A 113,320-nucleotide genomic window follows, 5' to 3' on the forward strand; every position below is an offset into this window, starting at 1 on the left:
CTAGCTCTAGGTAACTAGGGGGCAAAAGGCAGTTTCACGGGAAGACCCAAAAAGAGGCGATGTGCCTATGCACAATCGCCTTTTGGTGTCTATTGATTTACATGCTTATTGTAAGAAGGACTTGAGCATCCAAATGTGTTTTTCCAGGCTGCTACGGATTCCCAACAGCATATCGGCTGTCCCTTCATCGTCGGCTTGGTCTGCCGTTTCCATAGCTAGCTTCAGTTCATCTACGAGAATGGAGAAGTCTCTCGCGATCGTTTCTACCATTTGCTCAGCTGTTTCGGTTCCTTCTGCTTCAGTGATGCTTGCTGTGTTCAGACATGCAGCCAAAGTCGCTACAGGCTTTCCACCGATGGAGAGGACTCGTTCAGCGAGGGTATCGAGATTCGCTGCTGCTTCGTTATACAATTCCTCAAATTTTGCGTGGAGTGTGAAGAAGTGCGGTCCTTTTACATTCCAGTGAAAATTGTGTAGTTTCGTATAGAGGACTGTCCAGTTCGCCACCTGTTTATTTAGAACGCTGTAGAGTGTGTTTTCCATCGAGAATCTCTCCTTATTTATAATTATTATTTGTTTAAACTTATTATAAACTAATAGGGATTATTGTCAACACCCGGGAGGAAATTTATGCAGCAGCTGCGTATCGGTGCGGTTATTTTAGCGGGCGGAAAGAGCAGCAGAATGGGCTCGCCAAAGCAAAAATTGCCGTGGAGGGACGGAACCTTTTTAACAGAACTGATAAAGGAAGTACAGGCGGTTGGCTTGTCTTGCTTCATTGTAACGAACGATTTTTCGGGCACTCAAGTGACACAAAAGGAACAAATTGATGAACAGCCCGTCATAATCACACCTGATCTGGTACCATCCTGCGGTCCTGTAAGTGGGCTGGTTACTGCTTTTCGCGTAAGTTCAGAGGATGCTTTGCTGGTGTTGTCCTGCGACCTGCCTTTTATGGATCGTGTACAAATAGCCAAACTTATCGAATTTGCCAGGGAGAGTAACGATTGGGATGTGATTGTCGCCCAATCAGAGGGACGAATCCACCCATTATGTGCAGTGTACCATCGGAGAACACAGAGAAATTGGGAGCAGGCGCTATTGAATGGACAGCGAAGAGTGATGCGGACTTTAGATGAACTGCGTGTGTTGCCCTTGCCTGATGAATGGTTGGACCCTTGGGCTGTATTTAATGTCAACACACCTGAAGAATACGAACAGGCAAAAAGTGAAGAAAAACGCAGAAAGACAGGACATGCTTGAGACGTGTCCTGTTTTTTGTTTGGAAAAAAGGGGCTTTTCATAGAGGGCTATCATACAAGCGTTTCTCTGGACAAACCGTATGAATAGTAGTGATGGCGAATGAAAGGAGGGAGCGCAATGACAAGAAAGTGCAAAGAACAGGGCAAACACCACGGTCACCACTGTTGTTGCAAAAAACCCGACAAACACGATCACCACGGCTGCTGCAAAAAACACGACAAGCATCACGACCATCATGGCTGCTGCAAAAAACACGACAAGCATCACGACCATCATGGCTGCTGCAAAAAACACGACAAGCATCACGACCACCATTGCTGCTGCAAAAAACACGACAAATATCACGACCACCACTGTTGCTGCAAGAAACATGACGATTACTCCGTGCCCCACTGCTGCAAAAAGCATGAAAATTGTCACGATCACTGCTGTTGCTGTAAACACCATGATTGCAAATGCTTTGAAAAACATGACCATCACTGTTGCAGGAAGTATGAAATAGATGATGAAGACGAAGAAGAGGATGACGACGAAGACGAAGACGAAGATGATGACGACCACCACTGCAAGCATCACAGTAAGAAGCATTGCTGCTGCAAATAACAGATTCCCACGTACAAAGAACAAAAGCCCGAGAGGTTAACTCGGGCTTTGAGATTACCAACAGCCTGTCCCGCTTTTGCTTGATTCCTCCTTTAAGATAGGAGGATTCTCTCTGCTTGTGTATACACGTTCATTTTATCATTGCGGATAAAACCTACTGCGGTGAGCTTCAGCTCATCTGCCAATTGAAGGGCGAGGTCAGTTGGAGCGGACTTGGACAAAATGATGCCAGCACCAATCTTGGCAGCCTTGAGCAGCACTTCAGACGAGATGCGTCCACTAAAGACAAGAATTTTGTCCGTCGTGGAAATGTTATCTCGCAAGCATTTCCCATAGATCTTGTCGAGAGCATTGTGACGCCCGATATCGGAGAACTGAAGCAAAACTTCATCCGGTGTACAAAGGGCTGCATTGTGTACGCCACCTGTTTGGCGGTGGATCTCAGACGACGCTTGCAATTCCTTCATCAGGCGCATGCATTGAGCAGGGGTGACAGTTGTTGTGCTTTCTACGGGCTTTGCTGTGCGCGCATCGCTAAAAAAGTAAAAGGATTGTCTGCTTTTTCCGCAGCAGGAAGTAATTCTGCGTTTAGAGTAAAAGCTCTGCGACAAAATCGTTTCTTTATGCAAATCAACGTAAGCAAACCCTTGGGTCTCATTAATCGTAAGCTGTTTGATTTCCGAGTAGCCCTTGATGACGCCTTCGGCTGCGAGAAAACCGATGACCATTTCTTCCAGGTCGGCCGGGGTGCATACGATTGTAGCGAATTCCTCATCATTGAGGAAAATAGTGAGGGGGTACTCTGTAACGATGTCGTCGTCTTCCCAGCCATGTTGTTCAGCAGAAATTTTCAACACGGGCAATCGAGTAGTGATGGTTAGCTCAGACATACGGGCCTCCTTTTTGTCGAAATTATGAAGTTTTCATGGCTATTTTGTGAGGAAAATATTGTCGAGTGAACGCTTACATGGTAGTATACTATGTGAGATGAAAAGTGTCATAAAATTTTCGTCTTTCCATGTATTCATAGCGTAAGGACAGATTGACACGGAGCAGCGAACCTGCCACCGATTATTTTGTAGCCTTGCAGCGAATTACATAGTGAACACAATGCTTGTTGATGCTGATGTAGCGTTCCTGCTGATGATTAACTGCTGTGTTTCATCGTAGCTCTTGTTTCCATTTATTAGGAGACCTGGGTGAGTCGGTGAAATCAGCAGTTTTTCTTTTTTTCGAGAAGGCTGCTGATGGATCCACAGTATGCTAAAGACCACTACAAAGGAGATGAATGATTTGGAACAAAAAGTGAAAAACCGCTGGCTCATCGCGTTGGCTGCGGTAGGCATCCACATCTCGATTGGGTCGGTATACGCCTGGAGTGTATTCACCAAGCCAATTACCGAGCAGTTTGGCTGGGACTTGCCAGACGTTCAATTTACGTTCAGTATTGCGATCTTGTTTTTGGGACTGTCTGCTGCCTTTCTCGGTCATTATGTCGAAAAGCACGGCCCGCGTAAAGCTGGTATTCTCGCATCTATCTTTTTCGGAATAGGAACTGTCGGGGCTGGCTTGGCGATTCAATTGAGCAGCTTGCCTCTGCTGTACTTATGTTATGGAGTGCTGGGTGGTATCGGACTTGGTGTAGGCTATATTACGCCAGTATCGACCCTAGTCAAATGGTTTCCGGATCGCCGTGGTTTAGCAACGGGACTTGCCATTATGGGCTTCGGCTTTGCTTCCATGATTGCCAGTCCGATTATGAACGCTTTGATTGCCAATGTAGGAATCGCGAACACCTTTTATATTTTGGGCATTATTTATTTTGTTGTGATGTTGGCTTCGGCTCAATATTTAGCTCCACCTCCAAAAGGCTGGGTGCCGGCTGGATTTTCCGCTGAGGGAACAGTTGGCAGCAAGCAAATCAAAAAAGATTTGTGCCAATTGACTGCCAACGAAGCGATCAAGACACGCCGTTTTTACCTGCTATGGCTGATGCTGTTTATCAATGTGACATGTGGAATCGCTGTTATTTCGGTAGCATCGCCGATGGCGCAAGAAATGGTAGGGATGTCTGTCGGAACAGCAGCTCTGATGGTAGGGCTAAACGGTTTGTTCAACGGTGGGGGACGAATCGGCTGGGCGTCTCTGTCTGATTTCATTGGACGACCAAATACGTACACAGCTTTCTTTGCTATCCAAATGGTACTGTTCTTCCTGTTGCCGAATTTGTCCAATCCGATCCTGTTCATGGTTGCGATGTTCATCATTATGACCTGTTACGGCGGTGGCTTTGCATCCATTCCGGCTTACATTGGTGACTTGTTTGGGACGAAGCAATTGGGCGCGATTCACGGCTATATTCTGACAGCATGGGCTGCTGCCGGCTTGGCAGGACCGATCTTTGCAGCATGGGTTCGCAAGACGACAGAAAGCTATACAGGAACGATGAGTGTTTTCGCAGGAATGTTCGTTGTCGCTCTGGTGATCTCGCTATTAGTCCGTCTGGATATCAAAAAACTGAAGGAAGAAGCCATACAAAGAGAAAAGTCTGTTGAATTGGCTAGTTAATCAATGGTAAAGTTTAAGAAGAGAATGATTTGAAGTAAAGGTGATTTTCCTCGATGAATAAGTTCGAAGCAGAATTCAGTAATTTGGTCAGGGCTTTCCGAAAGCGCCATATGGGAAAGGGACCGAGCAAGATCAGCACCACGTTCTGCAAGAACTGGGCGATCTGCGAGATGGAAGGCAACCTTTCTCCGGTGGAAAAGTTCATCGCCACTTCGGAAGACGGAAAGCAGACATTACGAGCTGCCCGAACCGAAATGGTCAAAGAGATCTATCGGAAACACCAGCCAGTTGACATGGAAGCGTTTCTTGGAGCAAAACTCGTTGATCTATTCGTCGATATTGACATTGAACGGGATTTTGGAATGTCGATCTTTGTTTTTGATCAAGACATCGAAAAGAAAATGAAAAACGAACCGTAAGTCTAAACGAAGCAGCGTTCCTGTTCACCGGCTTAGACGTAACGGAATTCGCGAAAGCAAACACGAAGTTGAGACTAGGTAGCGAACCTGCCGCAGACAACCACCGTGAACACGCTCTTTTCCTATAGGACAAGGGACGGTTTCATGGTGGTTTTTTCGTCTCAATGGAGTTTATTAGAGGGGAGATAAAAGAAATGGGCAAGACCAAGCATGGCGGACCAATTAAGCTGGATACTTCGTGGAAGCCTTCCTTATGGGCTTCACTGATGCCGATGGGACTCGGAAAAATCAAGCCGCATCACATTCGCGATACGATGAAGGTGGCGTATGACAATCGCGATAATTTGGGTTATGCCTATCGCATTTTGACCCAAGGGGTATGTGATGGCTGCGCTCTCGGCGTATCCGGTCTCTACGATCAGACGTTGACTGGTCCGCATTTGTGCACCACGAGACTAAACGTACTGCGTCTCAATACCATGCCTGCCATGGATGCCAAATGGTTTGAAGATGTAAATGCACTACGTAAGCTGTCCAGCGAGGAATTGCGTAAGCTGGGAAGAATTCCGTATCCGCTTTCAAGAAAGCCTGGCGAAAACAAGTTCACTCGCATTAGTTGGGATGAAGCGTTAAACCGCATCGCGAGAAAAATCAAAAACATCAGTCCGAAACAACTGGCCTTTTTCTTGACCGCTCGCGGGATTACGAACGAGGTATACTACACGGCAGCTAAAATGGCTCGTTTCCTCGGAACCAACAACATCGACAATGCATCACGTATTTGCCACTCGCCGAGTAAGACAGCACTGAAGCGTTCGGTTGGGATTGGTGCATCGAGCTGTAACTATCAGGATTGGATTGGTACTGATGTGCTCGTATTCTGGGGCTCTGTACCAGGTAACAACCAGCCTGTATCGACGAAATACATGTATGCTGCGAAAAAAGCAGGAACGAAAATCATCCTGATCAACCCGTACAGAGAGCCAGCGATGGAGAAGTACTGGATTCCATCTGTACCAGATAGTGCTTTGTTCGGAACGAAAATTGCGGATGATTTCTATCAAGTGAATATTGGCGGCGACATCGCATTCATGAACGGCGTGATGAAGATTTGGTTCGAGATGGAGGAAGCCAAACCAGGTTCTGCGATCAATCATGAATTCATCAAGGAGCATGCGAACGGAATCGAGGAGCTGCGCAAGCATGTGATGAATGAATCGTGGGACAAGATCGTAGAATCCTCCGGTCTCAGCCGCGAGCGTATCAAGGAATTCGCAGAGTTGCTCGCTAACTCTAAAAATGGTGTATTCGTATGGAGTATGGGTCTGACCCAGCACAAATTCGGTACGGACAATATTTCTCAAGTAGCCAATCTGGCCGTCCTCCGTGGATTCTTGGGTCGCAAGCACACGGGTCTCATGCCGATTCGCGGACACTCCGGCGTACAAGGCTCTGGTGAAATGGGTGCCGATCCGTTCAGTCTGCCAGGTGGAGATTTTGAAGAGAAATCCTGGAACCGCATTGAAAAGCTCTGGAACTTCCCGATCCCGAAATGGCAAGGAGATATCGTCGGTATTTCTTTGGAAAATGCAGTGTTGCCAGATGGACATGAGCGCAAGACCAGATTGTTCTATACGAGTGGCGGCAACTTCCTGGAGACGATGCCAGATCCGGACTTCATGCAAAAATGCTTGGAGAGCATAGAAGTTCGTGTACATCAGGACATCATTTTCAATACATCTACGTTGGTGGATGCGAAGGAAGAAGTCATCGTACTGCCAGCAATGACTCGCTACGAGCAGCCGGGTGGTGGTACTTCGACAAGTACAGAGCGTATGGTTTACTTCAGTGCCGAAGTGGAAGGGCCACGAATTGAAGAAGCTCGTTCGGAATGGGAGATTTACGTTGATCTGGCGGCACGGGTAAATCCGGAGAAAAAGCATCTGATGCATTTCTCAAGCGCAGCTGATATTCGTGCAGAGATTGCTCTGGCGAATCCGAACTACGATGGTATCCAGCATCTGAAAAACCGTGGGGATGTTTTCCAATGGGGCGGTGCATGGTTGTGTGAAGGCGGCGTATGCCCAACACCGGATGGCCGAGCGAATCTGATTCCGATTGAGATTCCGGATTTGAACAAGCCAGAGGGACACTTCTATGTAACGACTCGTCGCGGTAAGCAGTTCAACTCGATGATTTATAGCAAGAAAGACCCGTTCAACAATGCGGACCGTTATGATATCCTGATCAATGCAGAGGATGCAAAAGAACTGCGCATTGCAGAAGGCGAAAATATCGTCGTTTACAATAAATATGGAACGTTCCAAGGACGTGCCAAATTCGAGGACACCAGACGCGGAAATATTCAAGTACACTGGCCGGAAGGGAACGTACTCATTCCGAAGGGTGTATACGAGACATACGCAGGTATTCCCGAATACAATACAGCCGTGAAGGTTGAAAAAGCGGACACTTTCCACGCCAATAAAGATTTGAAATACGTGGAGAGAGAAGTAGAAGATTTGGAAGTAAACGTCGGCTGACGAGCTGCAGCAATGGGTGGTCAAGATTAGGGGGAACAAGCCATGCGTTTTTCGCGACAAACAATCTCGGTTGAGGAAGCGATGAGCAAGCTTTTGGCAAAATTAGTGACAGGGAGAACGGAACAAGTGCAGATCGGGGAGGCATATGGGCGGATACTGGCCTCTGATCTACGTGCAACATACGATTTGCCGCACTTTGACCGCTCGCCGCTGGATGGGTTTGCCGTGAGAGCTGCGGATACGGTTGGGGCCTCCGTTGACCACCCGATTACACTAACAGTGCTAGAGACGGTTGCGGCCGGGCAAGTACCTACTAGAGAACTGAAAAAGGGCTACGCGACGCGGATCATGACAGGTGCGATGATGCCTGCGGATGCAGATGCGGTCATCATGTTTGAGCAAACGCATAACCCAGCCGAAGAGGCGGATACTGTACGGATCAAGCGAGAGATGAAGCCTGGGGAAAATGTATCCCGTCGTGGTGAAGAGATGGCTAAAGGAACGATCATTGCCAAAACGGGTGAACGGATTAACGCAGGTACTCTCGCCAGCTTGGCTACGTTTGGCTTTTCGCAGGTCGAGGTGTTCTGCAAGCCGCGTGTCGGTCTGATTTCGACTGGAAGCGAGCTACTGGAGATTGATCAGCCGCTTGCTCCAGGCAAAATTCGCAACAGTAATACGGTGATGCTAACTGCCTTGATTGCCGAGGCAGGGGGCATCCCTGTTTCGTTTTCGAGATTGCCGGATGATCTGGCGGTGGCGAAAGCGAAAATTAGTGAATGCTTGCGGGGCGTGGATCTGGTCATTTCAAGCGGTGGTGTGTCCGTTGGGGATTTTGATGTGATCGCGGCTTTAGTAGATGAGCCTGAGGTGGAGCTTTTGTTCAACCGGATCGCAATACGTCCGGGAAGTCCGACGACAGCCATGCTCATGGAGGGCAAGCCTTTGATTGCCCTATCAGGGAATCCGGGTGCCTGTTTTCTCGGGTTTGAGTTGTTTGCGCGAGCAGCCATACGTCGCATCTCGGGAGAAGCCCATGTCGTGCAACAGGTCATTAAGGCTAGACTCGGGGTCGATTATACGAAGCCTTGCCCATACCCGCGTTACCTGCGAGGGAAGCTGCTCGAAAAAGACGGGGTTTTGCACGCAATCCCTGATTTCAATGAAAAGGCAGGGAATCTGGGGACGTTGAAGGACAGCGAATGCTTTATGATCATACCAGCCGGGGGAAGCGGGAAAAAAGCAGGAGAGCTGGTTGATGTGCTCACGCATGCAACCCCAACCTGGCGAAGAGAGGGATAGCGAATGATCAAGCCACCTTGTGTTTTGCAGATTGTCGGTTATTCGAACAGTGGCAAGACGACGCTGCTCACCAAGCTCATTCCAATTCTCGAAAAAGCAGGGATAAGGGTCGGGGTCATCAAGCATGATGGCGGCCACGATTTTGAGTGGGATCAGCCAGGGAAGGACACTTGGCGTTATCGTGAAGCCGGAGCCTCGCTGGTTGCGATCACATCTAAAACAAAAACGGCCATCGTGGAGCAAAAGCCGCAGGAGTTATCCGTCCTGATCCAGCGCTTGGCAGATGCCGGGGCCCAGCTCGTTTTGGTAGAAGGCTTCAAGCGTGAAGGCTATCCTAAGCTCGCTTTGCTTCGTAGGCCAGAAGATGAGGAGCTTTTATCGATTGTTACTAATTTGGTAGGGATCGTAGGTTGGTCAGACAAGCATCAGCAGGGGTTGCCCTTTTTCGATATTAATGACATCGACAACGTAGCCAATTTTGTAAGGGAACGGGTTTCCGTTTGGCATTGTCAAAACTGATTAGAAACATTGAGATCATTCCAGCTAAATTGGGGATGATCTTTTTTTGTAGCATGGGAGATGATCCATGTCATGAAATATATGGTAATGTAAATAAAAAATCGGCGAGAAACGATAAGGAGCTAATAACATGAACTGCCCTCACTGTCACAACGAATTAAATGAAATTCCTTTCTGTTACGGAATAGAAGCGCCACATTATTTTTACATAGTACCAGAAGAGAAACGAACAGAATTAATAAAAGACTTTTGTGTCATTGATGAACAGCATTTCTTTATGAGAGGACATATTGAAATACCAATCATAGATAGTAATGAGAAATTTATATGGAGTGTATGGGTTTCTCTTAGTGAAGAAAACTTTTTGAGATCGAATGAATTGCTACACGTAGAAGGAAGAGAAAATGAAGAACCTTATTTTGGCTGGCTATCGACTGAACTTTCCATCTATCCAGAAACCACCCTATCCTTAAAGACATGGGTACATACACAAAAAGTTGGTGCGGTTCCCTTAATAGAATTAGAACAAACGAATCATCCACTTGCAGTTGAGCAAAGAGAAGGAATTACAATGGAGAGAGTGAAAGAAATTGCCCATTTAATCAATCATACGGAGTAATAAGAAAATGCCTGCTGCCGGGATGTTCCGGCAGCTTTTTCGTTTTATGGATTGCTTTAATCAGATAGTTTTGGACGTATATATTCACTCCAATGGCTGATAAACTTGCAGCATATTTCAAAAAAATAGGAGTGATAGTAATGGATGGAGTGCGTTACAAAATGAGAGAAGTATTGGATAAGAGCAAGATTGAGACATTTTTGCAGCAAGCTAGAATCGGACATCTTGGAATGGTCGATGGTCATTTGCCGTATGTTGTTCCGCTCAATTTTGTTTGGACAAATGGGAAGCTTTATTTCCATGGTGCCACCGGCGGGAGAAGAAATCAGGTTGTGGATGCTAATCCAGAGGTCTGTTTTACGGTTTGTGAAGAGTATGGAACGATTACTGATCCGGTGCCGGCTAAGACGGACACAGCGTATATGAGTGTAATGATTTTTGGCAAAGCTGAGCCTATCGTTGATCTGGATGAGGCTACACACATGTTACAAGAAATGATGAATAAGTATGTGCCAGGCTACTATAATCGGCCTTTGCCCAAGCAGCATGTAGAAAAATACCGTTCAGCAGTATTCGGTGGTCCGGTTCAGGTGTACCGAATAGATCCACAGCATATCACTGCGAAAGAAAACCCAATAGAAGAAGAAAAAATGTTCAATCCTGGTAAAACCGTGTAATCTCTGCAAGACGAAAAATGCCTTCTTCAATGGTGGATTCATCTACTTTAGCAAAACCCAGCACCCATCCTTTTCGATCGCTTTTCAAACAATACTTGCTAAGTGGATAAACACGGATTCCATTTTCGAGTGCGAGGATCGTCGCGGCTTCTTCATCAAAAGATTGATCAGCTTCAAGAAGGATATGCAATCCCGTTTCTACGCCGCTTAGTGTGAAGTGTTCGCCGAGTCCTGTCGTGATGATGGCCTTCGTCATGGCTTCATGTCTGCGCCGATATACATTCCGAACCCGCCTCATATGGCGCATGAAATGACCATGCTCAATAAAATGAGTAAGCGTTAATTGCTCCATAATCGGAAGATGCCGATAGGTTAATTCATGGACGTGGGCGAGCTGGCGAATGGCCTCTTTGGGGCCAACGATTGCTGATATTCGTATACCAGGTGCAATCATTTTGGAAAAACTCATCATATACAATGTGTTCTGAGGTCGCTGACTGAACAAGGTTGGAAGTGGGTCGCCGCGATATCGAAATTCGCTATCGTAATCATCCTCAACAATCCAAAACTGCTGCTCGGCAGCCATGTGTAACAATTGTTGCCTGCGAGGTTCCGACATAATGACTCCAACCGCACACTGGTGCGATGGCGTGACATAGACAAGCTTGGAGCACGGATGAATCTGGTCTACGCATAACCCGTACTCGTCAACTGGAACGGAGACAACTTGCATACGCCGATACTTCATTGCCATCCAGGCAGCAGGGAAGCCAGGATCTTCTACAGAAACGGTATCCCCTTCCTGTAAAAGGGCTTGGGCGATCAAATCGATGCTATGCTGTGCACCTGAGGTTAACATGATTTGATCGATATTTACATGAACGCCCCGTTCAAGTGACAAATAACGTTGAATCTGTTCTCGTAGCGGTTGGTATCCATAGGCATTGCCATAAGCCCAACTGTCCAGATTCGTTTCTGTAGAAGCCTGTAAAAATGAACGTCTCCAAATCTTTTGAAAATGCTCGTCCAAATATGGCTCATGGGGACTGAAATCGACCTCAACCTTTTGACTATCTTTGTCCCCGAACCAACCGTGCAAATGACCGATTGTAGCGTTTAATAAAGGCAATTCTGGAGGGACAGGTCCTTCGGCCGCAGCATCCTCTGAAGGACGAGTTGCATAAATCCATTCGCTAACTCGCGTTCCACCGCGGCGAGAGGTGACAGTGTAGCCGCGGCTGAATAACTCCTCATAAACAATCTGTATGGTTGAACGGGAAACGCCAATTAAAGAAGCGAGTTCGCGGGAGGGTAGTAGCAATTCACCTGGCTGCCATTTTCCTGAGGTAATATTATGGATCGCTTGGTCCAGCAGTTGCTGCCAGATTGGACGTTTGTCATCTCGGTTTACGGTTAGCATTCATTCACCTTCACTGTTTTTGGTGGAATTTAATAACAATCCATTGGTTGCTATGCTATCATGGCCATCATTTTTTTTGCAACAAGACGGTTGGAGGACGACTTTTTCTTAGGGGGTTTTGAAATTGTCACAAATCGTTTCGATTTCCTGTGACCAGAATCACATGTGTATCTGTGAACCTCCCGTACACTTGAAATAGAGAAAGAACGAAGCACTTCAAGGAGGTTCTACGATGTTAAGTCAAAAAACTATTGAAATCATAAAATCAACCGTTCCTGTGCTAGAGGTACACGGAACTGCCATTACAAAACGTTTTTATCAAATGATGTTTGCTAAGCACCCTGAGCTTCTCCATATTTTCAACCACGCCAATCAAAAGCAGGGAAGACAGCAAGCAGCTCTGGCAAATACGGTGTATGCTGCGGCTTTGTATATTGATAAGCTGGAAACGCTTTTGCCTGTTGTGAAGCAAATTGGACACAAGCACCGCAGCTTGGGAGTGAAGGCCGAACACTACCCGATCGTCGGGGAAAATCTCCTAGCTGCAATCAAAGACGTACTTGGGGATGCAGCTACGGACGAGATTTTACAGGCGTGGGCGGAAGCGTACGGGGTCATTGCGGATGCCTTCATCGGTGTAGAGCACGAAATGTATGAAGAGGCGAGCGGACAGCCTGGAGGATGGGTAGATTTCAGAGAGTTTATCGTCCAACGCAAGGTGAAGGAAAGCGACGTAATCACTTCCTTTTATCTGGTTCCGGCGGATGGTCAACCGATCTCCAGCTATGAGCCAGGACAGTATGTCAGCATCAAGGTAGAATTACCGGGCGAGCAATTTACGCATATTCGCCAATACAGTCTCTCTGATGCACCAGGGAATGCGTACTACCGCATTTCTGTCAAACGCGAGGACGCGATGCAGGATAAGCCAGCAGGAAAAGTATCCGTTTATTTGTCAGAGGAAGTGAAGGAAGGAGATAGTCTGCAGTTGTCTGCTCCGGCTGGAGATTTTACCTTGCAGCAAGAGGACAGCCGTCCGGTTGTACTGCTCAGTGGTGGTGTAGGATTGACCCCAATGATCAGCATGCTGAACACACTGATCAAATCGGGAACAGCCCGTCCGATCACCTTCATTCACGCAGCCAAAAACGGAAATGTGCATGCCATGAAGCAAGCAGTAGAGGAGTTGGCCGCAAAACATCCGCAGCTTTCTGTTCACTGGTGCTATACACAGCCGACCGAACAGGATCGATTGAACGGTGCTTTCCAGAAAGAAGGATATATCGACTTGCCATGGCTGCAAAAGGTCATTGATACAAAAGAGGCGAGCTACTATTTCTGTGGTCCAATTCCATTCATGAAGACGATCAACGGTGCTCTGTTGGAATGGGGAGTGCCAGCAGAAGATATTCATTTTGAGTTTTTTGGTCCGGCAGCGACCTTGGCATAAAGGCAACTACGAAAAAAGCGTATGCTTACTCGCGATTCGCAGCTTGAGCGCGCAGGAGTCGATTTACCGTTTCGCGGCGAAGTCCGATGAGTTGACCGATTTCATCCTGAGTCAGCAACTCCGAAAGCGAGGCGACAGGAATGAATGTCTGAAGCCAAAGCTGGAGCTTGCGAAGCTTTTCAGCAGGAGAGACTTCGGTCAATTGGTCGATACGCTGCTGCATCATCCTCAGCTTCCCTTGCAGCTGTAGTGCGATATCACGACACTTTTCAGGATGGTCATCCAGATGGCGATACCAATCCGGGGCAGACAGCACTTCGATCTCACAGGTCACGAGAGCGATTGCTGTCCCGTAATAGGGATTCGGGCTCATCAACGAATGATGCGGAATGATCTCATCTGGCACGATGATGTTGACCAGCGTCAATGCTCCGTCTGCATGTACCCGAACGATTTTTAACAGACCGCTCTTCAGATGGTAGAGCGGTCCAGCTTCGCCTTGTCGAAACAGGACTTCTCCCTTGTGCAGGATCATGGGTTTCTCCTCGATTCTCTACGTTTTTCTCTAGCAATTATAGCAAGCCCGGCAGGAGGAAGTAAGCAATCGTAAAAAGCAGTTTGCCGCTTTTTTAGGCTTGCTACAGCAATGATGCCTTTTGCTATAATGGGGAAATCACAGTTAGATAAGGGAGTTGTCTGATGCTCAACTTTTTTACATGGGTAGGCTCCATAGTGGGGGTACTCACACTCGGATTGATTGGCTATGTGGCTTACCGCTACTGGTACCATATGGGACAGCTTCCGAAGCCGGAGTTTCGTCATCTGGATACGAAAAAACCAATGCCTGCCGACTGGAGTCACGATGAGGTTACATTTACATGGATCGGCCACTCGACGATTCTGTTGAATATGTTTGGTACGAAAATACTGACAGATCCGGTTTTGGGCGAGAAGCTGGGGATTAAGCTAGCAGGTGTCCATTTTGGTCCCAAGCGCTTTACACCTCCTGCCCTCGACTTTTCTGAACTTGGCGAGGTAGATATCATTTTGCTATCGCATGCCCATTTGGATCATGTTGATCTGCCAACCTTGCAGAAAATAGCGAATCGATCCACACATGTCATTACAGCGCACCAGACGAGCAAACTGTTCAAGCATATGCCTTTTGGTTCGTATGAGGAAATGCAGCCAGGTGAAGCCGTTACAACCAAAGAAGGACTGACGATTACGGCGATTCCTGTCCGACATTGGGGCAACCGTTTTCCATGGAATCATGAGTATGGCTACAACGGCTATATGATTGAGAAAAATGGTGTGCGCATCCTCTATCCAGGCGATACCGCATATATCTCCATGGAAAATTTGCCGAAGCAATTCGGGCCGATCGATCTGGTATTCATGCCGATTGGCGCCTACAAGCCAGACTCGTATCAGGCGGCGCATTGTACGCCTGAGCAAGCGTGGCAAATGTTCAAGGAGACCAAAGCCAAGTGGCTGGTGCCTATTCATTGGAATACGTTTGTGCTCTCGCGTGAGCCAGTTGATGAGCCGTTCGAGCGTCTATTGGCAGCAGCGGGGGACGAGAGGAACAGGATCGTTGTTGAAAAACAAGGGGAGACGTTTTCGATCCCTGTTCAATAGGTGTGAAAAGCTAGCGACTGCTTACATGGCAGTCGCTTTTCTAACGATATGAATAAATGGGGAGGGAATAGCTACCTTATTATAGAAATATTTTTATCGAAGGAGTTTTTTGAGGAGGGGTACATATGACAAAAGCATTGCCGCAACGCTGGGATATGGATGTGATTTTTCCTGGTGGCAGTGAATCAGAGGATTTTCGGGCGTTTTTAGTGACAGTGGAAGGGGATATTGCGAACCTGAAAGCGCGTTTCGAGCAATCTGGCGCTGGTTTGCATGAAACAGCCGCTTTCAAAGAAGTTGTCGCTCAAGTTCAAAGCATTGCCGTGCGAGTGAGACAAGCAGGTGCATTCATTTCCTGCCTGACTGCTCAAAATGTAAAGGATGAGCCTGCCAAGCTGATGGGTGGGCGTGTAAAAAGCATCTCGGCTGCGTTTGGTGCAGTGTTGACGCGATGGGAAGAACAGCTGCTGGCTATCGACGAGGCTGCATGGGAGAATTTGTTGGCAGACGAAGAATTGCAATCGCTTGCTTTTGTGCTGAATGAGCGCCGTCGCCGTGCACAGGAAAAGCTGTCGCCTGAACAAGAAGTGCTGGCAAACGATTTAGCTGTAGACGGCTATCATGCTTGGCAAGACTTGTACAATGCGGTCGTTGGACGTATGAGCATTGAGGTTGAGGTCAATGGAGAGACGAAGCAGCTGTCCGTGGGGCAAGCTTCTAACCTGATGAGCAGTCCTGACCGTGCTGTGCGTTCCCATGTTTTTGAAAAGTGGAATGAAGCTTGGGGCAAGGAAACGGAGCTGTGCGCACAAGCGCTGAATCACTTGGGTGGTTTCCGTCTCTCTCTGTACCGTCATCGTGGCTGGGATTCCGTCCTGCGCGAGCCACTGGATATTGGACGGATGCAGGAAAAAACGCTCGACGCGATGTGGCAGGCCATCGACAATCGCAAAGATCGTCTGGTTGCCTACCTGGAGCGCAAGGCAAAGCTGCTCGGTGTAGACAAGCTGAGCTGGTACGATGTAGGAGCTCCGGTCGGGAATGTACATAAAGAAGTGTCCTACGATGAAGCAGCTGCCCTGATCGTTGAGCACTTCAACCGTTTCAATCCGAGCATGGCTGAGTTTGCGCAAAAGGCATTCGATGAGGGCTGGATCGAGGCAGAGGATCGTCCTGGCAAGCGCCCAGGCGGATTCTGCACGAGCTTCCCAGTCAGCAAGCAGTCGCGCGTGTTCATGACGTATGCGGGAAGCGCAAGTAATGTATCCACACTGGCACATGAGCTGGGGCATGCGTATCATCAGCAAGTCATGTGGGATTTGCCAGCCCTTAACCAAAACTACGCGATGAACGTAGCGGAAACAGCATCGACCTTCGCAGAGATGATCCTCGCTGACGCTGCTGTGAAAAATGCAGCCAATGATGATGAAAAACTGGTGCTCTTGGAAGATAAGCTGCAATCCATCGTCGCGTTTTTCATGAACATCCACGCTCGCTTTATTTTCGAGAAAAACTTCTATGAGAAGCGCAAAGAAGGTCTCGTGAGCGCGGCTGATCTCGACCGACTCATGGAAGACGCGCAAAAGCAAGCGTACAACGGCGCTTTGGCAGATTACGAGCCGCATTTCTGGGCATCCAAGCTGCATTTCTATATCACGTCGTACCCGTTCTACAACTTCCCGTACACATTCGGGTACTTGTTCAGCATGAGTGTCTATGCACGTGCGCTTGAAGAAGGGGAGAGCTTCGCGCCGAAATACGATGCACTGCTCCAAGATACAGGCCGCCTGATGGTGGAAGACTTGGCGAAGAAGCATCTCGGCGAGGATATGACAACAGTTGAGTTCTGGCAAAAAGCTGTTGACCTGGCTGTGGCAGACATCGACGAATTCCTGCGCCTGACAGAAGAAGCATAAATGTACGAATAAATTAGTTCCAAGCAGTCTGTCACTATTCTGACAGGCTGCTTTTTTCGTGGAGAGATTGTTAACATTGCAGAAGAAATCTTCGGATAACATTTACCTGCGGTTTATCGAATCCTCGCTATTTTTTCGTACAGTAAAAGGGAAGGGAGTACTTGTAAAGGGAGGCATCGTAATGGACACTGGCAGTCATCTTTTGTTGGGTGTCACACTGGCGGGGTTAGCTCATATCACGCCGGCAGTGGCGAATGATCCGGCGCTTGCACAGGCGCTGATGATCGCAACGGTAGTGGGTTCTCATGCCCCGGATTTCGACACTGTGGCCAGACTTCGCGGTATTTCTTTTTACATTCGCTTTCATCGAGGAATTACGCATTCGATTCCCGCCTTATTTCTGTGGCCCCTCATCATCAGCCTTTCTCTTTCCTGGGGGTTTGGGCTCATGGGGCAGTTCGGTATTTTGTACGGTTGGACGCTGTTAGCTGTTGTGCTGCATGTTTTTCTCGATATGCTAAACGCCTATGGAGTCCAATGTATTCGTCCTATTAGCAAGCGTTGGGTGCATTTGGATGTGCTCGCGATTTTTGAGCCACTGGTGTTCGCGGTTCATCTGGCAGCCGCGATCTGGTGGATTGCTTTTAGAGGAGATCCTAGCGTGTTATTTCCGGTTGCATATGCCATGACGCTCGTGTATATTGGCGTGCGGGCTTGGCAGCATCACCGTAACGTCAAACGGGTAGTAAGGGCATTGGAAACAAGGGGCATATCCCATGTGTTCCCGAGCATACATCCATTTCACTGGAGATTCGTCGTTGAGACGGAGGAACTGTTTTACACAGGGAGAATCGAGTATACGCGTGTGATACTGGAGGATGTATATCCGAAGCAACAGCGTGATGCGATCATCCAGGCTACTGTCGGTGTGGATGGCGTTCGTGCTTTTCTCGGATTTGCTCAACGAATCCACGTCACGTGGAAGGAAATTGCCGACGGTTATGAAGTCACGTGGAGCGATGTGCGCTTTTGGTACAACCGCAAGCTGCCATTTGGCGTAGATGTTGTCTTGGATCGTGATTTGAACGTCGTTGATCATCGGTTAGGTTGGCGAAAAAAAGCGTGGGACCCACCGTTTGTATAAGGGAAGCTAGTATAGGTAAGCCTCGTCAGTTAGTGAAACTGGGGGCTTACTTTTTTTGTGTGAACAAGGAGCCTCAGCGTCTGCTTCTTGCATTGTTTCAGTAAAACTTTCTGCTCCCCCCTTGAAAATGCCTAGATAGCGTTTTTTTTTTGCCAAAGGTTTAAGTGGTATCGATAAACCAACAAAGCTGGTAAGAAGAAAAAGCACAGGGATCGTAGACCTTGACAACGCCTCCCCAGTTGGAACTTTCAAAAGGGGACCACGCTTGTCGAACACTTCTTCCATGAGATACATCCGCCCGTAGGGTGGCTTTGGCTCGACGGTCCCCTTTTGAAAGTGGAGACGGACAGTGAATCCCCCCTGCAGGCGTGTCAGAGTCGAAGAGAACTGTGCTTTTTCTTCTCCTCCACTATGTTGACCCCATTAAGGACCTTTAAAGCTATTCTAACGAAATGGCGCTATGCAAAATCCAACAAGAATGATACACTGAAAAAAACTAAACGTTCGATGGTGATAGAATGAATAACTTATATTCGATCAGAGTGGAATGGTCTCCTGCGTATGAATGTATCATTAGCCTCTACACTTACATTTACGAGAAAGACCGCAAGCATAGTTTGCTTGGTACGGCTTGGTTAGAGGAAACAAAACAAAAGCTCCCGGCGTCTTTTGCAGATGAACTCGCAGACGAACGTTGGGAGGTACTCCACCGCTTGGTGCTGCTTGTAGCGCAATCGCCCCAGACCAAATCCGTCGAAAAATTTCTTGGGTGGCTGGAAAGCATTCCTCCCGGTGAAATTTATGAGCGCCTCGCGCCGTGGGTGGAGACAATCCCGCTGAACTTGGGAGAAATCCGTGATCGCAGCCTATCGTTGCTTACCCGGTGGAATGAGCATTATTTTTCGAAGATGGACCCACGCATTTTGGAGAGTCTGCAACGGAGCGCCGATGAGCTGACGGCCCGCGCCAAAGAAACGCCTCCAATCGACTTGGTCGATCATGTTACAAACGGTATCTGGATTGAGCCGATGGCAGATTTGCGGGAGGTTGTACTGATCCCGCAATATCATTGTGCCCATTCTTCTGTTCTCGACTTTTATCGGGGGCTTGCCACTTGCATGTACCCTGTCAAAGATGCGGCAACGACCAAACCACAGCCACTCTTGGAGCTGTTGCCTATCACACAGTGTCTGGCAGATGAAAAGCGCCTGCAAATTTTGCGCTGTCTGGCAAAAAAGACGTGCACGCTCGGTGAATTACAGAAGCAAGTATCTTTGGCAAAAAGCACCGTCCATCATCATGTAACGGCGTTGCGCAGAGCGGGGCTGATTCGTGCTCACTACACAGGAAGTACGACGATTTCCTACTACAGTCTGCGAGAAGCCTTTGTCGAGCGTCTCCCGGTCTTGCTTCGTTCCTTCTTCCATGCATCAGAGTGATTTTGCTTACGGAAATAGCATGATTTTGTTGAGAGGGTAGGTTGAATCAGTATGAGCAAAATGAGGCAAGTGTTGGAGGCGTATCATCCGATTGTTCATCTGTTGATGGCAGGGACGGTGTTCGTTCAGCTCACCCAATCGATGAGTATCCCTTTTTTGGCTATCTATCTCGGTGAAACGACGAAGCTCTCCCACGCCTATATTGGACTGATTATCGGGGCAGGTCCTTTGGCTGGAACAGTAGGGGGATTTGTTGGTGGGATTCTCTCAGATTTGTTTGGCAGACAAAAGCTGATGTTTTTTTCTTTGCTTGCTATGGCGTGCTCGATGATCGGCTTCATTACACTAGCACATCCGATCGGTTTATTGGTAATCAGCATGGTTATGGGATTGGCGGCATCGATTTTTGCGACGGTTTCAAAAGCGTTGATGGGCGACTTGACGCCCGAGCAAAAACGTTTTCGTGTGTTCTCGAATCGCTATCTTGCGAGCAATCTGGGCTTCGCGATTGGTCCTATGCTCGGTGCTTTTTGGGGGATTTCCGGCAGCAATCTGGCGTTTGTTCTGACTGGGGTATCCTTGGTGAGCTTTGCCGTCATTTTAGTAGTGGCATGTCGGAGATGTGGCGTCACCGATAACAGTGGGGAGAACGGAGAGGTGGAGCGAGCCAGTTTAGGTGAGATCTGGCAAGTGCTCAGAAGGGATGTCGTCCTTCTTACCTTTGTCACAGGCGGAATCCTGTTAGTGACGGTGTACGGTCAGATGTCTGTTACACTCTCCCAATACTTGCGGGAAAACTTTTCGGAGGGTGTCGCCTTGTTTGGAACCTTGATGAGCGTCAACGGATTTACCGTCTTGCTTTTGCAAATTCCAGTAACGAGGCTGGTTGAGCGTTATTCCTTGTTTGCGAGGATAGCAGGCGGTGCTGTATTGATGGCCATAGGAGAAGTTGGTTTTGCTTTTTCGTCAAATTGGGTTTGGTTTATTACAGCGATGATCGTTTTTACGCTCGGGGAAATCTTGATCATACCAGCGGAGTATGCGCAAATCGATGAGATCAGTCCCGCGAATATGAGAGGGACTTACTATGGGGCACAAAGCGCAACCATGCTCGGCAGCTTCCTTGGTCCATGGGCAGGTGGTATGGTGCTCACAGCATATGGTGGCCCCGTGATGTTTGGGGTCATGGGAGTATTGGCGCTGGTTAGCTTGATCTTTTATTGGCTGGGACGCAGAATGCATGAACAGCGGAAGCAGCCTAGAAATGCGATTGTAGAGACTGCCATGTAGCTTCTTGCCGATTGATTGATATTGCCGTATAATGGAAAGTATCTTTTTCAAAAGGGGACGTTTTGATGTCGGTGTGTGTTCTTAACTAAGCAACTGGATAGGGTACTCCCATTGTTTTTGGCAAAAATCTCATGTCATGTGAGTTTATTTGCTATGGAACAGAGGAGGCCTTGATTAGTTAAGAACTTACGGTCATCCATCTACCCATTTGCTCGACTACGGGAACCGTGCTCTTACGCACGGTTTTTTTTGCGGGACTATCCACGCGCACGTAGCGAACGTATGCCCTCAAGGCGGAGATGAACGAATGTTCATGCTCTGCCTTTTTGCATGCATCGATGGGTCCATCCCTTTTGAAAAGAGGTATTCTACTTGAAAAATTATATCGAAGACACCTATAAACAAGTGCGTTTACAAGAAGGACAACAAGTGATCGAACAGTTTCTGCTTGCATGTTATTTTCATCCGGATTTGCCTACGAAAGAGTTGGCAAGAAAAGTACTCTTGCCTGTACCTGTGGCGACTGCGATCAAAAAAGAGCTGATTAAGGCAGGTGCCATACAGCAGGGGAGCGGGGTGAGATGCACCGCAGAAGGGGAAGCGTTCATTGAGCAAAAGCTTGGGTATGGTGGACTGGATCGAGAGCTGTACGAAAAGCTGATGAGAGACGACGAAGCTTGGAAAACCGAGCTGGCTGACCTGCAGGCGGAGATGGAGATGATTTTTGCTGGGCGTCCGCAAGTCGATGTACAGATCGATCAGTCCAAATGCACAGTCGAGACGAGCCTGCGCAGGGCAATCTTATGCTTGCGGCATCAGAGCTTGGTGGGCAAAAAAATATTATGTGTCGGGGATGATGATTTGGTCAGCATCTCGCTGGGACTTTTGCTCAAGCGCTTGTTTCCAGGGAATCAACAACGTCCAGAGCAAATTGACGTAGTCGATATCGATGAACGTTTTCTTCAGTACATTACGGAGGTGTCCAAGCAAAAAGCATTGACCGTTGCCTGCCATCAGGCTGATTTGCGGCAGCCGCTGCCGAAGAAGCTACAGGGTGGGTACGATTGCTTTTTTACTGATCCACCTTACACGCTGCAAGGAATGGCTCTGTTTTTATCCCGCGGAATCAGTGGGCTGCAAAAGCAAAAAGGACTGTCCATCTTCCTGTCCTTCGCGCATAAATCACCTGATTTTACGCTAAATATGCAACGGGAGTTCGTGCTGGCAGGCTTGACCGTACGAGAGGTGCTCAGTCATTTCAATGAATACGAAGCGGCGCAAATGATTGGAAACAAGGGACAGATGATCGTGCTTACCACAACAGAGCTGACGACTCCGACGATCAAACATCCATTTCTGGAGTCGCTGTACACAGGTGAAAAGACTCCTTCCAAGCGTGAGTATCAATGCAAACGTTGCAAAAGATCGATCCAGGTAGGGGCACAGGCAAAAATAGTGACGATCGAACAATTGAAAAAACGCGGCTGCCCTCGTTGCAAGCACCAAAGCTTTGAGCTGTTGTCCCGTCGAAGAGCACAAGACTGATTGTACGCAAGTGGGCATATGGTAGTGGTGGAGGGGAGGGAGAATAAGAGAAGATGGCTTACGAAAAAGCGTTTTCTTTATTACGAATCGTGACGGGAATCTTGTTTTTCATCCATGGCATAGCCAAACTGCAAAAAGGGATGGTTAATGTTGTGACGACGTTTGGTGATCTCGGCTTGCCGGGGTGGCTGGCGTATCTGGTGTTGATCGTAGAACTACTCGGCGGCCTCGCGCTGATCATTGGAGTTGGGGCGAGATATGCCGCATGGGGATTAGCTGCGATCATGGCAGGTGCGATTGTGACAGTGAAATGGGCGAAAGGCTTTGTGGGCGGTTATGAGATGGATTTGATCCTGTTGCTTGTCACAATTTGTGTAGGTCTAAAAAGGTGAAAAAAAGATCCGGCTGAACAAGTAAGCGGTCAGCTGGATCTCTTTTTTTAAACAAACAGCTCGTAATACTCAGGAGAAACGTTATCTATAAATGGACTTTTTTCATCCGAATAGTAAAGGTGCAGCTCATGCATGGCACGTGTACATGCCGTGTAAAAAAGCTTGCGTTCACTTTCTTCGCCATAGCATGTAGCGGAAGCATCATAAAGGATGACCGCATCGAACTCGACTCCTTTTGCCAAGTAAGAGGGAATGATCAAGATTCCTTTCTCAAAGGAAAGAGTAGCGGGCTTGATCAAGCGAATCGGCAATCTCTCTTGCAAAGCGTCATGAACGATTTGAGCTTCCTCTAGCGTTTTTGTGATAACAGCGATCGTCTGATGACCACGATCAGTGAGCTCACGTATGCGTGCTTCGATTTGATCGGTATGAGCCTGAGGGGATGTCACTTTGGTTAGAGTTGGCAAGCGACCATCGCGCATAAAAGGCTCAATCATCTTCCCGTTTCGCAATAGTTGCCGCGTAAACAAGACGATGGGATAGGTGGAGCGGTAGCTTTTGGTCAGGACGAAGGTCTCCGTCTCTTCGTGCTCAAACAGGGATGTGACAGCATCAAAGCTATTTTGGTGATACGCATGGGCGTAAATCGCCTGATTCCAGTCTCCCAGCACGGTCATTTTGGCACGGGGAAACAAGCTCTTGATGAGAGCGAACTGAAAGGCGGAGTAGTCTTGGGCTTCATCGAGAAAGACATGACGGACGAGGTTGTTCGTCTGCTTGCCCTCCAATCGTTCCTGCAAATACAAATAAGGAGGGATGTCTTCACATGCCAAATACTGTTGCTCTAAACGCTCTGCTGTCTGTTCGCACACTGCTGGCCACTTGTCTAATACATCGTGTTGGAGAGTGCTTGGCGCAAGCGTCCCGAGCAAGTCAGGTGATAAAAAGAGCTGGCGGTAAATAGCGCGAGTATCAATAAATTGGAGCTCCCGGATAAAATCGCGCAGAGGCTGAAACTGTTTTTTGACGATCCATGTGGCTAAGAGCTCCTGCTCGCGTTCGAAGTCATCGAAGGTATCCTCCCGAAACTGCTTTTTGCGGCGCAGCGATTGATAGGCAGCTACATACGAATCTCGGTCAAGCAGCTCCATTTCATCTTCTACCCATGGCTTTGATCGTTCGCGCTGTTCCATTTTTTTTAGCTCTGTCAGAAGTGATTTTGCAACGAGTACCATCCGATTGGGGATAGGCAGATTCGTATCGAGAGAATAAAACAATTCATGGATGTGAGCCGCACTGATTAGTGTCTGGTCCCTAAATGTAACAGGGAGAAACATAATTCCAGCTTGTTTCAAGCTATTCGCGTATTCATCCATGGCCTGCAAAAACAAGGAGCTTGATTTGAAACGGATCCCTTCCAGCCGCGCCTCATATCCAGACTGATCACTTGCTGTCAGTACATACTCCATCTGTTCAAGCGGATTTTCCAGTTGGAAGTCGTCACCGAGACGATGCTCCGCGTATTCCTGAAAAGTCGTTTGCTGCATATTTTCCTCGCCGAGCTCAGGAAGAACGGTCGAGACGTAGCTGTTAAACAAAGAGTTGGGCGAAAACAAGACGATTTGCTCTGCGGTCAATGTTTTGCGATAACGGTATAACAAATAAGCGATTCGTTGCAGTGCCGCAGACGTTTTTCCGCTACCGGCGGCTCCAGAGACGATGACGAGTCGGCTGCGTTCATTGCGGATGATGCGGTTTTGGTCCCGTTGGATCGTGGCAACGATGCTTTTCATCTGCGAGTCAGCCTGTTTGCCGAGTACCTCCTGAAGCAGCTCGTCGCCAATCGTCACGCCCGTATCGAACAGGTGCAGCAATTTGCCGTCGCGAATGATGTATTGTCTTTTGCACGTAATCTCTCCATTTACGCTACCGCCTGGAGTATTGTACTCGGCTGGCCCCGGCGAGTAGTCATAATACAGACTGGAGATCGGAGCGCGCCAGTCGTAAACGAGAAATTCCTCGTCGTTTTTATCCAGCAAAGAAGCAATGCCAAGGTAGATGGCTTCTGGCTTCGATTCCAGCTCTTCTTGAAAATCAATCCTGCCAAAATAGGGAGATTGCAACAATCGCTGTAGCGTACGCAACTGATTTTGGGCATGGCGATGGATGCGTTCACGCTCGGACAGGACCTCCGCTTGCTGCTTGATACTGGCGTAAGTCTCGACAGCTTCAATGGCATCCTCGAAGTTGACTGTCACGTCGTCCCAAAAATGCTTGCGAATGCCGATGATATCCTCGCTCACGACATTCACATGCTCTTTCAGGTCATCTATTCGGTTCTTTATCTCTGAGATGACTTGTTCAACACGTTGTTGTTCGTTTTGCCGATCTTGATCAGTCACGCTCATGGTACCGCTCCTTTTTCGTTCCCCATTTTTGGCCTGAAGGTTTGACAATCGAAAGTGAATGTGATACTATTATATTGGAGATAAAATAGTTACATATGATCGATTAACCAACAGACCAATTCTCATTTTAACACGTGAAAATTGGCTTTTCAACATGGTATAGGAAAAATACAAAGTGAAATGACAGGGAACTCCTTTGGGGGTTCCCTTTTTTGTTGCGGTTAGACTTGTCCGCCAAGGATTCCGGCGAGAGCTACCCATATACGGGTTGTTCCCACCAGTCTATTGAAAAGGAGAAGGATGTCTTCTCACCTGCGTTTGGAACGCGAACGATGAGTGACATGCCAGGTCCGAGAATCCACTGTCCGCTAGGGGTCGCCTCAACGGTAGAGGACGCCGGAATGATTCGTGTGGCAGTATGAATGTGATCAGAAAAGGTATCTGTCATACCAGTGCCATGTAAAATTTGCCCTTGGGCGGCTGGACAAGCAGGGAGTTGAACATAACCAGAAGTCACTTGACGTGAGAGAGTCGTACCTGTGATTGAGGAGGCTTTGCCAAACAAGAAATGTGCTTCTATCGGGTGCGGGGATGGATTGGTGATCATCCAGTGATGGACAAATAAATGAACACTGGAGCGTAAGGGATTCGACAAGGCAGCAATCCCGATAGCCCCATCGCCCACGATTATTTTTTCCGACTGTCCCATGAAGTATTTACATTGATCCGCCATCGACATCGCATACGGAATGTGAACACTCCGACTCAGCTGTTCCGTAGCAGAAGGAGTGGGAAACGGATAGTACCCCATCTGCATGTAGACATCTGGTATTCCGCCAAAAAAGTACGAGGGGCGGGTATAGGAGGGCTTTGTCATGATTTCCTCTCCTTGTGAGTGGGGTAATTGCTAACTCTACAGCATATGGCGATCGTCCATGGAGGGTGTCAGGAAGAAAAAACAGACACCATTGTAGCTGGTGTCTGAACGAGTTTTGGATTACTTTTTCTGGGGAGAAAGACGAACGCGATGGTATTGCTCCAGGCGGCCGTCTGAGTCAATGGTTAGTTCAATTTGCTCTTTCTCGGCTTTAAAAGTAATCCCGCCTAGCTCTCGTGTAAATCCGTTCGTATCTCCTGTTTCAATGAATTGGTTGCTAACGGTTTTAAACTGCTTCGTATTTTCGCTGCCAAGTATTTGGTTCATAAGCTCTTGACCACGTTTTAGGTAGTAATCCTTTTGGCGGGTCGCTACTTTCGCTACGGGAAAGGGACCACCGTGATAGTGCAGCAAAATGCCTGTCGTACTGTCGAATTGCATTTCGGCAAAACGTTTCCCTTTATCCGTTGCATTCCCTGTCTCGTGCAAGGTAAACGTCCATACTCCCCGAATGTCTCCTGATATTGATATGGGAGACTTATGCATCCCCATGAGTTTCCACGTTTTCAGTGAGGGCTCCACTTCAAGTAGCTTTTGAAAACTGGCTTCTACAAGAGTAGGTATTGATTCCTGCTTACTTGCATCACTTGGCTGCGCGGCGGGAGTATGCCCCGAACTTACAGTCGCGACTCCTGTCAAACCGATAACAGCTGCCAACAATAAACTGCCGATTGCTTGAAAAGGTTGTATTTTCATGGTCGATCTCCTTTACTGTAACGAAATTTTTACTGCTTTATCCGGTTCTGCTTCTCCGCTCATATGCGGGATTAATTGGATGTACGCGGGTTTTTCCTTGAAGGAAACGATAAATTTTCGCGAAATCCCATTCTCGTCGTAATCAGTGCTTTCCTCCTCAATACGAATTTCCTTTCCATTGGGATCGAGGAGAGTATACGAAGGCTCATATAGCTTGTCGTCAGGCGGAATTTCTTTTAGTACAACCGTTGTGGATACCGGCGTGAGTGTAACCTCTTTGACTTGAAATGCAAAATTACTCCGCAAGGTTTGGCTGATGTTAGGCGTGAGGGTCTTGCTGTCAATCTTCGCAAACTGCTTTACAACAGGAAGTTTCAGGTTCCATGTGCTTTGTGCATTTTGATAGTCATATAACTGCGCCTGCATCGTAAACTGATCGGGCCAAGTTCCATTGAGGGTAATGGTAGTAACACCTGCGAACAAATAATCCTCCATCTGTTTGACCTCACTGCTCCAGCCTGCTCCGGTGCTATCGATGGGCTCAGCCGAGGTAAAATCCTTTAGTACGATTCTTTCTGCGATTTCCTTGGCGGCTGCTTTTTTGGTCGATTCGGGCATCTGAATCAAATAGCCAATACCCAATTGTATCCCATCGTAAAATACTTCGTTGACCGTGATCGTAATGCCATTGACCACTGTGCTTTGGTTGACTGCGGTAATTAGCCCTTTTTCGTTGGCGATTTGTAGAGCATCTTCTTGAAACAGTTCAAAGACAGAGCTGATGACCGGTATATGCTTCAGCTTTTCTGCCCATGTGGGTGAGGAAAATCCGAGCGTCAGGAGGGTGAAAAGCAGGAAAGACGCAACGCTTGCAGAGGCCATGAAAATCCTTTTCATGCGGATACGGGGACCCGATGACTGCTCTTGTGGCATGGTTACGAATAAATTGCTTCTGATCCGTGCTACGGTTTCTTCGTCCGGGGTGTGCATTCCGTTTTCTCGTTCAAGCTGTTGGACGATGTCAATAAGCTCAGATGCGTCATAGGCCAGAGCCCCGCTGCTCAACTCCGAGTGAGGCGCCTCCAGCCACTTGGAAAAGCTCTCGATTTGTTCAGAAACAATCTCGTCTGAATTGCGCTTCATAAGAATCCTCCGATCCTCGTAGATTTCCTTTTACCTTTTCTAAGGCGCGATACATGCGATTTTTTACGGCACTTTCGCCCATTTGCATGATTTGTGCGATCTCGGCAAAGGTACATTCACCGAAAAATCTAAGCATGATAATTTCCCGTTCGATCTCATTGATTTGCTGTAGGGCAGAGGTTAAATCGAGTTGAGTGGTTGCTTGCTCTGCATAGCAGGCAGACGAATTGGCAGATAGAGAACCGAGCTCCCATTCTCTCGGACGTCGCTTTTGCTTGCGTTGTTCGTCCATGAGCGTGTACTTGGCAATTTGAAACAGCCAGGTGGAAAAAAGCGACTCTTCCCGAAAGCTATCGAGCCGACTCATTGCTTTTAAAAAGGTTTGCTGTGTCAGATCCTCCACTAGCGTTTTCCCCACTTTGAATGAAAAATAACGGTAAATTCGCTTTACATAATGATCATAAATAGGAGCAAAGTCCTCTCGATTTTCTTTGGCACGCGAAATCCAGTACTTCTCATCAAAAGATGTGGATTCCATTTTCTCCCTCCCTTCTTCAACAGAATTAGACGCCAGGCATTAGAGAATCGACACAACTGGTTTTCGATTTTTTGCATAGAAAAAAGGCTGGGCAATATCCCAACCTTTTGCAAGCATATGAACTCTTTCGTTTACGATACGGTTTTCCATGCATGAATCGCAAGCAACGCCCAGCCAGCAAGGAACAAAACTCCGCCAATCGGCGTAATCGCACCGAGAACCTTAATACCGGTCATCGCCAGCGTGTAGAGACTGCCGGAGAAGATCAACGTTCCGGCTGTAAAGCACCAGCCTGCCCAAACGAGGCCAGAAGAATCCGGGTACCATTTGAGCAACAGAGCAACCAGCACCAGAGCCAGTGCATGTGTTGTCTGATAGGTCACGCCCGTATGGAAAATGCCCAGCGAATATTCGTCCAATTTTTCCTTCAGTGCATGTGCTCCGAATGCTCCCAACGCAACCGAAAGGAATCCACTGATACTGCCAAGCATCAAAAACAGCTTCATGAGTGCGTCACTCCTTTTTTCGCATATCCTTACATCTGTTCGACCTCTATTTTAGCGTAAAAAGATAGACATTGCCCAATTTTGAGACTCCCACGGCTAAAGCCGCAAGCTGACACCTTCGGTATCAGTGGGATTCTTGGGTGGTAGTCGAAAGTGCATTTCTGCTATCCGTAGTTCCCCCAAGTTTAGGACTGTCTCATCAGCCCATCCTAAGACAGTGCGTATAGCATCTTAGGCTGACAGACTGTTACCATCTGCCACAGGTTGGCGCATGATATTGATGGCTCCAACCCGATCACGATGCCCATGGAATCCGCATGAACATTCGTACATTCTGTCTTTCGCTTTGTTCTTCTCTCTACAGGCAGGACAAGATTGAGAAGTGTAGGCGGGATTGACCTCCACAACTTGTATGCCAGCAAGATTTGCTTTGTAGGAGATAAATTGTTGAAGTTGATAGAAAGTCCAACTATGCAGGTTCTTTGCGTTTTTACGGCTTGTTCTTGCCGTCTTGCGAATATTCTCTAGTCGTTCAAGCTTTATGATTGATACACCTTCCTGAATAGCTGTATTGACAATTTGACGACTGATCTTGTGGTTTTGATCTTTCATCCAACGTTGCTCTTTATTGCCTAGCCTCCGAATGGTAGACAGTTTTTTGAGTTTGCCTAATTTGCGTCTACGCTGTTGGTGCTTTCTTCGTATGTACTTGTTCTGTCTTCCTTTCCCAAAGAAACAAGTCTTACCCGTAGAAGTTACTGCAACAGCAGGAACTTTCAAACCAAGATCTATACCCATGACGTTTTTGTTGATTGTTACGCTTGTAGGCACTTCTACGGAAATTTGAGCGTACCATTTCCCTGACTTTTCAATGATACGCATCAATCCAAATTTTCCTTTGCTTAACAATTCCCTGTCTCGGCTAGTCATCGCAGCACGAAACGCAGTTTTCTTCGTCTTTCCATCTACAACGATAGGGAAAGCAACTGTATTTTCAGATACCGTGTAGTTTTGATTATTGACGAAATATACAGGTTTCTTAAGAATTGGACGACCACCAAGTTTCTTACTTTTACGAAAAACACTCTTAGCATCACGTATGGATTGGTTACAGACGGCTGATGGTAGAATCGTTTCAACATTTTTTGTCGTTGTCTTTGGAAACGAACTAAGTTGTTCAGCTTGTTCCGTGAGCAGATTGACTACACGAATATATTCCTTTCCTAAATGACGAAGAATATCTGGTTGAGCAGGAAATATACGAATCTTAACGGTTAACGCTTGCATGTATTCACCCCCTTGTCTTTTGCTGTTCAACATATCTTTTAATCGTTTCGCTGGAAACATTCCCTGCCGTACTTACAAAATAGGAACGTGTCCAAAGAGAAGGCAAATGCGCTAGATGTTTAAACTCCTCTCTTAATTTTTTAGATGTGACCCCTTTGATTTTTGCCATAATATCAGCAGGACTGAATGTTGGCAAAGCATTTAAAAAAAGATGAGTATGGTCTTTGTCTGTTTCGATTGCGATAATCTCTATTTTTAATTCATCGCAAACATCCTTAACTAATTCCTTAAACCTGATTTCTACATCTGATTGGAGGAATATCTTTTTTCTGTATCGCGGACAAAAAACAAAATGATAGTGAATGAATGATACGGTAGTGGCTGTTCTTCTATAATTATCCATATACTGATTGTATCAGTTTGAATCATTCACTACAACAAAAACACAAGAGACGTTGGAACATTAACGTGTCTAAAGACACCCCTGTTCCAATCTCGCTATCATCCCACACCTAAAAGGAGTGGGCTTTCTCGCTCGAAAAATTCTGTAATTTGGTGAACACGCCTTGGACTACCATACAAGCCGCTTGTCAACCTCCGACATAGAGTAAAGTATCGCAGTGGCAACGCTTACAGGCCGCTGCGACGGGAGGTGACGTAATATGAACAAATGGATTTCCAACGTAGGAGGGCTTCTTGGTGGCTACGCATTGTTGAAAGCGCCGTTGGACGGTTCCTTCCTAAGTGGGGTGGACCCGGTGGTGGATGGATTGGGTCTGATCACGGTGGTCGTATTCGCAGGAGCTCTTATTTATTCTGGTGTACGCGGCTGGTTCAAGGGTTAAGTAGCAAGATGAAAAACAAACCAAGGGTGTCTCCAGTTGGGGATGCCTTTTTTCTTCTTGAGGCAAGCGTCTTTAACTAATATCTTTATTTGTGCTTTACTTGATTGCTCTTTTTATTCGTAATGAAATCCATGATAACGATTAAGGCCACGATAAAAATAGACTGTAATAGAGGTTTTACATAGCTGGATTGATCGTATATAAAGTAAGCTACTATCAAGTTCAGTATGAAAGTAATGAAGTACCCAAAAGTTTTCATTATCTCACCTCATCTCAGAACCAATGTCTATTATAGTAGATTTTCTTACATCTACGCCAAGATTACCACCAGTATAACTGATAATTCGCAATATCGTTTCTAAATGCTGGCGTCTTTTAGCGCGGTTCCCCATAGGCACATCCCTCCCAGTTAAATCCATTAGCTGCGTCTCAATTAACTCCTGTTCTTTTTCAAAATTTGAAATCCGATCGCTTACAGTTTAGTTGAAGTTTAAATCACATTTTTGAAAGGAATAAGCAATTTAACACAGTGTGTACGTTGTATTATTGGTCTTCGCCAACATAACGATTTTCTCCAGACATGAATTTATTTAATGAGATCCACCATTTTAGGGAAATGGGCATCAGAAAAGATTGAATTGAGCTTGAAATTTCACAACCTAGCAATGATTCCAGAAACCCAATTGTAGCTAATTCTTTAACATAGTCGTCACCGTTGATATGGAGCATTTCTAAAACCTCAAATATCATTGGGAACTCGGTTAACTTTTGCTGTTGGTAAAGCTCATCTACATGTTGGGCGAAATCTGAGACATCAATATACGGAAGATGCTCTTCGCTATCGTCGTAAGTTTCACTAACAAAATGGAGCCATCTTTCTTTATAGGATGGACAAGCAGATAAGAATAAGTCGATAACCTCATGTTTTTGTATCATTTCAAAGTTCACTCCATAAAAGGTATATCGAAATTTTATCACATGGAAAAATCGTTATTTAACACTTTAGTTACTGTGTACCCAGATACTCAATGCTCATTATATAAAAAAGCCCATCCTATCTAAGGATGGACAAGGTTGAAGGAGAATTATTCAAACACCGGACGCAAGAAACTTCGCTCGTAACTGATGATGCACTTTGTTTGCTCTGCGAGTGAGAAGGCAAGTTGGCAATCTACATCGACCAGTATTTTCTTTCGATAATCTTCATATTCTGCCAAACTAGGAAAACTAAATAAGGCATAAGCAATATTATTAGCACCTTCATGAGGAAGGAAATAGCCATGATGATGTCCGCCAAACTTGTTGACAAGAGGTATCCACATCTTTGCATATTCTTCAAAAACACTTACCTGATATGGATCAATAACATATTTCAAGTAACAAGTGACCATTTTTCCACTCCCTAAGGGTTTTTCCTAAATCTTACTGTACATCAGCATTAGGAACAAGACGGGATATGGTTCTACACAATGTGTATTAAAAAAAGACTTTTACTAAAAGTCTCGTGGATTCGAATCACATTCTATTTTTAAAGGCTTAAACCAATTTTTCAGGAATGTTCGTGTATCTGAGATTGTTGTAGCAACATCGCCTTTTTGAATATCGATGTATAGGCTAAAGCCTCCATCAGATTTAGACTCAATTGGAATCAAGTCTATGAATTCGTTAAATTCTTTAACTACTTCGGTGACCCTATCCATTTGTGGTTTGGTTACATCGCTTACTATCATCAAAAATTGTCTCTTCAATAATACACCCCATAGTTTTTAGTTGTAATTCATTATAACACACAGGGAGTATCAGGGGGAAAAGGCCAGCAGGCAGCTTGTTGACCAGAGTTGAAACGAAAGAGATAGGTGTCGATGGGTTTATCAAAATAGTTATTTAGAGAAACAGAGGGGCATTAGATGAGCGGTAGACACAAATTTGAGTGCGAGGATTGCCAAGTGGTCGTAATACTGCGAGGAACTACAATACATGCATCGTTGGTGGTTTTAGAATGCCCTGATTGCGGAGAGGATTTGAGCTGGAAAGGACAGGAGGTGCAGCCAAATGACCGAGTAGCAGATCATTGAAACGCTGGCAACGAAGGTTATGGGATGGGAAAAGCATGAAGTAGAGCTTGACCTAACCGATGGAGGGAAGCAGAAGTTCTTCGACTCTTGGCGGAAGAATGGAATAGAGGTTGCAACTCACTGGTGCCCACTCCACAACATAGCCGATGCGTGGATGATAGCAGAAAATCTCTACATCGGGGTGCTTCCACAGTCTCCAGGAGCTCCAGAGGATATGAGGTTCCTTGCGGTATTTGAAACTCATCCATATGACAGAAATATCGAAATTTATGCAAAGACAGCACAAGAAGCGATATGCAAGGCAGCTCTTGAGGCAGTCGCTTAACAAATCGGTAATTATGTAATACTCCCACACCTTAATAAAGGGTAGGAGTCGGGTAACATACAACGGCATCGATAAATCTTGGATCAATACCATAAAACATCCAGGACCTGCCGTTCCACCGATAGCCCGTAACCCCGTTGTACTCAACGGTAGTTGGATAAAACCAAAATTGTTCTCCATTTACGAGCCAAACATAAGTGTTTTCGTACACACAATCGACAAGATAGGTAGATGGTTGCGGAGGGACGTAAGTTGGCCTGGGAGGGATGAAGCTTGGGGGTGGAGATGTTGGAGCCTGAGCAGGATACACCATTCGCTTTCCACTCCTTCCTAATCTAATCAGCATAATATTCCTGGTCATTTCGAGGAGTGCAGAGTGTTTCTAAAAACAATATTCGAATCGCAAATATTGGTAAGTCAATTCTTAATAGTGTGGATACAACCCACACGATTTGTTAAATAGGAGCGATACCTTTGTGCTACTTGATGTAATGCAACATAGTCATTTGCAAATAAAAAAGAAGTGTCCCAAAGGACACCCTAATTGAACAGCATTATTTATGCTCTTGAAAGTGCATAGATTTCAACCAAAAAGTTTTCTTGTGCACCCTTGGGACTCCCAATGTAAAGAGAGCGAGTAGAAACAACATCTGTGATTTTCTCGCTAACTACTCCAGTAAGATGAGTAGGATCATTGCCTCCACTAACATCTTGACTGACAGAAAAACTAATTTGATTAGGATTAGAAACTCCACTTATTACCCATTGAAAATTAACTGTGTCTGGCGGAAGGACTTCTGTACCAATATTTGAGCTAGAACGATGCGATTGACCAGGCAATGGGGAAGGAGCGGAATAAATAGCGCCGATAAACGTCGACTTAAGTGCACTCATGAAAAAACACCCTCTCAGGAAAGTAACTACATGAAGAATGTGTTTCAAGAAAATGGTAAATATGCAATCGATTATAGCCAACTTACGGGGGCGCGCGTTTTACAAAACATTACGTTTGCACCCAGGGAGGGGAACAGGATAGATGGGTTGTGCTGCCCAACGTGTGGGTGTTAGAAACTAGCTCATTACCTTGGTGGCGTATATGAATGCAAACTATGCGGGCGGAATGTGGACCAGTTCGAATTAATACCAACCGAGCAGTTCTTGGAACAGGATATGTCGGTGGAGCAACTCAAGGGTTTAATCGATATCAAACTGGATATGATGCTGCTCTTTCCGGAAGACAAGGCAGCGCAGAGCCTTTCCGTAGCGTACTGGAGAAACACGGGTATACGGCAGACAACTTACCGACGGGGGCAGTGATTGCTGTCGCAAACATCACTGAATGTTGGTCTGTCGGAGAGAATCATCAGGGCGGCATGCCAGTGCTCTTTAACGGGGATGAAGGACAAATGAAACGGATTTGTCTTCAAGAGGATTCCTTCGGATGGTTTGAACACGGACGGTTTGTATGGGAAATGACGGATGTGAAGCCGTTTGATCCGGTGCCAGCAAAAGGGCAGCAGGGACTTTGGAATTGGGGAGGGGAACGGGATGCAAGCAGGACGTGAGTTGGATGCCTTGGTTGCGGGAGCGCTAAAAGGATGGGAGCCCGGATTCATCGGCATTTGAAAGAAAACGATGGATGGATACTTATTCCTCAATATTCTACCGATTGGAGACGAATGGGTGAATTGGTGTAAGAAGCAAGGAAACAAGATATCTACCTCGATATTTTACCAAATGAGACATGCTACATCAGTGAGGCAAAGACAATGTCAAACGCCACAATCGGAAAAGCAATAAAGAGTGAAGCGCCTCATGCAGCATGCTTGGCATTCCTTGAGTCGAAGGGAATCGCTATTTAACAAAAGAGAAATTGTGATTTTGTCCATGTAAACTTGTACCTTTCTCTCTTATAGGAGTTTGAATAAAGTATACAAACTTTCGAAAAAGGGGGAGTGAGCGATGAGAAAAAATAAAAACAGCATTCGGGGCGGAGTTTCCGTTATAACTTGCACTAACCGACCACGTTTTTTTAATAACATCATCGCTAATTATAAGACCCAGTTGTTTCGGGTAAAAGAGTTGGTAATTGTGATAAATAAAGATAGCATGAGCTTGGCAAAATACCGCAAAAAAGTGCGGGGCTATAAAAATATTTCTGTCTTCAAAGTTCCAGAAAGGGTCTCTTTGGGCAGATGCTTAAATTATGCGATCAGCAAAACGAAATATCAATTTATCGCAAAGTTCGATGATGATGATTACTACTCACCACATTATTTAAAGCAGCAAATGAATGATCTTCATCGTACAGGAGCTGACATTGTTGGAAAGCGGGCATTTATGACTTATCTCCAATCAAGGAAGCAATTAATTTTACGTTTCCCTAGACAGCACAATAGGTTCGTAAGGGCGCTCGCAGGGGGAACTTTATTATTTAGAAAACGTGTATGTAGCCGCGTACGTTTTGCTAACATTTCGCTTGGGGAAGATGGAAAATTTATAAGGGCCTGTCTAGCAAGAGGCTATAAACTTTACGCTTCTGCTCCCCGTAATTACATTGCAGTTCGTAGAACGAACAAAAAGAGTCACACATGGAAAGCCTCAGACAGTTATGTAAAGTCGGGAAGTCGGATTCTGGCAAAGTCGATTCATTTGCGTAAACTCGCTTCTCGAAAATTGATCTAACGTGAAGCGGATGAACAAGAATTGGAATGTAACATAATATTTTGGGAGTACAAAAAAATAAGCCCCCAAACAGGGAGCCCTAATAATTTCCTTCGTCAAGAAAATTATAACATGGGCTACCGCGAGGGGGAATCTGGAAATGAGCGCACAGGTACAAGAACAACTGTCATTTCTGCAACCAGTGAATGAGACAGAAGTCAGAAAGGCCGTTGTGAAAGAACTGAAAGAGTATAAAACCCTCCGTGTTGCTCTACAGAATAGGCAGGAACTAAGAGAGAAGGGCATAGGTCAACTGTTCCCAAGGCTACAGCCAACAGAGACAATAAACGAGCTGAAGGCCAACCAGATTGATCGAGCATTGCAATACTCGCTAGACGAGATCGAGCGTCGGATTGTCGAAGAGAAGTATCTCAGCACTTCACGCGTAAAAGACATCAATGTATACCTTGATTTAGGGTTAACAAAAGACCAATACTACACAAAAAAGAAAGATGCAATCAGGCAAATTGCTACGGCACTCGGGATGATCTGAGTGCCCTTTTTTGTGCGGAAAAGCCCAATAAAATCGCGATTTACTCTGCTGGGATTTACCGGACAGGGGATTACATGCGAGACCTACGGCTTCGGCTTCTCGTCCCTTGTCCGGTATCTCTCATATTCGAATAAGCCGATCCTATCTCAATTGTGCAGAAGCGTAGCATTGGCTATAATTCGGAATGATTTAAATAATACAGTTGTATTGTTTTTTGGCGCGTGCTATGATGTCTTTAAAAATGTAAAGAGGTGGAAAATATGGATTATTTTAATTTCTAACTCGTTTCGTACATACCACGTTAGTCGACGAAACAATTCAGTAGATAAGAAATTTGAAAAAGGCATGTTCGAAAAAATTAAGTGGAAATAGGAGTGTGGATTATGATTAAAAAATTTATGACTTTGGGTGCAGTTGTTTCTGTATTAACTTTCGGTTCGCAAGCCGCTTTTGCCAGTGATGGGTGGGCGGATTCAAAAGAAACTGCTCATGCTATCAACGATGGTGGTAGTTTCTTTCAAACAATCTCGGATAGTACAGATGTTGATTGGTATGTTTATAGAAATAACTCAGACAAATCGAATTGGGTATTCGAACTTCAATCCCCTGCTGGTATTAACTATGACTATGACTGGATAGCTTTTGGACCTAATGGCGAGTATATAATGTCTGGTACTGCTGGTGATTTAGGGCCTGGCCAAATTGACGCTGCATCGGCAGGTGGCATAGGATTTGGTAAGGGAGTGACAGTATACTTTAAGGTTCGTGGACATTCCTCCCAAGATTTTGATTCGAGGCATGCTTACGCTGTTTACTTATCGGCTTGGTAATTGAGAGGAAAGTATTAATGAAAAGCACCCTAGTGGTGCTTTTTTCTGTTCCAATCAAATTTAATAGGGGACTATTTCGGTCTTTGCCCATTGCTCTGTATCGCTCATAACCGATACGCCGATCCTGTCTCAAGTGTACAGAATTACCTGCTGCACCGCCTCCTATAGCCTGTGACCGCAGTTAGGCGTAAGGATTGGCTCGCGCCGGATGCCCCTGCCGAAAGAGTGGGGCTTTTGATATAGACAAGCTCCTGCCATTACCTCAGAATGGAAGTATAGGGGGTGATATTTTGCCAGAAATGTATCTAGGAATTTCGATACCTGATATTGTCGTTAGTTCGAAAACTATTCTTCCAAGTATCGCAGGGGTTCTTGTCACAGTGATACTAATAAGAAATAATTTAAATTAAGCACCCACGCGGTGCTTTTTTCATGGAGGTGGGTGAAATGTAGTGCGCCAGTATGTCGACTCAGCGACAGGAGAAATATACTACACCGAGGAAGTACTGCTCCGGTCGGACGAGACGTAAAGGTTTTTCGTCCTGTAGGCCACAGCACAAAATTCGTGAAGATCGTACCTTATGCCAGCAAGGGAACTAATCTCCTGCAAGGCGACAATGAGCGCGGACAAAAGGGGACGCCGCTTACCGTCAAAGACCTTACCCGCATTGTCTCTAAAATCAATCCAGCCTCTTATAATCCGCGAATAGATTTGCAGCCGGGCGACATCGAATACGAGAAGCTGAAACGATCCATTCAAGAGTTTGGATACGTCGAGCCACTAATTTGGAATGAGCAAATAGGTAATCTCGTCGGCGGACATCAGCGTTTTAAAATTCTTGTAGAACAAGGAACTACTGAAATAGAGGTTTCTATTGTGTCCTTGGATGAAATCCAAGAGAAGGCGCTCAATATCGCAGCCTAATGGGTAGTGGTCGCGGAGAACGTTAGGGGAATGATCATTGGATTAGCGAAAGGTTATGTGTCTTTGGTAGCCAAGCGGTTCCGTGAAATGGGGGATGAAACTCAATTATTTTGACTAACTTCAGCAACAATGGGTGTGCCTCAGAAGAGAGCGCATCTTTTTTATTGCTCGGAGAAATGACTTGGAGCTTTCTGATCTGGCACTTGAATTCCAAAGAACGACCGACTCTCTACAAGGAGATACGATCAGGAAGAGGAAGACCGCTTGAACCAAATACCAGGACGTCAAAACGCGCCATATGAAGAACGACATCTTTTCTAAAAGGTGGCGTCTTTTGGCTGTTTCCCCCATATACATAAAGTAGACCGACGGCAAAAGGGGGAGGCGAAACGATTTGACCAACGACGAGCGCAAAGAACTGGAGCGATCCATTGACGAAATTACCGAGATCGCCAAAGGGTTCAATCTCGATTTTTACCCGATGCGATACGAGATATGCCCGTCTGACATCATTTATACATTTGGCGCATATGGAATGCCCACACGATTTTCGCACTGGAGTTTTGGAAAGTCCTTTTACCGGATGAAACTGCAATATGATCTGAATCTGAGCAAAATCTACGAGCTCGTCATCAACTCCAATCCATGTTACGCGTTTCTTTTGGACGGCAATTCCTTGATCCAAAACAAGCTCATTGTGGCTCACGTCCTTGCTCACTGCGACTTTTTTAAAAACAATGTGCGCTTCTCCAACACCAATCGGGATATGGTCGAAAGCATGGCGGCCAGCGGAGAGCGGATTCGCCAGTATGAGATCGAGTATGGCAAGGAAGCTGTGGAGAATTTGCTCGACGCGAGCTTGGCGATTCAGGAGCACATCGATCCGAGCTTGCTGCGTCCGAAGCTGCGCTGGAAACGAGAGCCAGAGGAAGCTAACAAAAAGACGAGGAACGAACGGAACTCCCCTTATGACGATCTCTGGGGATTGGACCGTAAAGCAAAAGAGGAAGCCGAGCCGGTAAAAGCACCACGCAAATTCCCGCCGGAGCCGGAAAAAGACCTATTGCTGTTCATTATGGAATACAGCAATATCCTAGACGATTGGCAGCGGGATGTGCTGACGATCATCCGGGATGAGATGCTGTATTTCTGGCCGCAGATGGAAACGAAGATCATGAACGAAGGCTGGGCCACCTACTGGCATATGCGCATCCTGCGCGAAATGGAGCTGACAGAATCGGAGACGATCGAGTTTGCCAAGCTGCATTCCTCCGTTATTCAGCCTTCGACGACGAGTATCAATCCGTATCATTTGGGTCTGAAAATTTTGGAGGACATTGAAAAGCGCTGGGATAATCCTACGAAGGAGGAGCAGGAGCGTTTCGGACGCAAACCAGGAGAGGGACGCGCAAAAATATTCGAGGTGCGCGAGCTGGAGTCTGACATCAGCTTCATTCGCAACTTCCTGACCAAGGACCTCGTCAGTGATCTGGATTTGTATATGTTCGGCAAGCAGGGCAACGATTGGGTCGTCGCGGAAAAGCAGTGGGAGAAGGTACGCGATGGTCTTGCGGGTACACGGGTTAACGGGGGATTCCCTTATGTACTCGTACACGATGGGGATTACTTACGCTCCGGCGAGATGTATTTGAAGCATCATTTCGAGGGCCTGGAGCTGGATGTCAAATACGTAGAAAAAACATTGCCTTACATCTATGACTTGTGGGGAAAATCCATCCACCTTGAATCGATGGTGGAGGATCGACAAGTGTTGTTTACGTACGATGGCAAGAAGGTACATCGCCGCTTTTTATAGGGGGAAAAAGGCCGCGTGCCGGGTGGAAGCTGACCGAGCGTGCGGCCCTTTTCTACGTGCCCGAACGAGGACAACTGAACCGTCATTTTCATGTGACTGCTGATCCCGTCGTCCATGGGGATGCTCGTCCCGTTGATGGAAGAGAGCTGGCAAAGAAGCGAGCGCGTTCGTGTTTTTGAGGAGTTTCAAGGTAAACTGCTAGTTTTTTTCTCAAGCTCCATCGCTTCTTCCAAAAAGGCTTGCCTTGCTTCTTTTACTAGGAAAACAATCAGGATGAAAACAAAGATGTAGGCAAAGTCGAGAAACCAGATAAGCCCCAAGGGATGGGAAAGCATGGCCCCTAGCATAGGTGACATCAACCCACCCATAACTCCAGCCATTACTCCTTCAATAGAAGCGGTAAGAGAGACCAATTTCCCCGAGATAAACCCAACCACCATACCAATTGCGATAGCAATGATCGTCGCAGATTGTAAATCGCTCACCAGATATACTTGAATGTTCAACCCCAAGGAAATACTAGACATAGCACCTAACACCATAGCGATGATCATGCCATCCATACAGGCAAGCTCGGACCGATTTTTATAGGTATAAAGGATACAGCTAACCGTCACCAAACTGAGAAAAATCATGTTTAGGAATAGCATATAATCCTCTTTAGTTCGCTGCTATTTTCCTTCTTCGCCTGCATCCACACCTGCAAAAGATATTGCATCTACTACCTCGACAAAGACATCTGTTAGCCACTTTGACCACCTCCTGCAATAACATATGAGGTGGTCAAAGAAAGTTGCTTGACTGTGGATCGGTATTTTCACTAATTATTCTAAAATGGGTTGAATGTTTTTGTTAAAATTTCAAACGATTACCATTAATATAAGGAAGAAGACTGATGAATGAGGTGATCCTATCAGAATAATTCTCTTGGTTATACTTCTTGGGCTGTTAGCATTGAGATTTTTCGATCTAGACGTTAGCATGGGAATCAATAGAAAGGTTTTAGTAGTCATCACAGTTGCGGTGGCTTTCTGGATGTTTTATTTGGACTATAAGGGTAGAGGAAAGAAAGGCCGCACGACCGGTGGAAACTGACCGAGCGTGCGGCTTTTTCTGTGTGTAACGAACTAGGACAACTGATCCGTAATTCCAATGTGACTGCTGATCCCGCCGTCCATGGTGATACTCGTCCCGTTGATGTATCCGCTATGCGGTCCAACGAGATGATCAATCATCTGGGCGATTTCCACCGGTTGAGCTACGCGTTTGACCGGGCTTTTGGCGATGACCCGATTCATGTAATCCGAAATATCCTCCGGACGTACGCCCATCGCGGTATCCACATATCCGGGACAGATGGCATTGCAAGTAATCCCGTGCTCACCCCATTCCGCAGCAATTGTTTTCGTATAGCCGATCATGCCGTGCTTGGAAGCGACGTAGGTGGACGAATGTGCTGAGCCGAGCAAGCCCTGAATAGAAGCGATGTTGACGATCCGCCCGTAGTTCCTTTCTTTCATCTTGGGTAACAGGTTTCTGCAAAATAGGAATACACTTTTCAAGTTGGTATTCATGATCCAATCCCACTCTTCATCGGAGACTTCGTCAACTCGGTGGAATGGACCACCAACTCCGGCGTTGTTGACCAAGATGGTGATATCTCCGAAATGCGATTCTACTAGCTGGATGGCTTCTTCTACTTGTGCTCGTTGACCGACATCACAGCGAATGGACAAGGCTTGACCGCCTGCCTGACTGATTGCTTGGGCGACTAACTGAGCCTTTTCTTCATGTACATCAAGAACAGCGACACGTACCCCATGTTGAGCCAAAAGCTTTGCGGCTGCTGCCCCGATTCCATTGCCTGCTCCTGTGATGATTGCTACTTGCTGCATTTGAAAACTCTCCTTATTCATCTGTGATTTAGAGAACGCCTTTAGGCGGAAGGATTTTGACTTCATCGATTCGAACGTGGAGGGGACGGGAGGCGATATCTAACACGGTATCTGCCACATCTTTTGGTACGAGCATCGCACTCGGATCAAAAAAATGTCGGTCCTCCGTCATATTTGTATGAACGGCGCCGGGAAAAATGGTGGAGACTCTTACATTGTCGTCTTTCCATTCTTCATTGCAAATTTGGGAAAAGCCTTGGACGGCAAATTTCGAAGCACCATAAACGCCGTTTTCCGCAATGGGAATATATCCTGAGACACTAGAGATATTGATGATACGGCCTCCGTGAGCTTTCATTACCTTGTATCCTTCGCGGCTGCAAAGAAAGAGTCCGGTTACATTGGTGCGAAAAACATTCTCCCATTCATCTAAGCTTGTTTGTTCAACAGGCTTAAACACGCCGACGCCTGCATTGTTCACGAGGACATCTAGACGTCCGTATAACCTTTGTACTTGCGCAAATAAGGCAAGGACACTTTGCTCGTCAGTCACGTCTAGCTGTACATTCGTCACACTTCCCGGTTCAGCATGTGCAATTTCGCTCGGATGAGGCGCGGTTCGAGAGGTTGCCCAAACGATCGCTCCTTCTTTTGCCAGAACATTTGCCATCTCAAAGCCCAATCCCCGACTGGCTCCTGTGATGACCACGACTTTATTCAGTAGTTTCATGCGTACCTCCGTATATAAAACGTCCATTCCAATAATTGGTTTTACTAAACGTTTTTTAATGGTACAAAACTTTGACCCTTCCAACAAGCGCCATACAAATGAATTTCGGTAAAAGGAGTAGGAACTTGTGGGCAGGAACTAGGTATTTCATCGTGGAAAGCTTTGCTAGTAAACCGAATTCACCCTAGGAGGATCTTTCTATGGAAAAGCATGTGGCTGTTATCGGATCAGGTGTTATGGGACATGGAATCGCGCAGTTATTCGCATTGGCTGGATTTCGTGTTTCTCTTTACGATTTGCAGGAAGAGTTTTTGCTGAAAGCGAGAGCTAGCATCGAGCACAGCCTTTCTCTTTTGGTTGCAGAGGGAGTGATTGCAGACCAGTCTAGAGTAGCGGCGCTCGAGCATATCGTCCTGACCACGGATTTGCAAGCGGCAGTATCTTCAGCTGAAATCATCACAGAAGCAATCCCAGAAGTCGTCGAGCTAAAGTGGGAGCTGTTTGAAAAGCTGGAGCATTACGCGAAGCCAGATGCGATTATTGCTTCCAATACGTCTACGTTTTCGATTGCGCGACTGATTGAAAAAGCTACGACTCCCCAACGCTTTATCATTACACATTTTTTCAATCCAGCCCAATTGGTTCCGTTGGTAGAGGTAGTCAAGCATGAGAAAACCGCGCTGGAAGTGATTCAAAAAACCATGCAGCTGATGGAAGAGATCGGGAAGTGCCCTGTTCTGTTGAAAAAGGATGTACCGGGCTTTATCGCCAATCGGCTACAAACAGCCTTAGTGAGAGAAGCTTTTCATTTGCTTGCAGAAGGTGTTGCAGATGCAGCCCAGATCGACACGGTGATGAAGAACGGAATTGGCTTTCGCTGGGCTTTTGTCGGGCCTATTGAGACGGCGGATTTTGGTGGACTCGATACGTGGAAGCGCGTGATGGATAACCTGGCGCCAGAGCTGAATGGTTCGACAAAAGCACCCGCCATCATGGAGGAACGGGTAGCAGAAGGCAATCTCGGCACCAAGACCGGTGCAGGTATTTACTCGTATACGGATACGGCTGTTTCAGAAAAGCTGCGTGTACGTGACGAACAGTTTATCCGCTTGGGGAAAATGAAGCGCAGTTGAAGTGACTTACAAATTCGCTCAACAAAGCAACTGTTGCAGCTTGCATCGATCCAATACCGACCGTCCTGTCTATCATTCATAAGCAGGGCGGCTTTTCTATGGCCGCGAGGGCGGTATAATCCCCACTTTTTTATACCTATTACAGTTCTATATATTTTTTGCTTAATTAACACTCCTTCGTTACCGATATAAAAAAATTAGGACTCCACCTACAGGAAACGTTTTTCCAAATACAACTTAGAAAGAAGATGAAATGAAGTGAAAGTTAACCTCAGGAATTGGCTTCGAAGCTATCGAACCAAACTCATCATCACATTTCTCTTGATTCTGTTAGTTCCTTCCCTTGTCGTTGGAAGCTTGGCTTACAATCAAGCGAGACAAGAAATTGAAAAACAGATCATGGACAGCGCCGACGAAAACGTCGATTTGGTCAACTCCATCGTAAGCAGTACGTTTGAGGGCAAAAAGAAGGATGCTGACTATTTGGCAAAAGATATCACACCTGGCGTGAAATCAGCTGATGTTCAAGAAGAAATCATGCATCACTTGGATATGTATATGGGCATGCATGCGGATGTGTCCAGTATCAGTTTGGGAACGGCTGACGGTCAGTATTTCCGCGCTCCCAAGCAAGAAATACAGGCAGGGTTTGATCCCCGGACGAGAGACTGGTACAAGAGAGCAATGGAAAACAAGGGGACGGTCGTCGTTACAGAGCCATATATTTCGGCGGTATCAGGTCAGGTTTTAGTAGCGGTAGCAAGAACGACAGAGGATGGCGCTGGGGTTATCTGCATTACAGTTGGGATTGAACAGATCAAGCAACTGGCAAACTCAGTCAGCATCGGTTCGGATGGAGATGTCATCGTAGTGGACAGCAATAAGAAGTATGTCGTCCACCCGGAAAATCAGGCAGGAACAGTGGCACAAGAGAGTTTTTACGACAACTTGTTCCAAGGAGAAACAGGACAATTCACTTACGAGGAGCAAAGCATCCCGAAACAGATTTACTATGCGACGAATCCAGCTACTGGCTGGAAAATTGCCGGTTCGATGTACTTGTCAGAGGTTGAGGATGCTGCAGAGCCGATTTTCGAGCAAACGTTTTGGACGATTGCGATCTGCTTGGTGTTGGGAGGACTCATTGTAGCAGCTGTTCTGCGTTCCCTTCTCCAGTCCATCCAGGAAGTGAAGGTACATGCCGTTAGAGTGAGCCAAGGGAATTTGACTGACCCGATTCAAGTACGGTCAACCGATGAAATCGGTGAGCTTGGCCATGCGTTTAATACGATGCAGGATAACCTGCGGGCGCTCATTTCAGATGTCGAGACTAGAGCGGAGCAAGTAGCAGCGTCTTCGGAGCAATTGACCGCGAGTGCGCAGCAGACGAGCATTGCAACCGAGCATGTAACGACTGCGGTTCAAGAGGTAGCTGGCAGTGCGGAACAACAAACGAGCGGAATCGACCAAAATGTTCGCTCCTTGCAGGAGATTGCGGAAGGGGTCACACGGATTGTAGAGAGTGTCAATGTGTTGTCGGATACGGCTCAGCAAACGACGGTTCAGGCAGAAGAAGGGGGCAACTTTGTCGCTCAGGTCATGAGTCAAATGAAGTCGATTCATGAATCGGTAGAACAGTCTGATCGCATGACCAAATCGCTCTATGACCGTTCGAAAGAAATCGGCACGATCTCGGATGTCATCAGCGGGATTGCCCAGCAGACGAATTTGCTGGCATTGAATGCAGCGATTGAAGCGGCGCGGGCTGGTGAGCATGGCAAAGGCTTTGCGGTTGTAGCTACAGAGGTGCGACTGTTGGCTGAGCAATCACAAATGTCGGCTAAGCAAATTTCTGAATTGATCACAGAGATTCAACGGGAAACCAAGCAATCCGTCGACAACATGGAAACAGTCAGACTGGATGTTGAAGCAGGCTTGGAAGTTTCGGAGGAGACGATTCACAAGTTTGAAGGCATTATGGAAAGCACCAGAATGACCAATCCACATATCGCAGAGGTTTCCATGATCGCACAGCAAATCTTGGCTGCTGTTCAGGAAGTAACCGCGACTGCCAATGTGCTCGTCACCATCGCGAAAAGCAATGCCGAAACAGCCGAGGAAGTAGCAGCCTCTACGGAGGAGCAACTCGCCTCCATGCAAGAGATCTCATCCTCCGCTCAATCCTTGTCGTCATTGGCGGAAGAGCTGAAAGTAATGCTCAATAAGTTTACCTATTAGCATACGAGCAGGGCGCTTTGAAGCACAACAGATCGTTTACAGAATCTGTTGTGTTTTTCATTTGTACATATAGGTTCCTAATTATGGTAATATGAATTGCCTACCAATTCGAGAAAAAACGGAATCGCATGTCGGAGGGGAAAAGGAAGCAATGAAACTCAAGCGAAACGAATCGATCGTGCAAGAGAATATAGCGGCAAACCTATTCAGAGGAAGGGAAGGAGTAGGTGGGAAGTTAACGATTACGAGTGAAAGACTCTATTTTCAACCACACAGTCACAATAATCAAACACAACCTCTCGAATTGCACTTGAATGATATTACGGCAGTTGAAAAGCGGAATACGCTATTCGTGATCCCAAATGGAATGAAAATCAAGATGCATAACGGGCAAGAGCACAAATTTGTTGTATGGAAACGGGCGGAGATCATTGGAATGATTCAAGATACAAAAATGAAGCAAAAAATGACGGTGATTATTAAGACGAGGTAGTCATCCGTTCAATGAAAAGCGCCCTGCCACAAGCAATACTGAGCAGGGCGCTTCCCACATTTTACAAATTCCTTGCAATGTGTGGTTTGCTATAATGACTGGTACCCCCACCGCCAACCAATACTCTTCCACCTTGTCTGAAGATGAGCAATTTCCTGGATCCATCTGAGAGCAGTACAGTGACTTTTGCCCGATTCGTTTTTGCAATATAAATAACGTAACCACTTCTGGAGATTATCGTACGCCAGTTGCGGTCGAATTCAGAGCGCAGAACGCGATTGGAATACACTTGGTTTTCCACACGTCTCGCGGTGATTCTTTTGTTTTTCATCGAGTCTCAACACCTCCTGTCAATCTATCCTATTCATGGGAGAGAAAAAGGAGTGGACAAGAGTTGTAGGCAATTTTACTATTTTCGTTGCAACAACGCAGGAAGCGTTCTATGATAACACCAAGGACGGTATTCAAGTTAAAAAGGAGTGAAAGACAATGGCAAAAAGCGTAGCACGCAAGCAACGGGAAAAACTGGCTCGTGAAGGCAAAAGAAACCCAGAGCTCAACAGAAGCATCTTTGCATTCGCTGACATGAGACAACGGACGACGAAGACGAGAGCAGAAAAACTGAATCAACAGAAGCACAAAAGGTCGTTATCCTACCAAAGTGATGATGGCCTTTTTTATTTGCGTGCGAAGCTTGCTGCAATCGTTTAACATAAAATCATCCCGTACCAAAGTGAGGCATGACATCATGAATAATACTATTCACCCCGAATGCGCGAGAGCCATTCAGCATCTCCTCCAACTGAAGGACCCAAAACGCGAAGACTTTTTGGCGTTGAAAACGTACGGAAATGATCGCTATTCAGCAATGGGGTGGGAGGAGCTACAGACGTACATCAATGAAAAGACCGTCATCATTGTCGAGCAGTTTGAAAATGAACAAAATATTATGTCCGCCCTGCGTTGGGTAGCGAGAGGATTGCCGGCTTGGCTAGCGATTCGAAAAGTGCGGGCGGATTATTCAGTGTATGGATACAAGAAGTAGCCTGTCTTCGAATGACAGGTTTTTTCTATTCCAAAAAAATATATGCAAATAATAGAAATAATACTGCACGAATGAAAAGATAGGTCTATTATTGTCAGTATCAGAAATTTTGGAGGAGACATCATGACAGATTACTTACTTAGCTTACTTCAAATTATTATGATCAACCTGGTCTTGAGCGGAGACAATGCAGTCGTGATTGCTCTTGCCTGTCGGAACCTGAGTCCAGAGCTGCAGAAGAAAGCTACTTTTTGGGGGAGCTTCGGTGCAATCGGACTTCGGATCATCCTGACCTTCATTGCTATCTGGCTGTTGAAAATTCCGTTTGTCCAAGTCGTCGGAGGGCTTTTGCTCATCTGGATTGCGGTCAAGCTGTTAAAAGGTGAAGATGAGGACAGTCACATTGGTGGGGGAGCGAGTTTTGTTGAGGCACTCAAAACCATTATTTTTGCCGATTTGATTATGAGTCTGGACAATGTCATCGCCGTAGCTGGAGCAGCGAACGGGAACCTGATTTTGGTCATCATCGGTCTTACCATCAGCATTCCGCTCATCATTTGGGGAAGCCAGTTACTGATGAAGCTGATGAACCGTTTTCCCATCATCGTATTGTTGGGGGCGGCTTTGCTCGGATATACAGCAGGAGAAATGATTGTAGGAGACAAAGCAGTTGGCAGTTTCCTGGAGGGGGTAATGCCTTCGCTGCATATGATATTGCCAGTAGCATTGGCAATTCTGGTCATTGTGATTGGAAACTATTTGAAAAGGAAGGAGAAAAATGCGTTAAATAAAGAAGTGACAAATAACCATGCGGAGACACTATAGCTATGGAATATCGCGATTGGTACATTCTCCAAACCTTGTACCAGGAACAAAACATTACAAAGACAGCCGAAAGCTTGTATTTATCCCAGCCTGCGCTGACGAAAAGACTGCGGCAGATTGAGAAAGAATTTGGCGTACAGATCGTGCAACGGGGGAGTAGAGGCGTTCATTTCACTCCTCAAGGCGAGTACTTGGCCAAATGTGCAGATGAAATGCTCCTCAGACTGCGCAATATCAAGGAGCATGTCTTGAACATGGGCGGCGAGGTCAATGGTACGCTCCGGCTGGGGGTTTCCAACTATTTTGCACGGTACAAGCTCCCGATGATCTTGAAAAAGTTTAAAGAAGCCTATCCAAACGTCGAGTACAAGGTAATGACCGGATGGAGCAAAGACGTCTACAGGTCTGTGTATAATCAGGACGTGCACGTAGGCTTCGTCCGGGGAAGCTACAACTGGTCCGACCAAAAGCACTTATTGTTCGAGGAATCGGTCTATGTCGTTTCCACGGAACCCATTCAGATCGACGACCTGCCCACTCTGCCGCGAATCGACTATGAGACGGATCCCATGCTGCTGGCATTAGTGGACAGCTGGTGGACGGAACGATTTTCCCAACCACCGTTGATCGGCATGGAGGTCGACAAGGCGGATACATGCAGTGAAATGGTAGCAAACGGTTTGGGGTACGCCATCCTTCCGCGAGGCGTGCTGAATGGCAAAGATGATCTGCACATGATTGAGCTGACCACAGCCGAGGGAGAGCCGATCAAGCGAAGTACCTGGATGTTTTATCATGCCGACTCGATGGAATTGCAAATGGTCAAGGCATTTGTGGGCTTCATAGAGCAGGGTGAGATTGCATTCATCGATTAAGCAAGGAAAAAGGAACTGCTGCGAATTCCCTGAATGGGGAGCCAGCAGTTTTTTATTATTCACACAAGGAATCGCTAACGATAACCATTTTGTATTTTTTCTGCGAGAACAATTGATTTACACTAGGTGTACCCCCACCCTAGAAGCTTCATACAACGTCGGATAGTAGGAGAGGGAACGCTTATGCTGCTACGCATTCTGTTTACATTGCTGCTCGGATCACTGGGAGGCTGGCTGTTTGCTACCATTCATAGCCCACTTCCTTGGCTACTCGGAGCGCTAGTTACGACAGTTATCTGTAATATGCTTGGGGTCAAAAATCTCTGGATTCCCCGCTGGTTTCGTCAAGCAGGATTGACAGTGATCGGGATTACCCTTGGTCTGCGAATGACATCTGAAATCGTCGATACGATGACGGGGCACGTCGGTTTGATGCTTATCACCACGATTTTGACCATCTTGATCAGTTTGGTGAACGCGTGGATCTTTTATAAGATTTGCAGAGTAGACGGGATAACGGCGATATTCAGCAATATTCCCGGTGGATTATCGGAAATGGTGTCGGTGGGGCAAATGGCGGGGGGAAATCAACAAGTCATTACGATTTTTCACTCGATCCGTGCAATCAGCGTCGTGCTTTGTACCCCTTATCTCGTGGCATTTCTACCTACGCATGCTGCCATACAGACGGCTACGACAGAACACGTGCTGGGGATTGGGCAGACAGTCATGATCCTAGTGGCTGGTCTCATTGGAGCGCTGATTGCGTCACGCTGTTATATACCCGCTCCGTTCTTGCTAGGTGCCTTGCTCGTGACCGCTTTGATTTCGATGAATACATCGCTTGTGGGAGAGAGTCCTGCGTTGCCAAGCATCTTGGTCCAAGGGGCCCAAATATTCATCGGGGTCAGCATCGGTCTTGGCTTCAAACGAGAGGACATCGTGAAAAATCGCCGATTCTTTCTGTTTGGTCTCATGCATTCCTTGTTCTTGTTCGTCATGGTAATTGTGCTTGCCATCGGCATTTCTTACGTCACTGCAACTGATATCGTGACAGCGATTCTGGCTACGGTGCCAGGTGGACTTGCCGAAATGAGCTTAACTGCCTTGGCGACAGGAGCCGATCCGCTCCTAGTGACGGCGTTTCATCTGTTTCGCTTGGTCCTTGTCCTTACACTGTTTTCCTTCGGCGCACGTGCATGGACCAACTACCACAGCAGGATCAAACAGCCAAAGGAGACCAGCGCTTGACGGAGTTTTACAGTCAAATATATGGCAAGGCCTGCACGTTCCCAGATCGGAACGGCAGGTCTTTTTGGCGTGAAAAGAATGAAAATAATCGTAAATATGGTTTTTATCCAAATTATCTGAATAAACTAGGAAGCGTTTTCATCGGATGATATGATCTCCTTACCTTAATTGAAAACGCTATCAACAGAGGGGGTCATAAGGATGAAAAAATCAAACAAATGGACAAAGTGGAGCGGAGTACTCCTCACTACAGCAATGGCACTTAGCCTCGCAGCCTGTGGGGGCGGCGGTGGGCAGACGGCTTCCTCTGGAGGAGCTTCTACTTACCCGGAAAAGCCTATCTCGGTTACCGCACCATCGGGCGCAGGCGGAGGCTTGGATAAAACAGCGCGTTCCCTCGCAAAGGTGATGTCAGCAACGAAGCTGGTAGACAAGACCATTTCGGTCGAAAACAAGCCAGGTGGCGGACAGGCAGTAGGCTTGGCTGATTTCGTAACGCAGGACAAGAAAAACAACTATAAGCTCCTGCTACCCTCTACACCAATCGTGATTAACAATGTGAAAAAAGAAGGAAACAGCCCGCATTCCTACAAGGATATGACTCCGTTGGCACAATTGACGAAAGATTACGGCGCGATTGTCGTAGCAGCCGATTCTCCATACAAGGATCTGAAATCGTTACTAGATGCAATCAAAGCTGATCCAACCAAAGTAACAGTTGCAGGCGGCTCTGCTCCTGGCTCGCTTGATCACTTGACCTTCTTGATGCCAGCTGTCAAAGCGGGAATTGATCCGAAATCAGTGAAATACATCTCTTACGATGGTGGCGGGGAAGCGATCGCCTCTCTCTTGGGTGGCAATGCTGACGTACTGGCAACAGATGTATCCGGTTCGGGTGAATACTTGAAATCCGGCAAGGTCAGAATTCTGGGTGTTTCTTCCCCTGAGCGCTTGAAAGGAATGTTCAAGGATATCCCGACGTACAAAGAATCCGGTTATGACACGGAGCTGATCAACTGGCGCGGTGTATTTGGGCCAAAAGATATGACGCCAGATGCTGTTGCTTACTGGGAGCAAAAATTGAAAGCGATGACAGAGACTCCTGAGTGGAAAGCAGAGCTGGAAGCAAACGGCTGGGACGATGGCTACAAAAACGGTGCAGACTTCAAGAGCTACCTGGGTGAGCAAGAAAAAATGTTCAAGGAAATCCTGGGTTTGCTCGGAATGGCCAAATAAAAAGGTTTGCTGGGGGATGGAGAAGGAGCGATTCTTCTCCTCCTTCATTCTGGATTCTGGTACGAACAGGAGGGAACATACGTGAGCAAAACATTTGACCGCTTCGCCAGTCTGATTTTTCTCGTGTTGGGTGTAGCCTTTGTGGTCGGCAGCCAAAACATCTCGGCGAGCGCTTACGGCAGCCATGTAGGGCCAAACATTTTTCCGATGGGACTCGGAAGTCTTCTGATCCTGCTCAGCTTGCGATTATTTTATGAGACATTCACATACAAGCAAGAGGGCAAGAAAGAGAAGGAAAAGCTCGATTACAAACGGTTCCTCATCATTCTGGTCGGGGCATTATTGTACGTATTGCTTTTAGAGGAAATCGGCTACGTGATCAGTACCTTCCTGTTCCTTTTCGTTGGGTTCCAGACGATGCAGAAAGGGAAGTGGCTCAACAGCGTAATCATTTCCGGTGCGTTTTCGTTCGGTGTCTACTTGTTGTACGTGGAAGTTCTCGATGGCACATTGCCCGGTTTACCAACATGGTTAGGCTTGTAGGAGGTGGATGAAATGAGTGCATTTGATTATTTGCTGAACGGATTTGCCACTGCCCTGCAATGGCAAAATATCATCTTTGCGTTTGTCGGCGTCTTGATCGGGACAGTAGTTGGGGTATTGCCAGGGATTGGGCCAATCAGCGGCGTGGCCTTGTTGATTCCGGTGACAGCCTCGTTGACGAGTGGACTGCCACCAGAAGCAGCGGCTACCAGCGCCATTATTTTGTTGGCAGGGGTTTACTACGGGGCGATGTACGGCGGCTCTACCACTTCGATTTTGTTGAATACACCGGGTGAGTCATCTTCTGTCGTCACCGTACTGGACGGATACCCGATGGCGAAGCAGGGAAGAGCCGGAGTTGCTCTCTCTATCGCTGCGATTGGTTCATTTTTTGCAGGACTTGTCTCGCTTATCGGTCTGGTATTTTTGGCAGAGCCACTCTCTGAAGTAGCGCTCAAGCTCAGTCCGGCAGATGAATTTTCGCTGATGATCTTGGGGTTATGTGCACTTAGTGGGCTGGCAGGCAAGTCTGTGACCAAAGCATTGATGATGACGGTTTTTGGCTTATTGATCGCGACGATTGGGCTGGACAATGTATCCGGCGTGGCGCGTTTTACCTTTGATATGCCCGAGCTTTATTCCGGTTTGGAATTTTTGACGATCGCCGTAGGGGTATTTGCGCTTGGCGAAGTGTTCAAGACGATCCTCGAGCGCGATGTGAATGAGGGAGAGATCGCCAAAATTTCCCGAATCATACCGACCAAGGAAGACTTGAAGGAAAGTGCTGGACCGATTCTCCGTGGATCACTGGTTGGATTTTTTAAAGGAATTGTTCCAGGTTCCGGTGCAACACTGGCCTCCTTCCTCGCTTATTTGCTGGAAAAGAAAATCAGTAAAACGCCTGAAAAATTCGGCAAAGGAGCAATTGCTGGGGTAGCGGCTCCAGAGTCGGCAAACAACGCAGCATCTGGCGGGGCGATGATTCCACTTTTGACCTTGGGGATTCCGGGTACAGGGACGACAGCGGTATTGATGGGCGCACTGATTATGTACAATGTGCAGCCAGGTCCGCTCTTATTTGAGGATCATCCGACCATTGCTTGGGGCTTGATCGCGAGTATGTTCATCGGAAACGTGATGCTCTTGATCCTCAATATGCCGCTCGTAAAGGTGTTTGCGAAGCTGATTGAGACACCCCCTAAATATTTGATCCCGATGATCGTTGCCATTTCGGTGTTTGGCGTATACGCAGTCCGTGTCTCTGTTTTTGATCTGGTCTTGTTGCTGCTCTGTGGACTCGTGGGTTACTTTTTGGCGAAAAACGATTTTCCAATGGCTCCACTCGTTCTTGGCTTGGTCTTGGGTCCGATGATTGAAAACAATTTACGACGAGCGCTGACGACGTCCAATGGTGATTTTTCTATCTTTATTGAAAAGCCAGTATCGCTGGTGTTCCTCATCATTGCGGTTCTCTGGATCACCGTTCCCTTGATCATGAAAATGAGAGGGAAGAAAGTAATCGTGAACGAAGAATAGGGGGCGATTCTCATGCGCGATGACAAAAGGATCAAAGAGGAAGTCAAACAGCAGTTCGGCTCGAATGCTGAAAAATATGTGAATAGCCAGACGCATGCTACGGGAGAGGATCTCGCTCTCCTCACGCCTTGGCTGAATCCATCGCCGGAATGGGTGTTTCTCGATGTGGCAACGGGTGGCGGTCATCTTACCAAGGCAATCGCTCCACATGTCGGTCATGTCTTTGCGACTGATTTGACACAGCCTATGCTTGCAGCGGCGCGAAACCATCTGAAATCTCACACAAGCAATGTCTTTTATGTGGTTGCGGATGCGGAGGCACTTCCGTTTTTGAGTGAATCCTTTGATGCAGTCGGGTGCAGAATCGCGGCTCATCACTTCCCGAACCCGGAATCGTTTGTAAAAGAAGTGGCGCGTGTTCTGAAGCCGGGTGGAAAATTCGTGCTGATCGACAATATCGCAGCAGAGGATGAAAAGCTCGACCAATTTGTGAATACGCTGGAGAAACTTCGGGATCACAGTCATGTACGAAGCTACTCACGCTCCGAATGGGTAAGGTGGATCGAGCAAGAGGGGCTGGTGGAGAGTCATTCGCGCATCCGTAAAAAGACGTTCCCGTATGCGACTTGGGTCAGACGTACGACTGAGACTGAGGAGCAGGTTGAGCAAGTAACCGCGCATATCGCAAGAGCGGATAAAGAAATCCAAGCCTACTTCGCGGTTGAAAAAGTTGGAGAGCAAGTCGTTTCCATTCAAGTTGATGAGTGGATGGCATTGTTTGAGAAACCAGAATGATAAGGACGATGCTTTTAAGCTGGTCCCCGCTTACAATTAAGCGGGGGCTTGTTCTTTTTTGTGTGGGTACCTAAGTAACGATTCGTAATGAGTAGGGTGCTTTCACGACGGTTTTTGGCATGATTTTTTTGGGATATCTTGCTCTGTATTTACTATTCGTTTGAATTCGGGCAATATAGAGTACAAATGGTCTATATGAAGGAAAATATGCTACTATAACCACAGGAGGTATGTGATGGATGAGGTTGACCTGAGAATTGTTCAATTGCTCGAGGAAAACGGAAGGATATCTCATGAGGAAATCAGCAAGCTGCTGCACATCTCGCGGCCGGCTGTTCACCAACGGGTTGCCAAGCTTGAAAAAAATGGTGTGATCAAGGGATACCGTGGCATCATTGACTGGAGAAAATTAGAGCAAAGGCTGAAGGTATTGATTTTCGTCAAAGCAAGATGTCAGGACTTCAAAGAAATCACAGCAAAGATTATGAACGTTCAGGTACCGAACGTGACCATCATGGAATGCCAGCGGCTCGCGGGAGAGTGGTGCATGATGCTAAAAGTACGTGCAACGGCACCAGAAGATATCACCAATCTGATCGATGAAATGGTCCAGTATGACGAAATACTGGAAACTTCTACGACTTTCATCTTGTCGACGATCTACGAGGATGGACGGAAAGAAATTTGACAACCAAGGTGGAAACACAATGACAGGAAAAAAAGATTCGAAATTATTTGGCGTTACGATTGCGTTGCTAGCGGTCTACCTGTTTTGGGGAGGCACTTATCTCGGAATGAAGATCGCCATTGAATCGATGCCACCTTTTATTATGGCGGGGGCGCGATTTTTTCTGGCGGGATCGATCCTGTTTTTGATCGGGCGTTGGAAAGGGGCAGAGCTGCCCAGTGCAGCAGAATGGAGAGGGGCCGGAATTGTTGGGGCGTTGTTGCTTCTCGGAGGTAACGGTGTAGTTGCATGGGCGCAACTCAAGGTACCATCAGCAATCGCGTCCTTGCTGATCGCTACCGTTCCATTATGGATTCTCGTTTTCAACTGGGTCGGTGGCAGCAAGAAGAAGCCAACGGTTGGAGTCATGGGAGGAATCCTGTTTGGCTTGGCGGGGATCGCAGTGCTGGTTGTCCATCCCGAGAGCTCAGGCAATCAAGGGATCGATACCGTCGGAATCTTTGCGCTCCTGTTTGCCTCAATCAGCTGGGCAGTGGGATCGTTGTATTCGCGAAATGCAAAGCTCCCTGCATCACCGGTAATGGCGACAGCCTTGCAAATGATCATCGGAGGGAGTTTGCTGGGGATCACTTCGCTGTTTCTCGACGATTGGACGAAGCTGCACCTGTCGGAGATCACCCTGCGTTCCTGGATTGCTTTTGGCTATTTAGTTGGATTTGGTTCCATTGTCGCCTACACAGCATACATTTGGCTTTTAAAAAATGCAGAGCCTTCCCTGGTCTCCACGTACGCTTATGTGAACCCGATTGTCGCAGTATTTCTAGGCTGGCTAATCGCTGATGAACAATTGACAAGCCAAACCTTGATTGCTGCTGTCATGATCATCGCAGCCGTTGCCATCATCACGATGTTTCGGGAAAAGAAGAGTCCAGGTGCGACACAAACGATAGCAAGAAAAGAAAAAGGGAAGCTTCAGGTTCATAAATGAAGCTTCCCTCTTCTTTTTGCCATTAGGCTTTATTTGGTTGTTTTTTGTGGAACCCAGCGGTATTTTCTTTCCGGACGTCCGACGGTTCCATAGAACGTCTCGACAGTTACTTCATTGATAGAGACGAGAAATTCGAGGTATCTGCGCACGGTTGAATGGCTCATGCCAGCCAGTGCAGCCAGATCATCAGCATTCATACTTTGGGTGGTCTCCTGCATCTTGTCCCGGATCAGCTTTAATGTCAGCTTGTCGATGCCTTTCGGGAGCGAGGTGACAGTCCCAACGGTTTTGGTAGCAGGAGTGTGTGCGGCTTTCGTGAACAGCTTGTCCACCGCTGTTTGATCAATGGTTGTATGCTGCTGCAGCTGATGTCTCGTATTTGCATATTGCTCCAAGGTAGACATGAATTTATCGATCATGATCGGCTTGATGATGTAGCTGTATGCACCGCCACGTATCGCTTCTCTCACCGTTTCCACATCGTTTGCGGCTGTGATCATAACAACATCGATCCCGCGAAAATGCTTCCGTACTTCACGCAACAAGTCAATCCCGTTCATATCCGGCAAATAAATGTCCAAAAGCAGCACATCTGGCGTAACGACGTGAAGCATCTCCAGTGCCTGTTTTCCAGTCGTGGCCGTGGCAATAATCTGGAATCCTTCCAGTTTACTTGTGAATTGTTCATAGATTCTAGCTGCAATTTCGTCATCTTCCACGATCATGACGGTAATAAGTTTCTCAGACATTGTGGATTGCCTCCTCACTACTTGCTTTGTCCCATTTCTTGGGGACGACTACGGTGAAACGCGCTCCGCCTAGATCACTTTTTCCGAGTGAGATTTGCCCCTCTAATAGCTCGATGGCGTTTTTCACAATAGCCAAACCGAGTCCTCGATTTTCACCTGATTTCGTAGTGACACCGCTTTCAAAGATGCGGGGCTCCAATTCTTTTGATACCCCATGTCCAGTGTCTTCGATGTCAAAAATGATATCGCCACCTAAATCAGTGAAGGATACGTGAACCAATGCGTCAGTGCCTTTGTATTCGAGTGCAGCTTCCATCGCGTTGTCGATCAAATTGCCGAGAATAGTGACCAATACCTTTGTATCCAAGCTGTCAGGTACATTTCCCAAATAGCTGTCCTGATCAATTTCGAGTAATACCTTCAATTCTTTGGAGCGATTGATTTTCCCTAGCAGACAAGCAGCGATGAAGGGCTCTTTGACTGAACTCATAATGAAGGCGAGAATATCCTGCCGTTCCTTTACTTCATCGGTGATGAGTTCGATTGCTTTGTCGTACTCCTTTAGCTTGAGGAGACCGTAAATGGTGTTCAAACGATTTAAATATTCGTGATTTTGTGCACGCATATTGTCCGAAAAGGAACTGATCTTCGTAATTTCTTCAGTGAGTTGCTCGATTTCGGACTCTGGACGAAATGTGAAGACCACGCCTCTGATTTCATTGTTGCTCAAAATTGGAGAGTAGTCGGTTATAAAAATTTCGTGTCCCAGCAAAATTTTGTAGTTCATTTCTTGCGTATTTCGATTGACAGAATGAATGATGTCGCGCAATTGCGGGCTAGCGATCGATTTCCCTACGGCCAAATCCTCTTGGAGAAGGGAACGCGCACGTTTATTCATCGAGACGACACGCCCTTGCATATCGACTGCTACCGTAGCATCGCGAATCGATTCAAGAATAGCTGCTTTTTCCGTAAACAAAAATGAGATTTCCTCTGGCTCCAGACCAAAGATCAACCGCTTGACTCGTCTGGCAATAATAATCGCACCAATAATTCCGATAACCAGCAGCACTAGAGATAAGGCGACGACCCTTTCCTTGTATTCCGCGACCTTTTTCTCTACATCACTCATGACATAGCCGACAGAGGAGACTCCGATTGTTTCGCCTTTCTTGTTGACGATCGGTGTTTTCGCTTTGATGGCTGGACCAGAAATGCCTGTCCCCCGATAAATGACAGAGCGGTTTTCTAAAAAGACGGGGTCATTGCTGGTTCCCATCGGTAATCCAATCTGCTTTGGGTCGTAGTGAGAGTACCGAATACCGTCCTTGTTTCCAATCACCACATAGCTGGCGCCCGTTTCCTTCCGAATGGTTTCGGCTATTGGTTGAATCACCTTGGAAGGATGATCGGTCTCAAAGGCTGCAATGATGCGTTCGTTCATGGCAGATAGCTTGGCGACCGTCATGGCTTGCTGCCCGATATAGCGATCCAAAATGTCATCTAATATGAAGGAAAATAAGGCAGTTCCTATCCCCATGCTGATCAGGACAACGATGGAAATGAGCAGAACCATTTGGGTCAAGAGGCTGATGCGGGCTTTTTTTGGAGTATGAACCATGGGCAAACCACCTTCGATGACAGATCAAGATGCTATACATGTATGAAAACGTTTACTGTATTCATTATAACAATAACGCATTCACATTTGTGACACAAAGTAAATTTGTAACAATACGATAGCCAATAGGTTTATGAAAAAAGTTTTGACAAATTTTTTATAAAAAAATGAACAAAATATGAACAACAAGTGAATATTATGTTACAATAAGAGCATAAAACAGAAACGGTCACGCAAAAAATCTATGATGATAGGGGTTTTGTGTTATGAATAACGATCGAAAAGCAGCAGATGTGTTAAGATGGATGGCTTGGACAGTATTATTCGTCGGTGCTGTTATTATGGCTTTCACTGCAAGCGATTTCAGATCGGAGAACTTGCCGTTGATGGTGTCGATCGGATTTTTGATCGCTGGCATGAATATCTTCATTATGAGCACGGTGTTTCGCTTGATGACACTAAAAAGAACTGACGCCTAAGTTAGTTAAAAATAGTCTCATAGTACCTCTCATTTTCTTCATTAATAATGAGAGGTTTTTTATTTATACGGAAATTTGCCGTCAGCGAAATAAGCTGGCGGTTTTTTTGTTTTTTTATTAAAAGTGAAAAAGAAATCTTGACAATTAGAATTGGGTGTAATGACCAAAAATGGGTGACGGGAATCATTAGAGGGGAATCCTAACAAGAATATGATCAACTCGTGACTGCAATGTGAACACTTTGTAACAGAAAAGCTACGAAATATTGAACGTCGTTAAAAACGAGTACAAAATCTCGCAGACTCTGATAGTATGTATATGCGGCAAATAGTGAAGTTCACTTGTGTTGAAAAACCTATTGTGAGGAACTCTCGAAACGTGTGAATGCACGTTGAAGAAAGAAGGTTTTCCAAAACCTCGTTCGAGACCTCTCCATAGAGAGTGACTGCACTATCGACATCCAAAGTATTACATGCTCGTTGTTTGTGACTAGGAGGGATTAGGAGAATGAGCGGAGGAAAAATGCTGAGGCATATCCAGTTTTGGATCTTGGCAGTGTTGGGCACCGTTCTGCTGACAGGCTGTGGTAGCGAATACCTCGTCTTGAATCCAAAAGGACCTGTAGCAGAAACGCAGTACAATCTCATTATTATTTCCACGATATTGGTCGCTGTCATTATCGTTCCGGTTATTGCGCTTACCGCTTTCATTGTATACCGCTATCGGGATACACCGGGCAATAAAGCAAGTTACAAGCCGGAGTGGGCACACAGTACAACCCTAGAGGTAATTTGGTGGATTATTCCTATCGTTATCGTTGCATTGCTGGGTTACTTTACTGTCCGTGATGTTTATGTGTTAAAAGAGAACCCGAATAAAGAAGTTGCCCCTATGACTATTCAGGTTACGGCTTTGGACTGGAAATGGATGTTTACGTATCCAGAACAAAATATCGCAACTGTTAACCATCTGGAGATTCCAGCAGGCGTACCGATTCGCTTCCAGGTATCTGCTGATGCACCGATGAACTCTTTCTGGGTTCCAGAATTGGGTGGACAGATTTATGCGATGGCGGGAATGGCTACCGAACTTTATCTGCAAGCAGATGAACCAGGTACATTCGCTGGATTTAGCTCCAACTTCTCAGGTGAAGGTTTCGCCAAAATGCAGTTCGATGTAGTGGCAAAACCAAAAGATGAGTTCGATAAATGGGTAAAAGAAGTAAAAGGTACGACTCCAGCTATGACGAAGGCAGATTATGAAGAGCTTCGCAAGCCTGGCGTGACAGACAAGTTTACGTACTCTGCATTCCCAGAAGGTATGTTTGAAGAGATCGTTGCGAAATATGGTCATGGTCACGATATGGACTATGTGATGGAGAAAAACCCTGCGCCCGCAGGTGACAAGTCTTCTAGTGAGACTTCGCTAAATATGCAGCATATGCAGCATAAGACTGAATCGCACAACATGCCTGGAATGAATCATTCCAGTATGAACCACTAGGCGAGAGGGAGGAGGAATACCACGTGTGGGAGAACATTAAGGATTTTGCATCCACGTTCTTTGTAACAGGTGACCCACTGATTTACGGTGCGGACGTATCGATTGTACTGACCATGGTTGCGATCGTATTCGTTCTGACTAAGTATAAAAAATGGGGTTGGCTGTGGCGCGAATGGTTGACTACAGTTGACCATAAGCGTATTGGTATTATGTATTTGATCGCATCGCTTCTGATGCTGTTCCGCGGTGGGGTTGACGCCCTGCTGATGCGCGTGCAGCTGGCATTCCCGAACGTAGAATTCCTGCACTCGGATCACTATAATGCCATCTTTACGACTCACGGTACGATCATGATTTTGTTCATGGCGATGCCGATGATGTTTGCCTTGTTTAACATGGTAGTACCGCTTCAACTCGGTGCTCGAGATGTAGCGTATCCGTTCTTGAACGCACTCAGCTTCTGGCTGTTTATGCTCGGTGCGATGCTGTTCAACCTTTCGTTCGTAATCGGGGGCTCCCCAGACGCTGGTTGGTTGTCTTACCCGCCACTGTCACAAAATGATTTTAGCCCTGGACCAGGTCAGAACTTCTATATTTGGGGGATTCAAATCTCCGGTATCGGTAGTTTGGCGACAGGGATTAACTTTATCGTAACGATTCTCAAAATGCGTGCACCTGGCATGAAGCTTTCCAAAATGCCATTGTTTAGCTGGTCCGTATTGTCCAGCTGCATTATGATTATCTTCGCTTTCCCAATTTTGACTGTAACTTTGGCTCTGTTGTTCCTTGACCGTTTCGCAGGTGCCCATTTCTTCACAATGGACGGCGGCGGTAATCCGATGATGTACCTCAACCTCATCTGGATGTGGGGTCACCCTGAGGTATATATCGTAGTAGTACCAGCTTTCGGTATTTTCTCTGAAATCGTGGCTACGTTCTCACGTAAAAAGATTTTCGGCTACAAATCAATGGTTTGGGCGATGATGATCATTGCCGTTGTATCGTTCTTTACATGGGCTCACCACTTCTTCACAATGGGTACGAGCGCAAGTGTTATCGCCTTCTTTGCGATATCAACGATGATTGTTGGTATCCCGACCGGGGTTAAGGTCTTTAACTGGCTGTTTACAATGTACCGTGGTCGGATATCCTTTAAACAACCAATGCTGTGGACCATTGCCTTTATCCCTTGCTTCGTAATTGGTGGAGCGACAGGGGTAATGCTGGCAGTAGCTCCGGCAGACTATCAGTATCACAACAGTTACTTCCTGGTTGCCCACTTCCACCAAGTATTGATCGGTGGGGTAGTGTTCGGTTACCTGGCTGGTATTTACTACTGGTGGCCAAAACTGTTCGGTTTCAAGCTCGACGAGAAACTGGGCAAATGGGGCTTCTGGTTCTGGAATATTGGTTTCTACGTGTGCTTTATGCCGCAATACGCGCTCGGTTTCATGGGTATGACTCGCCGTTACTACACGTACGGTTGGGATCGCGGTTGGGCAGACCTGAACCTGGTATCCACTGTTGGGGCATTCATGATGGGTATCGGTTTCATCTTCCAAGTATGGCAAATCGCTTACAGCATCAAGCATGGTGAGCGCGACACGACAGGCGATCCATGGAATGGTCGTACACTGGAGTGGTCGATTCCATCACCTGCACCGTTCTACAACTTTGCTGTTGTTCCACAAGTGAAAGAAATGGATGACTGGTGGGCAACGAAAGAAGCAAAAGCAAATGGCACCTATAAAGAACAACCGGCCAAACTGGAGCCGATTCACATGCCGAAGAACTCTGGAATTCCGTTTATCATGGCGAACTTCTGGTTCCTGGTAGGTTTTGGTTTCACATTTGGATGGGTTTGGATGGCCGTTATTGGATTCATTGGCGTATTCGCATGCATGTGGGCACGCTCCTTCCAATACGACACGGATTATTACGTACCGGTGGAGGAAGTGCGTCGCACTGAGGCTTCACTGGGGAGGGTGGTGTAACGATGGCTACGAATCATGACCATGGTCACGGCCACGACCACGACCATCATGAAGAGCATGAGCAACTTAAGGTTCTCGGTTTTTGGATTTTCGTTGTAACAGACTGCGTGTTGTTCGGTACATTGTTTGCAACCTATGCGGTAATGATGAATAGCTTTGCTGGTGGACCAACTGGACAGGAATTGTTCCAGCTGCCAGGCGTTATTGCTTCAACCTTTATCTTGTTGACAAGTAGCTTTACCAGCGGTCTCGCTGTTCTGGCGATGAACAAAGGCAATGTTAAGCAGCTGATTGGTTGGCTGGCTGTAACTGGTCTTTTGGGACTGTCTTTCGTAGTGTTGGAAGTCACTGAGTTTATGCACTTGATGAGCGAAGGCGCAACCATGGCGACTAGCGGCTACTGGTCCGCTTTCTACACACTGGTTGGTACACACGGAGTGCACGTAACGGTTGGTCTGTTCTGGATGACTGCGTTGATGATCCAGCTGAAGCGTCGTGGAATCTCTGCGGTTACTCGCCGCAAAATTACCAACTTTAGCTTGTACTGGCACTTCCTTGACGTTGTGTGGATCTTCCTCTTCACAGTCGTTTACCTGATGGGGGTGATGTAAGGTGGCACAACATCAAAACCATGGCGGACATCATAGTCACGGATCGATGAAAGAGTACGTAATCGGTTTTATCCTGTCGATCGTGCTCACCATTATCCCACTCGTGCTGGTCATGAACTCGATTTTGAGTAAAACAGCGACCATGATCGCGATCTTGGTAATGGCGGTCTTGCAGTTCGTCATTCAGTTGGTCTTCTTCATGCACATCCGCGAAGGAGAAAAACCACGCTACAACGTACAGACATTGATTCTTGGACTTGTGATTGTAATTACAATCGTTGCAGGTTCCCTCTGGATCATGTTGTTTAACAAATATTAATCAGTTAAGAGCGTGGCACAGGCGATTCGTTGCTTGTGCCGCGTTTTTTTTGTTTTTAAAAAGTAGCGGTAGTGAAGGGAAGAAGCGCATTTCCAGTCTACGCTTCGGCCTACGCCCCGCAAGGGGTGAGGACTGTCCGCTTCGGAAAAAATGGCGGGAGCGCTTCAAACCAGAAAACGCGAATGCGTTTTTGTATGTAATAAAAGCTGAAAACCCCCGCCATTTTTTCCGAAGCTGAGTTGGGCTCCAGAGGCGCTTGGACTGGAAATGCGCTTCTTCCTACGCGGCATTTCGTCATCCAATGGAAGTGATTCAAGAAGGTAAATAATTGTTTAACTAGTAACGCTCACTTCTTGCAGCTATAATAGAAAGAATTTTTACACAAAAATGTGCAAGGAGAGTGAAGTCGATGGCTGGGCAATTGTATTTAATGAAGCCTTGTGCAGAGCTTCAAGCAGAGTATATTTCCTTTTACGAAGAGTGGAAAGAAAGTGGAGAGCCTATCGTACCGTGGGTGGTGGATCGGGAGCCCTATGATTTTCCTGCGTATCTGGAATTTCTGGAGAGTGAAAGTAACGAGGAAAATCTTCCAGATGGCTATGTTCCTCATTCGACGTATTGGCTTGTGAATGAGGAGCGACGCATAGTGGGGGCGGTGAATATTCGGCATCGTCTCAACGAGCGTCTACGAAAAAACAGCGGGCACATCGGATATGGAATCCGGCCATCTGAGAGACGCAAAGGATATGCGACGGAAATTTTAGCGCAAGCCCTACCTATTACGAGCGAGTTGGGTATAAACGAAGTATTGGTGATTTGCGACTATGATAATGTTGCTTCGGAGAAAACGATTCGGAAGAACGGGGGCGTTTTTGAGTCAGAATGTACAGATGACGATGGATTGGTCATTCGTCGCTTCTGGATTACGCGACCTTCGTAAAAGAAGAGGGCTATCTCATTGTCCGTTTACAAGACATTTGAGATAGCCCTTTCCTGTTTATTTATCTACCTTGTATGCAATCAACTTGCGAACCCATTGCTCCATCTCTTCAAGAATATAGTCTGGGGGTGGAGTTTTTCCGTCTTTTTTGGGGAGGACGAGCCATTGTAATGGTTTTGGGACATGGCAGATTTTCTCTAGAAGTTGTATTCCTTGATCGTCACTGATGATGTCTCGTAAAAAGATGAACATTCTTTTGTCTAACGTATGGATTAGCTTTCCTTCATATTTTGTATCTGAGATCGTAACGCAAGGATGGCCATGTCGCTCAATACTTCCTAATACTTCAACCCAAACAAAATCATACAACTGGGAAAGTTCAGCTTCAAGGAGCTCGGGATCTTTAATAGGGACTGGACATGTGGAAGAGAAGGAACGATCTAAAAAAATCTCTGGGTCCATTTCCATATAGTCTAATACGACCTTACAAGATGCAGCTTGTTTGTTTTCATGGGTGTATAAAATCTCCCGGACTTTGTTGCAATCAATTTTTTTGCCAATCACAAAGCCTATTCGAAGTTCGATTGTCATACACTCCTTATTGAGAAGAGAAAATCGGGGTGCCTCAATTATCTATCCATTAATACCCTTACCAATACGCGAGATTCGTGAAAGAGGAGGGCTATCTCCACGTCAGTTTGCATGACATTTGAGATAGCCCTTTCCTATTTATCATCTACCTCGTATGCAATCAATTTGCGAATCCATTTCTCCATCTCTTCAAGAATATAGTCTGGGGGTGGAGTTTTTCCGTCTTTTTTAGGTAGGGCGAGCCATTGTAATGGTTTTGGGAGGTGGCAGATTTTCCTAAGCAGTTCTCTCCCGTGATTGTCAATAATGATATCTCGTAAGAAAATTAGCACTCTATTGTCTAACGTATGGATGAGTTTACCTTCATATTCTATATCAGAGATAGTAACGGAAGGGTGCCCATGTCTCTCAATACCGCCTAATATTTCAACCCATACAAAATCATACAACTGGGAAAGTTCAGCTTCAAGGAGATCGGGATCTTTTATGAGTACCTCTTCGGTGGAAGAAAAGGGACGACTTAAGAAAATATCCGGGTCCATTTCCATAAAGTTCAATACTGAACGACAAGATGCAGCGTGTTTGTTTTCATGCGCGTATAAAGTCTCACGAACTTTGTTGCAATCGATTTTTTCGCCAATGACAAAGCCTAGTCGCAGTTCGATTGTCACTCACTCCTTAAAGAAGAAGAGAAATCGGGCTATCTCGATTTCCTACCCATTAATCTTCTCCCCAATGTTCTGGAAATTGATTTTTTCTCGTAATTTTAATCTGACCATGATGCCATTCAAAATTATCATCTTTTTTATGCCAATGGAAGTCAATGCTTTTACCATTATCTACTCTGTTCATGTGAAATCTTAATAAGTGTTTTTTGTTCCTCTTATTAATAATATTGAAAACTTTCTCACCTTGGTTAATACCATTTATTTCTCCTTTATCTTCTGGCCCGTCATAATCAATATCCCCATCATATTGTTCGTGCAAGGCTTCAACTTCTGCCCATATTTCAGACTCTATTCTTTCTTCAAATTCATCATAAGCCATTCTTTGTATCCTTTTCCCCATTTTTTTCTTGACTGCTTCTTTAAGAGCAAATCTTAGTAAAATGGGTAATATGGTAGGGTGTACTTTTTCTTCGCTTCTAAAACTTGAACCACTTTGCAATAGTAGAGTTTCCGTTATTTCAGGCAATACCGAATGCTTTTCAGCTATTTGCTCTTTTACGTCATTAACCAATTTGTTGAGCTCATTTTCATCATCTTGACTGGTGGAAAAATACTCTTCCAGATCCCTTTTAACGTCATCTTCGAGTGAAGTCTTTTCTAAAAATGCTGCTTGAAGATCCCTATCGGCTTTCATACCTTTTAGAACAAGGTCTAGATTGTCGAAAGTATCGGTAAGTGATTTTTCAAGATCATCTTTGTCTTCTGACATGACCTCATTTGAAAATTCGTATTGAAGCATTTCATTCATGGATGATTTGGTTAATACATCTGTCTCAGCAGCAAAACTAGAGGTAAGAACAGTGCTGAATAGCATCATTGAGGCAAGAGAGGTTATAAACAATCTTTTTCCTTTTTTGATAAAATTAATCATTCTAATCCTCCTATTTCAAATATTTACCAATGAATAGGATAATATAAATTTATACTTATATCAATTGTTTTTTGAATATTGTGTTGCATTGAAAATAAATAGCTAATAGATATTGCTACATTTACCATACTTAGTATATAATTATGTTGTGAAAGTTATTTTGGAAGGGAGAGATTTCTTTGTTTGATATCGTAATTATTGGAGCAGGCCCGGCAGGAGGTAGTGCAGCGTTGTTTGCTGCAAAAGCAGGGAAGAAGACGTTGCTGATTGACAATGACAAAAGCATGACCAAGCGCGCGTGGATGGAAAATCACTACGGCATCATGGAAATCTCCGGCCCAGATCTCATTGAGATCGGTAAAAAGCAAGCAGCGAAATTCGGTGCGGAGCTGGTAGCCGATCAAGTCAGCAACATTACCAAAACAGAGCAAGGCTTGCTCGTAGAGACAGCGGAAAAAGGCAGCTTTGAGGCAAAGCATGTGATACTTGCAACTGGAGCGCTCGTGACTTTGGCAGAAGCGATTGGGGTAAAAACCAAAGAAGGCTCAGAGCCACGGATCAAAACCGTTGTCGATGTCGATGCACAAGGGAAGACGAACATCGAAGGAATTTGGGCAGCAGGTACGTGCGCGGGAGTAAGCGTACATACAATTATTACATCTGGTGATGGCGCCAAGGTTGCAATCAATGTCATCAGCGAAATGAATGGCGAACGTTACGTCGATCACGATGTTTTGAAAACAAACTAAATCAGGTTAAGAAACACCTTCTTACTTTTGTAAAGAAGGTGTTTTCCTTTTTCTACAATTGGCGATAGCTTGTATCGTGATCGCGTTTTTGACATAATGAAGCTAATTGTGCTAATCGACGTGAAGAATCCTGTCAGGTTGCAGAGCGTTCCTGCTGCTCAGAATTGATACGGATTCTATTTTTATCTAGATTATCCTGGATAAGTAAGGAGGGAGACAGGAAGCATGTTTGTCAATCATGTGGTGATAAGCGTGATCGTTTCTTCCTGCACGATCACGCTAATTTTCTTGATTCGAAAAGTATTTCGCTCCCACTTGTCAGCTAAATGGAAGTACAATTTGTGGTTTCTCTTGTTGGTTTCTTTGACGCCAGTTTTCATCCCGAAATCCTTTTTTGATTTTGGAGATATTTTTGCTTCAGGGATGATACAGCGTAATGAAGCTGGCAGTTCGACGTTCGCTGCACAAGCTCCTACGTTTGAAAATGCGAATTGGGTACAGGATTTATCGTTGTCTGTAAGTCGTTATACACCAGACTCCCTTTCGACGATTTTCGTCAGCATATGGGTAGTCGGGATGATCATTTGTGCTTCCATCACGATATCAGCCTGGTTAAAAATCCAGCAGATCAAGCGGACAGCATCTGTGATCACCAATCAAGAAGTCATCGATCTGTTTGAACAATGCAAGAAGGATGTTAAAATAACGCGGCATATCGTGCTAGCTGAATCCAATCAGGTCAAATCTCCGATGACGTTTGGCGTTTTTAAGACGTATGTTGTCGTTCCCAGTCATTTTGATGAATGGCTGTCGATCAACGAAATGAAGTATATCTTTTTGCATGAACTGATGCACCAAAAAAACCATGATATCTTCATGAACTATGTGACCGTCGTGTATCAGCTTTTATATTGGTTCCATCCATTGGTTTGGCTGGCTTTTCGGGAAATGAGGGTGGACCGTGAAATTGCTTGTGATGTAGCTGTATTGAACTTTTTAGACAAGCGAAATTACTTGGAATATGGTCATACCATCATTAAGTTTTTGGATCAAGAAAGTGGAGTCGGGAATGTCGTTTTTGCCAATCAGCTAAACGGTTCCAAGAAGGCAGTTAAAAAACGAATCGAGAAAATCGCGTCCCACAAGGCAGAATCAAAGCTGTTGCAGTTGAAAAGCACAGTTATTTTTTCCATGGTGGTCGTATTGGTTGCCAGTCAGGTTCTTGTTGGCTCCGCTTTAGCTGACGATCGCAGCCGCTATCATTTTCAAGATGATCGAACCATTTACGAGGATTTGGACAACTATTTCCGAGGCTTTGAAGGTAGTTTTGTCTTATATGATTTGAAAGCAGACCAGTATCGGATATATAACGAGGCAGGAAGTACACAACGAGTTTCACCCAACTCTACCTACAAGGTTTTTCTTTCCTTGTTTGGTTTGGAGACCGGTGTGATTTCGAGAGAAGATTCCCTGCTAAAATGGGATGGAATCCACTATCCATATGAGCAGTGGAACCGGGATCAAGATCTATTTACAGCGATGCGAAACTCCACGACCTGGTATTTCAAAGAGATGGATAAGAACATCTCCCCGGATATGATTCAAGCTTTTCTAGAACAATTGAACTACGGGAACTCCAATACATCTGGTGGAATCGGCGAATATTGGATAGAATCTTCCTTGAAGATTTCTCCGGTGGAGCAGGTACAATTACTAAAAGCGTTCTATACGAATGAGTTTGGCTTTCAAGAAAACAATATCCAGACAGTGAAAGACTCTATCCGGTTATCGAAAAAGGCGGGCTCGATTCTTTCCGGGAAAACAGGTACGGGCACCGTCAATCAAAAAGATGTCAACGGTTGGTTTGTCGGGTATGTAGAGAACGAGGAAGGCACCTACTTCTTTGCTACCAATATACAAAACGAAGACGACGCGAATGGACCTAAAGCAGCAGAAATAACCTTGTCTATTTTGAAAGCCAAAGGTCTCTACTAGCTTTTGCGCCTACAGTCATTATTTTCGAAAGGGGGAGACTTCAGTGTCTACATCCATGCCAAGTATTTCTGAAGCGGAATGGCGAGTCATGAACGTACTATGGGAAAAATCGCCGCTGACGGCCAACGAAATCATTTCCTCCTTGCAAGGTCAAACAGATTGGAACCCAAAAACAGTACGCACTCTTTTGAATCGTTTGGTTCAAAAAAATGCTGTTGGCGTCAATCAAAACCAAAGAGTCTATACATTTTATCCGTTGTACTCCCAAAACGAATGCCAGCATGCTGAGGCACAGTCATTTCTACAGCGGATTTACAGCGGGGCTCTAAAATCAATGCTTGTTCAGTTCATTCAGAAGGAATCCTTATCGGACGAGGAGATTCAGGAGCTGCGTTCCATATTGGATGCGAAACAATCATCGACCGATCCTCACCAAAAATAAAGCGCGCCCTTTCAAGCTGACTTGGAAAAGCCATTTCCGGTTATCCAATTTGCTTGAAAGGGCGTCTTTTTTTTCAAAAGCTTTGCAAGAAAAAGGAGATTGACACTAGTTGATTACGCGTGTAATATTGTTGTGAATTCAATTGATTACAAATGTAGTACGGTATTACATATGTAGTATTTCAACTAATTTTCCAAGAAAGAGGTTTGTCATCCATGAAAGTTTACACATCGAGACTGTTTGGATTCACAGCGAAAACAATATTTCTCACGCTTCTCACGCTTGCTGGTTGCTCTTCTGCTGAAACGCCTGTCGCAAAAACGGAAACGCCCGCATCTGCAATGGATATAAAGTTCGCTGCACTGGAAAAACAGTTTGGTGCGAGGCTCGGCGTATATGCGATCGACACCGAAACAGATTTGGCAGTTGCTTATCGCGAAGATGAACGATTCGCTTTTGCTTCTACGTACAAGGCTTTAGCCGCAGGTGCAGTCTTGCATCAGAAACCATTGGAAGAGCTCGACAAAGTCATCACCTACACCAAGGACGACCTCGTTACTTATTCACCGATCACAGAAAAACACGTAGCGACCGGGATGACTCTTCGCGAGGTTGCAGACGCCGCAGTTCGCTATAGCGACAACACAGCCGGAAATCTGTTGTTCAAAGAATTGGGTGGCCCGAAAGGCTTTGAATCAGCTCTGAGACAGATTGGTGATGGTGTTACGAAATCCGAGCGCTATGAGACGGAATTGAATGAGGCTAAGCCAGAAGATACCCGCGATACAAGCACACCGAAAGCACTTGCAACGAGCCTCCGAGCCTATACGGTAGGGAATGCGCTGTCGTCTGACAAGCAGAAGATTCTTATCGAGTGGCTGCAAGGCAACACGACGGGAGCCAAGCTGATTCGAGCGGGTGTCCCCAAAGACTGGAAGGTCGGAGATAAGACGGGAGCGGCGAGCTACGGAACGCGAAACGATATAGGGATCATATGGCCACCGAATAAAAAGCCGATTGTCATTGCCGTGCTGTCTAGCAGAGATAAGCAGGACGCTACTTATGATGATGCGCTCATTGCTGAAGCTACCAAGATTGTTGTTGACGCACTGACGGCTGCAAAACCGTAATCGATCAACACGTGAGGTGATCACCAGATGATAGATAATGGTGCATACTTACTTGTAAAAAAAGGGGACCCTAGCCAAGTTGCCACGCGCAAATATCTCACGAAGGATCGCTGTACAATCGGGCGAAGGGGGACTAGTTTTCAACTGGACATTACCTTTTCCAGTCCGTACATTTCGAGAATGCATGCAGCCTTTCAAAGGATCGGGAACGATTACAAAATTATCGATTTGGAAAGCAAGCATGGCACAGAGGTAAACGGGACCCCGCTTCATTACTCCTCTCACATTCTTTGTCACGGGGATCAAATAAGCTTGTCAAAAGGGGTAGCTGAGCTCGTCTTTTTACGAGAGGTCAATAGACTGGATGATACGGTAGAGCTCCCTTTCACGCAGCCGAAGAATGCGTCGCTTTTGCCAGGTTTGGAAATTCATTTGGAGAGACGAGAAGTTCGTATCGACGGAACAAGACTTCCTTTAACCGGAAAAGACATGGATTTGCTGAAGCTTCTCTACCAAAAGGCGAACAAGGCCGTTAGTTTTGAAGAAATTATGTTGACCGTTTGGCCAGAACGAATGCTGTATGAGGGTAACGTCCCAGAAGTCGGACAGGTGGAAGTCAATGCGCTCGTGTATCGATTAAGGAAAAAGCTTCGGCACTACGGGCAGCAAATCACGACGATTCCGCGATATGGATATCGCTTAGATGTTTGAATGAGGGAAAGTAAAATCCAGGTGAGAGAAACTCCTGCAAAACGAACTCCTTCTCAAAACCAACATGAGAAGGAGTTTGTTTATGTAAGGTGTTTTCTTTTTTCTTCCAATCGACTAAAATTTTGATATAGGCCAGAAGTCATTACTCTATTTCCTAATCATTCAGTCATAGGAGCCCTTATTATGAAAAAAATCGTAGGTATTGCTTCGATGGTCGCTTTACTAGGCTTTAACGCCTATTTGTGGCCGACATTAATTCACGCGGTAAAAACAGATGGACGAACGGATACAAAAACAGCATCTGTCTCACAAAAAGCAGGTACTGCCAAGCCTGCTATGGATTTGGCTAATCAAGGCCCGCGCGCTGCTAACGTTTCCGCCTATCCGGTTGAAAAGCCTGTAGCTGTATCAGCACCTACCCCAGCGTCTGCGCAAAAACAAAGCGAAGGGAAGCCAAAAACAAAAGCGGTAGCAGTTGCTAAAACGAGCACACCGAAGAAGAAGAAAACACAAAAGACGAAAACCTCAACAAAACCAGTCAAGAAACAGACTACGCGCCCTCCGGTAAAAAATGTGCCAACGTATCCGGCTTGGGATGATAACGGCCTCTATGTCGTAGACGATGGAGGACCAGGAAGTAGTTGGGTGGAGCTGTCGGATGGTTCTTTGATGCGTAAGAGCGACGGGACACGGACGTTTAACCTGCCCTATAACAAGAATCCATTCACTGGAGAGATCAAGCCGACTGTAGAACCGATGTCGGAAGCGGCGTATAAAATGTGGAAGGGCAATCAAGCCCAGCAGCCATCCCCCTTTAGCCCGTCACCGTTCGGGCGATAATAAACCGAAAAAAATGCTCCGAGAAAAAGGAGCATTTTTTTTTGATATGTAGTCAAATTTGAATATAATAACGTATAGTACTTTGATTTAACCACCCAGGAGGGCGAAGCAATGATTGCAAGAGAAAGTAAAGTGAATATGGTGTTAGCGGGGCTACTGCTAGGTCTCCTGATGGCTTCCATGGACAATACCATTGTCGCGACGGCTATGGGTACGATTGTCGGTGAGATGGGCGGCATGGATAAGTTTGTTTGGGTGACATCAGCGTATATGGTCGCTACGATGGCGGGGATGCCGATATTCGGTAAACTCTCCGATATGTATGGGCGAAAACGTTTTTACGTATTTGGTCTCATCGTATTTTTGTTAGGGTCTATTTTATGTGGGACGGCAAACAGCATCGTTGAGTTGAGCATTTATCGGGCGATTCAAGGGATTGGTGGCGGAGCGCTGATGCCGATTGCCTTCACGATTATTTTTGACGTATTCCCGCCAGAGAAGCGTGGTAAGATGACGGGACTTTTCGGAGCTGTATTCGGTACGTCCAGCGTATTGGGACCTTTGCTCGGTGCGTATATTACCGAATATGTCAGCTGGCATTGGATCTTTTACATTAATGTACCGATTGGTGCTGTTTCCCTCTGGTTGATCTCGATGTATTACAAGGAATCGCTGGAATACCGCAAGCAGAGCATTGACTGGTGGGGAGCGATTACGCTGGTCGGGGCGGTAGTGAGTCTGATGTTTGCACTTGAGCTGGGTGGCAATCAATACGCGTGGAATTCGATGCAGATTATTGGATTGTTCTCTTCCTTTTTCTTGTTGTTTGTGATTTTCCTATTTGTCGAGAAGCGGGCATCTGATCCAATTATTTCATTCTCCATGTTCAAGAAGCGGTTATTTGCCACGACAAATGCGGTTGCATTGTTGTATGGAGCTGCTTTCATTATCTCTACAGTTTACCTGCCGATTTTTATCCAAGGGGTCTATGGCGGGTCAGCGACGAATGCCGGACTACTGTTGACACCGATGATGCTCGGCTCGGTTGCTGGTAGCCAGCTAGGTGGATTTCTGACGACGAAGACCAGCTTCCGTAATATTATGCTTCTGTCCGCAGTCTTTTTCATCCCAGGTATTTTTCTTTTGAGTACACTGACGCCTGAGATTTCTCGTTCAATCGTTACACTTTATATGGTGATTGCAGGGTTTGGCGTGGGCTTCTCTTTCTCCACCTTGGGAATTTCAGCAATTCATGGCTTTGATATGCGTCAAAGAGGATCGGCCAGCTCGACGAACTCTTTCTCCCGTTCATTGGGGATGACATTGGGGATCACCGTATTTGGGATCTTGCAACGTAACTCGTTTGAAAACGGCTTGTTCTCTGCCTTCGGGGGTCAAGGGATGACGAATGCCATTACAGACCCACGAGCGATTTTGACACCAGAAGCGCGCGAATCCATTCCGGCTCCTATTTTGGATAAAATGATTGATATTCTTGCTTCTTCGATTGCGAATACGTTTATGTGGGCGCTCGTTCCTGCTGTACTTGCTCTCGTATGCATTTTGCTGATGGGAAATGATCGGGCATTGGGGAAATCGCCTACCGCACCGAAACCGGAACGCGGATAGAGGAGAATCGTCATGAGTCTAAAATTGCTTGTTCTGGGATTGCTGATGGAAGGGGAGAAGCATCCCTATGAGGTTCAGCAGCAGGTGAAGGCAAGGGGAATGGATTGTTACATGAAATATGCCAAGGGCTCCCTCTACTATGCCTTCGACCAACTGGAAAAGAGCGGGATGATTGAGGTCAAAGAAGTCATTCGTGAGACTAACCGCCCAGATAAGAAGATGTATGGGATCACGCCAAAAGGCGAAGAGCAATTCCAACAGCTTCTCTTGGAAGAACTGCAAAAACCGATGCAGCTGACCAATCCGATCTACGCGGCTCTGACTTTTGCTTCGTATGGTGATCCACAAAAAATGGATGAGGCCTTGGAAGTTAATATCCAGGAAGTAAGACGGTTAGCTGGATTGTTGGAATCGATCCAGGAGGAAAAAAGAGAGAGGCTTAGCTGGGGAGCACGAGCGATTCTAATCGGTGCCGTTGAGCATTTGCACGCAGAGATGCGCTGGATGGAACGCATCCGAGAAGAAGCGTGGGGCCGTTGATTTTGAATTTATTATGAACATTGGACTATTTTCAACATTATGATAGTTTTTCGTTTATAATAGTGGTAATTTCAATGGCAAGGATGGTACCCGCACATGATGAAATCTGCCCTCGGACGCTTCCGTCTCATCGGCCTGATCGAAGGCGTCTCGTATTTGGTACTTCTCGGGATTGCTATGCCGCTTAAGTATTTTATGGATTACCCGGCTGCAGTTAAAATTGCCGGTTCGCTTCATGGATTGTTTTTTGTCCTGTATATTTTGGCGCTGGCACATGTTACAATAACCAATAAGTGGTCCTTCTTGAAAGTGATCGGGGCTTTTATCGCTTCATTACTGCCATTCGGCAACTTTGTTCTGGATGCACGCCTGAAAAAAGAGCAGTAAGTATACACATTACACATTATGTAAGGCACTAGAAGGCGGGTCATTGTACCCGTCTTTCGTACATATTCAAAAGAGAAAAAAATGGAGGGGATCTGTGTGGAGACCAGAATTTTAGCAGGAATTCTTTTGTGGGACGAAGTGGAACAGTACGTTCTTGAAACCGTGATGGAGGACCGTTACAAGCTGGTTTTGCCGCAGATTATCACGCTTGCGAACACAGAAGAAAAGGTAGCGACAGATGAATTGAGCGAACAATTTGTCGGTCAAAATGTTATTGCCAGATGCTTCGTTTGATATGAACAGATAATTCTGAAAAAAGGTGTGGATAGGCGTGGAACTGCGTGACCGCTATGCTGGGAGTTTGCTAGGATTAGCCGTTGGAGATGCACTCGGCACTACTTTAGAATTTCGCAAACCGGATACCTTCCAGCCACTTACAGAAATGGTCGGCGGAGGACCGTTCGATTTAAAGCCGGGAGAATGGACGGATGATACGTCGATGGCGTTGTGCCTGGCTGAGAGCTTGATTACACAGAACGGCTTCGATCCGGTTGATCAGATGAACCGATATGTAGCCTGGTTTCGAGAGGGTTATATGAGCTGCAAGGATCACTGCTTCGATATCGGGAATATCACCAAAGAAGCGCTGTGGCGTTTTGAGCAGACAAAAAATCCATTCAGCGGATCGGATCATCCGATGTCGGCAGGGAATGGCTCGATTATGAGGCTAGCACCAGTCGCACTCTATTATGCCAAACAACCAGAGCTCGCCATTGATTACTGTGCGCAAAGTTCTCGCACCACACACGCGACGGCAAAGGCAGTAGATGGCTGTCGTTTTCTCGGGGCATTACTTCTGGGGGCTCTACAGGGTATTTCGAAAGAGGAGTTGCTCACTGATTCGTTTTCTCCACTAGCCGGTGTATGGGAAAAGCAACCGCTTGATCCTGATATCGCCCGAGTCGCAAATGGTTCCTATAAACGGAAAACGAAAAAAGAGATCAAAGGGTCGGGGTATGTCGTCGATTCGCTTGAAGCGGCGCTTTGGGCATTTTATTCCAGTAGTTCTTTCGAAGAAGGCCTCTTCCTAGCGGTAAATCTCGGGGATGATGCGGATACGACGGGAGCTGTCTACGGTCAATTGGCAGGTGCTTTTTATGGAGTAGAGGGCTTGCCTCAACGAATGGTTAAGCTGTTGGCCAAGCGGGAATTGATGGAGGAGTTCGCTCAGAAATTGTACGAGCAAGCTACCCGTTAACGGCCTAATTTCTCTCAGGCGAACATAGATAAAAAACGATAAGCACTACCAATCAGGCAGTGCTTATCCTCCTGTTTAGGCATGGACAAGTTCTGGAGTTTGTATATGAAGAGGCGGCGGAACCAACCAGCCTTTTTTTTTTGAAATGCGGAGCAATCTGAGGCCAAATTGAGCTTTTGCAACATGGTATTGACCAAAAAGCATTCCGATATCTTCTCGGATGGATTGTGCCATGATTTGACTGCAGGCAACCAATCCGGCAGCAATGTCTCTTGAAACACCGGCAGCGATCTCAGGGTCATTCATACGGGCACCGGCTGGAATACTTTCCAGATTCGCTACCGGTCGATCCGGTGGGGTAGGTGGCAACCCAATGCCATTCACTTTGAGCAATTCATCCAGCTGTTCCACTTCTTGTTTCATGCTTCGCGTAATGTCTTCGAGGAAGCCTTTCAGATCATGATCACCAGTATGGTTGAGTGCTGTTTGATAACCCGCGAGCAAGCCCTTTGTCGTTGACAGATACATCCATACTCCAGAAACCTCGCCATAATGCATCGGTTCATTTTGCGGATTGCCTGATAAAATGCCCATTAATGTCCTCCCAGTACTCAGTAGAGTTTTGATATCCATTCGGGTTCTCCTAACTTTGTAATGTAACCCAAAGATAAGGTTTACAAGGGGGACGGGATCTATCCGCTTTAGGAAGAGGAGAATTATTTTCCGGGTTCTTTCTTGATACGATTATGATCGTATATTCCCAAAAAGCGATGGTACACAAATTCAGCCACACCTAAAAGGGCTACCGTAATGATCAACTCGCCAAAACTTAGTGGCCAATTCATCCATCTGGCAACTGCCCATAAGTAAATAGCAGCGATCACTGCATCTGCAATCGTGGCCGTAACATTATTGGTTGCACGCAATATCAATTGATCGCCAATCAGATAAGCAATGACGGTCAAGCCGAGTGCTGTTAAAATAGCGGATGTCCAGGTTGCATTTGTAAACAACCATAAACAGGCGACGACAATAATGCCGTTAACAGCAGTCTTGATTAAAAATCGAGTCATTTTTACTCTCCTCTACTTCCAGTTTATAACAAAGAGATTTTCAGCCACTTTCCTATGTGAAAATAAGTGTCTCGATGCTTACTGTTTTACAAAACAACAAGGTTTATGCGAATGCTGTCTGGCCCCGGTTTGAGTGGGGGTAGCAGAGGGAAGCTCGCCTGCGGGGATAATCCCTTATGACGAAACAAAAAAGCAGCCAGTCCTCTTTTGCAGATACAAAGCAAGAGAGGGCTGGCTTTTCATATTGTTACTGCTGGCTTGCTTTTGCAGCCTGGACCAGCATTTCTTTGGAAACGGTTGGCGAATCGGTAGCTATACGATACATGATCGGTTGCTCTCCATCTTGATCCAACCAAGACAGCTCTTGATACTGACCGGATTCACTAAACAAGAACTGGTCGTTTTTCGTGTAATGCGCTTTTTTTCCGCTGACAGTTACTGCGTCGTATTTCGTTGTTTCTGGTGTGCTCAATTGTACATCTAGCTGTTCTTTCGGGAATTTCTCGACCGTAACAAAGATACGTTCTTTTTGCTCGTTCTCATACAGACTGGTATACGCTTGGATAGGAGAAGTCGCTTGTGGAACGACTTTCCATACGACATTTTTACCTGTTTCCTTGCTTTCTTCTTGAAGCTCATGCAGCCACTGCTGTCCTTCTTGACCCATCATGACACCGTAGGGAGTACCCTGTTTGCCTTCAAGGAAGGAAAAGCTGTCAGGAAGCTGGTGTGGCAAGGCATGTGAGAGAGAAGCTTCTTCACTGAGGACGGCAGTCCATGCTTTCCAATCTTTCACCACATCCGGCTTTTCGATGCCAATCATGGGGTTTTGTTGAAAGAGAGGGTGCTTCTCTTTTTCAAGCGCTGCGAAGTAGACAAGGGCAGTCTCGCCTGTTGCCAGTTTGTTCTCAACGCTTGCCAATTCCAGACGGATTTCTTTAGGGGTTATTTGTGTCAATGTAAAATCCTTACGTGCTTGAACTTCCATTTGGACAGAGCCTTCATCAATTTTGTACAACAAGCTGTGTGTCGCATAACCAAAACCAGTAGTCAGGGCGAACGCTGCTGCAACATGTACCAGCTTTGGACGAAAGCGCATCCCTTTGTGCAAACGCGGCTTGCCAGCGAACTCCTTTTTGGCTAATCGTTCGATTTTGCTATCCAATGCAGGATCAATGTGGACCTTCCCTGCTGCCAACTCATACTCATTTCTCAGCTTTTTTTCAATGAACATGAAAAGATGCCTCCTCAGGATTGATTCGATGCTCAAAATGCTCTCTCAACTTTTTCATTGCCAAGTGATGTCTCGATTTCACCGTTCCGAGCGGGATTTGAAGAATCGCAGCAATTTCCTCCAAGGAACAGTTCTGATAGTAACGCAGTACGACGATTTCCTTGAGCTTGAAGGATAATTTCTCTACGGCAGGAATGACTTCCAGCTCATCACTGATCGCCCCCAGCTTATCCTCCATACCTGCAACAGGTGCTTCGTAGCCTTTTTCCTTTACCCGCTCCAGCAGGCGGAACCTTCGCCAAATGCTCCGATTCCAGTTGCGAACCTGCCGCACAATCAAGCCGTTGAACCATGGGATAAAGGGCTGCTCCACATCGTACCTGTCAATGCTTCGAATCAACTCCACGTACACTTCACTCATCATGTCGTCTACATCCTGTTTGTGTGGCGCCAGAAAATAGATCAGATTGTAGGCGTACGTGCGAGTTGCTCGATAGACTTCTTGAAAAGCTTCTTCCTCTCCTTGGCGCATCCGGAAGAGCCAAGGCTTTACATTTTCCTCTTTCATAGGCCGGCCTCCATTCAGGTCTTACATAATATATTGGCTCCCATTTGCCTGGGAGGTTCACTTCGTTTTTTTATTGTGTGTTATTAGAAAATTTTAAACAGAAAAACTTTTCTTTGTCTTTTTCAGTAGTTTTGAGTAGTTCGACATTAGTATACAAAATAAGACATAGAGCAAGGGGGATTTAAGGTTGATTAGTTTTCATCAAGTAAATAAACATTACGGAAGCTTTCATGTCCTCAAGAACATCAACCTGCATATCAACCAGGGAGAAGTCGTCGTGGTCATTGGCCCGTCAGGATCGGGTAAAAGCACGATGGTTCGTTGCATCAACAGATTGGAAACGGTTACAGACGGAGAGCTAGTGGTAGACGGGGTGAAAGTGAACGGTAAAAACACCGATATCAACAAGCTGCGTCGGGACATCGGCATGGTGTTCCAGCACTTCAATCTATACCCGCATAAGACCGTACTGCAAAACATTACGCTGGCACCAACCAAGGTACTGGGCGTATCGCAGAAGGAAGCCGAAGAAACAGCTCTCTACTATTTGGAAAAGGTAGGGATTCCGGAAAAGGCGGAAATGTTCCCAACGCAACTATCTGGCGGTCAACAGCAACGCGTAGCAATTGCGCGTGGACTGGCCATGCGACCAAAAATCATGCTGTTTGACGAACCGACCTCTGCACTGGACCCCGAGACAATCGGAGAAGTGCTCGATGTCATGAAGAAGCTGGCGAAGGAAGGCATGACGATGGTGGTCGTGACGCATGAAATGGGCTTCGCCCGCGAAGTCGCAGATCGCATCGTGTTTATGGATCAGGGCACGATTCTCGAAGATTCGACACCAGAGGAGTTTTTCGCAAGTCCGCGTGAAGAACGTGCGCGTTTGTTCTTGAGTCGGATTTTGAATCACTAAAAAAAGAAAATGATAGAGAAAAGGGGTATTCAGATGAAAGCAAACAAGCTGTGGAAAAAGGTAGCAGGTATGGGTCTCGTTCTGATGCTGAGCGCAACTGCGTTGGCAGGCTGTGGTGGGGGTAGTACAACAGAAGGCGGCGCAAAAGGTACACCAGCTGCAGCAGGTACAGGCACATTGGCAAAAATCAAAGAAAGAGACAAATTCGTAGTCGGAGTGAAGTACGACCTGAATTTGTTCGGCTTGAAAGACCCGGCAACCGGAAATGTAGAAGGCTTCGATATCGATATTGCGAAAGCGATCGCAAAGAAAGTACTCGGGGACGAAAACAAAATTGAGCTGAAGGAAGTAACCTCCAAAACGCGTATTCCGATGCTGAAAAACGGAGAAATTGACGCGATCATCGCAACGATGACCATTACAGAAGACCGTAAAAAAGAAGTAGACTTCTCTGATGTGTACTTCCTGGCAGGTCAATCTTTCTTGGTGAAAAAGGACAGCCCAATCAACGGTCTGAAAGACATGCAAAAAGGCATGAAAATCGTGACCGCAAAAGGTTCTACTTCTGCGAAAAACATCAGAGCGAGTGCTCCTGACGTAGAAGTACTGGAATTCGAAAACTACGCGGAAGCCTTCACAGCACTCAAAGCTGGTCAAGGTGACGCGCTGACAACTGATAACGCTCTCCTGTACGGCATGGCGAAGCAAGATCCGAACTACCGTGTAACAGAAGAGACCTTCACGGAAGAGCCATACGGTATTGCAATCAGCAAGGGTGACGCTGAATTCGTGAAAACCGTGAACGATCTGCTGAAAGAAATGAAAGAAAACGGTGAATACGACAAGATTTACGAAAAATGGATCGGAACAAAACCTAAAAAATAATGCGGTTCGACTCCATAAAGAATGAGCGGTTTACTCTGCCGCTCATTCCCTTATATTCCTAACAGAATTTTGCACACAAGGAGGATCGCATAAGAGATGATCGATTTTTCTATCTTGTTTGATCACATGGATATGTATCTCAAAGGCTTTTGGAACACCTTGCAGGCGAGCCTGCTTGCTCTCGTTGGGAGCTTTGTACTGGGGACGCTCTTTGCGATCTTTCGGATTTCTCCCATTCGACCACTCAAGTGGATCGCTACGGCATACATCGAGTTTGTGCGTAATATCCCGTTGATTCTCGTTGTTTTCCTCTTTTTTGTGGGCTTGCCGGCCATTGGTATCATACTGGAGCCTTTTATTGCAGGTACGCTTGGTTTGACAGTGTATACCGCAGCATTTATCGCGGAGACGATACGTGCAGGCATTCAGGCGATTCCAAAAGGACAGACAGAAGCCGCTCGTTCCTCGGGATTGACGTACGGACAAACGATGCGCTATATCATTTTGCCACAAGCGATCAAGGTCGTGATCCCGCCGATGGGCAACCAGTTTATCAATCTCGTAAAAAACTCCTCGGTATTAGGTGTGATTGCAGGTCTTGACCTGATGTACTATGGAGATCTGATTTCCGCTGATACGTTTGTTACCTTTGATGTGTACATCTTTGTAGCTGTTTTCTATCTGATTCTGACCCTTCCGTTGAGCGCGTTCGTCAGTTATTTGGAGCGACGCTTGGCTGGAAGCCGCTAAGGAGGAGGGGACATCATGGACTTTACCGGAGCATATGCGCCCAGTCATTTGACCTTCCTGCTCGAAGGCTTTTTGGTCACTTTGCAGGTCGCTTTCTTGTCAATTGTCTTCAGCTTTACGATTGCGATTATCGTAGGGGTTTTGCGTTACGCAAAAATTCCTGGAGTCTCACAAGTTCTCGGGACAATCGTAGAGCTGATTCGCAATTTGCCGCTCTTGTTGATTATTTTCTTTACGTATTTTGCTCTCCCGGAAGTGGGAATCAAGCTGGACAAGTTTTGGGCAGCTGTTCTGGCGTTGGTTATTTTCGAAGCAGCGATGTTATCGGAAATCGTGCGAAGCGGTTTAACTTCGGTCGAAAAAGGACAGATTGAAGCTGCACGTTCCTCAGGTCTGAATTATGTCCAGACACTGTGGCATGTTGTCCTTCCACAGGCTCTCAGAAGGATGGTTCCGCCGATTGTGAGCCAATTCATTTCGCTCTTGAAGGATACATCGCTGGCTGTCGTAATCGCTTTGCCAGAGCTGATGAACCATGCGCAAATCATCAACGGACGCAATGTTAACTATGTTATTCCGACCTTCTTGATGGTGGCAGTGATGTACTTTGTCGTCAACTACGCGCTGTCAGTCGTCTCCAAGCGACTGGAAAATAAGCATGCGTAAGCGTTTTATCTTTGCAGATCTCCGATTCTTAGTAAAATAAGAATAGGAGATCTTTTTCCGTGTGAAAGGAGCAGCTATGCGAGAACGCCTTTTGATCCTGTTTATTATCATGCTGGCAACTGCTTTTTTTGGAGAGATGAAGGTAAACCCCGTAGGAGGGTCTTTTCGTTTTTCCTTGGGCATCGCTGCTTTCTTTTTCGGATTGCTGTGGTTTTCGTCCGTACCTGTATTGCTGACGGGTTTTTTTACAGGGACGTTTATCTTCGGATTTCGCGTCGGTATGGATGTCTTTTTTGCGTACCGTCCATACATGGAGAGTGTGGCTGCTCATCTTCCCTCCGCCTTTTACTATTTCAGCTTTACGGTTCTGTTTTATTTGCTCCGTGCGCGAAGGTATCGCGAGTTTCCTCTATGGTTAGGGCTGATAGGTGCATCTATTGATTTCATCTCCAATGTGGTAGAGATCCAAGTACGACAGTATTTCACTGATTTTCCGCCGATCACTTGGCAGAGCTTTTTGATGCTTCTCTTCTTTGGGGTCTTGCGTAGCTTTTTTGCTGTTGGTTTGTACAACAGCTTTTCGATCAGGCAGTTGCGGGCAGTGGGAGAGGTGCGTCAGCAAGAGCTGGAGCGTCTGCGGATGATCAATACGGAGCTGTATGAGGAAGCCTTTTACTTGCGCAAATCAATGACGCATTTGGAGGAAATCACGCGTGAGAGCTACCAGCTCTACAGGCGTCTGCTCACCTCGGAGCATGCGGAATCCCCGACGGCCTTGGCGATTGCCGAGAATGTACATGAAGTAAAAAAAGATTCGCAGCGGATGCTGGCGGGGATTTCCAAGCTAATCAATCAGGAGGGACTAGCACCACAGCTGCCGATCAAAGAGCTGTGTGAGCTGGTTGCTCGGGCGAATCAGAAGTACGCAGAGATGTTGGGTAAGGATATTCAAATCGAGTGGAGCTGTCACATCAACCTGTCTACCAGCCAAATCTATGCGCTGCTCTCCGTGCTAAATAACCTGGTAGCCAATGCAGTAGAGGCGATTCCCATGTCGGGACGGATTGAGCTGAATGTGAAGCTGATTCATCGTCATCTGGTGTTCAGTGTACTTGACAGTGGTCCGGGAATCCCGCTGGAAGAGCAGGAATGGGTGTTTCAGCCCGGGTATACGACGAAATACGATGAAAAGGGAAATGCATCTACCGGAATTGGACTGACGCATGCCCGAGGAATTGTCCAAAGCCTACAAGGAAGCTTACGTATTTTACCTGATCAAAAGCAAATGACACACTTAGAAGTGCAAATTCCGACTGACCAATTGCTCGGAAAGGAGGGAGTGTAAGCAATGATACGTTTCTTTTTAATTGAAGATGATGCCGTAGTGCGCCGCATGCTCGAACGGATTATTCAAGACAGCGGGTTGGGTGAAATTGTAGGACAAGCCAGCGACGGCAGTCACGTTTCGATTGATCTACTGTATGGGGTCGATGTCATTTTGATCGACTTGTTGATGCCGGGACTCGATGGCATCCAAACAATCAAAAAGTTGCAGGCAGATGGCTTCGCGGGCCGCTTCATTATGGTGTCACAGGTGGAGAACAAGGAAATGATCGGGGAGGCTTATTTGCAAGGAATTGATACCTTTATTCAAAAGCCGATCAACCGCCTTGAAGTCATGGCTGTGCTAAAGCGGGTATCGGATTACTTGACGCTGGAAGCCTCTCTGCAAACCATCCGCAAATCCTTGCAAATCTTGGATGTCAAAGCAAAAGAACCACATACCAGCGGCTTGAAAAGTCAGTCATCCGATCAGGATATGCTGGCACAAAAAGCGAGAAAGCTACTGTTGCAGCTAGGGATCGCAGGTGAGGCGGGGGCTCCCGATCTGCTATTGATCATGGAATGGCTCGTACAGGATGAGCGGCAAGGAGACAAGCTGCACGAATTGCAGCTCAAGGAACTGTACACACAAATTCTGCTGAAGGTGCATGCCAGCCTGAATGAGCATGGAATTACCAAAGAGGTGCGTGCCATGGAACAACGGATTCGCCGGATGGTCCTGCAAGCCTTTACGCATCTTTCCTCATTGGGGTTGACCGACTATGCCAACCCGACCTTTGAACACTTTGCACCACGACTGTTTGACTTTCAAGAAATTCGCCAACGGATGCAAGAGCTGGAGGCGGGCGAAAAAACGACGAAGTGCCGGATTAGTGTGAAAAAGTTTTTATCGGTCTTTTATATGGAAGCGAAGGCGCTATAAATAGCAAAAACGCGGGAGTCGATCTAAACGATCAAATCTCCCGCGTTTTTTTATTCATGCCTTTGCCTGATTCACAAGCTCGGAAAAAGCACCATACAAACCAATTGCCCCATACTGCTGCTGGTACTCCTTTATCGACCCATCACGCACGATTTTCCCATTCATCAAGAAAATTGCCCGATCCGCTACCGCATCTGCCACCTGCAACTGGTGTGTCGTAAAGAGAACGGATTGACCCGCTAGCTTTACTTCCCGCACGAGATCGACAAATGCATCCATCCAATACGGATCGAGTCCGTTGGTCGGTTCATCGAGAACGACGAGTGCAGGCTTTGCCAATATCGCTTGGGCAAACAAGAGACGCTGCTGCATGCCTTTGGAGAACTGAGACACTCGTTTGTTTCTCACTTCATGCAGTCCCACCATTTTCAGTAGCCGATCCGCCTCTTCGGCGGTGCGATTGCGCAGGGAAGCGTAAAACTCGAGCGTTTCTTTCGCGGTAAGTCCGGCAGAAAACGTAAAGTGATCCGGCATATAACCGATTTCTTGAAGATACTCTACGCGATTATCGTTCCAGTTTAACCCGTTGAGCTGAATGGTTCCCGAAGAAGGCGGGAGAATACCGACCAGCATCCGCAGAATCGTACTTTTCCCTGCGCCGTTCCCGCCGCATAGGGCGACGACTTGGCCGGGTGGAATGTTCATACTGAATGGGTGGACGATTGTTTTCCCATTGATTTCCTTAGTGACCTGGTCGATGGTAAGTCCTAACGTATTCATTGCATTACCTTCTTTCCCATACCCGGATGGCTATGAACAAGGTCGCACTGATCCAGAGCAGACTGAGTGTGACAAAGATGAGATCACCAAGTGGAGAATCAGCCCAGTACACCCATTTGTAGTATTCAGGTCCAAAGATCGAGCCACCGCCTAATCTGGCAACGGAAAAGATTCGTACAAACTCCGCTGGGTTGAGAAACGTTGCGAGCTGAAGCAGAGGCTTGATCCATGTATAAGGGACGAAGCTGAGCACAGAGATGAGAAGAGTAGGCCATGCCAGAATATAGAAGAACCAGATGCTGACTCCCATCGTCAAAGCCTGCCAACGGTTTTTACTAATGGCGCCAATCAGCATGGCAATTCCCAAAAATAAAAGAATGAGACAGATGGAAAAGGCAAGCAAAAACAAAAGTGTTGAGAATGCAAAGCTTTTTCCTAACAGCATACCAGCTACACCAGACAACCCATACCCGAAGCTGACGATCGCAACTAACACGAGTGCTTGTCCCAAATATTTCCCCACCAAAAACGAAAAGGTCGTCATGGAGTAGGTAGAGAGGAGCTGCCAGCTACCCTCTTCTTTTTCCGCCGTCAAGGAAAAAGAGGAGAGAAGCATTGTCATCAGTGGCAGCAAATACAAAATCAGATTCAGCATGGTACCTGTCGTATACGTATAACCCTTCATGTAGGACTGCGATTGGATAATCAAGAGCCCCAAACTAAACAGGGAGAACAGAGCCATAAACGAGTAGGACCATGGATTGCGAAAGCCTACCTTCACTTCTCGTTTGGCAATCAGATTGATGTGCAAAGACTCCACTCCCTCTGTTAGTTATGTGTGGTTGGGGTAGTACTATTGCTGCCGTGATCGGCTGGCTTGCTTTCGTGACCGCCATGATGTTGACCTTCGGAAGACTGACCGTCTTTGTTCATGTGCTTGCTCATGCTATTTTCCCAGCTATGATTTTTCAACTCATCCGCACTCATGACAATACCTTTCTTTTGTTCCTGAACGAAGCTGTCTGCAGCAGACTTCTCTTTGAAAGAGTAGATGCCATATGTCATTGGCGTTTTGAAGTCTTTGTCGTAAGCGTAGGTAGCTTTCTCTGCTTTTGTCCATTCTGCTGTGTAGTAATCGCGGACAAATTGTACAGCCACGTTATCGGTTCCATTCTCTTTCATCCAGTTGTTCATGCAGCCGAGATCATCGAACTTCAGTGCTTTTCCGTCTTTTAAGACGATTTCAGTAGCATTGTAATCGTTAGGGACATGCATTTTGCAAAGGTCGCATTTGTCTACGCCTTCTGCGATATCCACAGGTTTCGGCTCTTCGCTTCCGCAGCCGACCATAAGCAGGCTAATGCCGAGAATTGCTCCGATTGTTGTACCCCATTTTTTCATTTTGTTCATGATTTTCTCACTCCTATATAAATGATGGAACAGCTTCCTACTAACAAGATAAGTCCAAGAATGCCTGCACCCCAACTGCTCGTTTCCCCGGATTCAAGTAGCACGGTGTCCGAGGGTTGCATTAAAGGAGATGCGTCCTTGATTGCTGAACCGGCCCCACTTGTAAACAAGCCTTCCAGAAATACAAATCCAGGGGCTTGGAAAAACAACTGGTAGGCAGGAACCGCATCGGTCAAACCTAGGTAAAAAGGATTCATCTCGTAAGGTAAATCACTGCGAGAATCCCCGTTCACATCGAGTCCTTGCAGATTGTCCCAGTAGTTTTTGTTTAAGTTGTTGTTCTGACTATCCTGGGCTTGCGCTTGGATGACGTTGGAGACAAATTGATTATCGGTTAATAAGTTGTCAGAAGAGGACAAAAACTGCATGCCGATAAAGTTGAGACTGAGTAAATTGTTTTTAACCGTAATACCGGATGATTGCTCTAAATACAGTCCAACGCGGTTCCCCTCAATCGTGTTGTTTGCAATCAGCGTATCCTGTACGGTAATAAGAAGAATTCCTTGCGAACCAGGATTTTTTTGCTGTTTCAAAAATTGATTCCCGGTAACCGTCAATTTGCGCGACTCCATAAGCTGGGAGCCTGTCACATTTTCCATTCCAATGTTGTTGATGACCGTCGTATCAGAGGTGCCCATGAAATGATAGCCGTACCGCGAGCTCGTCACCAGATTTTGTTCCAAATGGTTTCGATCGCTATTTTCGACATAAAAGCCATCTTCGACATTCGTCACCTGATTTTTAATGAAACGGTTATGATCCGATTCACGCACGTCAATTCCGTTTCCTCGTCTCGCTTTTTCCGTTTGCTTTGGCTTTACTTCAGGCTGTGCTCCGTGATTATGTCCAGAACTGGTCGTTGGGCTGCCATCACCTTTGATTTTTCCGATGACTTGAACGTTATGCAGCGTGTTGTAGTCTGCTTGCCGTAATTGAATACCGATCCCTTTCGTTTCAACGATGACATTTTCCAGGAAGTTTTGATCCCCACGGATGACAAGAGCGGCTACGTCACTGTTGATTCGCTTGTCCACGATATGGATTCCTTGCACGCTCACATTGTCGCTTTCAATCGTGAGTGTTGCCTCTTCCTCGGTCGGATTGATGATCTTCACTGGATCATTGGCTACCAATTGAATCGGCTTGGTAATGCGGATCGGACCTTTGTACAAACCATACGGGATGATAACGGTATCGTTAGGGCGTGCTTGATCAATCATCGCCTGCAAGGAGTCAGTATCCGCAGGCGTCGCCTTTGCTGCGATAGGCAGCTGTAGAGCAACGATACAAATGACGGAGACGAAAAGTAGCGGGAGAGATAATTTTCGATTGTTCCATCGTAATGACAGGGTGCATCCTCCCCTATTCCACTAGAGAGCTCTCTTGTTTATTGCCGGATCATCGGCTGCTAGCTACATTTAGGATAACAGCCTCTTTTCATTTTCGTATGACTCAACCGGGCTATAAAACGTGTCAAAAAACGCAACGATTATGAAAAAATGGAAGGATCGAGAGGTTTACACCTGAGGTGGCATTGTACAATCGAAGCGGTCATACTAAATCAGAGAGAAGGAAGAGACGAAAAGGAGAGACGATAAATGGATACAAACATAGAAAAAGCACTGCGTACGACGCTGGAATATTGGGATCGGATGAAAAAGAGCCACGAGGACGACGCGGAGGACGATGCGAATCAGTTTGAGGCTTCGTTTTACCGCATGATGGATCACATTCGCGAGTGGTACGATCAGCTGGAAGTGAAGCCTGATACACTAGAGGGTGCACTGCTTCTTCCGGACATGGTAGAGGTTGCAGAGCAGCTGCCTGTAGAGATCATGCTGAATTTTGAAACGGAGCTGGAATTGATCGTAGATGGGCAAATTCGGGAGGATGATGAGAAATACGATTAAAAACAGAGAACTTGTTGCATCCTATCCTTGACATGATTTACTAGAATATTGTGTTTGGGGAGGGTAAACACAAGTGGTATCTACTTTGTTATGCGTCATTATCATCATCCTTCTTCTGCCACCCATTGTATTTTTTGGTTATATGTACGCCTTGTCTAAACAGCCGAAGCACTCCATTATTCGTTCCCATCCTTTTTTGGGGTGGATGCGTTATTTGCTGGAAAAGCTCGGGCCTGAGTTTCGCCAGTATTGGTTTGAATCGGATACAGAAGGGAAGCCGTTCTCCCGTTCTGACTTTGTCGGAATGGTTTATGCGGCCAAGTACAGGACCGACCTGATCTCGTTTGGTGGAAAACGCGATTACGAGGAGCCCGGCTTTTATTTGTCCAATGCGATGTTCCCGAGGCTGACGAGTGAGCTGCGGGTAGATAATGAAAAAGTCGTCCCTGGAAAAAAGTATGAGATTACCCATGAGGGACTGTTTACAAGAAGAGAAAAGTTAATCGAGGAACTAGAGGTTAAGCCGTGGATGCTACATGACGAGGATGTCATTGTCGTGGGCGAAAACAGAAGGCAGCCCTGGCGGCTAAAAGGGATGTTCGGTGCTTCAGCTACCTCCTTTGGAGCAGTGGGAGAAAACTATATCATGTCCGCTGGGTATGGGGCACGTATGGCAGGCGGCTCTTGGATCAATACAGGTGAGGGTGGCGTTGCAGAAGTTCACCTCTCTACAGGTGTAGATATTATTTCGCAAATCGGGCCGGGGATGTTTGGTTTCCGTGATGACAAGGGCAAGTTTTCCATCGAAGAATTCAAGAAAAAGGCAAGCATCCCGAACATCAAAGCGTTCGAACTGAAATTTCATCAAGGGGCCAAAATACGCGGAGGGCATCTCGAGGGCGCCAAGGTCACGGAAAAAGTCGCAGCAGCAAGGCTGGTACCTGTGGGACAAACAGTCAATTCACCGAACCGCTTCGAGTTCCTCAGCAATCCGGATGAAGCCTTGCGTTTCATCGGTAGTTTGCAGGAGGCGGGAGGCAAGCCGGTCGGAGTAAAAATCGTCGTCGGCGATCCAAAGCGCTTGGAGCATTTTTTTGAGAAAATGCTGGAGCTGTCCATTTACCCGGATTTCATTACGGTTGACGGCTCTGAGGGCGGTTCAGGCGCAATGTTCAAGGCAATGGCAGATGGCATGGGCTTGCCGCTGTTCGCCGCGCTCATCATTCTCGATGATACGATGCGGAAATTCGGTGTCCGGGACCGCATCAGGATTTTTGCTTCCGGCAAGCTCGTTACTCCTGACAAAGTAGCGATCGCCATGGCATTGGGAGCGGATTGCGTCAACTCCGCGCGAGGCTTCATGATTGCAACTGGCTGCATCATGGCGATGCAATGCCATACAGGCAAATGTCCGACAGGAGTCACTACGACGGATTCCAAATACCAGGAGGCGCTGGTTCCAGCAGAAAAGCAGTGGCGTGTCATGAACTATATTTTGCAGTTGAGGGAAGGCTTGTTCTCGCTGGCGGCAGCATGTGGTTTGGAGAGCCCGACCGAGCTTCGGAGAGAGCATGTTGTGTTTACCAACGAAAGCGGGGAGACTGTGCGTGTGGTTGACTTGTTTCCGTACCCGGTCGCGTCTAGATAATCATTTACAGAGAAGATAAATAATGGTATGGTGAAAGAATCAGGCTATAGTACACCTTCCTTCTAACCCAATCCGATATTAGGGGTACTGCTTTCCTGATTTTTTTTATGCCTATTAAAAAATGAAAAAGGCCGTATGATCCTGTGCAAGTGATCATGCGGCCTTTGTTTATGTCTAGTGGCTAGGAGATCGTGTTTTGTCCCGGCTTCCAGTCCATTGGGCACAGTCCGCCTGATTGTAGAGCTTCGATCACACGGAGCGTTTCATCTACGCTTCTGCCAACCTTGGAGTTGGAGATGACTGCGTATTGCAGGATGCCTTCTGGATCGATGATGAAGCTGCCGCGCAGCGGAGCTTTGGTTGCTTCGTCCAGCACACCGTATGCCATGGTCGCTTCTTTGCTGTAGTCAGAAGCGAGAGGGAAGGAGAGTGGACCGATGCCTTCACTTGCTCTCATCCATGCTTTGTGTGTATGTATGCTGTCGCCGCTAATGCCAAGCACCTCGACATTTAAATCCGTGAACTCCTTGATCCGGCGATTGAGGCTGAGAATTTCGGTCGGGCATACTTTCGAAAAGTCAAACGGATAAAAGAACAAAAGAAGCCATTTTCCACGATAGTCTACCAAGCTCTTTGGCAGGGGAAATCCGTTGTCAAATGTCACGGTGTCCATCGTAAAATCAGGTGCAGGAAGTCCAATACGTGCTGTCATAGTCCGATCTCCTCGTTTCTGATACCGTATGTCAGGTACTGGTAACAAAGTATCACGAATGATAAGGAGAATCAATTAGTTCTGAATATCAGAAGTGTAGTGGAGTTTTTTTGCATCGTTCTTTTGGAGAAGGAAGAAAACAATTGGAATAAAGGAAACCAAGAAACAACAGGCGGCGATAATCGGAAATACGGACATTTCCAAAACAGCACGACCGAGATAGGTTTGCCAGCCGATTGCAGCCAAACCGAGCAAGTAGGCGATGCCCGTGAGATGGATGAATCCAGTACGAGCAGTGGATACATGCTTTTTACGTTCCGCTAACCAAGCGACAAAAGGTACTGCTTGCAGAGCATGAAAACCAATGCCATGGAGCCAAATGATATTCCCTTCCTCTCCGACCACTCGACCATAGTTGAATGAAATCCAGAGGCCTGCCGCAAACGAGAGCATAATCGCAATCATGGCATAGCGGATGCTAATGGCTAGCTCTGGGTGTAGGGAATAAGCTTTTCTTCGGAAAAACTGAATGGCAATGAATACATAAAAGAGGACCAGGAGAAGAGCCACAAAAGTAAAAATGGAACCAACGGCGACGTCGAAGGGTGTACCATTTTTGACGAACCTCGGGTCCACACCGCGGAAGTTTTGTACGGTTTCCGCTCCGTAAGAATAGAGAGCAAGCGGGATATAAGACCAGCGAAAGATAGCTCTACTTCGTGTACCCAAGGCAGATAACGGAATGATTGCGGCTGTCGTCAATAAAAATATTCCGAGTGCGGCATTAAAGGAAAACACTTTCGAGACATCGCCATTAGGAGCGACGGGTCCTCCGTGAAGCATGACCCAGATTGCGCATATAGCAGCGAGTAAGAAGCCAAGCAAGCCGGTATACACTAACCATTTCTCCCCTTGAAAGAAAGGGGGGGCTGAATGACTTTTCATAACAGATTGCTTCATGAATCGAGTCTCCCTCCAGTAAAGTTTTGGTACTCTGCTACTCACTTTACAGGGATGAAGAATGCGGAATAACGGGCAGCGGAATGAAATCGAATTAGGACTGGGGACGGATTTATGTCTCGTTCCTGAGGGAGAACTTTACCATCAGGGAGAATTGAAGTAAGATGGATAAAAATTACAAAAAGGAATAAAAAATCAGGCTATTGTACACCTTCCTTCTAAGCGAAAGGTTTCCTGATTTTTTTCGTGATGCCAATGAAAAATCAAATCTACCTTCGCCGGAAAAATAAAATCATCGTACATCAGGGGCAGCATGAACTGCCTACCTCTTATTTAGCTGCGGCTTTGCGCAATATAGAGAGCTTGGGCTATACCTTTTCACTGGAATTGCTAGAAAGAATCCGTACGCTGTCGGAAGGAGAGTTTTTTGCGCTCTATTCGGATGTGGTAGCTGTGCTAAAAGTAAAGATCGGGGCATCCCGCCAGTACAAGCCGATGTATCCGAATTTTCCTAAGCAAGTCATGGAGGCTAGCGAGGGTGAGCTGTTTGTAAATGCAATCATTCATTATTTGACATTGGATCTTCCTGTGCACGAAGTGAAAAAACGTTTGCCTTTGCTAAGAGAATCTCGCCTGAAGCTGATTCATTTGGGCACAGATGAAGAGCTGCTGCAGGTAGGAATGAATTTGCTGCGCGCCAATAGCTCATTGTCTGCTACTGATAAGGAAGACTTGGAGGGCTTGATTCAGGCCTATGAAGGAATCGCAGAAGCTCTGCCGACAGAGATTCCTCAAAAGGAAAACGTGGCGATCGCTGCTAGCCTGCTGCTCAAATATGACAAGCTTCCTGCTGCTTTTTTTGCTCACTATTACAAGACCGCAACAGATGTATTGCGTCTGGCAGTGGCGCTGTCTGATGGAGATGTGAGCTTGGCAGAGCCTGCAAAATTTCACAAGTTCAAACGCGGGGAAAGAAGGCTGCTCCTTGGCCTACTGGAAGCCAGCTTGAATATCGTTGAAGACATGAATCGTTACAAAAACAGATGGATTCGTCTCGGGGAAATCTTGCATCCGTTTGAATATAAGGATCGCTACCCGAAAGCGGCAGAAGCATTCGATATTTTGCGCAACAATCACAAGATCGAGACGTTCAATAGCCAAGTAGAGAAGGCGCTGGTCCGTGCGGATGTGAATACGGCGATCAAGCTGCTCGAACAGCGCCCAGGGGAATTCGCCCGCCGTCTGGATCATTTGTTGCGCCTGACAGAGCAGGGGAGTCCAGTCCTCACTGCCTTCGAGAAAATTGCGGATGGTGTATCGACTCCAGTTCTTTTGCAAGTCATGAATCACTTCGACAAACGGGATAGCTACGGGGAATGGCGAACCTTTTTTCCGAAAGGGCAGGTGGCGAAAGTACAGGCAATCGAAAACCGAGTGCCAGGCTTGCAAGAGGACATCAGACAGAAGGCAGCGGATATTTGCCGGACAGCGTTGTTAAACCGTTTTGCCCAATTGCCGTCGCTGGGCAACGTCTATATCGATCCGCGACTACAGGAGCATCTCGTTCCTTTTTCGATGCGCTCCGCCAGCAAAGCGTTGCGCACGATTGCACGCGGCTCCCGTCTATCGATCCCGGGTGGAGGAACGATTCGCTTTTTCCTGTGGTGGAGGGAAGGGAGCGTCAACGATGTCCCTACAGGCAGAGTCGATATCGATTTGTCTGCCGTGCTCTATAGCAAAGACTGGAAGTACATGGAGCATATTTCTTATACCAATCTGCGTTCCGACAAGTATCAAGCGTACCATAGCGGGGATATTGTGGAGGCTCCCGAAGGCGCGTGCGAGTTCATCGACATCGGAATTGATTCTGTCATCCGCTATGGTGGTCGATATGTCGTAATGAACCTGTATTCGTTTTCGAGTCAGCCTTATTGTGATTTGCCTGAATGCTACGCAGGCTGGATGATTCGGTCGGCGCCACAGACAGGAGAAATTTTCGAGCCGCAGACGGTACAGGACAAGATTGATCTCGCCGCAGACACGCGGATTTGTATCCCGGTCATTCTGGATCTCATGGAGAGAAAAGTGATTTGGACGGATATCGCCCTGAATTCCGATCCGCGTTTTGCCAACAATGTGGAGTCTAATGCCGGAGGGGTGGAGCTGATGGGAAGAGCGCTCACCTCGTTGGTGAAGCCTACCCTGCATGAGTTGTTCATGCTTCATGCACAGGCGAGAGGGACGCTGATTGATCAAGCAGAAGAGGCAGATACGGTATTTTCCTTGGAGGAAGGGATTACGCCGTTTGATACGGAGATCATCATGGCGGATTTTATGCAGTAAGGTTAGGGGAGTGTAAGGCTTGGATTCGGTATTGTACCGGACTCAAGCCTTTTTATTTTGTCTATTCTAGCTGAAAATTTTTCTCCTATGTTCATGGAAATTTCAAATAAAACCCAATTAATAGTCATAACGAGCTATTTTTTTGCTAGTAACTGGAACTCTATAATGTCAAAGGTAAATGGACAATTCAATTTGGAAAGAGGAGGAAAAAGGATTGGAAATGGATTCGTTTTATTGGGAAATGGTCAAGAAAAATATTGGCGTGTATACCACTGAGGAACAAAAACGCTTAAAGGACGGAAAGGTCATCATATTTGGACTCGGTGGGGTCGGGGGAATGGAAGCGATTCTTTGCGCCCGCATGGGGATCGGGCATGTCACCGGAGTAGATCCTGATGAATTCGAGGTTTCTAACATCAATCGTCAGATGCTGGCTACGGTACATTCATTGGGTAAATCAAAAGCGGCGACGGCTGAAGAAGTTCTTCAATCCATTAACCCATACATATCTATTCGATGCGTCCAAGCAAATGTCGATGAAGACAATGTGCTTGAACTGATGAAAGGGCATGATCTGGTGATTGAAGCAGTGGACGATATACCCTCCCGTGTCATCATCCACCGGACCGCGCGTGAGCTGGGCATACCAAGCGTGGGCATGTCAGGGAGCCCCCCAACCCGAGGATTTGTCTCATCCTTTTTTCCAGACGGCATTTCGTACGAAACAGCATTGAACATCCCAGGAGCAGGGGAAAAGTTGACCAATGAAGCGTTACGCCAAGAGATTGCTGACATAAAAAAAGCCAGGGCCTGGCACTCTGTCAAAGAAGGAGCTCCAAAGGAATGGGCAGAGGATTTTTGTGAGGGAAAGGCTGGCTGGATTATTACACCAGTTCGCGCTCATCTCATATCGCTTTTCAGCTTTCATGAAGCCGTGCAAATCTTGACGGGCAGAGAACCGTTGGCACGTGCACCCAAAGGAGTTCTCATTAATCTAGATACGGACACACCGGTAAAAGTGACAACTCCCCCTGATGGAACGTGGAACTATGCAACACTATAACGATTTTGAAAGAACAAAGGAGATGATCGTGTGTCATTGATAGAAAATAGCCAATTATATAACAATAGTTTTACCCGCAATTTCGGAATCATTACGAGTAAGGAGCAAGCCAAACTGCGAAATGCAAGAGTAACGGTGGTAGGTGCAGGCGGTGTGGGAGGAATCACATTGATTCAACTCGCCCGGATGGGTGTAGGGAAGCTTCATGTCATCGATCAAGACTCGTTTGAGGAAAGTAATCTCAATCGCCAAATGCTCAGCTTTGTCAGCAAAATCAACTCTCCCAAGGCGGAAGTAGCGAAGGAAATACTTCACGATATCAATCCAGAGCTGGAAGTAAAGGTAACAAGGGAGTTTGTTACCGAAGAAAATGCACATGATCTGCTGGGTGATACAGATGTGATTGTAGATGCTACGGATAATCTGGTTGCACGGGTAATCATTCATAGAACAGCAGCCGATATGGGGATTCCTTCCATCTGGATTGCGGTAACACCACCTTTCCGTGGAGGAGTCATGTGCATGACCCCGGACTCCTTGCCCTATGAGGTCGCCATGAGACACCCTTCTTACAAACAGCCTCTCACACCAGAGATGCGTGAAAAAATTAGTCAGATCAAAGACGAGCGTGCAAAGTATTCCGTATCGCAAGGCGCTTTGCCTGAATGGGCAGATGCCTATGTAAAAGGAGAGGCTCCATGGGCAGTGCTTGCTCCGGTAGCGAATATCGTCGGCGTATTGGCTAGCTTTGAGGCATTCAAACTAATCATTCAGAGACCAAACCTATTGCCAGCCGTTGCTCCCAATCTAGTCAAAGTCAATTTAGCTTCCGTCCAAATGGTACAGGTGGAAGCCCCGGCAGAGGGAAGCTGGGATAACACGCTACTATAAGGACTCCTATGTTGCATACCACCATTATCTTACTGGTAATCGCCCTCTTGTCATTAGTGGCAAAGGATCTGGTTCTCGTCTACGCTTCCCTCTTGCTGCTCGGATTATCTTTGTTAAAAGCAGTGCCTGTCATGGATGCAATCCAAAAACCAATGTTCCATGTGGGTCTGTTTTGTCTAATGGTATTCTTGTTGATTCCGATTGCCAAAGGAAAATATGATTTCATCTCCCTTGGTAAGGAAATGGTCAGTTGGAAAGCAACGATAGCCATTTTAGCAGGTTTTATCATCTCTTATGTCGGGGGAAAAGGCTTAAGTATTTTGCCAGATCAACCGGTTGTTTTCATAGGCGTAACAATTGGAACACTTTTGGCCGTGCTACTGTCAAATGGGCTGCCCGCAGGCTTAATCATTGCAGCTGGATGCATTGCGTTGCTGTCGAGAATCTTCAATTTCTAGGACCCTCTAAATCTAATTTGAAAGAAGTGCCAAACTATGAATTTCAATCATCAAATGAAAAATCATTTTCTTATGCTAGTCATATCTTTAGGCCTGCTTGTTCAAGGGTGTTCAACTCCTGATTCCCCCCATCAAAATAGTAAAACACAAGCTCAATCAGTAGTGGAATCAACCAGTGAGATCGTAACGGAAGAACTGAAAGTGCCAAGCATCGATCAGGACGTCTCCTTGTATGTGAGGCATATGAGTGCGAAAAACAAGGAAAAGTTCGCCAGCAAAGAGGTTGTGTTGTTTCTTGAACCGTTTAGCGTACCTACTGCCGAAGCTTTCGATGTTCCGGGATTCTCCTGGATGGAGGAATACGCAAAGCAAGGCTACGACACTTGGGCGATGGACTTCCGAGGGTTCGGGCATTCTACCCGACCAGTTGAGATGGATCAACCACCTGTAAAGAATGCTCCTGTCGTCCGTGCTACTGAGGCGGTAAAAGATCTGGAGGCTGTCGTCCAGCACATAAAGAAAACCCGACAAGTGGATAAAATCAGTATCGTAGGATGGTCATGGGGTGGAGTTGTTGCAGGGATGTACGCGACTGAACATTCCGATGATATTGAAAAACTCGTGCTTTATGGTGTTATGCATGGTTTTTCTTTGCCTTTGATGGCAACTCCGTTTGAAGCAAAAGGGAAGCCAGGTGAAATTAATCCCCAATTACCAGCATATCAGGTTGTCCAGTTTGACAAGGCCATGCACCATTGGCACATGATGCTAGATAAACGTGATCTGGTTTCTGGTGAGGCAATGAATGCTGTATCCAAGGTCTTCGTAAACGCTGATCCTAACAGCAGCAAGCAATCTGAACAGTCCATCCGCCGTCCAATGGGACCTTTGGTAGATCTGTATTACATATGGACGGACAGACCCATTTTTGATGCGGCGAAAATTACGACGCCAGTGTTGATCATTCGAGGAGATCTAGACTTTTTTGCCGATAAGTCCCTCTTCCATAAGCTGACCAATTCATCTGCAAAACAAGAAGTGGTTATCAAAGATGCCACACATTGGGTGTTGTATGAAAAAAATCGTGCTCAGCTCTTGCGTGAAACAGACGAATTCCTGAAAAAGTAAGTAAACTCGTAAGGATGTGCTGGAAATGAAGCCGTTTCAAATTTTGGATGCAACACTGCGAGAAGGAGAGCAGCAAGCAGGCGTTCGCTTCACATGCGAAGACAAGATTCGCATACTGCATCTCTTGGAAAGCTATCAAATAAACCTCATAGAAGTGGGCCATCCCGGAATTTCTGCTCTGGATGAAGAAATCTGCCGAAAAGTGGCTCAATCGGCAAGACGAGCGCAAATACTAATGCATGCGAGAGCTACTGTTGAAGAAGTACATGCTGCAAAGCGCGCCAAAGCAGACTGGGTGGGGATATGGGCTTCCATTAATGATGTGTCTATCCAAACCAAATTCAGACATCACGAGGAAAGCTATATACTTGAGAAAGTCCAACAAGCAGTTATCGAAGCAAAAAAGCTTGGATTACAGGTTAGATTCACGATTGAAGACGCTTCACGGACAGAGTGGGAAAAGATATCCAGCTTAGGTTATGCTGCTTTGCAGGCAGGTGCAGATCGCATTAGTTTGGCAGATACTGTCGGGATTTGGGAGCCTGATACATGCAAAAAAATCGTAACTCGTGCCATTGAGGAGTTTGGATGCGAAATTGAAGTTCATCTGCATAATGATTTCGGTCTTGCTCAAGCGAATGCGCTGGCGGCTATTGATGCAGGCGCTTCTGTCATTGATGCGACAATTTTAGGGATCGGTGAAAGAGCAGGCATTACTGACTTGATCCAGCTTACTGTTGCGTTGCAAAAGCTGCGAAATGATCATCGATATTCTTTGGATAGAATTCCCGAGCTTGTCCAAGCGATACGTCTGACGACAGGGTATAGGCCGGACGAACTGCGCCCTATCACCGGGCAAAATGCCTTTACGCATACATCGGCTTACCATGTCCAAGCCGTAAAGAGAAATTCCAAAGCGTATGAGCCATTACCTCCCGAAACAATTGGAAGAACACGGCTTCTCGAAGAAAAGCGTCCTCCAATAGGAAGTCCAAAGCTACCTGTTTCCTTACAGGTAGGAAAGCCGTTTCCCAAAGGTGCTTCAGAGCTACAGTATCATCGTGACGGTCCAGGGATACGCTGGGTTATGATGGATTCGCGTGTTGATGAGCGAGCCTCATTCTATGTGATCCAAAGGATATTTGGACTATGCGATTTGTCCGGTATTCCTGAAAAGCATGTAGACAGACATGCGCATCATTGTGACAGTGCCTTCCTCTTTTGGGGAGATGCACCTGATGGCACTGGGCTGGTGTGTCATGTTCAACTCGGTGAAGAAGAGAAGACTGTTGAGAGTCCAGCGGCTATTTTTATCCCAGCAGGGGTCGAGCATTCCTATCACTATGTGTCTGGTCGCGGAACTTATACAAATATTGTATTGTCACCTGAATACAACAAAAGCCTTTTGGTTTCAGCAGCTTCTTCTGAAATACCAGTGAGCTAAAAGGTACAGGAATTTATTGAGGAGTGGGCGGCCATCTGGGCATGAGTACGGTATAGACCGGGCTCATGCCTTTTTCGGCTGAATACTTGAGTATTTGTGGTTACATCGACAAAACCCCGCCATAGATCGGCTCCTGCTGCGTTTTTTGTCCCCACGTGCGCGTACCATACTCAAAATGCCACCACTCCTGCGGATAGTTGACGAATCCGGCAGTAGTCATCAAATGATAGAGCAGTCGGCGATTGTCTCGAATCTCGATGTCTTTTTGGGTAGGCTGTACGAGTTCTTCATAATGGCAAGTATCAGCTCTTTCACTGAAATCATCGAAGGCTGTGCCCATCTCCAGCCAGCCATCAGGTCCTGCGATAGTCAGATCGACGGCACCACCGGATAGGTGCGGGGACGGTTTGGAGAGGTCTGTTGTTGGATACGCAACGAATTTGCTCAATTCTTCCGTGAGGGCGGGTCCTTCCTGCCAGCCTTGTAAAAGCAAGGCTTCACGGAAACGCTCATACAGCGATGCCTGTACCTCGAACGAGCGCCAGCCGTCCAGCACGACGAGCTTGTAGCCAACTGGCAGTTGCGCGGCTGCCGTAGCGAGCTTGCGTGCTGCCCCTTCTCGCAAAAAGGCTTCCGGCTGCGTTCCGGCATAGCCCTCGTGGTAGTAGGCTGGATAGATCGTGATTTGTTCCGAAAGGGAAGAGAGGGGGATCATCGGTTCGTTGCATTCCTTGATCGGCAGTGGGCTGGGCAGGACCATGTCTGTTATTTTTGGAATCGGAGGATATAGCATGACTGCACACCACTTTCGATTGTTTTGCCAATAGGGTAACGAAAAACGTCAAGTAAGTAAACGGTCATTATCTTAAATTTTCTGCCAATAGACACCTGCGAGGAATCGGCAGCTTTTGCTTGAATCCTCGGTAGCTTTTGCTATTATTAAAGCAAGTGCTTGTCAACGAAACGAATGACATTTACATATGGAAGAGAAACAGGTCCTTGTTTTTGCGAAACCGATTCGCAGGAGCAAGGTTAAAAGGGAAGTTTGGTGAAAAGCCAACGCGGTCCCGCCACTGTAAGAGAGTAGCTATTCTTCAAGGCATCATGCCATCCACTGCCCATCCGGGAGCGGGAAGGAGAAGAAGAGTGATGATCCTCAAGCCAGGAGACCTGCCTGTTTTATGTTTACACTGATTTCCTTCGGGTCAAAGGAAGAGGTGAGGATTGTTGCTTTTCAGCTATCCGCGCTTTGTTTTTCCTTACGTACTGGGGGAAACAGAGCGCTTTTTTTCTGTGAAAAACGTCTCGACGTTTTTCATAAAAGTGGATGCGACCGCTTGCGGTCAACAAAACGGTCATGACCGTTTTGTTGCTTCGGAAAGTATGGATAGAACAGCAGAGTAAAATACGTCACTTTTTGAGGTGGTCAGGATGGAGAAAAACGATAAGAAGCGGGGCTTGACCCTCGTTTACACAGGAGACGGCAAAGGAAAAACGACGGCAGCAGTCGGATTGGCTGTGCGGGCGACAGGGCGCGGAAAAAAGGTGCTGATGGTTCAATTCATCAAGTCGCCGGAGCGAACATATGGAGAAAAGATTATTTTTGATAAATTGGGCATTGAAATCGTGCAAATGGGCGTCGGCTTCACCTGGACAAAGACACCGGAGGAGCATCGTGAGGCATTGAAGGAAGCTTGGGCGTTTGCTAGTGAAAAGCTCTCTTCCGGAGCGTACGATGTCGTTATTTTGGATGAGCTGAATAATGCATTGGCGATTGACCGCTTCCCGATTGACGATGTGTTGCCATTGTCCGCTGTTTTGGAAGCGATTCAAAACAGGCCAAGTCATATCCACCTCGTGATTACGGGACGGGCAGCAAAGCAGGAGATCCTAGACATAGCAGATCTGGTGACAGAGATGAAGCCAATCAAGCATTACTACGATGAGGGGATTCCAGCTGTGCTGGGGGTAGAGTTTTGACAAGCGCAGGTGTAATAGAGACGTACGGTCATGGTGGAGACCTGCTGACCGCAGCGCAGCGCTTTGGTCGAGAGCCCGGGCAGTTTCTGGATTACAGTGCCAATATTAATCCGCTGGGGATGCCAGCAAGCGTCCGTGAGATGCTACTGGCTTCGTTGGCTGCTGTAGCGCATTACCCAGACCCTGGACATCGTGTGTTTCGTCGTGCGTTGGCCAAACGGCTGCAAATGTCGGAGGAATGGCTGCTGCCTGCGAATGGTGCAGCGGAGGCAATGGCACTGGCCATCCTCGGTCTTTCACCACAAACAGTTGGTGTGGTGTATCCTTGCTTTTCGGAATACGCGCAACTTTCCGAGCAGTATGGAGCTCGTGTCATTGGCTGCTTCGGGAAGGAAGCGAACGGGTACAAGCCCGATCCTGAAGAGCTGTATACACTTTTTGCGCAGACGGATCTCGTATTTGTCGGGTCACCTAATAATCCGACCGGAATCCTGTATCAACCGGATGAGCTGCGCCAAATGGCGGAATGGGCGCAAGAGACCAATACGTGGCTCGTCGTGGATGAGGCTTTTCTCGATTTTGTGGAGGAAGAGCGGCAGTATACATTGGCGATGCAGCTGGAGCGCTTTCCCCGTGTGATTTTGATGCGTTCGATGACGAAAATGTACGCGATCCCGGGATTGCGCTTGGGCTATGCGATTGCGCACCCGGATGTCATTGCGAAAATGCGCCAAAAGCAAGTGAGCTGGAGCGTGAATGCACTGGCCCTTTTGGCAGGAGAACTGTGCTTGCAGGAGCAGGCATACGAGGAACAGACGCGCAGGCTCATCAAAACAGAACGTGCGTATTTGACTGATTGCATCCGTAGTGAGTTGGGCTGGAAGGTGTGGCCTTCGGAGGCAAACTTTTTGCTACTGCGCTCGCCAGAAGGATTACCAGCAGAGCAATTGCAGGCACGGCTCGGCAAAAAAGGCGTTCTGATCCGCAACTGTGCGATGTATCCCGGTTTGACGGCCCATGATGTGAGAGTTGCCGTGCGTGGACGAGAGGAAAATGAACGACTTTTGGTAGCGCTTCGCGAGGTCCATGCGGAAGGAAGGGAACAGCGATGAGCTTGGTGCTGGTAACAGGCGGTGTCCGTTCAGGAAAAAGCCGCTACGCGGAAGAGCTCGCGATGACGTTGGGAAGTCGAGTCCTGTACGTGGCGACAGGCAAGGCTTGGGATGATGAAATGAAGCAGAGAATCGAGCAGCATCAGGCACGTCGTCCGCTGGAATGGGGCTGTGTGGAGGTAGGAGAGCGGTTAACCGATTACCACGCATTTCGTGAGCAGTATGATGTGGTGTTGATCGATTGTCTGTCCACTTGGGTGAGTAATCGATTGATGAGCGTGGAGGAGTCGGAATGGAGAAGTGCCTCACACACCCAAGCCCTGCTGCAGGAGGCAGAGGCGTGGCTGACCCTCGTTCAGAATTCCCCGCAAAAAGTCATTGCTGTCACAAGCGAGGTTGGATTGGGCGGTGTGGCCTTGAGTCGTTTGGGCAGATGGTTCGCGGATGTGCTGGGCGATGTCAATCAGAGAAGTGCGCGACAAGCGGACGCCGTCTACGCGGTTTTGTCGGGGATACCGTGGAGGATCAAAGGATGAATGCATTTTTACATGCGATCTCGTTTTTTACGCGTATTCCGGTCCCGTGGCTTCGTCCTTCTGAGGAGGCGTGGAGAAAAAGCGTCAACTGGTATCCCGCGGTTGGTTTGGTCATCGGTTTATTGCTATGGGGTGTGCATCAGGCAGGACTGGTGTTGTTTAGTCCATGGATCGCCGCCATTTTGACACTGATCGCATGGGTCTACGTAACCGGTGGTCTTCATATGGATGGGTGGATGGACCTCGCGGACGGTCTTGGCAGCAGCAGGCCGCGAGAGCAAATCCTTGCGATTATGAAGGACAGCCGTGTAGGTGCGATGGGCGTGCTTGCTGCGATTATGCTGTTGCTGATCAAGGCGGGTGCGGTCGCAGAGCTCGCACATCCGGGATGGGGCAGCTTTTTGATCGTAGCGCCAGTGGCAGCGCGGACGCATGTGCTTTTGTCGATCAAGCTCTGGCCGTATCTTTCGGCGGACAAAGGAATCGGAAAAGGCATCAGTTCCGGGCTTTCCGTTTCCTCTATCATCGTGAGCTACATCATCGTGTTCGCAGCAGGATGGTATCTTGGGGGCTTGCAGGTCATGACAGCTATTTTCCTGTCGCTGTTGTTTGCTCTATGGTTTTCACGCTCGGTTGCAAAAAAACTGGGCGGTTTAAATGGAGACTGCTACGGGGCTGTTATCGAAAGCAGTGAAGCGGTCGTTCTGCTCGTGCTAGTCGGGAGCTGGTGGTTATGAAACTGGTTTGGATACGTCACGGGGAGACAGACAGCAATCGTGAGCATCGATATTTGGGGCATAGCGACGTTCCTTTGAATGAGCGCGGGCATCTGCACGCGAGTGATTTGGCCAAGGAATTACCAGTGCTGATCGGGCGACCCGCTGCGATTTACTCGAGTGACCTGCTCAGATGCATGCAGACTGCCGAACCACTTGCAGCTACTTGGGGGCTATCGGTTATTTCGGAGCCAGCTTTGAGAGAGCTGTCTTTTGGCGAGTGGGAGCTGATGACCTACGATGAGCTAATGCAGTCGGACCCTGTGCGGGCCACGAGGTGGTACGACGATCCTTTTCGAAATCGACCTCCGCAAGGGGAGAGTCTGGAAGAGCTAGGGATGCGCGTGGATCGTTGGCTACGTTCCTTGTTGGAGAGAGCGGGCAAGGAGGAGACATCCGATACAGTCGTCATCGTCACACATGGCGGCGTGATCCGCTGGTTCCAGGCCGCCTGGCTCGAAAACAATCCTGACCAATATTGGCAGGTCGATGGCATGAAGCATGGAGAGGCACTGGTAGCTGAATGCCTGGATGCGGAAGAGAAGAGTTGGATGGCACAACCCTTGAAGAGTAAGAGAGGGACAACATGACAGAAATATGGGTATTATGCGCGGCCTACTTGATTGATCGGGTGGTAGGTGACCCCCGGGGCTTGCCGCATCCAGTGATCATCATGGGCTGGTGGATTACACGCTTGGAACAGGTCATACGTTCTCTCGTCAAAGAGGAGTCGCATTTGAAGCTGGCAGGAGTCCTGTTTCCGGTCGTGATCGTTGGCGGTAGCTATGCTGTGGTTTGGCTGATTCTGTGGGGAGCGACGTTCATCCATCCGGTGCTTGCCTGGATCTTGGGTGCCTGGTTGATTTCTACGACGATCGCGACAAAAGGCTTGGCCGATGCCGGGATGGAGATTGCCCGTCATCTTGTGGCTGGGGACATGGAAGCGGCGAGACGCTCCTTGTCCATGGTAGTCGGACGTGATACGGAGCAACTAGATGAACCGGAAGTATGTAGGGGAGCGGTAGAAACCGTGGCGGAAAACATCGTCGATGCGATTGTCTCTCCGCTGATTTTCGCAGCGATTGGGGGAGCTCCGTTGGCAATGGCGTACCGTGCCGCCAACACCCTCGATTCCATGGTTGGCTATAAAAACGAGAAGTATCTGAATCTCGGCTGGGCGTCTGCCCGCATTGACGATGTACTGAACTACATACCCGCCCGTTTGACGGCTTTGTTGCTTGTCACCGCAAGCTGGCTGCAGCGATTGGATGGGAAGCAGTGCTGGGCAATGATCAGAAGAGATGCGCACTTGCATCCGAGTCCAAACAGCGGTTTGCCGGAAGCCGGAGTCGCTGGCGCATTAGGCGTGCAGCTCGGGGGATTGAATTATTACCAAGGCGTTGCATCGAACCGGGCAAAAATGGGAGATGCGAAACGACCATTGCAGGCAAGTGACATAGTCGCGACGATTCGTTTGATGTATCTCGTTTCACTCTTATGTCTGCTCGTTAGTGTGATGATATCGATTTTATTATAAACAGGAAGCGAAAAGGGGAGGGGCCTTATGAGCGGCAAGTTGTTTGTGATCGGGTTTGGTCCAGGGAGTTTTGAGCATATCACCAAGCGGGCGCGGGAAGCCCTGCAAGAGTCCGATGTCATTATCGGCTATTCCACTTACGTAGATTTGATCCGTGGACTTTTGACGAATCAGCAAATCGTCAGCACAGGGATGACGGAAGAAGTGGCCCGTGCACGGGAAGCTGTACGTCAGGCGGAAGAGGAAGGCAAAAAGGTAGCGGTCATTTCCAGTGGAGACTCAGGTGTTTACGGGATGGCAGGTCTCGTATACGAGGTGTTGGTGGAAAAAGGCTGGACAGAAGCTACCGGCGTACCCATCGAAATCGTACCGGGCATCTCGGCGATCAATTCCTGTGGGGCGATCCTCGGTGCACCTATCATGCACGACGCATGCACGATCAGTTTGAGTGATCACTTGACGCCGTGGGAACTCATTGCCAAACGGATTGACGCAGCAGGGATGGCTGACTTTGTGATCGCGTTGTACAACCCGCGCAGCGGACGACGCACACGCCAGATTGTCGAAGCGCAACGCATTCTTTTGCAGTACCGCTCACCAGATACGCCGGTCGGTATCGTGAAAAGTGCTTATCGCGAACGCGAAACGGTTGTCGTGACGACCCTGGCCCAAATGCTGGAGCATGATATCGGCATGTTGACCACCGTGATTATCGGAAATACATCGACGTTTGTATACGACGGCAAAATGATTACGCCGCGCGGTTATCAGCGCAAATATACGCTGTCTGCCGATGAGCAGCCACTGAAGCCGCATCAGCGTCTGCGTGTAGAAAATGAGCCTTGGTCGCTCGAGGCCTCCGAGGAGAGCCTCGCGTCAGCTCCGGCAACACCAGCAACACCGAACACAGAAAGACCAGTAGCCGTTACCGAGGATAGAGTACCTGCTACAGAACCAGCAAATCGTGTAGCAACAAGCACGGCAGTACTGGAAGCACCGCCTGTAACAGAAGAAGCCGCACCAAAAGCTCCTTTCGCATGGGCCATGGAGGCATTGACGGCTATCAATGCGGCGAAAGGCATTGAAACCAAGCCAGCTGTAGGCCAAGTCAATCGTCCGGTGTCTACCTTTACGCCAGAGATGATTTTCGAATGCGCGGTAAGTCCGGGTGTTGCCAACAAAAAAATCACGCCGCTGCAAATGATGGCGATTGCCGAGGTGGCAGGAGAAAAAGGCGAGATCGAATACACTCCACACCACCAAATGATTTTGCGCGTGCCCACTGCCAACCCAGAAAGCATCACTAGCCATTTGCGAGAGCTTGGATTGATTCTCAGCCCGATCGGAGACGTTTTACAGGTAAAAGCGTGTGATTTCTGCGACGGCGAGAAAAAAGACAGCATCCCATATGCCGAGGAGCTGCACCAAAAGCTTGGTGGAAAAGAAATGCCAAAAGAACTGAAGATCGGCTTCAACGGCTGCGGGATGGCGTGCTATGGCGCGGTTCAAGAGGATATTGGGATCGTATTCCGCAAAGGAAAGTTCGATTTATTCCTAGGAGCAAAAACGGTGGGACGCAATGCACACTCCGGTATTCCGGTAGCAGAAGGCATCGAAAAAGAAGAGATTGTTCCACTCGTGGAGCGAATCGTGAACCGATTCAAAAAAGACGCATTTCCGAATGAGCGGTTCCACAAGTTTTTCCAACGTGTAGGTGAGCTGGAGGGCTTTGCATGGTACGAGCCAGCAAAAGCTGAAATCGAGAATGCTGCATGCGGAGATTAATGCAAGAACACCGAATAAAAACGAGGGGGACATAAAATGGACGCAGTATTATTTGTAGGTCATGGAAGCAAGGACCCGGAAGGCAATGAAGAGATTCGCCAGTTTGTGGCGACGCTAACACCGGACTTGGATGTACCGATTATTGAGACGTGCTTTCTGGAGTTTGCCCGTCCTGACATGCTGCAAGGCTTGAATACATGCGTGGCTCGGGGGGCAACCCGCGTGGCGGTGATTCCAATCATCCTGTTCTCTGCCGGACATGCGAAAATTCATATTCCGGCTGCCATCGACGAGGCAAAGGAGCTGCACCCACACGTTCAGTTCATCTACGGACGCCCGATCGGCATTCACGACGAAGTCATCAATATTTTGACCGCTCGCATGGAAGAGGCAGGCTTTGCCTCCGGGGAAGACAACGATGACTTGGCTGTACTTGTAATCGGACGCGGTAGCAGCGATGCAGATGCCAATAGTGATATTTACAAAATGTCCCGACTGTTCTGGGAGCGCTACAAAGCCAAGTGGGTAGAGACCGCCTTCATGGGCGTGACATATCCCTTGTACGACGAGGGCGTTGAGCGCTGCCTGAAGCTGGGTGCAAAGCGCATCGTACTCTTGCCGTACTTCTTGTTCACGGGTGTGTTGATTAAACGGATGAGTGACCAGCTGGAGAAGTTCCGTGAGCAATATCCAGAAGCCGAGTTCGAAATGGCCGAGTATTTTGGCTTCCATCCGTTGTTGAAAGAAGTGCTCAAGGATCGTGTCGTGGAAGCGTTGCACGGTGAAGTGAAGCTGAACTGTGATACCTGTCAGTACAGGCTGGCGGCGATGGAGCACATCGACCATCACCATCACCACCACGATGACGAGCATGGACATCATCACCACCATGGTCACCATCATCATCACGACCATGACCATGACCATGACCATGACCACAAGCATGATCACAAGCACGACCACGTTACCAAGTAGGAGGAAGACAGCATGATTCTGGTACTGGCTGGAACGAGCGACGCGCGCGAGTTGGCTTTGCAAATCAAGGACAAGGGCTACGATCTGTTAACGACAGTTGTCACCGACAATGCTGCGAAAAGTATGGAGGAAGCGGGTGTGCCCGTTCAGGTCGGACGCCTGACTGCTGACGATATTCAGCAGCTGATCCAAGACAGAGCCGTCCAATGCGTAGTCGACGCGAGTCACCCCTTCGCAGAGGAAGCCTCCAAGAATGCGATGGCAGGTGCGCAAGGCGCGGGAGTCCCATACATTCGTTACGAGCGGGAAAGCCTCTCTTCACCGGGCAGTGAAAAGCTGATTGTAGTAGAAGACTACGTCCAAGCGGCTGAACTGGCGGCTGAAAAGCGCGGTGTCATCATGCTGACGACGGGCAGCAAGACGCTGAAAACGTTCACGGATCGGCTGTTGGGCTTGCCGGACACGACGCTGGTAGCCCGCATGCTGCCACGTCTAGACAATATGCAGAAGTGCGAAGAGCTCGGTGTTGAGCAAAAAAACATCGTCGCGATGCAAGGCCCTTTTTCCAAGGAGCTGAATAAAGCGCTCTACGAGCATTATGGTGTCACGCTGATGATCACCAAGGAGAGCGGCAAGGTAGGTGCTTTTGATGAAAAGGTGGAAGCGGCACTGGAAATGGGCATCGAAACAATCGTCATCGGTCGTCCAAAGATCGATTATGGAACGAAGTTTTCGGATTTCGAAAGCGTATTGACTCAACTCAAACAAGTGACTGGAGGAAACTAACCATGGATTTCAAAACGGAATTTAAACCGATGACTGTACAACCGCAAGAGATTGAGGACTTGAGCTTTCAAATCATTACAGATGAGCTGGGTGAGCATTCCTTTACAGAAGAACAATATCCAGTAGTACAACGCGTCATCCATGCATCCGCAGACTTTGACCTTGGACGCAGCCTTGTTTTCCACCCGGACGCAGTAAAATCGGGAATCGAAGCGATCCGCAGCGGCAAAATCGTCGTAGCAGATGTACAGATGGTGCAAGTCGGCATCAGTAAAAACCGCATTGAAAAATTCGGCGGAGAAGTAAAGGTGTACATCTCTGACCGCGATGTGATGGAAGAAGCGAAGCGTCTGAATACGACACGTGCGATCATTTCCATGCGCAAAGCGATCAAGGAAGCAGATGGCGGAATCTTTTGCATCGGAAACGCACCTACGGCACTCCTGGAGCTGATCCGTATGGTGAAGGAAGGCGAAGCAAAGCCAGGTCTGGTGATCGGGATGCCAGTTGGTTTTGTATCCGCGGCAGAATCCAAGGAAGAGCTGGCGAAGCTCGATATCCCATTCATCACAAACATGGGACGTAAAGGCGGAAGCCCAGTAACGGTAGCAGCTTTGAATGCCATTTCGATTATGGCGGAACGGTTGGGCTAAGCAGATGGCAGCCAAAGCAGCAACGGACGAGAAAGAGGCAAAACCCCTCCGCCATGGATATACGACTGGATCATGTGCAACGGCGACAACCAAGGCTGCTTTGATCGCGCTGATTACTCAGGAAGAGCAAAGCCAAGCGACGATTCGCCTGCCAATCGGCGAGGATGTCACCTTTCTGATGGAGAGCTGTGATTTTTCATTGGAGAGGGCGACAGCAGGCACGATCAAGGATGGGGGAGACGACCCAGACGCGACACACGGTGCCCTTATTCTCTCTACGGTGGAATGGTCGGATGAGCCCGGCATTATTTTGGATGGCGGACTCGGTGTGGGACGGGTGACCAAGCCAGGGTTGCCTGTTCCGATTGGCGAGGCAGCGATCAATCCCGTCCCGCGCAAAATGATCAGGGAAACCGCGCAGGCTGTTCTGGATGAGTACGGGACCCAGCGCGGGATCAAAATCGTCATCTCCGTGCCTGCGGGTGAGGAAATCGCCAAAAAAACCTTGAATGGACGACTCGGCATACTCGGCGGCATCTCCATTTTGGGGACGCGTGGAATCGTGGTGCCGTTTTCCACTTCTGCTTACAAGGCAAGCGTGGCACAAGCGGTCAATGTCGCCAAGGAAGCCGGCTGCGATCATATTGTGCTGTCGACGGGCGGAAAGAGTGAATCCTACGGAGTCGCTACTTATCCAGAGCTGTCGGAAGAAGCATTCGTGGAGATGGGCGATTTCGTCGGCTTTTCCCTCAAGCAGTGCAAGAACAAAAAGATGCGCAAAGTGACCTTGGTCGGGATGATGGGCAAGTTTTCCAAGGTAGCGCAGGGCGTCATGATGGTTCATTCCAAAAGCGCACCCGTCGATTTCGGCTTCCTCGCTCAAATGGCAGCAGATGCAGGAGCACCGCAGGAGCGTATTGACGAAATTTTGGGAGCCAACACCGCTTCGCAGGTAGGCGATATGATGGTGGACACGCCAGCCTTTTTCGAGATCATGTGCGAAAACTGCTGTCGCGCTGCACTAAAGGAAGTGGGCGGCGGCATCGAGGTCGAAACCATCATCATCACAATGAAAGGGTCCCTGTTGGGAAGGGTGACGATCAATGACACAGGCGATGAAAGTAATTGGAATCGGGGATGATGGACAGCAGAGCCTGCTGCCGCTGTACCGGACTTGGATAGAGGAAAGTGAACTGTTAGTTGGAGGAGAGCGGCACCTCAGCTTTTTCCCGGAGTATACAGGGGAAAAGCGTGTACTAAAGGGCGGACTGACCGCGATGGTAGAAGAGCTACGCACAGAGACACGCAAGACGGTCATTCTGGCGTCAGGCGACCCGCTCTTTTACGGGATAGGTGGCTTACTTTCCAAAAAGCTGAACGTGGAGATTTACCCGCACCTCAGCTCCATTCAGCTCGCTTTTGCCAAAATGGGCGAATCATGGCAGGATGCGACATTGGCAAGTGTGCACGGACGTAGTATCAAAGGTCTGGCGCAACGGATCGACGGGAAGGATAAGGTCGCTCTTTTGACGGATCGGGAAAACTCGCCAGCAGCGATTGCCCGCTATCTCCTTTCGTTCCAAATGAATGAGTACGATGCGTTCGTGGCGGAGAACCTCGGCAGTGCCGAAGAGCGGACAGGCTGGTATTCCCTTGAGGAAATGGCTGATGGTAGCTTCTCTGATCTGAATGTCGTGATTTTGAAAAAACGTCGTCCAAGCCCGGTGTGGCCGTTTGGAATCGCAGACGAGGAGTTTTCCCAGCGCAAACCGGACAAGGGACTTATTACGAAAAAAGAAGTGCGCATTTTAAGCATTGCACAGCTGCAATTGCATGCGAAAAGCATCGTCTGGGACATCGGCACCTGCACAGGCTCTGTCGCCATTGAAGCGGCACGAATTGCGCGTGAGGGTGAAGTGTACGGCGTAGAGAAGAACGTGGACGATCTGGAAAACTGCCGCCAGAACATGGCGAAGTTTCGCACGGATTTGACAGTGATTAACGCACGCGCCCCACATGGCTTGGATGAGTTCCCGGACCCGGATGCCGTATTTATCGGCGGCAGTGGTGGAGAATTGCGAGAGCTGTTGAACATCTGCTGCACACGACTGCGCCCGAATGGCCGGATCGTGGTGAATGCAGCGACCATTGAGACATTGTACGAAGCGACACAAGCATTCGCGCAAGAAGGATTCGAGACATCGGTGACACTGGCGCAGCTATCGCGCAGCAAGCCGATTTTGTCCCTGACGCGCTTTGAAGCATTGAATCCGATCTACATCATTACGGCCTGGGCCAAGCAGGCAGAAGAACAAGGAGGAGACAGCAAGTGACTAAGATCGGAACATTGTACGGACTGGGAGTAGGTCCCGGCGACCCTGAATTGATTACCGTTAAGGCATTTCGTCTATTACAGCAATCACCAGTGGTTGCGTATCCGAAAAAACGGATGGGCAGCAAAAGCTACGCGCATCAAATCGCAGAGCTGTATGTGCAGACCCCAGACAAGGAAATGCTTGGGCTCGTATTCCCGATGACGCGGGACAAAGAAATTTTGGAGCGCGAGTGGAACAACACCGTGGAGATCGTTTGGGAGCGTTTGTCTGAAGGCAAGGACGTTGCTTTTGTAACGGAAGGCGATCCGATGTTTTACAGCACGTTCATCCACATGATGCGCGTCATGCATGAGGAGCACCCGGAAGTACCAATCGTGACCGTACCAGGCGTCTCTTCGTTTCTGGGAGCAGCTTCCCGCTTCAATCTGCCGCTGGCGGACGGGGAAGAGCAGATCGGCATCATCCCGGCAACAGAAGACAAGGAAGCCATGCGCAAAGCGCTTGAGAACCATGATACCGTCGTGTTCCTGAAGGTAGCAAAGGTACTGCCAATGATCATTGGCTTGCTAAAAGAAATGGGGCTGGCTGAAAAGGCAGCGGTCGCGACCAAGGTCACTTCCTCCGAGGAAATGGTTTGGACCGATATGCGTGAACTGGAGCGGGCAGAGCTTAGCTATCTTACACTGATGGTGGTGAAAAAATAATGAAACTGTACATAGTGGGAGCGGGTCCCGGCGACCCTGATTTGATTACGGTAAAAGGCTTGAAGCTGTTGCAAAAGGCAGACGTCATTATGTATACCGATTCCCTCGTGAACGAGGACTTGGTAGCAATGAGCAATCCCAATGCAGAGGTACTGCAAAGCTCGGGTATGGCATTGGAAGAAATGGTAGAGCTGTTGGTAGACCGGATTCATAGCGGAAAAACAGTCGTACGCCTGCATACAGGTGATCCGTCCATTTATGGCGCGATTATGGAACAGATCGCCCTATTGAAAGAAAAAGGCATCGAGGTAGAAATCGT

125 protein-coding genes and 1 riboswitch (2 of these 126 cut by a window edge) are annotated in these 113,320 nt (G+C 47.1%); of the genes, 87 read left to right on the plus strand and 38 right to left on the minus strand.

From position 1 onward, the window contains the following. On the plus strand, window positions 1–4 hold the end of the coding sequence (locus tag BBR47_RS06020; protein ID WP_012684859.1) for a hypothetical protein. 458 nt of this gene lie to the left of the window's left edge; the window shows 4 of its 462 coding nt (coding positions 459–462); the start codon falls outside the window, past its left edge; its stop codon occupies window positions 2–4. 101 nt (window positions 5–105) lie between these two features. On the opposite strand, the gene BBR47_RS06025 is transcribed toward BBR47_RS06020, so the two are convergent. Continuing rightward, complete coding sequence (locus BBR47_RS06025) at window positions 106–543, minus strand: Dps family protein (RefSeq protein ID WP_012684860.1); 438 nt, start codon at window positions 541–543, stop codon at window positions 106–108. Between the two features lie 87 nt (window positions 544–630). Between BBR47_RS06025 and mobA the strand changes: the two genes are divergently transcribed. From mobA to BBR47_RS30800, 3 genes are all read left to right on the plus strand, one after another. Beyond that, complete coding sequence (mobA, locus tag BBR47_RS06030) at window positions 631–1,263, plus strand: molybdenum cofactor guanylyltransferase (RefSeq protein WP_012684861.1); 633 nt, start codon at window positions 631–633, stop codon at window positions 1,261–1,263. A gap of 235 nt (window positions 1,264–1,498) precedes the next feature. After that, complete coding sequence (locus BBR47_RS06035) at window positions 1,499–1,765, plus strand: hypothetical protein (protein WP_041749276.1); 267 nt, start codon at window positions 1,499–1,501, stop codon at window positions 1,763–1,765. After that, window positions 1,766–1,906 carry a hypothetical protein gene (locus BBR47_RS30800; protein WP_155801071.1) on the plus strand — a complete coding sequence of 47 codons (141 nt, stop codon included), beginning with the start codon at window positions 1,766–1,768 and terminating at the stop codon, window positions 1,904–1,906. Window positions 1,907–1,958: 52 nt separating this feature from the next. On the opposite strand, the gene fdhD is transcribed toward BBR47_RS30800, so the two are convergent. Further along, on the minus strand, window positions 1,959–2,756 hold the full coding sequence (fdhD, locus tag BBR47_RS06040; RefSeq protein WP_012684862.1) for a formate dehydrogenase accessory sulfurtransferase FdhD: 798 nt from the start codon (window positions 2,754–2,756) through the stop codon (window positions 1,959–1,961). Window positions 2,757–3,159: 403 nt separating this feature from the next. Between fdhD and BBR47_RS06045 the strand changes: the two genes are divergently transcribed. The 7 genes from BBR47_RS06045 to BBR47_RS06075 all read left to right on the plus strand — a co-directional run bounded on the left by BBR47_RS06045 (window position 3,160) and on the right by BBR47_RS06075 (window position 10,513). Continuing rightward, window positions 3,160–4,434, plus strand: a complete 1,275-nt coding sequence (locus BBR47_RS06045; RefSeq protein WP_012684863.1) for an L-lactate MFS transporter — start codon at window positions 3,160–3,162, stop codon at window positions 4,432–4,434. 53 nt (window positions 4,435–4,487) lie between these two features. Beyond that, window positions 4,488–4,853: a DUF2294 domain-containing protein gene (locus tag BBR47_RS06050; protein ID WP_012684864.1), complete on the plus strand. Its 366-nt coding sequence runs from the start codon at window positions 4,488–4,490 to the stop codon at window positions 4,851–4,853. Between the two features lie 194 nt (window positions 4,854–5,047). Beyond that, the gene (locus BBR47_RS06055; RefSeq protein WP_012684865.1) at window positions 5,048–7,396 is read left to right on the plus strand and encodes an FdhF/YdeP family oxidoreductase; all 2,349 of its coding nucleotides are present in this window, start codon (window positions 5,048–5,050) and stop codon (window positions 7,394–7,396) included. Between the two features lie 42 nt (window positions 7,397–7,438). Then, on the plus strand, window positions 7,439–8,698 hold the full coding sequence (gene glp / locus BBR47_RS06060; RefSeq protein WP_012684866.1) for a molybdopterin molybdotransferase MoeA: 1,260 nt from the start codon (window positions 7,439–7,441) through the stop codon (window positions 8,696–8,698). Between the two features lie 3 nt (window positions 8,699–8,701). Beyond that, window positions 8,702–9,217: a molybdopterin-guanine dinucleotide biosynthesis protein B gene (mobB, locus tag BBR47_RS06065; protein WP_012684867.1), complete on the plus strand. Its 516-nt coding sequence runs from the start codon at window positions 8,702–8,704 to the stop codon at window positions 9,215–9,217. Window positions 9,218–9,347: 130 nt separating this feature from the next. Continuing rightward, the gene (locus BBR47_RS06070) at window positions 9,348–9,836 is read left to right on the plus strand and encodes a DUF2199 domain-containing protein (protein ID WP_012684868.1); all 489 of its coding nucleotides are present in this window, start codon (window positions 9,348–9,350) and stop codon (window positions 9,834–9,836) included. A 140-nt stretch (window positions 9,837–9,976) separates the two neighbouring features. Beyond that, entirely contained in the window at window positions 9,977–10,513 is a 537-nt protein-coding gene (locus BBR47_RS06075) for a pyridoxamine 5'-phosphate oxidase family protein (RefSeq protein ID WP_012684869.1), read from the plus strand. On the opposite strand, the gene BBR47_RS06080 is transcribed toward BBR47_RS06075, so the two are convergent. Further along, window positions 10,491–11,933: a PLP-dependent aminotransferase family protein gene (locus BBR47_RS06080; RefSeq protein WP_012684870.1), complete on the minus strand. Its 1,443-nt coding sequence runs from the start codon at window positions 11,931–11,933 to the stop codon at window positions 10,491–10,493. The genes BBR47_RS06075 and BBR47_RS06080 overlap by 23 nt on opposite strands. A gap of 232 nt (window positions 11,934–12,165) precedes the next feature. Here BBR47_RS06080 and hmpA point away from each other — a divergent pair, with 232 nt between their 5' ends. Next, window positions 12,166–13,383 (plus strand): NO-inducible flavohemoprotein, encoded by a 1,218-nt coding sequence (hmpA, locus tag BBR47_RS06085; protein ID WP_012684872.1) that lies wholly within the window; start codon window positions 12,166–12,168, stop codon window positions 13,381–13,383. Window positions 13,384–13,408: 25 nt separating this feature from the next. Here hmpA and BBR47_RS06090 read toward each other — a convergent pair whose 3' ends face one another. Further along, window positions 13,409–13,918 (minus strand): Crp/Fnr family transcriptional regulator, encoded by a 510-nt coding sequence (locus BBR47_RS06090; RefSeq protein ID WP_012684873.1) that lies wholly within the window; start codon window positions 13,916–13,918, stop codon window positions 13,409–13,411. A 164-nt stretch (window positions 13,919–14,082) separates the two neighbouring features. On the opposite strand from BBR47_RS06090, the gene BBR47_RS06095 reads away from it, so the two are divergent. From BBR47_RS06095 to BBR47_RS06105, 3 genes are all read left to right on the plus strand, one after another. After that, window positions 14,083–15,024 carry an MBL fold metallo-hydrolase gene (locus BBR47_RS06095; protein WP_012684874.1) on the plus strand — a complete coding sequence of 314 codons (942 nt, stop codon included), beginning with the start codon at window positions 14,083–14,085 and terminating at the stop codon, window positions 15,022–15,024. 125 nt (window positions 15,025–15,149) lie between these two features. Next, a complete protein-coding gene (locus BBR47_RS06100) occupies window positions 15,150–16,940 on the plus strand; it encodes a M3 family oligoendopeptidase (protein ID WP_012684875.1) in 1,791 nt (596 codons plus the stop codon). Window positions 16,941–17,121: 181 nt separating this feature from the next. Beyond that, window positions 17,122–18,084, plus strand: a complete 963-nt coding sequence (locus BBR47_RS06105; RefSeq protein WP_012684876.1) for a metal-dependent hydrolase — start codon at window positions 17,122–17,124, stop codon at window positions 18,082–18,084. A gap of 6 nt (window positions 18,085–18,090) precedes the next feature. On the opposite strand, the gene BBR47_RS30150 is transcribed toward BBR47_RS06105, so the two are convergent. Beyond that, a complete protein-coding gene (locus BBR47_RS30150) occupies window positions 18,091–18,369 on the minus strand; it encodes a hypothetical protein (protein ID WP_155801072.1) in 279 nt (92 codons plus the stop codon). 233 nt (window positions 18,370–18,602) lie between these two features. On the opposite strand from BBR47_RS30150, the gene BBR47_RS06115 reads away from it, so the two are divergent. The 4 genes from BBR47_RS06115 to BBR47_RS06130 all read left to right on the plus strand — a co-directional run bounded on the left by BBR47_RS06115 (window position 18,603) and on the right by BBR47_RS06130 (window position 22,750). Continuing rightward, window positions 18,603–19,523, plus strand: a complete 921-nt coding sequence (locus tag BBR47_RS06115; RefSeq protein WP_012684877.1) for an ArsR/SmtB family transcription factor — start codon at window positions 18,603–18,605, stop codon at window positions 19,521–19,523. Between the two features lie 51 nt (window positions 19,524–19,574). Further along, window positions 19,575–20,813 (plus strand): MDR family MFS transporter, encoded by a 1,239-nt coding sequence (locus tag BBR47_RS06120; protein ID WP_012684878.1) that lies wholly within the window; start codon window positions 19,575–19,577, stop codon window positions 20,811–20,813. 372 nt (window positions 20,814–21,185) lie between these two features. Continuing rightward, complete coding sequence (locus BBR47_RS06125; protein WP_012684879.1) at window positions 21,186–22,358, plus strand: bis-aminopropyl spermidine synthase family protein; 1,173 nt, start codon at window positions 21,186–21,188, stop codon at window positions 22,356–22,358. Between the two features lie 53 nt (window positions 22,359–22,411). Beyond that, window positions 22,412–22,750 (plus strand): DoxX family protein, encoded by a 339-nt coding sequence (locus BBR47_RS06130; RefSeq protein ID WP_012684880.1) that lies wholly within the window; start codon window positions 22,412–22,414, stop codon window positions 22,748–22,750. A gap of 47 nt (window positions 22,751–22,797) precedes the next feature. On the opposite strand, the gene helD is transcribed toward BBR47_RS06130, so the two are convergent. From helD to tnpA, 8 genes are all read right to left on the minus strand, one after another. Beyond that, window positions 22,798–25,158, minus strand: coding sequence for an RNA polymerase recycling motor HelD (gene helD, locus BBR47_RS06135; RefSeq protein ID WP_012684881.1), 2,361 nt, complete (start codon window positions 25,156–25,158; stop codon window positions 22,798–22,800). A 253-nt stretch (window positions 25,159–25,411) separates the two neighbouring features. Then, window positions 25,412–26,035 carry a DUF6143 family protein gene (locus BBR47_RS06140; protein WP_012684882.1) on the minus strand — a complete coding sequence of 208 codons (624 nt, stop codon included), beginning with the start codon at window positions 26,033–26,035 and terminating at the stop codon, window positions 25,412–25,414. Window positions 26,036–26,155: 120 nt separating this feature from the next. After that, entirely contained in the window at window positions 26,156–26,791 is a 636-nt protein-coding gene (locus BBR47_RS06145; RefSeq protein WP_012684883.1) for a hypothetical protein, read from the minus strand. 12 nt (window positions 26,792–26,803) lie between these two features. Next, entirely contained in the window at window positions 26,804–27,934 is a 1,131-nt protein-coding gene (locus BBR47_RS06150) for a DUF4179 domain-containing protein (RefSeq protein ID WP_012684884.1), read from the minus strand. Continuing rightward, the gene (locus BBR47_RS06155) at window positions 27,903–28,472 is read right to left on the minus strand and encodes an RNA polymerase sigma factor (protein WP_012684885.1); all 570 of its coding nucleotides are present in this window, start codon (window positions 28,470–28,472) and stop codon (window positions 27,903–27,905) included. The genes BBR47_RS06150 and BBR47_RS06155 overlap by 32 nt, the downstream gene beginning before the upstream one ends. A 131-nt stretch (window positions 28,473–28,603) precedes the next feature. After that, window positions 28,604–28,978 (minus strand): DUF423 domain-containing protein, encoded by a 375-nt coding sequence (locus BBR47_RS06160; protein WP_012684886.1) that lies wholly within the window; start codon window positions 28,976–28,978, stop codon window positions 28,604–28,606. A 231-nt stretch (window positions 28,979–29,209) separates the two neighbouring features. Next, on the minus strand, window positions 29,210–30,265 hold the full coding sequence (locus BBR47_RS06165) for an RNA-guided endonuclease InsQ/TnpB family protein (protein WP_012684887.1): 1,056 nt from the start codon (window positions 30,263–30,265) through the stop codon (window positions 29,210–29,212). A 4-nt stretch (window positions 30,266–30,269) separates the two neighbouring features. After that, complete coding sequence (gene tnpA / locus BBR47_RS06170; protein WP_012684888.1) at window positions 30,270–30,668, minus strand: IS200/IS605 family transposase; 399 nt, start codon at window positions 30,666–30,668, stop codon at window positions 30,270–30,272. Window positions 30,669–30,927: 259 nt separating this feature from the next. Between tnpA and BBR47_RS06175 the strand changes: the two genes are divergently transcribed. Further along, window positions 30,928–31,110, plus strand: coding sequence for a hypothetical protein (locus BBR47_RS06175; protein ID WP_012684889.1), 183 nt, complete (start codon window positions 30,928–30,930; stop codon window positions 31,108–31,110). 85 nt (window positions 31,111–31,195) lie between these two features. Here the strand turns inward: BBR47_RS06175 and BBR47_RS31180 are convergent, their stop codons facing one another. The 4 genes from BBR47_RS31180 to BBR47_RS06190 all read right to left on the minus strand — a co-directional run bounded on the left by BBR47_RS31180 (window position 31,196) and on the right by BBR47_RS06190 (window position 32,840). After that, window positions 31,196–31,369 carry a hypothetical protein gene (locus BBR47_RS31180; protein ID WP_173362194.1) on the minus strand — a complete coding sequence of 58 codons (174 nt, stop codon included), beginning with the start codon at window positions 31,367–31,369 and terminating at the stop codon, window positions 31,196–31,198. A 284-nt stretch (window positions 31,370–31,653) separates the two neighbouring features. Further along, a complete protein-coding gene (locus BBR47_RS06180; protein WP_041749278.1) occupies window positions 31,654–32,046 on the minus strand; it encodes a DUF7674 family protein in 393 nt (130 codons plus the stop codon). Window positions 32,047–32,195: 149 nt separating this feature from the next. After that, window positions 32,196–32,501, minus strand: coding sequence for an NIPSNAP family protein (locus BBR47_RS06185; RefSeq protein WP_012684890.1), 306 nt, complete (start codon window positions 32,499–32,501; stop codon window positions 32,196–32,198). 102 nt (window positions 32,502–32,603) lie between these two features. Then, window positions 32,604–32,840, minus strand: coding sequence for a hypothetical protein (locus BBR47_RS06190; RefSeq protein WP_041749279.1), 237 nt, complete (start codon window positions 32,838–32,840; stop codon window positions 32,604–32,606). 364 nt (window positions 32,841–33,204) lie between these two features. On the opposite strand from BBR47_RS06190, the gene BBR47_RS06195 reads away from it, so the two are divergent. Then, window positions 33,205–33,510 carry a BC1872 family protein gene (locus BBR47_RS06195; protein ID WP_012684891.1) on the plus strand — a complete coding sequence of 102 codons (306 nt, stop codon included), beginning with the start codon at window positions 33,205–33,207 and terminating at the stop codon, window positions 33,508–33,510. Window positions 33,511–34,068: 558 nt separating this feature from the next. Here BBR47_RS06195 and BBR47_RS30805 read toward each other — a convergent pair. After that, the gene (locus BBR47_RS30805) at window positions 34,069–34,404 is read right to left on the minus strand and encodes a DeoR family transcriptional regulator (RefSeq protein WP_111914456.1); all 336 of its coding nucleotides are present in this window, start codon (window positions 34,402–34,404) and stop codon (window positions 34,069–34,071) included. A 206-nt stretch (window positions 34,405–34,610) separates the two neighbouring features. On the opposite strand from BBR47_RS30805, the gene BBR47_RS06200 reads away from it, so the two are divergent. The 6 genes from BBR47_RS06200 (at window position 34,611) to BBR47_RS06230 (ending at window position 40,298) form a co-directional block, all read left to right on the plus strand. Next, window positions 34,611–35,075 carry a hypothetical protein gene (locus BBR47_RS06200; RefSeq protein WP_012684893.1) on the plus strand — a complete coding sequence of 155 codons (465 nt, stop codon included), beginning with the start codon at window positions 34,611–34,613 and terminating at the stop codon, window positions 35,073–35,075. 397 nt (window positions 35,076–35,472) lie between these two features. Further along, window positions 35,473–36,195 carry a glycosyltransferase family 2 protein gene (locus BBR47_RS06205; RefSeq protein ID WP_012684894.1) on the plus strand — a complete coding sequence of 241 codons (723 nt, stop codon included), beginning with the start codon at window positions 35,473–35,475 and terminating at the stop codon, window positions 36,193–36,195. A gap of 139 nt (window positions 36,196–36,334) precedes the next feature. Beyond that, window positions 36,335–36,727, plus strand: a complete 393-nt coding sequence (locus BBR47_RS06210) for an ArpU family phage packaging/lysis transcriptional regulator (RefSeq protein WP_012684895.1) — start codon at window positions 36,335–36,337, stop codon at window positions 36,725–36,727. A gap of 383 nt (window positions 36,728–37,110) precedes the next feature. After that, the gene (locus BBR47_RS06220) at window positions 37,111–37,557 is read left to right on the plus strand and encodes a hypothetical protein (protein ID WP_041749281.1); all 447 of its coding nucleotides are present in this window, start codon (window positions 37,111–37,113) and stop codon (window positions 37,555–37,557) included. 565 nt (window positions 37,558–38,122) lie between these two features. Further along, entirely contained in the window at window positions 38,123–38,482 is a 360-nt protein-coding gene (locus BBR47_RS06225; protein WP_231850562.1) for a ParB N-terminal domain-containing protein, read from the plus strand. A 394-nt stretch (window positions 38,483–38,876) separates the two neighbouring features. Then, window positions 38,877–40,298 carry a SpoVR family protein gene (locus tag BBR47_RS06230; RefSeq protein ID WP_012684897.1) on the plus strand — a complete coding sequence of 474 codons (1,422 nt, stop codon included), beginning with the start codon at window positions 38,877–38,879 and terminating at the stop codon, window positions 40,296–40,298. A 185-nt stretch (window positions 40,299–40,483) separates the two neighbouring features. Here BBR47_RS06230 and BBR47_RS06235 read toward each other — a convergent pair whose 3' ends face one another. The 3 genes from BBR47_RS06235 to BBR47_RS06245 all read right to left on the minus strand — a co-directional run bounded on the left by BBR47_RS06235 (window position 40,484) and on the right by BBR47_RS06245 (window position 42,923). After that, the gene (locus BBR47_RS06235; protein WP_231850563.1) at window positions 40,484–40,861 is read right to left on the minus strand and encodes a hypothetical protein; all 378 of its coding nucleotides are present in this window, start codon (window positions 40,859–40,861) and stop codon (window positions 40,484–40,486) included. Window positions 40,862–41,425: 564 nt separating this feature from the next. Next, window positions 41,426–42,193 carry an SDR family NAD(P)-dependent oxidoreductase gene (locus tag BBR47_RS06240; RefSeq protein WP_012684899.1) on the minus strand — a complete coding sequence of 256 codons (768 nt, stop codon included), beginning with the start codon at window positions 42,191–42,193 and terminating at the stop codon, window positions 41,426–41,428. Window positions 42,194–42,221: 28 nt separating this feature from the next. Beyond that, window positions 42,222–42,923 carry an SDR family oxidoreductase gene (locus tag BBR47_RS06245; RefSeq protein ID WP_012684900.1) on the minus strand — a complete coding sequence of 234 codons (702 nt, stop codon included), beginning with the start codon at window positions 42,921–42,923 and terminating at the stop codon, window positions 42,222–42,224. A 200-nt stretch (window positions 42,924–43,123) separates the two neighbouring features. On the opposite strand from BBR47_RS06245, the gene BBR47_RS06250 reads away from it, so the two are divergent. From BBR47_RS06250 to BBR47_RS06260, 3 genes are all read left to right on the plus strand, one after another. Beyond that, a complete protein-coding gene (locus BBR47_RS06250) occupies window positions 43,124–44,056 on the plus strand; it encodes a 3-hydroxyacyl-CoA dehydrogenase family protein (protein WP_012684901.1) in 933 nt (310 codons plus the stop codon). 258 nt (window positions 44,057–44,314) lie between these two features. Next, entirely contained in the window at window positions 44,315–46,294 is a 1,980-nt protein-coding gene (locus BBR47_RS06255; RefSeq protein WP_012684902.1) for a methyl-accepting chemotaxis protein, read from the plus strand. 151 nt (window positions 46,295–46,445) lie between these two features. Beyond that, on the plus strand, window positions 46,446–46,787 hold the full coding sequence (locus tag BBR47_RS06260) for a GRAM domain-containing protein (protein ID WP_012684903.1): 342 nt from the start codon (window positions 46,446–46,448) through the stop codon (window positions 46,785–46,787). A 61-nt stretch (window positions 46,788–46,848) separates the two neighbouring features. Here BBR47_RS06260 and BBR47_RS06265 read toward each other — a convergent pair whose 3' ends face one another. Beyond that, window positions 46,849–47,118, minus strand: a complete 270-nt coding sequence (locus BBR47_RS06265; protein ID WP_012684904.1) for a hypothetical protein — start codon at window positions 47,116–47,118, stop codon at window positions 46,849–46,851. Between the two features lie 158 nt (window positions 47,119–47,276). Between BBR47_RS06265 and BBR47_RS06270 the strand changes: the two genes are divergently transcribed. From BBR47_RS06270 to BBR47_RS06320, 11 genes are all read left to right on the plus strand, one after another. Beyond that, window positions 47,277–47,498 (plus strand): hypothetical protein, encoded by a 222-nt coding sequence (locus BBR47_RS06270; RefSeq protein WP_012684906.1) that lies wholly within the window; start codon window positions 47,277–47,279, stop codon window positions 47,496–47,498. Between the two features lie 37 nt (window positions 47,499–47,535). Beyond that, on the plus strand, window positions 47,536–47,832 hold the full coding sequence (locus BBR47_RS06275) for a hypothetical protein (RefSeq protein WP_231850564.1): 297 nt from the start codon (window positions 47,536–47,538) through the stop codon (window positions 47,830–47,832). A 123-nt stretch (window positions 47,833–47,955) separates the two neighbouring features. After that, on the plus strand, window positions 47,956–48,657 hold the full coding sequence (locus tag BBR47_RS06280) for a TerC family protein (protein ID WP_012684908.1): 702 nt from the start codon (window positions 47,956–47,958) through the stop codon (window positions 48,655–48,657). A 2-nt stretch (window positions 48,658–48,659) separates the two neighbouring features. Continuing rightward, window positions 48,660–49,532, plus strand: coding sequence for a LysR family transcriptional regulator (locus BBR47_RS06285; RefSeq protein ID WP_012684909.1), 873 nt, complete (start codon window positions 48,660–48,662; stop codon window positions 49,530–49,532). A gap of 183 nt (window positions 49,533–49,715) precedes the next feature. Further along, a complete protein-coding gene (locus BBR47_RS06290; protein ID WP_012684910.1) occupies window positions 49,716–50,783 on the plus strand; it encodes an AbrB family transcriptional regulator in 1,068 nt (355 codons plus the stop codon). A gap of 201 nt (window positions 50,784–50,984) precedes the next feature. Further along, entirely contained in the window at window positions 50,985–52,019 is a 1,035-nt protein-coding gene (locus BBR47_RS06295) for a Bug family tripartite tricarboxylate transporter substrate binding protein (protein ID WP_012684912.1), read from the plus strand. A gap of 81 nt (window positions 52,020–52,100) precedes the next feature. Next, on the plus strand, window positions 52,101–52,562 hold the full coding sequence (locus BBR47_RS06300; protein WP_012684913.1) for a tripartite tricarboxylate transporter TctB family protein: 462 nt from the start codon (window positions 52,101–52,103) through the stop codon (window positions 52,560–52,562). A 12-nt stretch (window positions 52,563–52,574) separates the two neighbouring features. Continuing rightward, on the plus strand, window positions 52,575–54,098 hold the full coding sequence (locus BBR47_RS06305; protein ID WP_012684914.1) for a tripartite tricarboxylate transporter permease: 1,524 nt from the start codon (window positions 52,575–52,577) through the stop codon (window positions 54,096–54,098). 12 nt (window positions 54,099–54,110) lie between these two features. Then, the gene (locus tag BBR47_RS06310; protein ID WP_012684915.1) at window positions 54,111–54,893 is read left to right on the plus strand and encodes a class I SAM-dependent methyltransferase; all 783 of its coding nucleotides are present in this window, start codon (window positions 54,111–54,113) and stop codon (window positions 54,891–54,893) included. 235 nt (window positions 54,894–55,128) lie between these two features. Next, window positions 55,129–55,581, plus strand: coding sequence for an Lrp/AsnC family transcriptional regulator (locus BBR47_RS06315; RefSeq protein WP_012684916.1), 453 nt, complete (start codon window positions 55,129–55,131; stop codon window positions 55,579–55,581). Window positions 55,582–55,600: 19 nt separating this feature from the next. Then, window positions 55,601–56,569 (plus strand): EamA family transporter, encoded by a 969-nt coding sequence (locus BBR47_RS06320; RefSeq protein ID WP_012684917.1) that lies wholly within the window; start codon window positions 55,601–55,603, stop codon window positions 56,567–56,569. 29 nt (window positions 56,570–56,598) lie between these two features. On the opposite strand, the gene BBR47_RS06325 is transcribed toward BBR47_RS06320, so the two are convergent. Then, window positions 56,599–57,318 carry a response regulator gene (locus BBR47_RS06325; protein WP_012684918.1) on the minus strand — a complete coding sequence of 240 codons (720 nt, stop codon included), beginning with the start codon at window positions 57,316–57,318 and terminating at the stop codon, window positions 56,599–56,601. Further along, on the minus strand, window positions 57,311–58,939 hold the full coding sequence (locus BBR47_RS06330; RefSeq protein ID WP_041749282.1) for an ATP-binding protein: 1,629 nt from the start codon (window positions 58,937–58,939) through the stop codon (window positions 57,311–57,313). The genes BBR47_RS06325 and BBR47_RS06330 overlap by 8 nt, the downstream gene beginning before the upstream one ends. 266 nt (window positions 58,940–59,205) lie before the next feature. Between BBR47_RS06330 and BBR47_RS06335 the strand changes: the two genes are divergently transcribed. The 6 genes from BBR47_RS06335 (at window position 59,206) to BBR47_RS06365 (ending at window position 64,785) form a co-directional block, all read left to right on the plus strand. Then, entirely contained in the window at window positions 59,206–59,418 is a 213-nt protein-coding gene (locus BBR47_RS06335) for a hypothetical protein (RefSeq protein ID WP_041749283.1), read from the plus strand. A 507-nt stretch (window positions 59,419–59,925) separates the two neighbouring features. Beyond that, on the plus strand, window positions 59,926–60,921 hold the full coding sequence (gene qoxA, locus BBR47_RS06345; RefSeq protein WP_012684920.1) for a cytochrome aa3 quinol oxidase subunit II: 996 nt from the start codon (window positions 59,926–59,928) through the stop codon (window positions 60,919–60,921). 23 nt (window positions 60,922–60,944) lie between these two features. Next, window positions 60,945–62,915, plus strand: a complete 1,971-nt coding sequence (locus tag BBR47_RS06350) for a cbb3-type cytochrome c oxidase subunit I (RefSeq protein WP_012684921.1) — start codon at window positions 60,945–60,947, stop codon at window positions 62,913–62,915. Between the two features lie 2 nt (window positions 62,916–62,917). Continuing rightward, window positions 62,918–63,526, plus strand: a complete 609-nt coding sequence (gene cyoC / locus BBR47_RS06355) for a cytochrome o ubiquinol oxidase subunit III (protein ID WP_012684922.1) — start codon at window positions 62,918–62,920, stop codon at window positions 63,524–63,526. A 1-nt stretch (window position 63,527) separates the two neighbouring features. Beyond that, window positions 63,528–63,845, plus strand: coding sequence for a cytochrome o ubiquinol oxidase subunit IV (gene cyoD / locus BBR47_RS06360; protein WP_012684923.1), 318 nt, complete (start codon window positions 63,528–63,530; stop codon window positions 63,843–63,845). A gap of 409 nt (window positions 63,846–64,254) precedes the next feature. Beyond that, window positions 64,255–64,785, plus strand: a complete 531-nt coding sequence (locus BBR47_RS06365) for a GNAT family N-acetyltransferase (RefSeq protein ID WP_012684925.1) — start codon at window positions 64,255–64,257, stop codon at window positions 64,783–64,785. Between the two features lie 57 nt (window positions 64,786–64,842). Here BBR47_RS06365 and BBR47_RS06370 read toward each other — a convergent pair whose 3' ends face one another. The 3 genes from BBR47_RS06370 to BBR47_RS06380 form a co-directional block, all read right to left on the minus strand. Further along, window positions 64,843–65,376 (minus strand): hypothetical protein, encoded by a 534-nt coding sequence (locus tag BBR47_RS06370; protein WP_012684926.1) that lies wholly within the window; start codon window positions 65,374–65,376, stop codon window positions 64,843–64,845. 134 nt (window positions 65,377–65,510) lie between these two features. Next, window positions 65,511–66,047, minus strand: coding sequence for a hypothetical protein (locus BBR47_RS06375; RefSeq protein WP_012684927.1), 537 nt, complete (start codon window positions 66,045–66,047; stop codon window positions 65,511–65,513). Between the two features lie 49 nt (window positions 66,048–66,096). Next, window positions 66,097–66,975: a YpjP family protein gene (locus BBR47_RS06380; RefSeq protein ID WP_012684928.1), complete on the minus strand. Its 879-nt coding sequence runs from the start codon at window positions 66,973–66,975 to the stop codon at window positions 66,097–66,099. Window positions 66,976–67,154: 179 nt separating this feature from the next. Here BBR47_RS06380 and BBR47_RS06385 point away from each other — a divergent pair, with 179 nt between their 5' ends. From BBR47_RS06385 to BBR47_RS06435, 11 genes are all read left to right on the plus strand, one after another. Continuing rightward, a complete protein-coding gene (locus BBR47_RS06385; protein ID WP_012684929.1) occupies window positions 67,155–67,724 on the plus strand; it encodes an FAD-dependent oxidoreductase in 570 nt (189 codons plus the stop codon). A gap of 225 nt (window positions 67,725–67,949) precedes the next feature. Continuing rightward, complete coding sequence (locus tag BBR47_RS06390) at window positions 67,950–69,719, plus strand: BlaR1 family beta-lactam sensor/signal transducer (RefSeq protein ID WP_012684930.1); 1,770 nt, start codon at window positions 67,950–67,952, stop codon at window positions 69,717–69,719. 43 nt (window positions 69,720–69,762) lie between these two features. Further along, entirely contained in the window at window positions 69,763–70,161 is a 399-nt protein-coding gene (gene blaI, locus BBR47_RS06395; RefSeq protein ID WP_012684931.1) for a penicillinase repressor BlaI, read from the plus strand. 215 nt (window positions 70,162–70,376) lie between these two features. Next, the gene (gene blaBBI, locus BBR47_RS06400; protein ID WP_012684932.1) at window positions 70,377–71,291 is read left to right on the plus strand and encodes a BBI family class A beta-lactamase; all 915 of its coding nucleotides are present in this window, start codon (window positions 70,377–70,379) and stop codon (window positions 71,289–71,291) included. Between the two features lie 27 nt (window positions 71,292–71,318). Continuing rightward, on the plus strand, window positions 71,319–72,002 hold the full coding sequence (locus BBR47_RS06405) for an FHA domain-containing protein (RefSeq protein ID WP_012684933.1): 684 nt from the start codon (window positions 71,319–71,321) through the stop codon (window positions 72,000–72,002). A gap of 183 nt (window positions 72,003–72,185) precedes the next feature. Beyond that, entirely contained in the window at window positions 72,186–72,842 is a 657-nt protein-coding gene (locus tag BBR47_RS06410) for a hypothetical protein (RefSeq protein WP_012684934.1), read from the plus strand. 111 nt (window positions 72,843–72,953) lie between these two features. Then, window positions 72,954–74,471 carry an MDR family MFS transporter gene (locus BBR47_RS06415; protein ID WP_012684935.1) on the plus strand — a complete coding sequence of 506 codons (1,518 nt, stop codon included), beginning with the start codon at window positions 72,954–72,956 and terminating at the stop codon, window positions 74,469–74,471. Window positions 74,472–74,483: 12 nt separating this feature from the next. Continuing rightward, window positions 74,484–75,011, plus strand: coding sequence for a PadR family transcriptional regulator (locus BBR47_RS06420; RefSeq protein ID WP_012684936.1), 528 nt, complete (start codon window positions 74,484–74,486; stop codon window positions 75,009–75,011). 96 nt (window positions 75,012–75,107) lie between these two features. After that, entirely contained in the window at window positions 75,108–75,398 is a 291-nt protein-coding gene (locus BBR47_RS06425) for a DUF3817 domain-containing protein (RefSeq protein ID WP_012684937.1), read from the plus strand. Between the two features lie 96 nt (window positions 75,399–75,494). Next, a complete protein-coding gene (locus BBR47_RS06430) occupies window positions 75,495–75,692 on the plus strand; it encodes a hypothetical protein (protein WP_231850565.1) in 198 nt (65 codons plus the stop codon). 37 nt (window positions 75,693–75,729) lie between these two features. Further along, window positions 75,730–76,656 (plus strand): ADP-ribosylglycohydrolase family protein, encoded by a 927-nt coding sequence (locus tag BBR47_RS06435; RefSeq protein ID WP_012684939.1) that lies wholly within the window; start codon window positions 75,730–75,732, stop codon window positions 76,654–76,656. Between the two features lie 75 nt (window positions 76,657–76,731). On the opposite strand, the gene BBR47_RS06440 is transcribed toward BBR47_RS06435, so the two are convergent. The 4 genes from BBR47_RS06440 to BBR47_RS06455 form a co-directional block, all read right to left on the minus strand. Beyond that, window positions 76,732–77,250, minus strand: coding sequence for a DUF3231 family protein (locus BBR47_RS06440; RefSeq protein WP_012684940.1), 519 nt, complete (start codon window positions 77,248–77,250; stop codon window positions 76,732–76,734). A gap of 122 nt (window positions 77,251–77,372) precedes the next feature. Continuing rightward, a complete protein-coding gene (locus tag BBR47_RS06445; protein WP_012684941.1) occupies window positions 77,373–77,729 on the minus strand; it encodes a DUF2512 family protein in 357 nt (118 codons plus the stop codon). Between the two features lie 247 nt (window positions 77,730–77,976). Beyond that, a complete protein-coding gene (locus tag BBR47_RS06450) occupies window positions 77,977–78,963 on the minus strand; it encodes a hypothetical protein (protein WP_012684942.1) in 987 nt (328 codons plus the stop codon). After that, window positions 78,953–79,531, minus strand: a complete 579-nt coding sequence (locus BBR47_RS06455) for a sigma-70 family RNA polymerase sigma factor (protein ID WP_012684943.1) — start codon at window positions 79,529–79,531, stop codon at window positions 78,953–78,955. The genes BBR47_RS06450 and BBR47_RS06455 overlap by 11 nt, the downstream gene beginning before the upstream one ends. 187 nt (window positions 79,532–79,718) lie before the next feature. Here BBR47_RS06455 and BBR47_RS06460 point away from each other — a divergent pair, with 187 nt between their 5' ends. The 6 genes from BBR47_RS06460 (at window position 79,719) to BBR47_RS06485 (ending at window position 85,014) form a co-directional block, all read left to right on the plus strand. Further along, a complete protein-coding gene (locus BBR47_RS06460) occupies window positions 79,719–80,447 on the plus strand; it encodes an amino acid ABC transporter ATP-binding protein (RefSeq protein ID WP_012684944.1) in 729 nt (242 codons plus the stop codon). Between the two features lie 33 nt (window positions 80,448–80,480). After that, window positions 80,481–81,332 carry a transporter substrate-binding domain-containing protein gene (locus BBR47_RS06465; protein WP_012684945.1) on the plus strand — a complete coding sequence of 284 codons (852 nt, stop codon included), beginning with the start codon at window positions 80,481–80,483 and terminating at the stop codon, window positions 81,330–81,332. 96 nt (window positions 81,333–81,428) lie between these two features. Continuing rightward, a complete protein-coding gene (locus BBR47_RS06470; RefSeq protein ID WP_012684946.1) occupies window positions 81,429–82,082 on the plus strand; it encodes an amino acid ABC transporter permease in 654 nt (217 codons plus the stop codon). A 15-nt stretch (window positions 82,083–82,097) separates the two neighbouring features. Continuing rightward, complete coding sequence (locus tag BBR47_RS06475) at window positions 82,098–82,748, plus strand: amino acid ABC transporter permease (protein ID WP_012684947.1); 651 nt, start codon at window positions 82,098–82,100, stop codon at window positions 82,746–82,748. A gap of 76 nt (window positions 82,749–82,824) precedes the next feature. Next, a complete protein-coding gene (locus tag BBR47_RS06480) occupies window positions 82,825–84,093 on the plus strand; it encodes a sensor histidine kinase (RefSeq protein WP_041749792.1) in 1,269 nt (422 codons plus the stop codon). 3 nt (window positions 84,094–84,096) lie between these two features. Beyond that, window positions 84,097–85,014 carry a response regulator gene (locus BBR47_RS06485; RefSeq protein ID WP_012684949.1) on the plus strand — a complete coding sequence of 306 codons (918 nt, stop codon included), beginning with the start codon at window positions 84,097–84,099 and terminating at the stop codon, window positions 85,012–85,014. A 54-nt stretch (window positions 85,015–85,068) separates the two neighbouring features. Here the strand turns inward: BBR47_RS06485 and BBR47_RS06490 are convergent, their stop codons facing one another. Genes BBR47_RS06490 through BBR47_RS06505 form a run of 4 tightly spaced genes read right to left on the minus strand, consistent with a single transcriptional unit; the run spans window position 85,069 to window position 88,493 of the window. Beyond that, window positions 85,069–85,794, minus strand: a complete 726-nt coding sequence (locus BBR47_RS06490; protein WP_012684950.1) for an ABC transporter ATP-binding protein — start codon at window positions 85,792–85,794, stop codon at window positions 85,069–85,071. Window positions 85,795–85,798: 4 nt separating this feature from the next. Further along, on the minus strand, window positions 85,799–86,605 hold the full coding sequence (locus BBR47_RS06495) for an ABC transporter permease (protein WP_012684951.1): 807 nt from the start codon (window positions 86,603–86,605) through the stop codon (window positions 85,799–85,801). Between the two features lie 17 nt (window positions 86,606–86,622). Beyond that, window positions 86,623–87,204 carry a nitrous oxide reductase accessory protein NosL gene (locus BBR47_RS06500; protein ID WP_041749285.1) on the minus strand — a complete coding sequence of 194 codons (582 nt, stop codon included), beginning with the start codon at window positions 87,202–87,204 and terminating at the stop codon, window positions 86,623–86,625. After that, window positions 87,201–88,493, minus strand: a complete 1,293-nt coding sequence (locus tag BBR47_RS06505) for a right-handed parallel beta-helix repeat-containing protein (RefSeq protein ID WP_012684953.1) — start codon at window positions 88,491–88,493, stop codon at window positions 87,201–87,203. Before BBR47_RS06505 ends, BBR47_RS06500 begins: the two co-directional genes overlap by 4 nt. A gap of 369 nt (window positions 88,494–88,862) precedes the next feature. On the opposite strand from BBR47_RS06505, the gene BBR47_RS06510 reads away from it, so the two are divergent. Next, window positions 88,863–89,174, plus strand: a complete 312-nt coding sequence (locus BBR47_RS06510; protein ID WP_012684955.1) for a hypothetical protein — start codon at window positions 88,863–88,865, stop codon at window positions 89,172–89,174. Between the two features lie 73 nt (window positions 89,175–89,247). Continuing rightward, window positions 89,248–90,822 carry an FMN-binding glutamate synthase family protein gene (locus BBR47_RS06515; RefSeq protein ID WP_012684956.1) on the plus strand — a complete coding sequence of 525 codons (1,575 nt, stop codon included), beginning with the start codon at window positions 89,248–89,250 and terminating at the stop codon, window positions 90,820–90,822. Window positions 90,823–91,003: 181 nt separating this feature from the next. On the opposite strand, the gene BBR47_RS06520 is transcribed toward BBR47_RS06515, so the two are convergent. Next, the gene (locus BBR47_RS06520; RefSeq protein ID WP_012684957.1) at window positions 91,004–91,534 is read right to left on the minus strand and encodes a peroxiredoxin; all 531 of its coding nucleotides are present in this window, start codon (window positions 91,532–91,534) and stop codon (window positions 91,004–91,006) included. Between the two features lie 75 nt (window positions 91,535–91,609). After that, window positions 91,610–92,494 (minus strand): hypothetical protein, encoded by an 885-nt coding sequence (locus BBR47_RS06525; RefSeq protein ID WP_012684958.1) that lies wholly within the window; start codon window positions 92,492–92,494, stop codon window positions 91,610–91,612. A gap of 255 nt (window positions 92,495–92,749) precedes the next feature. Between BBR47_RS06525 and BBR47_RS06530 the strand changes: the two genes are divergently transcribed. The 6 genes from BBR47_RS06530 (at window position 92,750) to BBR47_RS06555 (ending at window position 99,821) form a co-directional block, all read left to right on the plus strand. Further along, on the plus strand, window positions 92,750–94,837 hold the full coding sequence (locus BBR47_RS06530) for a TerD family protein (RefSeq protein WP_041749793.1): 2,088 nt from the start codon (window positions 92,750–92,752) through the stop codon (window positions 94,835–94,837). A gap of 214 nt (window positions 94,838–95,051) precedes the next feature. Beyond that, window positions 95,052–95,900 carry a HesA/MoeB/ThiF family protein gene (locus BBR47_RS06535; protein WP_012684960.1) on the plus strand — a complete coding sequence of 283 codons (849 nt, stop codon included), beginning with the start codon at window positions 95,052–95,054 and terminating at the stop codon, window positions 95,898–95,900. A 30-nt stretch (window positions 95,901–95,930) separates the two neighbouring features. Next, window positions 95,931–96,791, plus strand: coding sequence for a HesA/MoeB/ThiF family protein (locus BBR47_RS06540; protein ID WP_012684961.1), 861 nt, complete (start codon window positions 95,931–95,933; stop codon window positions 96,789–96,791). Window positions 96,792–96,799: 8 nt separating this feature from the next. Continuing rightward, window positions 96,800–97,249: a DUF441 domain-containing protein gene (locus BBR47_RS06545; protein WP_012684962.1), complete on the plus strand. Its 450-nt coding sequence runs from the start codon at window positions 96,800–96,802 to the stop codon at window positions 97,247–97,249. Window positions 97,250–97,285: 36 nt separating this feature from the next. Further along, complete coding sequence (locus BBR47_RS06550) at window positions 97,286–98,377, plus strand: alpha/beta fold hydrolase (RefSeq protein ID WP_012684963.1); 1,092 nt, start codon at window positions 97,286–97,288, stop codon at window positions 98,375–98,377. A 25-nt stretch (window positions 98,378–98,402) separates the two neighbouring features. Beyond that, window positions 98,403–99,821 carry a LeuA family protein gene (locus tag BBR47_RS06555; RefSeq protein ID WP_012684964.1) on the plus strand — a complete coding sequence of 473 codons (1,419 nt, stop codon included), beginning with the start codon at window positions 98,403–98,405 and terminating at the stop codon, window positions 99,819–99,821. 100 nt (window positions 99,822–99,921) lie between these two features. Here BBR47_RS06555 and BBR47_RS06560 read toward each other — a convergent pair whose 3' ends face one another. Further along, window positions 99,922–100,614, minus strand: coding sequence for a M15 family metallopeptidase (locus tag BBR47_RS06560; protein ID WP_012684965.1), 693 nt, complete (start codon window positions 100,612–100,614; stop codon window positions 99,922–99,924). Window positions 100,615–100,797: 183 nt separating this feature from the next. Beyond that, window positions 100,798–101,014, plus strand: a riboswitch (cobalamin riboswitch). A gap of 31 nt (window positions 101,015–101,045) precedes the next feature. Between BBR47_RS06560 and BBR47_RS06565 the strand changes: the two genes are divergently transcribed. The 15 genes in view from BBR47_RS06565 to cobM are tightly spaced (at most 36 nt apart) and all read left to right on the plus strand, a layout consistent with a single transcriptional unit that may run on beyond the window. Continuing rightward, entirely contained in the window at window positions 101,046–101,225 is a 180-nt protein-coding gene (locus BBR47_RS06565; RefSeq protein WP_041749286.1) for a hypothetical protein, read from the plus strand. A 27-nt stretch (window positions 101,226–101,252) separates the two neighbouring features. Continuing rightward, window positions 101,253–101,801 carry a cob(I)yrinic acid a,c-diamide adenosyltransferase gene (gene cobO / locus BBR47_RS06570; protein WP_012684967.1) on the plus strand — a complete coding sequence of 183 codons (549 nt, stop codon included), beginning with the start codon at window positions 101,253–101,255 and terminating at the stop codon, window positions 101,799–101,801. Then, window positions 101,798–102,913, plus strand: a complete 1,116-nt coding sequence (cobD, locus tag BBR47_RS06575) for a threonine-phosphate decarboxylase CobD (protein WP_012684968.1) — start codon at window positions 101,798–101,800, stop codon at window positions 102,911–102,913. Before cobO ends, cobD begins: the two co-directional genes overlap by 4 nt. Continuing rightward, window positions 102,910–103,449: a bifunctional adenosylcobinamide kinase/adenosylcobinamide-phosphate guanylyltransferase gene (gene cobU / locus BBR47_RS06580; RefSeq protein ID WP_012684969.1), complete on the plus strand. Its 540-nt coding sequence runs from the start codon at window positions 102,910–102,912 to the stop codon at window positions 103,447–103,449. The genes cobD and cobU overlap by 4 nt, the downstream gene beginning before the upstream one ends. Then, window positions 103,446–104,186: an adenosylcobinamide-GDP ribazoletransferase gene (cobS, locus tag BBR47_RS06585; protein WP_012684970.1), complete on the plus strand. Its 741-nt coding sequence runs from the start codon at window positions 103,446–103,448 to the stop codon at window positions 104,184–104,186. Before cobU ends, cobS begins: the two co-directional genes overlap by 4 nt. Next, on the plus strand, window positions 104,183–104,815 hold the full coding sequence (locus BBR47_RS06590) for a histidine phosphatase family protein (RefSeq protein ID WP_012684971.1): 633 nt from the start codon (window positions 104,183–104,185) through the stop codon (window positions 104,813–104,815). Before cobS ends, BBR47_RS06590 begins: the two co-directional genes overlap by 4 nt. Then, the gene (gene cbiB / locus BBR47_RS06595; protein ID WP_012684972.1) at window positions 104,812–105,762 is read left to right on the plus strand and encodes an adenosylcobinamide-phosphate synthase CbiB; all 951 of its coding nucleotides are present in this window, start codon (window positions 104,812–104,814) and stop codon (window positions 105,760–105,762) included. Before BBR47_RS06590 ends, cbiB begins: the two co-directional genes overlap by 4 nt. 27 nt (window positions 105,763–105,789) lie before the next feature. Then, window positions 105,790–107,547, plus strand: a complete 1,758-nt coding sequence (cobJ, locus tag BBR47_RS06600) for a precorrin-3B C(17)-methyltransferase (RefSeq protein ID WP_012684973.1) — start codon at window positions 105,790–105,792, stop codon at window positions 107,545–107,547. 36 nt (window positions 107,548–107,583) lie between these two features. After that, entirely contained in the window at window positions 107,584–108,522 is a 939-nt protein-coding gene (locus tag BBR47_RS06605) for a sirohydrochlorin chelatase (protein ID WP_012684974.1), read from the plus strand. Window positions 108,523–108,534: 12 nt separating this feature from the next. Next, window positions 108,535–109,308, plus strand: a complete 774-nt coding sequence (gene cobK, locus BBR47_RS06610) for a precorrin-6A reductase (RefSeq protein ID WP_012684975.1) — start codon at window positions 108,535–108,537, stop codon at window positions 109,306–109,308. Between the two features lie 2 nt (window positions 109,309–109,310). Next, the gene (locus BBR47_RS06615; RefSeq protein WP_012684976.1) at window positions 109,311–109,961 is read left to right on the plus strand and encodes a precorrin-8X methylmutase; all 651 of its coding nucleotides are present in this window, start codon (window positions 109,311–109,313) and stop codon (window positions 109,959–109,961) included. A gap of 4 nt (window positions 109,962–109,965) precedes the next feature. After that, window positions 109,966–111,102: a cobalt-precorrin-5B (C(1))-methyltransferase gene (locus tag BBR47_RS06620; protein WP_012684977.1), complete on the plus strand. Its 1,137-nt coding sequence runs from the start codon at window positions 109,966–109,968 to the stop codon at window positions 111,100–111,102. Beyond that, the gene (gene cbiE, locus BBR47_RS06625; RefSeq protein ID WP_012684978.1) at window positions 111,065–112,294 is read left to right on the plus strand and encodes a precorrin-6y C5,15-methyltransferase (decarboxylating) subunit CbiE; all 1,230 of its coding nucleotides are present in this window, start codon (window positions 111,065–111,067) and stop codon (window positions 112,292–112,294) included. Before BBR47_RS06620 ends, cbiE begins: the two co-directional genes overlap by 38 nt. Next, window positions 112,291–113,001 carry a precorrin-2 C(20)-methyltransferase gene (gene cobI, locus BBR47_RS06630; RefSeq protein ID WP_012684979.1) on the plus strand — a complete coding sequence of 237 codons (711 nt, stop codon included), beginning with the start codon at window positions 112,291–112,293 and terminating at the stop codon, window positions 112,999–113,001. The genes cbiE and cobI overlap by 4 nt, the downstream gene beginning before the upstream one ends. Next, window positions 113,001–113,320 carry the beginning of a precorrin-4 C(11)-methyltransferase gene (gene cobM, locus BBR47_RS06635; RefSeq protein WP_012684980.1) on the plus strand. Its footprint extends 460 nt past the window's final position, so 320 of the gene's 780 nt are visible here — the first part of the coding sequence; the start codon lies at window positions 113,001–113,003; the stop codon falls past the right edge of the window. Before cobI ends, cobM begins: the two co-directional genes overlap by 1 nt.

Source organism: Brevibacillus brevis NBRC 100599 (assembly GCF_000010165.1).
GTDB lineage: Bacteria > Bacillota > Bacilli > Brevibacillales > Brevibacillaceae > Brevibacillus > Brevibacillus brevis_D.

Bases quoted from the DNA above. Each gene is read 5' to 3' on its own strand.
- BBR47_RS06025 (WP_012684860.1), bottom strand. From the start codon at position 543: ATGGAAAACACACTCTACAGCGTTCTAAATAAACAGGTGGCGAACTGG.
- mobA (WP_012684861.1), top strand. From the start codon at position 631: ATGCAGCAGCTGCGTATCGGTGCGGTTATTTTAGCGGGCGGAAAGAGC.
- BBR47_RS06035 (WP_041749276.1), top strand. From the start codon at position 1,499: ATGGCTGCTGCAAAAAACACGACAAGCATCACGACCATCATGGCTGCT.
- BBR47_RS30800 (WP_155801071.1), top strand. From the start codon at position 1,766: ATGATGAAGACGAAGAAGAGGATGACGACGAAGACGAAGACGAAGATG.
- fdhD (WP_012684862.1), bottom strand. From the start codon at position 2,756: ATGTCTGAGCTAACCATCACTACTCGATTGCCCGTGTTGAAAATTTCT.
- BBR47_RS06050 (WP_012684864.1), top strand. From the start codon at position 4,488: ATGAATAAGTTCGAAGCAGAATTCAGTAATTTGGTCAGGGCTTTCCGA.
- BBR47_RS06055 (WP_012684865.1), top strand. From the start codon at position 5,048: ATGGGCAAGACCAAGCATGGCGGACCAATTAAGCTGGATACTTCGTGG.
- glp (WP_012684866.1), top strand. From the start codon at position 7,439: ATGCGTTTTTCGCGACAAACAATCTCGGTTGAGGAAGCGATGAGCAAG.
- mobB (WP_012684867.1), top strand. From the start codon at position 8,702: ATGATCAAGCCACCTTGTGTTTTGCAGATTGTCGGTTATTCGAACAGT.
- BBR47_RS06070 (WP_012684868.1), top strand. From the start codon at position 9,348: ATGAACTGCCCTCACTGTCACAACGAATTAAATGAAATTCCTTTCTGT.
- BBR47_RS06075 (WP_012684869.1), top strand. From the start codon at position 9,977: ATGGATGGAGTGCGTTACAAAATGAGAGAAGTATTGGATAAGAGCAAG.
- BBR47_RS06080 (WP_012684870.1), bottom strand. From the start codon at position 11,933: ATGCTAACCGTAAACCGAGATGACAAACGTCCAATCTGGCAGCAACTG.
- hmpA (WP_012684872.1), top strand. From the start codon at position 12,166: ATGTTAAGTCAAAAAACTATTGAAATCATAAAATCAACCGTTCCTGTG.
- BBR47_RS06090 (WP_012684873.1), bottom strand. From the start codon at position 13,918: ATGATCCTGCACAAGGGAGAAGTCCTGTTTCGACAAGGCGAAGCTGGA.
- BBR47_RS06095 (WP_012684874.1), top strand. From the start codon at position 14,083: ATGCTCAACTTTTTTACATGGGTAGGCTCCATAGTGGGGGTACTCACA.
- BBR47_RS06100 (WP_012684875.1), top strand. From the start codon at position 15,150: ATGACAAAAGCATTGCCGCAACGCTGGGATATGGATGTGATTTTTCCT.
- BBR47_RS06105 (WP_012684876.1), top strand. From the start codon at position 17,122: ATGGACACTGGCAGTCATCTTTTGTTGGGTGTCACACTGGCGGGGTTA.
- BBR47_RS30150 (WP_155801072.1), bottom strand. From the start codon at position 18,369: ATGGAAGAAGTGTTCGACAAGCGTGGTCCCCTTTTGAAAGTTCCAACT.
- BBR47_RS06115 (WP_012684877.1), top strand. From the start codon at position 18,603: ATGAATAACTTATATTCGATCAGAGTGGAATGGTCTCCTGCGTATGAA.
- BBR47_RS06120 (WP_012684878.1), top strand. From the start codon at position 19,575: ATGAGCAAAATGAGGCAAGTGTTGGAGGCGTATCATCCGATTGTTCAT.
- BBR47_RS06130 (WP_012684880.1), top strand. From the start codon at position 22,412: ATGGCTTACGAAAAAGCGTTTTCTTTATTACGAATCGTGACGGGAATC.
- helD (WP_012684881.1), bottom strand. From the start codon at position 25,158: ATGAGCGTGACTGATCAAGATCGGCAAAACGAACAACAACGTGTTGAA.
- BBR47_RS06140 (WP_012684882.1), bottom strand. From the start codon at position 26,035: ATGACAAAGCCCTCCTATACCCGCCCCTCGTACTTTTTTGGCGGAATA.
- BBR47_RS06145 (WP_012684883.1), bottom strand. From the start codon at position 26,791: ATGAAAATACAACCTTTTCAAGCAATCGGCAGTTTATTGTTGGCAGCT.
- BBR47_RS06150 (WP_012684884.1), bottom strand. From the start codon at position 27,934: ATGAAGCGCAATTCAGACGAGATTGTTTCTGAACAAATCGAGAGCTTT.
- BBR47_RS06155 (WP_012684885.1), bottom strand. From the start codon at position 28,472: ATGGAATCCACATCTTTTGATGAGAAGTACTGGATTTCGCGTGCCAAA.
- BBR47_RS06160 (WP_012684886.1), bottom strand. From the start codon at position 28,978: ATGAAGCTGTTTTTGATGCTTGGCAGTATCAGTGGATTCCTTTCGGTT.
- BBR47_RS06165 (WP_012684887.1), bottom strand. From the start codon at position 30,265: ATGCAAGCGTTAACCGTTAAGATTCGTATATTTCCTGCTCAACCAGAT.
- tnpA (WP_012684888.1), bottom strand. From the start codon at position 30,668: ATGGATAATTATAGAAGAACAGCCACTACCGTATCATTCATTCACTAT.
- BBR47_RS06175 (WP_012684889.1), top strand. From the start codon at position 30,928: ATGAACAAATGGATTTCCAACGTAGGAGGGCTTCTTGGTGGCTACGCA.
- BBR47_RS31180 (WP_173362194.1), bottom strand. From the start codon at position 31,369: ATGAAAACTTTTGGGTACTTCATTACTTTCATACTGAACTTGATAGTA.
- BBR47_RS06180 (WP_041749278.1), bottom strand. From the start codon at position 32,046: ATGATACAAAAACATGAGGTTATCGACTTATTCTTATCTGCTTGTCCA.
- BBR47_RS06185 (WP_012684890.1), bottom strand. From the start codon at position 32,501: ATGGTCACTTGTTACTTGAAATATGTTATTGATCCATATCAGGTAAGT.
- BBR47_RS06190 (WP_041749279.1), bottom strand. From the start codon at position 32,840: ATGATAGTAAGCGATGTAACCAAACCACAAATGGATAGGGTCACCGAA.
- BBR47_RS06195 (WP_012684891.1), top strand. From the start codon at position 33,205: ATGGGATGGGAAAAGCATGAAGTAGAGCTTGACCTAACCGATGGAGGG.
- BBR47_RS30805 (WP_111914456.1), bottom strand. From the start codon at position 34,404: ATGAGTGCACTTAAGTCGACGTTTATCGGCGCTATTTATTCCGCTCCT.
- BBR47_RS06200 (WP_012684893.1), top strand. From the start codon at position 34,611: ATGCAAACTATGCGGGCGGAATGTGGACCAGTTCGAATTAATACCAAC.
- BBR47_RS06205 (WP_012684894.1), top strand. From the start codon at position 35,473: ATGAGAAAAAATAAAAACAGCATTCGGGGCGGAGTTTCCGTTATAACT.
- BBR47_RS06210 (WP_012684895.1), top strand. From the start codon at position 36,335: ATGAGCGCACAGGTACAAGAACAACTGTCATTTCTGCAACCAGTGAAT.
- BBR47_RS06220 (WP_041749281.1), top strand. From the start codon at position 37,111: ATGATTAAAAAATTTATGACTTTGGGTGCAGTTGTTTCTGTATTAACT.
- BBR47_RS06235 (WP_231850563.1), bottom strand. From the start codon at position 40,861: ATGGATGGCATGATCATCGCTATGGTGTTAGGTGCTATGTCTAGTATT.
- BBR47_RS06240 (WP_012684899.1), bottom strand. From the start codon at position 42,193: ATGCAGCAAGTAGCAATCATCACAGGAGCAGGCAATGGAATCGGGGCA.
- BBR47_RS06245 (WP_012684900.1), bottom strand. From the start codon at position 42,923: ATGAAACTACTGAATAAAGTCGTGGTCATCACAGGAGCCAGTCGGGGA.
- BBR47_RS06250 (WP_012684901.1), top strand. From the start codon at position 43,124: ATGGAAAAGCATGTGGCTGTTATCGGATCAGGTGTTATGGGACATGGA.
- BBR47_RS06260 (WP_012684903.1), top strand. From the start codon at position 46,446: ATGAAACTCAAGCGAAACGAATCGATCGTGCAAGAGAATATAGCGGCA.
- BBR47_RS06265 (WP_012684904.1), bottom strand. From the start codon at position 47,118: ATGAAAAACAAAAGAATCACCGCGAGACGTGTGGAAAACCAAGTGTAT.
- BBR47_RS06270 (WP_012684906.1), top strand. From the start codon at position 47,277: ATGGCAAAAAGCGTAGCACGCAAGCAACGGGAAAAACTGGCTCGTGAA.
- BBR47_RS06275 (WP_231850564.1), top strand. From the start codon at position 47,536: ATGAATAATACTATTCACCCCGAATGCGCGAGAGCCATTCAGCATCTC.
- BBR47_RS06280 (WP_012684908.1), top strand. From the start codon at position 47,956: ATGACAGATTACTTACTTAGCTTACTTCAAATTATTATGATCAACCTG.
- BBR47_RS06285 (WP_012684909.1), top strand. From the start codon at position 48,660: ATGGAATATCGCGATTGGTACATTCTCCAAACCTTGTACCAGGAACAA.
- BBR47_RS06290 (WP_012684910.1), top strand. From the start codon at position 49,716: ATGCTGCTACGCATTCTGTTTACATTGCTGCTCGGATCACTGGGAGGC.
- BBR47_RS06295 (WP_012684912.1), top strand. From the start codon at position 50,985: ATGAAAAAATCAAACAAATGGACAAAGTGGAGCGGAGTACTCCTCACT.
- BBR47_RS06305 (WP_012684914.1), top strand. From the start codon at position 52,575: ATGAGTGCATTTGATTATTTGCTGAACGGATTTGCCACTGCCCTGCAA.
- BBR47_RS06310 (WP_012684915.1), top strand. From the start codon at position 54,111: ATGCGCGATGACAAAAGGATCAAAGAGGAAGTCAAACAGCAGTTCGGC.
- BBR47_RS06315 (WP_012684916.1), top strand. From the start codon at position 55,129: ATGGATGAGGTTGACCTGAGAATTGTTCAATTGCTCGAGGAAAACGGA.
- BBR47_RS06320 (WP_012684917.1), top strand. From the start codon at position 55,601: ATGACAGGAAAAAAAGATTCGAAATTATTTGGCGTTACGATTGCGTTG.
- BBR47_RS06325 (WP_012684918.1), bottom strand. From the start codon at position 57,318: ATGTCTGAGAAACTTATTACCGTCATGATCGTGGAAGATGACGAAATT.
- BBR47_RS06330 (WP_041749282.1), bottom strand. From the start codon at position 58,939: ATGGTTCATACTCCAAAAAAAGCCCGCATCAGCCTCTTGACCCAAATG.
- BBR47_RS06335 (WP_041749283.1), top strand. From the start codon at position 59,206: ATGAATAACGATCGAAAAGCAGCAGATGTGTTAAGATGGATGGCTTGG.
- qoxA (WP_012684920.1), top strand. From the start codon at position 59,926: ATGAGCGGAGGAAAAATGCTGAGGCATATCCAGTTTTGGATCTTGGCA.
- cyoC (WP_012684922.1), top strand. From the start codon at position 62,918: ATGGCTACGAATCATGACCATGGTCACGGCCACGACCACGACCATCAT.
- BBR47_RS06365 (WP_012684925.1), top strand. From the start codon at position 64,255: ATGGCTGGGCAATTGTATTTAATGAAGCCTTGTGCAGAGCTTCAAGCA.
- BBR47_RS06370 (WP_012684926.1), bottom strand. From the start codon at position 65,376: ATGACAATCGAACTTCGAATAGGCTTTGTGATTGGCAAAAAAATTGAT.
- BBR47_RS06380 (WP_012684928.1), bottom strand. From the start codon at position 66,975: ATGATTAATTTTATCAAAAAAGGAAAAAGATTGTTTATAACCTCTCTT.
- BBR47_RS06390 (WP_012684930.1), top strand. From the start codon at position 67,950: ATGTTTGTCAATCATGTGGTGATAAGCGTGATCGTTTCTTCCTGCACG.
- blaBBI (WP_012684932.1), top strand. From the start codon at position 70,377: ATGAAAGTTTACACATCGAGACTGTTTGGATTCACAGCGAAAACAATA.
- BBR47_RS06405 (WP_012684933.1), top strand. From the start codon at position 71,319: ATGATAGATAATGGTGCATACTTACTTGTAAAAAAAGGGGACCCTAGC.
- BBR47_RS06410 (WP_012684934.1), top strand. From the start codon at position 72,186: ATGAAAAAAATCGTAGGTATTGCTTCGATGGTCGCTTTACTAGGCTTT.
- BBR47_RS06415 (WP_012684935.1), top strand. From the start codon at position 72,954: ATGATTGCAAGAGAAAGTAAAGTGAATATGGTGTTAGCGGGGCTACTG.
- BBR47_RS06420 (WP_012684936.1), top strand. From the start codon at position 74,484: ATGAGTCTAAAATTGCTTGTTCTGGGATTGCTGATGGAAGGGGAGAAG.
- BBR47_RS06425 (WP_012684937.1), top strand. From the start codon at position 75,108: ATGATGAAATCTGCCCTCGGACGCTTCCGTCTCATCGGCCTGATCGAA.
- BBR47_RS06440 (WP_012684940.1), bottom strand. From the start codon at position 77,250: ATGGGCATTTTATCAGGCAATCCGCAAAATGAACCGATGCATTATGGC.
- BBR47_RS06445 (WP_012684941.1), bottom strand. From the start codon at position 77,729: ATGACTCGATTTTTAATCAAGACTGCTGTTAACGGCATTATTGTCGTC.
- BBR47_RS06450 (WP_012684942.1), bottom strand. From the start codon at position 78,963: ATGTTCATTGAAAAAAAGCTGAGAAATGAGTATGAGTTGGCAGCAGGG.
- BBR47_RS06455 (WP_012684943.1), bottom strand. From the start codon at position 79,531: ATGAAAGAGGAAAATGTAAAGCCTTGGCTCTTCCGGATGCGCCAAGGA.
- BBR47_RS06465 (WP_012684945.1), top strand. From the start codon at position 80,481: ATGAAAGCAAACAAGCTGTGGAAAAAGGTAGCAGGTATGGGTCTCGTT.
- BBR47_RS06470 (WP_012684946.1), top strand. From the start codon at position 81,429: ATGATCGATTTTTCTATCTTGTTTGATCACATGGATATGTATCTCAAA.
- BBR47_RS06475 (WP_012684947.1), top strand. From the start codon at position 82,098: ATGGACTTTACCGGAGCATATGCGCCCAGTCATTTGACCTTCCTGCTC.
- BBR47_RS06480 (WP_041749792.1), top strand. From the start codon at position 82,825: ATGCGAGAACGCCTTTTGATCCTGTTTATTATCATGCTGGCAACTGCT.
- BBR47_RS06485 (WP_012684949.1), top strand. From the start codon at position 84,097: ATGATACGTTTCTTTTTAATTGAAGATGATGCCGTAGTGCGCCGCATG.
- BBR47_RS06490 (WP_012684950.1), bottom strand. From the start codon at position 85,794: ATGAATACGTTAGGACTTACCATCGACCAGGTCACTAAGGAAATCAAT.
- BBR47_RS06500 (WP_041749285.1), bottom strand. From the start codon at position 87,204: ATGAACAAAATGAAAAAATGGGGTACAACAATCGGAGCAATTCTCGGC.
- BBR47_RS06510 (WP_012684955.1), top strand. From the start codon at position 88,863: ATGGATACAAACATAGAAAAAGCACTGCGTACGACGCTGGAATATTGG.
- BBR47_RS06520 (WP_012684957.1), bottom strand. From the start codon at position 91,534: ATGACAGCACGTATTGGACTTCCTGCACCTGATTTTACGATGGACACC.
- BBR47_RS06525 (WP_012684958.1), bottom strand. From the start codon at position 92,494: ATGAAGCAATCTGTTATGAAAAGTCATTCAGCCCCCCCTTTCTTTCAA.
- BBR47_RS06530 (WP_041749793.1), top strand. From the start codon at position 92,750: ATGAAAAATCAAATCTACCTTCGCCGGAAAAATAAAATCATCGTACAT.
- BBR47_RS06545 (WP_012684962.1), top strand. From the start codon at position 96,800: ATGTTGCATACCACCATTATCTTACTGGTAATCGCCCTCTTGTCATTA.
- BBR47_RS06550 (WP_012684963.1), top strand. From the start codon at position 97,286: ATGAATTTCAATCATCAAATGAAAAATCATTTTCTTATGCTAGTCATA.
- BBR47_RS06555 (WP_012684964.1), top strand. From the start codon at position 98,403: ATGAAGCCGTTTCAAATTTTGGATGCAACACTGCGAGAAGGAGAGCAG.
- BBR47_RS06560 (WP_012684965.1), bottom strand. From the start codon at position 100,614: ATGCTATATCCTCCGATTCCAAAAATAACAGACATGGTCCTGCCCAGC.
- cobO (WP_012684967.1), top strand. From the start codon at position 101,253: ATGGAGAAAAACGATAAGAAGCGGGGCTTGACCCTCGTTTACACAGGA.
- cobU (WP_012684969.1), top strand. From the start codon at position 102,910: ATGAGCTTGGTGCTGGTAACAGGCGGTGTCCGTTCAGGAAAAAGCCGC.
- cobS (WP_012684970.1), top strand. From the start codon at position 103,446: ATGAATGCATTTTTACATGCGATCTCGTTTTTTACGCGTATTCCGGTC.
- BBR47_RS06590 (WP_012684971.1), top strand. From the start codon at position 104,183: ATGAAACTGGTTTGGATACGTCACGGGGAGACAGACAGCAATCGTGAG.
- cbiB (WP_012684972.1), top strand. From the start codon at position 104,812: ATGACAGAAATATGGGTATTATGCGCGGCCTACTTGATTGATCGGGTG.
- cobJ (WP_012684973.1), top strand. From the start codon at position 105,790: ATGAGCGGCAAGTTGTTTGTGATCGGGTTTGGTCCAGGGAGTTTTGAG.
- BBR47_RS06605 (WP_012684974.1), top strand. From the start codon at position 107,584: ATGGACGCAGTATTATTTGTAGGTCATGGAAGCAAGGACCCGGAAGGC.
- cobK (WP_012684975.1), top strand. From the start codon at position 108,535: ATGATTCTGGTACTGGCTGGAACGAGCGACGCGCGCGAGTTGGCTTTG.
- BBR47_RS06615 (WP_012684976.1), top strand. From the start codon at position 109,311: ATGGATTTCAAAACGGAATTTAAACCGATGACTGTACAACCGCAAGAG.
- BBR47_RS06620 (WP_012684977.1), top strand. From the start codon at position 109,966: ATGGCAGCCAAAGCAGCAACGGACGAGAAAGAGGCAAAACCCCTCCGC.
- cbiE (WP_012684978.1), top strand. From the start codon at position 111,065: ATGACACAGGCGATGAAAGTAATTGGAATCGGGGATGATGGACAGCAG.